Source organism: Devosia sp. 1566, assembly GCF_004005995.1.
GTDB lineage: Bacteria > Pseudomonadota > Alphaproteobacteria > Rhizobiales > Devosiaceae > Devosia.
Map to the genome: position 1 here is coordinate 1,524,209 of NZ_CP034767.1, position 112,808 is coordinate 1,637,016.

At 62.1% G+C, this 112,808-nt stretch carries 109 protein-coding genes, 3 tRNA genes and 1 pseudogene (2 of these 113 running past the window's edge); 66 read left to right on the forward strand and 47 right to left on the reverse strand.

What is annotated here, in order from left to right:
• Positions 1-501, forward strand: partial view of a Do family serine endopeptidase gene (locus ELX51_RS07475; protein ID WP_248305278.1) — the end only. 963 nt of this gene lie to the left of the window's left edge; 501 of the gene's 1,464 nt are visible here — the last part of the coding sequence; its start codon lies off the left edge, out of view; its stop codon occupies positions 499-501.
• Positions 502-510: 9 nt separating this feature from the next.
• Complete coding sequence (locus ELX51_RS07480) at positions 511-1,839, forward strand: replication-associated recombination protein A (protein WP_127752927.1); 1,329 nt, start codon at positions 511-513, stop codon at positions 1,837-1,839.
• Here the strand turns inward: ELX51_RS07480 and ELX51_RS07485 are convergent.
• A complete protein-coding gene (locus ELX51_RS07485; RefSeq protein WP_127752928.1) occupies positions 1,836-2,987 on the reverse strand; it encodes a patatin-like phospholipase family protein in 1,152 nt (383 codons plus the stop codon). The two genes, ELX51_RS07480 and ELX51_RS07485, sit on opposite strands and share 4 nt — an antisense overlap.
• 123 nt (positions 2,988-3,110) lie before the next feature.
• On the opposite strand from ELX51_RS07485, the gene crcB reads away from it, so the two are divergent.
• From crcB to ELX51_RS07505, 4 genes are read left to right on the forward strand one after another with little or no spacing between them, the layout of a single operon-like run.
• Positions 3,111-3,494, forward strand: a complete 384-nt coding sequence (gene crcB / locus ELX51_RS07490) for a fluoride efflux transporter CrcB (protein WP_127752929.1) — start codon at positions 3,111-3,113, stop codon at positions 3,492-3,494.
• Entirely contained in the window at positions 3,491-4,480 is a 990-nt protein-coding gene (locus tag ELX51_RS07495; RefSeq protein WP_127752930.1) for an RluA family pseudouridine synthase, read from the forward strand. Before crcB ends, ELX51_RS07495 begins: the two co-directional genes overlap by 4 nt.
• Positions 4,477-5,160 (forward strand): HAD-IA family hydrolase, encoded by a 684-nt coding sequence (locus tag ELX51_RS07500; protein ID WP_127752931.1) that lies wholly within the window; start codon positions 4,477-4,479, stop codon positions 5,158-5,160. The genes ELX51_RS07495 and ELX51_RS07500 overlap by 4 nt, the downstream gene beginning before the upstream one ends.
• Positions 5,144-5,923: an ATP12 family protein gene (locus ELX51_RS07505; protein ID WP_127752932.1), complete on the forward strand. Its 780-nt coding sequence runs from the start codon at positions 5,144-5,146 to the stop codon at positions 5,921-5,923. The genes ELX51_RS07500 and ELX51_RS07505 overlap by 17 nt, the downstream gene beginning before the upstream one ends.
• Here ELX51_RS07505 and folK read toward each other — a convergent pair.
• From folK to rimO, 8 genes are all read right to left on the reverse strand, one after another.
• On the reverse strand, positions 5,920-6,354 hold the full coding sequence (folK, locus tag ELX51_RS07510; protein ID WP_127752933.1) for a 2-amino-4-hydroxy-6-hydroxymethyldihydropteridine diphosphokinase: 435 nt from the start codon (positions 6,352-6,354) through the stop codon (positions 5,920-5,922). The genes ELX51_RS07505 and folK overlap by 4 nt on opposite strands.
• Entirely contained in the window at positions 6,354-6,740 is a 387-nt protein-coding gene (folB, locus tag ELX51_RS07515) for a dihydroneopterin aldolase (RefSeq protein ID WP_127752934.1), read from the reverse strand. The genes folK and folB overlap by 1 nt, the downstream gene beginning before the upstream one ends.
• Before the next feature lies 1 nt (position 6,741).
• Complete coding sequence (gene folP, locus ELX51_RS07520; protein WP_127752935.1) at positions 6,742-7,608, reverse strand: dihydropteroate synthase; 867 nt, start codon at positions 7,606-7,608, stop codon at positions 6,742-6,744.
• A gap of 66 nt (positions 7,609-7,674) precedes the next feature.
• Positions 7,675-9,444, reverse strand: a complete 1,770-nt coding sequence (locus ELX51_RS07525; RefSeq protein WP_127752936.1) for an SLC13 family permease — start codon at positions 9,442-9,444, stop codon at positions 7,675-7,677.
• Positions 9,445-9,546: 102 nt separating this feature from the next.
• Positions 9,547-10,368, reverse strand: coding sequence for a sulfate ABC transporter permease subunit CysW (cysW, locus tag ELX51_RS07530; protein ID WP_127752937.1), 822 nt, complete (start codon positions 10,366-10,368; stop codon positions 9,547-9,549).
• Positions 10,365-11,207, reverse strand: a complete 843-nt coding sequence (gene cysT / locus ELX51_RS07535) for a sulfate ABC transporter permease subunit CysT (protein ID WP_127752938.1) — start codon at positions 11,205-11,207, stop codon at positions 10,365-10,367. The genes cysW and cysT overlap by 4 nt, the downstream gene beginning before the upstream one ends.
• Before the next feature lie 51 nt (positions 11,208-11,258).
• Complete coding sequence (gene cysP, locus ELX51_RS07540; RefSeq protein WP_127752939.1) at positions 11,259-12,257, reverse strand: thiosulfate ABC transporter substrate-binding protein CysP; 999 nt, start codon at positions 12,255-12,257, stop codon at positions 11,259-11,261.
• Positions 12,258-12,428: 171 nt separating this feature from the next.
• Positions 12,429-13,799 carry a 30S ribosomal protein S12 methylthiotransferase RimO gene (rimO, locus tag ELX51_RS07545; RefSeq protein WP_127752940.1) on the reverse strand — a complete coding sequence of 457 codons (1,371 nt, stop codon included), beginning with the start codon at positions 13,797-13,799 and terminating at the stop codon, positions 12,429-12,431.
• 229 nt (positions 13,800-14,028) lie between these two features.
• Here rimO and ELX51_RS07550 point away from each other — a divergent pair, with 229 nt between their 5' ends.
• On the forward strand, positions 14,029-14,430 hold the full coding sequence (locus ELX51_RS07550; protein ID WP_248305279.1) for a DoxX family protein: 402 nt from the start codon (positions 14,029-14,031) through the stop codon (positions 14,428-14,430).
• 76 nt (positions 14,431-14,506) lie between these two features.
• On the opposite strand, the gene ELX51_RS07555 is transcribed toward ELX51_RS07550, so the two are convergent.
• Positions 14,507-15,040: a DUF4282 domain-containing protein gene (locus ELX51_RS07555; RefSeq protein WP_127752942.1), complete on the reverse strand. Its 534-nt coding sequence runs from the start codon at positions 15,038-15,040 to the stop codon at positions 14,507-14,509.
• A gap of 30 nt (positions 15,041-15,070) precedes the next feature.
• Entirely contained in the window at positions 15,071-15,835 is a 765-nt protein-coding gene (lipB, locus tag ELX51_RS07560; RefSeq protein ID WP_127752943.1) for a lipoyl(octanoyl) transferase LipB, read from the reverse strand.
• A 49-nt stretch (positions 15,836-15,884) separates the two neighbouring features.
• On the opposite strand from lipB, the gene ELX51_RS07565 reads away from it, so the two are divergent.
• Complete coding sequence (locus ELX51_RS07565) at positions 15,885-16,118, forward strand: FliM/FliN family flagellar motor switch protein (RefSeq protein ID WP_127752944.1); 234 nt, start codon at positions 15,885-15,887, stop codon at positions 16,116-16,118.
• A gap of 126 nt (positions 16,119-16,244) precedes the next feature.
• Positions 16,245-16,329 (forward strand) — tRNA-Leu (locus ELX51_RS07570).
• Positions 16,330-16,394: 65 nt separating this feature from the next.
• On the opposite strand, the gene ELX51_RS07575 is transcribed toward ELX51_RS07570, so the two are convergent.
• Entirely contained in the window at positions 16,395-16,766 is a 372-nt protein-coding gene (locus ELX51_RS07575; RefSeq protein ID WP_127752945.1) for an MmcQ/YjbR family DNA-binding protein, read from the reverse strand.
• A 131-nt stretch (positions 16,767-16,897) separates the two neighbouring features.
• Here ELX51_RS07575 and mgtE point away from each other — a divergent pair, with 131 nt between their 5' ends.
• From mgtE to ELX51_RS07595, 4 genes are all read left to right on the forward strand, one after another.
• On the forward strand, positions 16,898-18,313 hold the full coding sequence (mgtE, locus tag ELX51_RS07580) for a magnesium transporter (protein WP_164854794.1): 1,416 nt from the start codon (positions 16,898-16,900) through the stop codon (positions 18,311-18,313).
• Between the two features lie 382 nt (positions 18,314-18,695).
• Positions 18,696-19,373, forward strand: coding sequence for a glutathione S-transferase family protein (locus ELX51_RS07585; RefSeq protein ID WP_127752946.1), 678 nt, complete (start codon positions 18,696-18,698; stop codon positions 19,371-19,373).
• The gene (locus tag ELX51_RS07590; RefSeq protein WP_248305280.1) at positions 19,370-19,795 is read left to right on the forward strand and encodes a DUF1489 domain-containing protein; all 426 of its coding nucleotides are present in this window, start codon (positions 19,370-19,372) and stop codon (positions 19,793-19,795) included. The genes ELX51_RS07585 and ELX51_RS07590 overlap by 4 nt, the downstream gene beginning before the upstream one ends.
• Before the next feature lie 143 nt (positions 19,796-19,938).
• A complete protein-coding gene (locus ELX51_RS07595) occupies positions 19,939-20,844 on the forward strand; it encodes a division plane positioning ATPase MipZ (protein WP_127752947.1) in 906 nt (301 codons plus the stop codon).
• 13 nt (positions 20,845-20,857) lie between these two features.
• On the opposite strand, the gene ELX51_RS07600 is transcribed toward ELX51_RS07595, so the two are convergent.
• Positions 20,858-21,136, reverse strand: coding sequence for a hypothetical protein (locus tag ELX51_RS07600; protein ID WP_127752948.1), 279 nt, complete (start codon positions 21,134-21,136; stop codon positions 20,858-20,860).
• A 92-nt stretch (positions 21,137-21,228) separates the two neighbouring features.
• Positions 21,229-22,839, reverse strand: a complete 1,611-nt coding sequence (locus ELX51_RS07605) for an SPOR domain-containing protein (RefSeq protein WP_127752949.1) — start codon at positions 22,837-22,839, stop codon at positions 21,229-21,231.
• Between the two features lie 315 nt (positions 22,840-23,154).
• On the opposite strand from ELX51_RS07605, the gene clpS reads away from it, so the two are divergent.
• Both clpS and clpA read left to right on the forward strand, forming a co-directional pair.
• Positions 23,155-23,562 (forward strand): ATP-dependent Clp protease adapter ClpS, encoded by a 408-nt coding sequence (gene clpS, locus ELX51_RS07610; protein ID WP_127752950.1) that lies wholly within the window; start codon positions 23,155-23,157, stop codon positions 23,560-23,562.
• A 9-nt stretch (positions 23,563-23,571) separates the two neighbouring features.
• Positions 23,572-25,914, forward strand: coding sequence for an ATP-dependent Clp protease ATP-binding subunit ClpA (gene clpA / locus ELX51_RS07615; RefSeq protein WP_127752951.1), 2,343 nt, complete (start codon positions 23,572-23,574; stop codon positions 25,912-25,914).
• 150 nt (positions 25,915-26,064) lie between these two features.
• On the opposite strand, the gene tyrS is transcribed toward clpA, so the two are convergent.
• Both tyrS and ELX51_RS07625 read right to left on the reverse strand, forming a co-directional pair.
• Positions 26,065-27,315, reverse strand: coding sequence for a tyrosine--tRNA ligase (tyrS, locus tag ELX51_RS07620; protein WP_127752952.1), 1,251 nt, complete (start codon positions 27,313-27,315; stop codon positions 26,065-26,067).
• A 39-nt stretch (positions 27,316-27,354) separates the two neighbouring features.
• Positions 27,355-28,017 carry an alpha/beta hydrolase gene (locus tag ELX51_RS07625; protein ID WP_127752953.1) on the reverse strand — a complete coding sequence of 221 codons (663 nt, stop codon included), beginning with the start codon at positions 28,015-28,017 and terminating at the stop codon, positions 27,355-27,357.
• A 283-nt stretch (positions 28,018-28,300) separates the two neighbouring features.
• On the opposite strand from ELX51_RS07625, the gene ELX51_RS07630 reads away from it, so the two are divergent.
• From ELX51_RS07630 to ELX51_RS07665, 8 genes are all read left to right on the forward strand, one after another.
• Complete coding sequence (locus ELX51_RS07630; RefSeq protein WP_127752954.1) at positions 28,301-29,449, forward strand: aminotransferase class V-fold PLP-dependent enzyme; 1,149 nt, start codon at positions 28,301-28,303, stop codon at positions 29,447-29,449.
• 63 nt (positions 29,450-29,512) lie between these two features.
• Positions 29,513-31,012, forward strand: a complete 1,500-nt coding sequence (gene sufB, locus ELX51_RS07635) for a Fe-S cluster assembly protein SufB (RefSeq protein ID WP_127752955.1) — start codon at positions 29,513-29,515, stop codon at positions 31,010-31,012.
• Positions 31,013-31,082: 70 nt separating this feature from the next.
• Positions 31,083-31,832: a Fe-S cluster assembly ATPase SufC gene (gene sufC / locus ELX51_RS07640; RefSeq protein ID WP_127755211.1), complete on the forward strand. Its 750-nt coding sequence runs from the start codon at positions 31,083-31,085 to the stop codon at positions 31,830-31,832.
• 18 nt (positions 31,833-31,850) lie between these two features.
• Complete coding sequence (gene sufD, locus ELX51_RS07645) at positions 31,851-33,044, forward strand: Fe-S cluster assembly protein SufD (RefSeq protein ID WP_164854795.1); 1,194 nt, start codon at positions 31,851-31,853, stop codon at positions 33,042-33,044.
• A gap of 96 nt (positions 33,045-33,140) precedes the next feature.
• Positions 33,141-34,361, forward strand: coding sequence for a cysteine desulfurase (locus ELX51_RS07650; protein WP_127752957.1), 1,221 nt, complete (start codon positions 33,141-33,143; stop codon positions 34,359-34,361).
• Between the two features lie 15 nt (positions 34,362-34,376).
• Positions 34,377-34,778 (forward strand): SUF system Fe-S cluster assembly protein, encoded by a 402-nt coding sequence (locus ELX51_RS07655; RefSeq protein WP_127752958.1) that lies wholly within the window; start codon positions 34,377-34,379, stop codon positions 34,776-34,778.
• Positions 34,779-34,831: 53 nt separating this feature from the next.
• Positions 34,832-35,212: an iron-sulfur cluster assembly accessory protein gene (locus ELX51_RS07660; protein ID WP_248305281.1), complete on the forward strand. Its 381-nt coding sequence runs from the start codon at positions 34,832-34,834 to the stop codon at positions 35,210-35,212.
• A 73-nt stretch (positions 35,213-35,285) separates the two neighbouring features.
• Positions 35,286-36,554, forward strand: a complete 1,269-nt coding sequence (locus ELX51_RS07665) for a 3-phosphoshikimate 1-carboxyvinyltransferase (RefSeq protein WP_127752959.1) — start codon at positions 35,286-35,288, stop codon at positions 36,552-36,554.
• Positions 36,555-36,672: 118 nt separating this feature from the next.
• Here ELX51_RS07665 and ELX51_RS07670 read toward each other — a convergent pair whose 3' ends face one another.
• Together ELX51_RS07670 and parE are read right to left on the reverse strand one after the other, a co-directional pair.
• The gene (locus ELX51_RS07670) at positions 36,673-38,190 is read right to left on the reverse strand and encodes a DEAD/DEAH box helicase (RefSeq protein ID WP_127752960.1); all 1,518 of its coding nucleotides are present in this window, start codon (positions 38,188-38,190) and stop codon (positions 36,673-36,675) included.
• Positions 38,191-38,543: 353 nt separating this feature from the next.
• Entirely contained in the window at positions 38,544-40,565 is a 2,022-nt protein-coding gene (parE, locus tag ELX51_RS07675; RefSeq protein WP_127752961.1) for a DNA topoisomerase IV subunit B, read from the reverse strand.
• A gap of 270 nt (positions 40,566-40,835) precedes the next feature.
• Here parE and ELX51_RS07680 point away from each other — a divergent pair, with 270 nt between their 5' ends.
• Both ELX51_RS07680 and ELX51_RS07685 read left to right on the forward strand, forming a co-directional pair.
• A complete protein-coding gene (locus ELX51_RS07680) occupies positions 40,836-41,156 on the forward strand; it encodes a hypothetical protein (protein WP_127752962.1) in 321 nt (106 codons plus the stop codon).
• A 466-nt stretch (positions 41,157-41,622) separates the two neighbouring features.
• Positions 41,623-42,300: a PilZ domain-containing protein gene (locus ELX51_RS07685; RefSeq protein ID WP_127752963.1), complete on the forward strand. Its 678-nt coding sequence runs from the start codon at positions 41,623-41,625 to the stop codon at positions 42,298-42,300.
• A gap of 47 nt (positions 42,301-42,347) precedes the next feature.
• Here the strand turns inward: ELX51_RS07685 and glnA are convergent, their stop codons facing one another.
• Together glnA and ELX51_RS07695 are read right to left on the reverse strand one after the other, a co-directional pair.
• Positions 42,348-43,757 (reverse strand): type I glutamate--ammonia ligase, encoded by a 1,410-nt coding sequence (gene glnA, locus ELX51_RS07690; RefSeq protein WP_127752964.1) that lies wholly within the window; start codon positions 43,755-43,757, stop codon positions 42,348-42,350.
• 51 nt (positions 43,758-43,808) lie between these two features.
• Entirely contained in the window at positions 43,809-44,147 is a 339-nt protein-coding gene (locus tag ELX51_RS07695) for a P-II family nitrogen regulator (RefSeq protein WP_035079039.1), read from the reverse strand.
• A 292-nt stretch (positions 44,148-44,439) separates the two neighbouring features.
• Between ELX51_RS07695 and ELX51_RS07700 the strand changes: the two genes are divergently transcribed.
• The 11 genes from ELX51_RS07700 to ELX51_RS07750 all read left to right on the forward strand — a co-directional run bounded on the left by ELX51_RS07700 (position 44,440) and on the right by ELX51_RS07750 (position 55,409).
• A tRNA-Leu gene (locus ELX51_RS07700) sits at positions 44,440-44,524 on the forward strand.
• A gap of 43 nt (positions 44,525-44,567) precedes the next feature.
• Positions 44,568-45,947, forward strand: a complete 1,380-nt coding sequence (gene tig, locus ELX51_RS07705) for a trigger factor (RefSeq protein WP_127752965.1) — start codon at positions 44,568-44,570, stop codon at positions 45,945-45,947.
• A gap of 78 nt (positions 45,948-46,025) precedes the next feature.
• The gene (locus ELX51_RS07710) at positions 46,026-47,516 is read left to right on the forward strand and encodes an NAD(P)H-hydrate epimerase (RefSeq protein WP_127752966.1); all 1,491 of its coding nucleotides are present in this window, start codon (positions 46,026-46,028) and stop codon (positions 47,514-47,516) included.
• Positions 47,517-47,580: 64 nt separating this feature from the next.
• The gene (locus tag ELX51_RS07715; protein WP_127752967.1) at positions 47,581-47,811 is read left to right on the forward strand and encodes a hypothetical protein; all 231 of its coding nucleotides are present in this window, start codon (positions 47,581-47,583) and stop codon (positions 47,809-47,811) included.
• 246 nt (positions 47,812-48,057) lie between these two features.
• Positions 48,058-48,684 (forward strand): ATP-dependent Clp protease proteolytic subunit, encoded by a 627-nt coding sequence (locus ELX51_RS07720; protein WP_127752968.1) that lies wholly within the window; start codon positions 48,058-48,060, stop codon positions 48,682-48,684.
• Positions 48,685-48,854: 170 nt separating this feature from the next.
• Positions 48,855-50,132, forward strand: a complete 1,278-nt coding sequence (gene clpX, locus ELX51_RS07725; RefSeq protein ID WP_127752969.1) for an ATP-dependent Clp protease ATP-binding subunit ClpX — start codon at positions 48,855-48,857, stop codon at positions 50,130-50,132.
• A 363-nt stretch (positions 50,133-50,495) separates the two neighbouring features.
• On the forward strand, positions 50,496-52,928 hold the full coding sequence (lon, locus tag ELX51_RS07730) for an endopeptidase La (protein ID WP_127752970.1): 2,433 nt from the start codon (positions 50,496-50,498) through the stop codon (positions 52,926-52,928).
• 131 nt (positions 52,929-53,059) lie between these two features.
• On the forward strand, positions 53,060-54,247 hold the full coding sequence (gene tet / locus ELX51_RS07735; RefSeq protein WP_127752971.1) for a Tet(A)/Tet(B)/Tet(C) family tetracycline efflux MFS transporter: 1,188 nt from the start codon (positions 53,060-53,062) through the stop codon (positions 54,245-54,247).
• Between the two features lie 197 nt (positions 54,248-54,444).
• Positions 54,445-54,723, forward strand: coding sequence for an HU family DNA-binding protein (locus ELX51_RS07740; RefSeq protein WP_127752972.1), 279 nt, complete (start codon positions 54,445-54,447; stop codon positions 54,721-54,723).
• Positions 54,724-54,845: 122 nt separating this feature from the next.
• A tRNA-Val gene (locus ELX51_RS07745) sits at positions 54,846-54,921 on the forward strand.
• A gap of 179 nt (positions 54,922-55,100) precedes the next feature.
• On the forward strand, positions 55,101-55,409 hold the full coding sequence (locus ELX51_RS07750; RefSeq protein ID WP_127752973.1) for a hypothetical protein: 309 nt from the start codon (positions 55,101-55,103) through the stop codon (positions 55,407-55,409).
• Positions 55,410-55,444: 35 nt separating this feature from the next.
• On the opposite strand, the gene ELX51_RS07755 is transcribed toward ELX51_RS07750, so the two are convergent.
• Positions 55,445-58,264: a cation-translocating P-type ATPase gene (locus tag ELX51_RS07755; protein WP_127752974.1), complete on the reverse strand. Its 2,820-nt coding sequence runs from the start codon at positions 58,262-58,264 to the stop codon at positions 55,445-55,447.
• Positions 58,265-58,536: 272 nt separating this feature from the next.
• Positions 58,537-59,136, reverse strand: coding sequence for a HupE/UreJ family protein (locus ELX51_RS07760; RefSeq protein ID WP_127752975.1), 600 nt, complete (start codon positions 59,134-59,136; stop codon positions 58,537-58,539).
• A gap of 403 nt (positions 59,137-59,539) precedes the next feature.
• Between ELX51_RS07760 and ELX51_RS07765 the strand changes: the two genes are divergently transcribed.
• From ELX51_RS07765 to ELX51_RS07820, 12 genes are all read left to right on the forward strand, one after another.
• Positions 59,540-59,929 carry a CrcB family protein gene (locus tag ELX51_RS07765; RefSeq protein WP_127752976.1) on the forward strand — a complete coding sequence of 130 codons (390 nt, stop codon included), beginning with the start codon at positions 59,540-59,542 and terminating at the stop codon, positions 59,927-59,929.
• 22 nt (positions 59,930-59,951) lie between these two features.
• Positions 59,952-60,389 carry a CrcB family protein gene (locus ELX51_RS07770; protein WP_248305282.1) on the forward strand — a complete coding sequence of 146 codons (438 nt, stop codon included), beginning with the start codon at positions 59,952-59,954 and terminating at the stop codon, positions 60,387-60,389.
• Between the two features lie 352 nt (positions 60,390-60,741).
• The gene (locus ELX51_RS07775; protein ID WP_127752977.1) at positions 60,742-61,044 is read left to right on the forward strand and encodes an urease subunit gamma; all 303 of its coding nucleotides are present in this window, start codon (positions 60,742-60,744) and stop codon (positions 61,042-61,044) included.
• Between the two features lie 16 nt (positions 61,045-61,060).
• Positions 61,061-61,474 (forward strand): urease subunit beta, encoded by a 414-nt coding sequence (locus tag ELX51_RS07780; RefSeq protein ID WP_206524711.1) that lies wholly within the window; start codon positions 61,061-61,063, stop codon positions 61,472-61,474.
• Positions 61,475-61,506: 32 nt separating this feature from the next.
• Positions 61,507-63,225 carry an urease subunit alpha gene (locus ELX51_RS07785; protein WP_127752979.1) on the forward strand — a complete coding sequence of 573 codons (1,719 nt, stop codon included), beginning with the start codon at positions 61,507-61,509 and terminating at the stop codon, positions 63,223-63,225.
• A gap of 39 nt (positions 63,226-63,264) precedes the next feature.
• Complete coding sequence (gene ureE / locus ELX51_RS07790) at positions 63,265-63,927, forward strand: urease accessory protein UreE (protein ID WP_127752980.1); 663 nt, start codon at positions 63,265-63,267, stop codon at positions 63,925-63,927.
• Positions 63,924-64,637 carry an urease accessory UreF family protein gene (locus tag ELX51_RS07795; protein WP_248305283.1) on the forward strand — a complete coding sequence of 238 codons (714 nt, stop codon included), beginning with the start codon at positions 63,924-63,926 and terminating at the stop codon, positions 64,635-64,637. The genes ureE and ELX51_RS07795 overlap by 4 nt, the downstream gene beginning before the upstream one ends.
• Positions 64,638-64,660: 23 nt before the next feature.
• A complete protein-coding gene (gene ureG / locus ELX51_RS07800) occupies positions 64,661-65,305 on the forward strand; it encodes an urease accessory protein UreG (RefSeq protein ID WP_127752981.1) in 645 nt (214 codons plus the stop codon).
• A 4-nt stretch (positions 65,306-65,309) separates the two neighbouring features.
• Positions 65,310-66,245, forward strand: coding sequence for an urease accessory protein UreD (locus ELX51_RS07805; protein ID WP_127752982.1), 936 nt, complete (start codon positions 65,310-65,312; stop codon positions 66,243-66,245).
• A gap of 18 nt (positions 66,246-66,263) precedes the next feature.
• Positions 66,264-67,247, forward strand: coding sequence for an urea transporter (yut, locus tag ELX51_RS07810; RefSeq protein WP_127752983.1), 984 nt, complete (start codon positions 66,264-66,266; stop codon positions 67,245-67,247).
• Between the two features lie 52 nt (positions 67,248-67,299).
• Positions 67,300-68,535: an ammonium transporter gene (locus tag ELX51_RS07815; protein ID WP_127752984.1), complete on the forward strand. Its 1,236-nt coding sequence runs from the start codon at positions 67,300-67,302 to the stop codon at positions 68,533-68,535.
• A gap of 70 nt (positions 68,536-68,605) precedes the next feature.
• On the forward strand, positions 68,606-69,838 hold the full coding sequence (locus ELX51_RS07820) for an SLC13 family permease (RefSeq protein WP_127752985.1): 1,233 nt from the start codon (positions 68,606-68,608) through the stop codon (positions 69,836-69,838).
• 9 nt (positions 69,839-69,847) lie between these two features.
• Here ELX51_RS07820 and ELX51_RS07825 read toward each other — a convergent pair whose 3' ends face one another.
• From ELX51_RS07825 to ELX51_RS07845, 5 genes are all read right to left on the reverse strand, one after another.
• Positions 69,848-71,767: an FUSC family protein gene (locus ELX51_RS07825; protein WP_164854796.1), complete on the reverse strand. Its 1,920-nt coding sequence runs from the start codon at positions 71,765-71,767 to the stop codon at positions 69,848-69,850.
• A 272-nt stretch (positions 71,768-72,039) separates the two neighbouring features.
• Positions 72,040-72,714: an ABC transporter ATP-binding protein gene (locus ELX51_RS07830; RefSeq protein WP_127752987.1), complete on the reverse strand. Its 675-nt coding sequence runs from the start codon at positions 72,712-72,714 to the stop codon at positions 72,040-72,042.
• A complete protein-coding gene (locus tag ELX51_RS07835) occupies positions 72,711-73,916 on the reverse strand; it encodes an FtsX-like permease family protein (protein WP_127752988.1) in 1,206 nt (401 codons plus the stop codon). Before ELX51_RS07835 ends, ELX51_RS07830 begins: the two co-directional genes overlap by 4 nt.
• 4 nt (positions 73,917-73,920) lie before the next feature.
• Positions 73,921-75,009 (reverse strand): efflux RND transporter periplasmic adaptor subunit, encoded by a 1,089-nt coding sequence (locus ELX51_RS07840; protein WP_127752989.1) that lies wholly within the window; start codon positions 75,007-75,009, stop codon positions 73,921-73,923.
• Between the two features lie 251 nt (positions 75,010-75,260).
• Complete coding sequence (locus tag ELX51_RS07845) at positions 75,261-76,223, reverse strand: asparaginase (RefSeq protein WP_248305284.1); 963 nt, start codon at positions 76,221-76,223, stop codon at positions 75,261-75,263.
• 231 nt (positions 76,224-76,454) lie between these two features.
• Here ELX51_RS07845 and ELX51_RS07850 point away from each other — a divergent pair, with 231 nt between their 5' ends.
• From ELX51_RS07850 to ELX51_RS07865, 4 genes are all read left to right on the forward strand, one after another.
• Entirely contained in the window at positions 76,455-77,354 is a 900-nt protein-coding gene (locus ELX51_RS07850) for a polysaccharide deacetylase (protein ID WP_127752991.1), read from the forward strand.
• 24 nt (positions 77,355-77,378) lie between these two features.
• A complete protein-coding gene (locus tag ELX51_RS07855; protein ID WP_127752992.1) occupies positions 77,379-77,687 on the forward strand; it encodes a hypothetical protein in 309 nt (102 codons plus the stop codon).
• On the forward strand, positions 77,684-78,724 hold the full coding sequence (locus tag ELX51_RS07860; RefSeq protein ID WP_127752993.1) for a GTP-binding protein: 1,041 nt from the start codon (positions 77,684-77,686) through the stop codon (positions 78,722-78,724). The genes ELX51_RS07855 and ELX51_RS07860 overlap by 4 nt, the downstream gene beginning before the upstream one ends.
• A 131-nt stretch (positions 78,725-78,855) precedes the next feature.
• Positions 78,856-79,236 carry an SHOCT domain-containing protein gene (locus tag ELX51_RS07865; protein ID WP_127752994.1) on the forward strand — a complete coding sequence of 127 codons (381 nt, stop codon included), beginning with the start codon at positions 78,856-78,858 and terminating at the stop codon, positions 79,234-79,236.
• Between the two features lie 9 nt (positions 79,237-79,245).
• Here the strand turns inward: ELX51_RS07865 and ELX51_RS07870 are convergent, their stop codons facing one another.
• The 7 genes and pseudogenes from ELX51_RS07870 to ELX51_RS07900 form a co-directional block, all read right to left on the reverse strand.
• Positions 79,246-81,018: an ABC transporter ATP-binding protein gene (locus ELX51_RS07870; protein ID WP_127752995.1), complete on the reverse strand. Its 1,773-nt coding sequence runs from the start codon at positions 81,016-81,018 to the stop codon at positions 79,246-79,248.
• Positions 81,019-81,082: 64 nt separating this feature from the next.
• On the reverse strand, positions 81,083-82,027 hold the full coding sequence (locus ELX51_RS07875) for an acetamidase/formamidase family protein (RefSeq protein ID WP_127752996.1): 945 nt from the start codon (positions 82,025-82,027) through the stop codon (positions 81,083-81,085).
• Positions 82,017-83,632 (reverse strand): annotated as a pseudogene (locus ELX51_RS07880) (ABC transporter substrate-binding protein). The gene ELX51_RS07875 and the pseudogene ELX51_RS07880 overlap by 11 nt, the downstream one beginning before the upstream one ends.
• 54 nt (positions 83,633-83,686) lie before the next feature.
• A complete protein-coding gene (locus ELX51_RS07885; protein WP_127752997.1) occupies positions 83,687-84,607 on the reverse strand; it encodes an ABC transporter permease in 921 nt (306 codons plus the stop codon).
• A complete protein-coding gene (locus ELX51_RS07890) occupies positions 84,604-85,518 on the reverse strand; it encodes an ABC transporter permease (RefSeq protein ID WP_127752998.1) in 915 nt (304 codons plus the stop codon). The genes ELX51_RS07885 and ELX51_RS07890 overlap by 4 nt, the downstream gene beginning before the upstream one ends.
• Positions 85,496-86,104, reverse strand: coding sequence for an ANTAR domain-containing protein (locus tag ELX51_RS07895; protein WP_127752999.1), 609 nt, complete (start codon positions 86,102-86,104; stop codon positions 85,496-85,498). Before ELX51_RS07895 ends, ELX51_RS07890 begins: the two co-directional genes overlap by 23 nt.
• Positions 86,101-87,264, reverse strand: coding sequence for a transporter substrate-binding protein (locus tag ELX51_RS07900; RefSeq protein WP_248305285.1), 1,164 nt, complete (start codon positions 87,262-87,264; stop codon positions 86,101-86,103). Before ELX51_RS07900 ends, ELX51_RS07895 begins: the two co-directional genes overlap by 4 nt.
• 889 nt (positions 87,265-88,153) lie before the next feature.
• Here ELX51_RS07900 and clcA point away from each other — a divergent pair.
• On the forward strand, positions 88,154-89,494 hold the full coding sequence (gene clcA / locus ELX51_RS07905) for a H(+)/Cl(-) exchange transporter ClcA (protein ID WP_127753000.1): 1,341 nt from the start codon (positions 88,154-88,156) through the stop codon (positions 89,492-89,494).
• 100 nt (positions 89,495-89,594) lie between these two features.
• Here clcA and ELX51_RS07910 read toward each other — a convergent pair whose 3' ends face one another.
• The 7 genes from ELX51_RS07910 to ELX51_RS07940 form a co-directional block, all read right to left on the reverse strand.
• On the reverse strand, positions 89,595-90,287 hold the full coding sequence (locus ELX51_RS07910; protein ID WP_127753001.1) for a VIT family protein: 693 nt from the start codon (positions 90,285-90,287) through the stop codon (positions 89,595-89,597).
• A 32-nt stretch (positions 90,288-90,319) separates the two neighbouring features.
• A complete protein-coding gene (gene ftsH, locus ELX51_RS07915; protein ID WP_127753002.1) occupies positions 90,320-92,332 on the reverse strand; it encodes an ATP-dependent zinc metalloprotease FtsH in 2,013 nt (670 codons plus the stop codon).
• Positions 92,333-92,601: 269 nt separating this feature from the next.
• Positions 92,602-92,898 carry a DUF2934 domain-containing protein gene (locus tag ELX51_RS07920; RefSeq protein WP_127753003.1) on the reverse strand — a complete coding sequence of 99 codons (297 nt, stop codon included), beginning with the start codon at positions 92,896-92,898 and terminating at the stop codon, positions 92,602-92,604.
• A gap of 100 nt (positions 92,899-92,998) precedes the next feature.
• Positions 92,999-93,235 (reverse strand): hypothetical protein, encoded by a 237-nt coding sequence (locus ELX51_RS07925; RefSeq protein ID WP_127753004.1) that lies wholly within the window; start codon positions 93,233-93,235, stop codon positions 92,999-93,001.
• A 228-nt stretch (positions 93,236-93,463) separates the two neighbouring features.
• The gene (locus tag ELX51_RS07930) at positions 93,464-93,937 is read right to left on the reverse strand and encodes a BA14K family protein (protein ID WP_127753005.1); all 474 of its coding nucleotides are present in this window, start codon (positions 93,935-93,937) and stop codon (positions 93,464-93,466) included.
• A gap of 151 nt (positions 93,938-94,088) precedes the next feature.
• The gene (locus ELX51_RS07935; RefSeq protein ID WP_127753006.1) at positions 94,089-94,595 is read right to left on the reverse strand and encodes an SH3 domain-containing protein; all 507 of its coding nucleotides are present in this window, start codon (positions 94,593-94,595) and stop codon (positions 94,089-94,091) included.
• 77 nt (positions 94,596-94,672) lie between these two features.
• The gene (locus ELX51_RS07940) at positions 94,673-95,143 is read right to left on the reverse strand and encodes a GNAT family N-acetyltransferase (protein ID WP_127753007.1); all 471 of its coding nucleotides are present in this window, start codon (positions 95,141-95,143) and stop codon (positions 94,673-94,675) included.
• Between the two features lie 154 nt (positions 95,144-95,297).
• On the opposite strand from ELX51_RS07940, the gene ELX51_RS07945 reads away from it, so the two are divergent.
• Complete coding sequence (locus tag ELX51_RS07945; protein ID WP_127755216.1) at positions 95,298-95,681, forward strand: rhodanese-like domain-containing protein; 384 nt, start codon at positions 95,298-95,300, stop codon at positions 95,679-95,681.
• A 14-nt stretch (positions 95,682-95,695) separates the two neighbouring features.
• Here ELX51_RS07945 and ELX51_RS07950 read toward each other — a convergent pair whose 3' ends face one another.
• From ELX51_RS07950 to ELX51_RS07960, 3 genes are all read right to left on the reverse strand, one after another.
• The gene (locus ELX51_RS07950) at positions 95,696-96,766 is read right to left on the reverse strand and encodes a M20/M25/M40 family metallo-hydrolase (RefSeq protein ID WP_127753008.1); all 1,071 of its coding nucleotides are present in this window, start codon (positions 96,764-96,766) and stop codon (positions 95,696-95,698) included.
• Between the two features lie 86 nt (positions 96,767-96,852).
• Positions 96,853-97,239 carry a response regulator gene (locus tag ELX51_RS07955; protein ID WP_127753009.1) on the reverse strand — a complete coding sequence of 129 codons (387 nt, stop codon included), beginning with the start codon at positions 97,237-97,239 and terminating at the stop codon, positions 96,853-96,855.
• A gap of 145 nt (positions 97,240-97,384) precedes the next feature.
• Positions 97,385-98,110: an FCD domain-containing protein gene (locus tag ELX51_RS07960; RefSeq protein ID WP_248305286.1), complete on the reverse strand. Its 726-nt coding sequence runs from the start codon at positions 98,108-98,110 to the stop codon at positions 97,385-97,387.
• Between the two features lie 131 nt (positions 98,111-98,241).
• On the opposite strand from ELX51_RS07960, the gene ELX51_RS07965 reads away from it, so the two are divergent.
• Together ELX51_RS07965 and ELX51_RS07970 are read left to right on the forward strand one after the other, a co-directional pair.
• A complete protein-coding gene (locus ELX51_RS07965; protein ID WP_127753011.1) occupies positions 98,242-98,739 on the forward strand; it encodes an RpiB/LacA/LacB family sugar-phosphate isomerase in 498 nt (165 codons plus the stop codon).
• 25 nt (positions 98,740-98,764) lie between these two features.
• Positions 98,765-99,541 (forward strand): RraA family protein, encoded by a 777-nt coding sequence (locus ELX51_RS07970; RefSeq protein WP_127753012.1) that lies wholly within the window; start codon positions 98,765-98,767, stop codon positions 99,539-99,541.
• A gap of 117 nt (positions 99,542-99,658) precedes the next feature.
• Here ELX51_RS07970 and ELX51_RS07975 read toward each other — a convergent pair whose 3' ends face one another.
• Genes ELX51_RS07975 through ELX51_RS07985 form a run of 3 tightly spaced genes read right to left on the reverse strand, consistent with a single transcriptional unit; the run spans position 99,659 to position 103,448 of the window.
• Positions 99,659-101,416 (reverse strand): DUF4038 domain-containing protein, encoded by a 1,758-nt coding sequence (locus ELX51_RS07975; protein ID WP_164854797.1) that lies wholly within the window; start codon positions 101,414-101,416, stop codon positions 99,659-99,661.
• A 20-nt stretch (positions 101,417-101,436) separates the two neighbouring features.
• Positions 101,437-102,225 carry an enoyl-CoA hydratase gene (locus tag ELX51_RS07980; RefSeq protein ID WP_127753014.1) on the reverse strand — a complete coding sequence of 263 codons (789 nt, stop codon included), beginning with the start codon at positions 102,223-102,225 and terminating at the stop codon, positions 101,437-101,439.
• Positions 102,222-103,448, reverse strand: coding sequence for a CoA transferase (locus tag ELX51_RS07985; protein ID WP_127753015.1), 1,227 nt, complete (start codon positions 103,446-103,448; stop codon positions 102,222-102,224). The genes ELX51_RS07980 and ELX51_RS07985 overlap by 4 nt, the downstream gene beginning before the upstream one ends.
• A 144-nt stretch (positions 103,449-103,592) precedes the next feature.
• On the opposite strand from ELX51_RS07985, the gene ELX51_RS07990 reads away from it, so the two are divergent.
• The 10 genes from ELX51_RS07990 to ELX51_RS08035 all read left to right on the forward strand — a co-directional run.
• Positions 103,593-104,288, forward strand: a complete 696-nt coding sequence (locus ELX51_RS07990) for a GntR family transcriptional regulator (protein ID WP_127753016.1) — start codon at positions 103,593-103,595, stop codon at positions 104,286-104,288.
• 207 nt (positions 104,289-104,495) lie between these two features.
• Entirely contained in the window at positions 104,496-105,272 is a 777-nt protein-coding gene (locus ELX51_RS07995) for an RraA family protein (protein ID WP_127753017.1), read from the forward strand.
• Positions 105,273-105,325: 53 nt separating this feature from the next.
• Positions 105,326-106,231, forward strand: a complete 906-nt coding sequence (locus tag ELX51_RS08000) for an amidohydrolase family protein (RefSeq protein ID WP_127753018.1) — start codon at positions 105,326-105,328, stop codon at positions 106,229-106,231.
• Between the two features lie 2 nt (positions 106,232-106,233).
• Positions 106,234-107,136, forward strand: a complete 903-nt coding sequence (locus ELX51_RS08005; protein ID WP_127753019.1) for an NAD(P)-dependent oxidoreductase — start codon at positions 106,234-106,236, stop codon at positions 107,134-107,136.
• Positions 107,137-107,140: 4 nt separating this feature from the next.
• Positions 107,141-107,437 (forward strand): YciI family protein, encoded by a 297-nt coding sequence (locus tag ELX51_RS08010; protein WP_164854799.1) that lies wholly within the window; start codon positions 107,141-107,143, stop codon positions 107,435-107,437.
• A 313-nt stretch (positions 107,438-107,750) separates the two neighbouring features.
• On the forward strand, positions 107,751-109,094 hold the full coding sequence (locus ELX51_RS08015) for an extracellular solute-binding protein (protein ID WP_164854800.1): 1,344 nt from the start codon (positions 107,751-107,753) through the stop codon (positions 109,092-109,094).
• Positions 109,095-109,215: 121 nt separating this feature from the next.
• Entirely contained in the window at positions 109,216-110,193 is a 978-nt protein-coding gene (locus ELX51_RS08020; protein WP_164854801.1) for a sugar ABC transporter permease, read from the forward strand.
• Positions 110,180-111,076 (forward strand): carbohydrate ABC transporter permease, encoded by an 897-nt coding sequence (locus tag ELX51_RS08025; protein WP_127753022.1) that lies wholly within the window; start codon positions 110,180-110,182, stop codon positions 111,074-111,076. Before ELX51_RS08020 ends, ELX51_RS08025 begins: the two co-directional genes overlap by 14 nt.
• 17 nt (positions 111,077-111,093) lie before the next feature.
• Positions 111,094-112,269, forward strand: a complete 1,176-nt coding sequence (ugpC, locus tag ELX51_RS08030) for a sn-glycerol-3-phosphate ABC transporter ATP-binding protein UgpC (RefSeq protein WP_127753023.1) — start codon at positions 111,094-111,096, stop codon at positions 112,267-112,269.
• 55 nt (positions 112,270-112,324) lie between these two features.
• A protein-coding gene (locus ELX51_RS08035; protein ID WP_164854802.1) for an RraA family protein crosses the window boundary here: on the forward strand, positions 112,325-112,808 show its 5' portion. Its footprint extends 242 nt past the window's final position; the window shows 484 of its 726 coding nt (coding positions 1-484); its start codon is at positions 112,325-112,327; the stop codon falls past the right edge of the window.

The following is a 112,808-nucleotide window of genomic DNA, read 5'->3' on the forward strand; positions in this document are numbered from 1 at the left end:
CCGGCCGAACGCGCCGGCTTTGCCTCGGGCGATGTGATTGTGTCGGTGGACGGCATCACTGTCGATGATCCCAGCGCCTTCAACTTCCGCCTCGCCACCAAGCCAATCGGCACCCAGACGCAGCTTGAGCGCCTGCGCGGCGGCAACACCCAGGCCATTGCCTTCACTGTCGAGACTGCCCCCGCTGCCGGACCGGACAAGATCGCCGACATCAGTGGCAACACCCGCTTTGCCGGCACCAGCGTGCGTCAGCTTGATCCGGCCCTTGCCGAAGCCAAGGACCTGCCTTACGACGCCAAGGGTGTGCTGATTACGGCGGTTGAGCCCGGCTCGCCTGCCGATCAGATGGGTTTGCGAGTGGACGACATCGTGCTGTCGCTCAACGATATCAGCATGGATACTGTGCAGGCCTTCACCAGTGCCGTCGCGCAGCGCGTCCGCACTTGGCAGATTATCCTCCAGCGCGACGGGCGGGTGTTGCGCAGCATTGTCAGCGGCTAAAGGAGCCCCATGGCCGATCTTTTCGCCACCCCGACCGACCAGTCCGCCGAGGATCGCGCCCGCCCTCTGGCCGATCAGTTGCGCCCGCGCAGCCTCGATGAGGTGATCGGGCAGACCCACTTGCTCGGGCCCGATGGCACGCTGCGCCGCATGATCGCCTCTGGCCGGCTGGGGTCGCTGATCCTGTGGGGTCCTCCGGGCACGGGCAAGACCACCGTCGCGCGCCTGCTCGCCGATCAGATCGGCTATGAGTTCGAGCAGATTTCGGCGGTGTTTTCCGGCGTGGCCGATCTCAAGAAGGTGTTTGAGCGGGCCCGCTTCGTTCGCCTTTCCGGCAAGAAGACCCTGCTGTTCGTGGACGAAATCCACCGCTTCAATCGCGCCCAGCAGGATGGCTTTCTGCCGGTGATGGAAGACGGCACTGTGGTGCTGGTCGGCGCCACGACCGAAAATCCCAGCTTTGAGCTCAACGCCGCCTTGCTCTCGCGCAGCCAGGTCCTGCGCTTCGAGTCGCTCAGCCTCGAAGATCTGGACAAACTCGTCGGGCGTGCCGAAGCGTTGGGTAGCGCTGCACTGCCGCTGGAGCCCGATGCCCGGGCAACGCTTCTAACCCTTGCTGATGGAGACGGCCGCGCCTTGCTGGGCTTGGTGGAAGAAGTGCTGGCCTCGGCCAAGCCGGGCGAGATTCTTGATGCCGCTGCCCTCCTGACCGTCGTGCAGCGCCGCGCGCCCATCTACGACAAGGCTCAGGACGGGCACTACAATCTCATCTCGGCGTTGCATAAGACCGTGCGCGGCTCGGATCCGGATGCGGCGCTTTACTATTTCGCGCGCATGCTCGACGCCGGCGAAGATCCACTGTTTCTGGCCCGCCGCCTCATCCGCATGGCCGTGGAAGACATCGGCTTGGCCGATCCGCAGGCGCTGCCGCAGGCCGTCGCAGCTCGTGACGCTTACCAGATGCTGGGTTCACCGGAAGGCGAACTCGCCCTTGCTCAGGTCGTGGTTTATTTGGCTCTCGCGCCCAAATCGAACGCCGTCTACACGGCCTTCAAGGCCGCCACCAGCCTTGCCAAGTCAACCGGCTCGCCCATGCCGCCGATGACCATTCTGAACGCGCCGACCAAGCTGATGAAGGGCTCGGGCTATGGCGACGGCTATATCTATGACCACGACACGCCCGAAGGCTTTTCGGGGCAGGAGTATTTCCCCGAAAAGCTTGGACGGCAGAGCTTTTATCATCCGGTTGGCCGGGGCTTTGAACGCGATCTCGGCAAGCGGCTGGACTATTTCGCGCGTCTGCGTGCTGAAAAGGGGGCGCGCGAGGAGAACGACTAGTCCTCCTGCTGCCACACGCCGGCCTTGCCGCTTTCAAAGCCATAGTTATAGAGCGCCACCAGCCATTGCGGGCTGCCGAACAGATTATCCGTGCTCGGGAACTCCGGCGGAATAGCCGTAAGGCTGTAGTCGATGCCGCTTTCCGCCACCATTGACGAAAGCACGGCGATGTCGCTGCGTCCGCGATACTTCAGCAGGGTCGGGATCGAGCGCCCCAGGATCGAGGCGCTAGTCATCTGCACCGGCTCGCGGGTGGGAGCGATGGTGCCGTTGTAGATGACATAGAGGTGCCGGTTGCGGGACGCGGCGCCGGGCAGCCCATCAAAACCGCCGGGCAGCAGAACCAGGTTCTGCGTCACCCCGCCATCCACATGCAGCTCGTCATAGCCTCTGCCGCCTGCAGCAACATTGATCAGCACAGGCGGATAAATGCCCGGGACCGCCGCCGAGGCCAGAATGATCTGGCGCACCAGCCGCAGCTTGTTGGGAATGGCACTGACGGCGATGGCGCCGATATCCCACACCACCGGCCGCTCGGCATCCAGATTGGTGGTCCCGATCAGCAGGCGCCGTCCTTTTTTGTGCTCAATGGCAATCTCATCAAGGGCCTGTGCATCGACAAGGCGGGCAATGGCATTGATGAGCGGGCGGTTGCTGGCGATCGAGGGCGCGCCCAGCACGGCTGAAACGAAGTCGAGGGCGGGTGAGCGCTGCAACGCCAGATCGGCGAAGATCGCCTGCAGCCGGCTGTCATAGCGCGGGCCAAGGAATGCCATGGGCGCGATCATGGCGCCGACGCTGATGCCGGTGACGACCTCGAATTGCGGCCGGTCCCCGCGGGCCGTCCAGCCCACCAGATAGCCCGCGCCATAGGCGCCATTGATGCCGCCGCCCGAAAGCGTCAGGTAATCGATGCTGCCATCGCCCGCGTCGCGCAGGTCCGCGGCCTTCATCTCGGCGGTTTCGTCGCCCCAATAGCGAATATCGGCGTCAATGGCCGAGCCCGGGATGCCGGCCTGTTCGGTCAGCGCTGCCGGTACGGCCGGCAACCGGCTGCTGATGCTCACGCATCCCGCGAGAGCCAGCATAGCCAGGGCCATCCCCATGGAACGAACGCCGAGCGCAAGCCCCTGATCAAAAACGGTCATTATCTGCCCCAGTCACTTTGTTGCCCAATAGCTGAGACTTGGAACTGTTCCCGTGCCAACACCGGCCTTCTTGCATTTGTTTGAACTGTGGCTAAACCGCCATGGGGAGCAAGGAGCAAGTGCATGAGTGGTTATCTGTTGATTGCCTGCGGCGGCGCTTTGGGTGCGATGGGGCGCTTCGGCGCCTCGACGATTCTGGGGCGTATGCTACCCTCAGGCTTCCCCTTCGCTATTTTGCTGGTCAACATTGCGGGCTCTGTGGCCATGGGGCTGCTGGTGGGCTCGCTTGTGCGCTGGAGCCCGAGCTGGGCTGAGGAAGCGAGGCTCTTTGCCGCAGTGGGCGTTCTGGGCGGTTTCACGACGTTTTCGAGCTTTTCGCTGGACACTTTGACGCTGATCGAGCGCGGCGCACTCCTCCAGGCCGCTCTCTATGTGCTGGCATCGGTTGCTGTTTCGGTGGCGGGGCTGTATCTGGGGCTTTTGGTCACGCGAGGCAGCCTGACATGAGTGCGGTGCAGCAGCGCCAAGTGAGCGGCGATGAAGACGGTATGCGTCTGGATCGCTGGTTTGCGCAGAATTTCCCCCAGCTTGGTTTCGGACGGCTGCAAAAGCTGATCCGCAATGGTGAGGTGCGTGTCGACAAGGGCCGGGTGCAAACCAGCACGCGGCTGTCGGCCGGCCAGACCGTGCGCATCCCGCCCATCGACGATGCCGAAGCGCCACGGCCGCCCAAGGTCAGCAATGCCGACGCGCAGTTCCTGCGCGACCTCATCCTGTATGAGGACGACGACATTTATGTCTTCAACAAGCCTGCCGGCCTTGCCGTGCAGGGCGGCAGCGGCACCAAGCGACACATCGATGGCATGCTCAAGAGCCTGCCCAACAAAAAGGGCGAAGCCCCCCGGCTGGTGCATCGGCTGGACCGCGATACGTCGGGGTGCCTTGTGGTCGCCAAGACCCACGCGGCGGCCAGCCATTTCGGCTCGGTCTTCCGCTCCCGCTCGGCGCGCAAGATCTACTGGGCCATCGTCGCGGGCAATCCTACGCCGCGCCAAGGCGAGATCTCCTGCTTTTTGGCCAAGCAGTCGACCACCGATGGCGAGCAGATGGTGGTGGTGCGCAACGGCACGCCCGGCGCGCAGCATTCCACCAGCTATTATTCCACCACTGATACTGCGAGCCGTCGCTTTGCCTGGGTGACCCTCAAGCCCGTGACCGGCCGCACCCACCAGTTGCGCGTCCACATGGCCCAGCTTGGCACGCCGATCATCGGCGATCCCCGCTATTTCAATATCGAGAACTGGCAGCCCGCCGAAGGCCTGGGGCAGGGGCTTCATCTTCACGCCCGCCGCATCGCTCTACCCCTGCGTGGCGGCAAGCGCCTAGACATCTCCGCCCCGCTGCCGCCCCATATGCGCCAGAGCTTTGAGGCGCTCGGCTTTGATCCCGACCGCTATGATGTTCAGGGCGATGATCCGGAGGAAGCGGCATGACCCTTGTCATGTTCGACATGGATGGCACGCTGATCGACACGCAGGCCCTGATTGCCGAGCACATGGCGCGCACCTTCGAGGATGCCGGTCTGCGCCCACCCACGCCAGCCGAAGCGCGTCGGGTCATCGGCTTGTCGCTGCCACTGGCGCTGGGCCGTTTGGCCGGCAATGATGATCCCGCCATCATCGATCCCATGGTGGACGCCTACAAGGCGCACTATCGCGCCTCGCTCGTAGCCGACAGCAGCCGCGAAGCGCTGTTCCCCGGCGCCCTCGACGCCCTCAACCGCCTGCGCGTGCGCAGCGATACCGAACTCGGCATCGCCACCGGCAAGGGTTTGGCTGGCGTCGAGCGCATCCTGGCGCTGCATGGCATTGCCGGTCATTTCGTCAGCTTCCAGACGCCCGACCACAATCCCTCCAAGCCTCACCCCGGCATGATCCATCGCGCCATGAACGAACGCGGCGCCCTGGCTACCGATACGATCATGGTGGGCGACACCACCTTTGACATCGAGATGGGCAAGGCCGCCGGCGCCTGGGCGATCGGGGTTAGCTGGGGTTATCACGAAGCCGATGAATTGCTCGCGGCCGGAGCCGATATCCTGATCGACACGTTTGATCAGCTCGACGCCGCGATTGAACAGCTGATGGAGCAAGAGCATGCGCGACCAGCTTGAAGACATCCAGAAGCACCTCGATGACGGCTATGGCCGCGCCCAGGAACTCGACAAGGTCGAGCTGCCCCTCCGCTTCTACAAGGACGTGGGCGTCGCTCCGGTTGACGGTGGCTTCGTCGTCACCCTAGATGGTCGCCCCACGCGCACGCCCGGGCGCAAATTGCCCATCGTCGTGCCCGCTGCTGGCATTGCCACCACCATGGCCGAGGAATGGGCGGCCCAGGGCGAGCGCATCGACGCCACCACCATGCCCACCGTCCGCCTGATCAATTCAGCCATCGAAAGCGGTGAGGAATTGGTGCCCGCATTGCGCGCCGAGATCATCAAATTCGCCGGCGGCGATCTGATGCTCTACCGCGCCGAAGCGCCGCGCGAGCTGGTGGCCGAACAGGAAGCCGTTTGGGACAACGCGCTCGTGGCGCTCGCCCGCCATTTTGGCGTCCGCTTCCAGCCCACGGTCGGCATTGTGCACCAGGAGCAACCTGCAGCAACGCTGAGCCGGCTCGCCGAAGAGCTCGAAAGCGAGAACCTGCTGGTGCTGACGGCACTGGTCTCCATCACCGGTCTCACCGGCTCGGGGCTGCTGGCGCTGGGCCTTTGGCACAAGCTCTTTACCCCCGACCATGTCTGGACCGCCGCCCATCTCGACGAGGATTTCCAGATCGGCCAATGGGGGCAGGACGAGGAAGCCGCCTATCGCCGCGCCCGCCGCCGCATCGAGTTCGATGCCGCCGTCGGCGTGCTGGACCATCTGCGCCCCTAACGGCGCCGGCTGGTCAGCCACTCCGTAACCGCGGGCGCAATTTCACGCAGCGGATCCAGCACGAAATCGCGTTCATGGGCATAGCGATGCGGCAAGGTCAGCCTTGCCGTATCCATCTCCAGCCGCTCATAGGCGACGATATCGATATCGATCACCCGCGGCCCCCAATGCTCGAGCCGTTCCCGCCCCATCACCGCTTCGATCGCCTGCAGGGCGTCGAGCAGGGGCAGGGGCTCCAGCGCGGTGTTGATCTCTAGCGCCAGATTAAGAAAATCCGGCTGGTCCGTCTTGCCCCAGGGCTTGGTCGTGATCATGCCCGATTGCGCCACGACGGCGACCCCGTCCGCTTCACCAATCCGCCGCACGGCTTCCGCCAGATTGGCGGGTGCATCGCCCAGATTGGCGCCCAGGCTGAGCCAGGCCCGCGCCATCAGGCGACCGGCCGCTGGCGGTGCAGCTCGATGGCCGCTTCCCCCCGCACCATGGCGATCGGCGCCTCGGGCTTGCGGATCCGCACCACGATCCACTGCACATCGGCAAAGGCTGCGAACACGCCATCAACGATGTTCTGCCCCAGCGCCTCGATCAGATCGACCCGCTTGCCCTCAAAGGCCGCTTTGACCACATCATAGATCTCGGCATAGGAGACCGTCGTGCCGATCTGGTCGGTATATCCGGGCTCCGACAGGTCCACCCCGCATTCGAGGTCCACAAAGAAGCGCTGGCCCAGCGTTTGTTCTTCGCTGAGCAAGCCGTGAAAGCCGTAAAAGCCCAGATCACGCAGGATGATGCGGTCGCCGCTGAATGGCTGGCTCATGTCAATTCGTTCCTTCTGCCGGCGGGCCATATAGCGCCGCTTCCGCGACCCTCAGCGCGTCGCGATGGGCGCGCACATCATGCACCCGGAAGATATGGCCCCCATGGCTATAGGCCAAGACATTGCTCGCGATCGTACCCGCGAGCCGCTCCTCGGGCTCGTTGCCCAGCACCTTGCCAATCATCGACTTGCGCGATGTTCCCACCAGCATGGGCAATTGCACATCGCCCCCGGCGGAACAGGCTGATTGCAGCCGCGTCAGCATGGCATAATTTTCGGCCAGGCTCTTGCCAAAGCCGAAGCCCGGGTCGGCGATCAGCTGCTCACGCCGGATCCCTGCCGCCTCAGCCACCGCAAGGGTGCGCGCCCAATAGCGCTGCATGGCAGCGAATAGATCCTCGTTCCGGTCGCGCGACTTGTCCCAATGCATGGCAATTACCGGCACCCCGTGCAGCGCCGCCACGTCAGCCATGTCCGGATCGCCTTGCAGGCCATGGACGTCATTGATCATCGCGGCACCCGCCTGGATCGCCTGGTCGGCGACCAGCGGCTTGTAGGTGTCAATTGAAATCGGGACCCCGATCTGGGCGGCACGGAGCGCCTCGAGCACCGGCATCACCCGGTCCAGTTCCTCCTGGACGCCAACCAATGCTGCACCCGGGCGGGTGCTTTCCCCTCCCACATCGATGATATCTGCACCCTCGGCCACCATGGCGCGGGCATGCTCCACGGCAGCGTCTACCCGATTGTGCTGCCCGCCATCGGAAAACGAATCAGGCGTTACATTGAGGATGCCCATGATCTTGGCGGTGGGCCCCAAGAGGAGCGGTGGAAGGCCGGGAAGGTCTATCGAGTGGGATGTGTGCATGAAGGGCGCGGTCTCCGGTTCCCCAACCTACCGGTGAGTATCGGCGCGCTCAAGCACGCTAGCTCGTTAGAACGGCCACACCAGCATCAGCATCGGCACCCCGACCAGAATCACCAGCAGCGATAGCGGTAGCCCCAATCTCGCATAGTCGCTGAACTTGTACCCGCCCGGCACCATCACCAGCGTGTTGCACTGATGCCCGATCGGCGTGAGGAAATCGCAACCGGCCCCGATCGCCACCGCGAGCAGAAACGCCTCGGGCGCATAGCCTAGATCGGTGGCGAAGGTCGCCGCAATCGGCGCCATCACGAGAACGGTTGCCGCATTGTTGAGGAAGGGGGTCACGGCCATGGCCGCTACCATGATCAGGGCGAGAGCGCCCCAGCCCGGCAAGGTGCTGGCGGTGGCGGAAAGCCAGCCGGCGATGATCTCGGTGCCGCCGGTCGAGCGCAGCGAATCGCTGACGGGGATGAGGCAGGCCAGCATGATCAGGATCGGCGCATCGATCCGATTATAAACTTCCCGCAGCGGCAGTGCCCGCGTCAGCACCATAGCGGCGGCCGCAGCAAAGAATGCCGGCGCTACCGGCACCACCCCAAGCGCAGTCGCTGCCATCGCCACCAGCAAAATGGCGAGCGGCACCAGTCCGTTGCGAACGCTGCCAATGCGCAGCCCCCGCTCCACCAGGGGCAGACAGTCCCATTCGCGCAGCAATTCGGGCAGCTTGTTGAGATCGCCCTGCAGCAGCAGCACGTCGCCATTGCGGAACCGGATCTGTCCCAGCCGCTCGGTCAGGCGCTCATTGCGCCGGCTCACCGCCAGAAGGTTGAGCCCGGTGCGATCAAACAGCGTCAGTTCCTGCGCTGTGGCGCCGATCAGGTCCGAGCGCTCGCCCACAATCGCTTCAATCGTGCCGGTTTCCTGGGAGGCATTGGCGATGGCGTCGCGCCGCTCAGAAAAGGAAAGCCCTGCCTGCGCCACCATCTTGTCGAGTGCATCGGGTTCACCCTCGATCAGCAGCGTGTCACCCGCCCTGAGCTTGGTGTCCGGGAAGGGGGTACGGCGCTGTCCGGAAGCACTGAGAATGCGCGTCACCATCGCCCGCCCATCTGCGAGCCCCTGTAATTCACCGATCTGCAGGCCCACCGCGCTGGTATCCTCGAGCACATGGGCCTCGGTGGTGTAATTCTTGATGTCGACCGCCGTCTCCATGCCGCCATCTGCCGGGCGTCGCTCCGGCAGCAGCCGGTAGCACAGCACGAGAAAGGCAACCCCGACCAGGGAAAGCGCCGCGCCCACAGGGGTGAAGTCGAACATGGTGAAGGGCGTGCCGACCAACTCCTCGCGCACCCGCGACACAATGATATTGGGGGAGGTGCCGATCTGGGTCATCAGACCGCCGAGGAGCGAGCCAAACGACATCGGCATCAGAAACAGCGATGGCGACACCCCCGAGCGGCGCGCCATCTGGAAGGCGATGGGCATCATGATCGCCAGCGCGCCGATATTCTTGACGAAGGCGGAAAGCACCGTGACCACCACCACCAGCAGCAGCAATTGCGCGCGTGGCGCGGTCAAGCCTGGTGCCAGGCGTCGCACCGCCACTTCCATGACCCCAGAGCGGGCAATGGCGGCGCTGACGATCAGGGCGCTGGCAACGATGATCACGATGTCGTCCGAAAAGCCGCTAAAGGCGTCCTCGGGCGCTACGATACCCACGGCCATGGCGGCAAGGAGTGCACCAACGGCGACAACGTCGTATCGCCACCTCCCCCAGATAAAGGCGACCATCATGGCGCCAATAACGAGGAAGGCTAACATCTGCGGTGTGGTCATATCGGCTCCGGATTTCGCCATGAGCAACGCCCATGGCCGGCGTTGTATGCCAGAGCCGGAAAATAAAAGCCGCACCTGCGGAGTGGAACCTTTACACGGTCGCTATCCACGGCCCACGTTACGGCCGAGCACCGATTTGAGGATCAATGTTACGACCGCCATCAGGGCCAGGGCCGATGCGGCGGCAAAGGCGCCGGTGACGTTGAAGTCGTTGAACAGCTGAGAGATCTGCAGTGGCAGCGTGTTGGTCTGCCCGCGAATGGAGCCGGCAACCACCGATACCGCGCCAAACTCCCCCATCACGCGTGCATTGCACAGCACTGCCCCGTAGAGCAGGGCCCACCGAATATTGGGGAGGGTGACATACCAGAACATCTGCCAGCCATTGGCGCCGAGCGACAAGGATGCCTCTTCATCCTCGCTGCCCTGTTGCTGCATCAGAGGAATGAGTTCGCGCGCGACAAAGGGAGCAGTAACGAACAGGCTTACGAGGAAAATGGCGAACACCGTGAACATCAGCTGGATGCCTACGCTTTGCAGCGCCGGCCCAAGCAGCCCCTGGCCGCCATAAAGGAAGAGATAAGTCACGCCAGCAACAATGGGGCTGATCGAAAATGGCAGCTCGATCAGCGTCACCAGCAGCTGCCGTCCGGGAAAGCGGAACCTGGTCACCAACCAGGCCGCGCAGACCCCGAACACCATGTTGATCGGCACCACGACGAGCGCGGTCAGCACCGTAAGCCAGATGGCGTGGACCGTGTTGGGCTCCAGGATATTGCTGAAGTAAACGCCGATCCCCTCGCGCAATGCCGTCGCGAAGATCAGCAGCAATGGCACGACGAGGACCAGGCCCGAAAGCACGAGCGCGAGAGCGATCAACAGCCGCTCGCTGAGGCTGCGCGGGGCGGAGGCGAGCCGGCTCATATCCGGCTCCGATCCGTGTAGCGCAGCTGCCAGGCGGCAAGCGCATTGGTCAGGAACAGCGTGCCAAAGGCGGTCAGCAACAGCACAAAGGCCAGCGCCGCTGCACCCTCGTAGTTATATTCGTCGAGCCGGATAAAGATCAGCAGCGACACGATCTCGGTTAGCCCTGGCAGGTTGCCGGCGATGAACACCACGGCGCCGAACTCCCCGAGCGAGCGCGCAAAGGACAGCACGCAGCCGGCCATGAAGGCTGGCAAGATGGTGGGCCATATCACCCGGGCAAATACCTGCCATGGCGTTGCCCCAAGGGTCCTTGCTGCTTCCTCGAGCTCAAGATTGGCTTCCTCGAGCACCGGTTGCACCGTGCGCACCACAAAGGGAATGGAGGTGAATGTCATGGCCACAATGATGCCGAGCTGGGTGTAGTTGACCTGCAGTCCCATCGGCGCCAGCAACTGTCCATACCAGCCATTATCGGCAAAGAGGGTCACGAGGACGAGCCCTGCCACGGCGGTGGGCAGGGCGAAGGGGAGGTCCACCAGCGTATCGAGCACCCGCTTGCCGGCAAATTCGTAGCGGGTCAGCACCCAGGCCAGCAGCAGGCCAAAGGCGCCGTTGAAGGCGGTGGCCATGAGCGCCGAAGAAAAGGTGATCCGATAGGCAGCCAGCGACCGTGGCGACGAAACAATGCGCCAGAACTCGGCCGGCCCCATCCCCGCCACCTTCAGCAACATGGCCGCGATGGGTAGCAGGATGATGATGCCGAGATAGAGCAGGGTGGTCCCCAGCGTTACGCCAAAGCCGGGGAGCAGGTTATTGCGTCGGGAAGCGGCGGCCATACGGTCCTCGGCATCGGGCGGCCCGCCAAAGCGGCGCTGCCCGGCTCTGCATTACTGGTTGAGGAACACGCGATCCAGCAGTCCGCCATCGGCGAAATGATCCGCCGTCACCTTGTCCCAGCCGCCAAAGGCCTCTTCCACCGTCACCAGCCGCACTTCGGGAAAGTCGGCCTTGTGGGCGGCAGCGACAGTCTCGTCATGGACGCGGTTGTAGTTAGCCGCGAGGATTTCCTGGCCCTCGGGTGTGTAAAGGAAGTCGAGATAAGCCTTGGCGATCTCCTGGGTGCCGCGCTGGTCAGCGACCTTGTCGACCACCGCTACGGGGAATTCCGAAAGCAGGCTGATGCTGGGGACCACCGCGTCATACTTGTCGACTCCAAGCTGGTGCCGAATGCCCTGCACTTCGGCTTCGAAGGTGATCAGCACATCCCCGAGGTTGCGCTCCACAAAGGCGGTGGTGGCGGCGCGCCCGCCAGTCTCGAACACCGGAACATTGCTGAAGAGCTTGGTCAGGAACTGCTCCACCTGCGCTTCGTCGCCGCCAAACTCTTCCTGCGCCCAGGCGCGGGCGGCCAGATAGGTGTAGCGCCCGTTGCCCGAGGTCTTGGGATTGGGGAAGATCACCTTGACGTCGTCGCGCGCCAGATCGCCCCAATCGGCGATGTTCTTGGGATTGCCAGCCCGCACGAGAAAGGCGGGCAGCGAGTAATAGGGCGAAGCGTTGTTGGGGAACTCGCTCTGCCAGTCCTCGGACACAAAGCCTTGCCGGGCTAGCATGTTGATATCGGTCACCTGGTTGAAGGTAACGAGATCGGCCTGCAGACCCTCAAGGACGGCGCGCGCCTGCGCCGACGAGCCGGCATGGGACTGGCTGACATTGAGCGTGGTACCGGTGCTCTCCGCATAGTTGGGCACGAAGGCGAGGTTCACCGCCTCGTAGAGCTCGCGGCCGATGTCATAGGACACGTTGAGGATTTCGGTGGGCTGCGCCGCGGCAGGACCGGCAGCCAGGGCCAGCGAGGCAATGGCTGCGGCAAGGATCTTCTTCATGGGAACGCTGGCTCCGGTGTGCTGCGCTGGAATAATGCAGCCCAGATGCACGCTGTGCCGAGCCGCGTCAAAGCCTAAGGCGTTGACGCGGATGAGCGATTTACCCGAAGGGCAGTTTGCCGGAAAGACATTGCGCCGGCGCTTCGGCCGGCGCGATAAAGTTGTTCGACCTTAGGCCTGCGGCGCCGCTTCGAAGCGCACGGGGGTCGCCACCGTGCTCGGACGCACCGGGTCGGCGAACAGGTCGTATTCGTCGCTGTCGGTCACCACCACCTGCACCAGATCGCCCGGCTTGATGCCGGTGGCATCGCTGACCACGACCTGCCCGTCGATATCGGGTGCATCCCACTTGGAGCGGGCGATGGCGCGGTTGGCGTTCTTGTCGATATCATCGACCAGCACTTCGATAGTGCGACCGACCTTCTTGGCCAGCTGGCCTGTCGAAACGTTCTGCGCCACTTCCATCAGCTGCTCGAAGCGATCCTGCGCCACTTCGTCGGGCACGATGCCAACCAGCTCATTGGCGGGTGCGCCGGTAACCGGCTCATACTTGAAGCAGCCCGCACGATCGATCTCGGCTTCTTCCAGCCAATCGAGCAGGAATTCGAAGTCCTCGACCGTCTCGCCGGGGAAGCCGACGATGAAGTTCGAACGGATGGTGAGATCCGGGCAGATATCGCGCCAGCGCTTGATGCGATCGAGTGTCTTCTCCTGGTTGGCCGGGCGGCGCATGTTCTTGAGCACGCTCGGGGACGCATGCTGGAATGGAATATCGAGGTAAGGCAGCACCTTGCCTTCCGCCATCAGCGGAATGATCTGGTCCACATGGGGGTAGGGGTACACATAGTGGAGGCGAATCCACGCGCCCAGTTCCCCCAGCTCCTTGGCCAGGTCAAAGAACTTGGCGGCAACCGGACGGCCACGATAGTTCGAGGTCGCGTATTTCAGATCCACGCCATAGGCGCTGGTGTCCTGCGAGATCACCAGCAGTTCCTTGGCGCCGCCCTTCACCAGTCGCTCGGCTTCCCCCAACACGCCGGCAGCCGGGCGCGAGGCCAGGTCACCGCGGATCTGCGGGATGATGCAGAACGAGCAGCGATTATTGCAGCCCTCGGAGATCTTGAGATACGCATAGTGCCGCGGGGTCAGCTTCAGCCCCTGCTCGGGCACCAAATCCACGAACCGGTTCGGCACCGGCGGCAGGTGCTGGTGGACGGCATTGACCACCGACTCATACTGGTGCGGACCCGAAACGGCGAGCACGCTAGGATGGGTCTGGCGGATCAGCTCTTCCTCGACGCCCAGACAGCCGGTGACGATCACGCGGCCATTCTCGTTAAGCGCTTCGCCGATCGCTTCGAGGCTTTCCTGCTTGGCGCTGTCGAGAAAGCCGCAGGTATTAACGAGAACGATGTCGGCGCCCTGGTAGTCGCGGGAAAACGAATAGCCCTGGGCGCGCAACGTCGTCATGATGCGTTCGCTGTCGACAAGGGCTTTGGGGCAGCCGAGGCTGACGAGGCCAATTTTTGGCGCTTGGCTCATTGAGCACGGTTTCCGATGTTAAGGATTGGCGTCCTCATACAGAAATTGTGCCCAAAGCGCAATCAACCGGCCTTGACGCTGCCGTGAAGCAGGCCTGCACCACGTGCGGGGTTGGGTGCGCTTGGTGAACAGTGTGTGCGTATATGGTCAGATTTTAACAATGATCCACCTAGGCTAGCAGGGTTGAATGCGTCAAACCGGCGCAGCACTTTGCCTAAAGGAGGCACACTTGTTCGATCGTCTCTCCGCCTACGCGCCGCAGGCCCTCGCCGTGCTTCGCATCGTTACGGCCCTGCTGTTCATTGAACACGGCACCCAGAAGCTGTTTGGTTTCCCGGTCCCCGGCATGGGCACCCCCGAAGGGTTGTTCCTGATTGCCGGCATTCTCGAGACCTTTGGTGGTCTGCTGATCCTGGTTGGGTTCCTCACCCGTCCGGTCGCCTTCGTTCTTTCAGGTATGATGGCCGTGGCCTATTTCATGGTCCACTTCCCCCAGAACTTCTGGCCAGTGGGTAATGGCGGCGATGCCGCAGCCCTTTACTGCTTCATCTTCCTTTACCTGGTCTTTGCCGGCCCGGGCGATTGGGCCATCGATACCCGCGCTCGCAACCGCACGCTCAGCCGCGTCTGACGCGCCGCGAAAAGCAATGGCCGCCCCCATTCATTTCGGGGCGGCCTCTTTTTTACCTGCGACAAGCCGTGCCGGCCTATTCCTCGCTGTCGATCCGGGGCGTCCGCTTGGCGGTGCGGCGCGGCTTGAACACTTCGCCAGCCCTGGTCGCCGGCGAGCGGAGCGTATCTTCCGGCTCAAGATCGGGTTCCGTCACCGCATCCACGGCATTGAGCACATATTCGTCGGTCTCGACGAACTCCCGTTCCTCGCCCGCTTCGGCAAGATCGCGAATTGCGTCCCGAACTTCGTCCAGCAGCGAGCTCGAATAGCGCGAACGGGTCACCGGCTCGGTTTGCCCCTCATGCGTCTTGAACCACACCAGCAGCGCCTCGCAGCCAATCCTGAGGCCAACAAACAACAGCAGGCCGAACACGGCAATCTCAAGCAGGCCCCAAAGCCCATTGCCGAAGCCAAAGCCAAAGGTCCAGAACAGGTGGCTAATGGCCCAAAGCAGGATACCCGCCAGGCCCAACGCATAAAGGATGGGCACCAGCTTGGGCGCCAGGATCGCGTCCAGCCTGAACAATGTCTGTCGGCTGAACAGGCGTTTGAGGTCGTCGAGCGTCATTGCAGTTTCCTCGAGCTTGGCGCGATTCGATTAAGTCACAACTTGGTCAGTGATGCCTTCGGGCACAAGCTCTTCTGCCGAGCCGTCGCGCGTTGGACCAAAGCGGCGCTCAAATTGCGCCCGCAGAACCATGTCGACCTCAGGCATTGAGACCAGCTGCCCCAGATCTTCAAAGCTCGTCACACCTTGGTCGGTGATCCCGCAAGGCACGATTCCGCCGTAGTGGCTGAGATCGGGCGCAATATTGAGCGAGATACCGTGGAACGTCACCCATTTCGAGACCCGCACCCCCAGTGCCGCAATCTTGTCCTCGCGGTCCGCCCCCTTGTCGGGCCGCTTGACCCAAACGCCGATGCGCCCCTCGCTGCGATCGCCGACGATATTGTGGGCAGCGAGCGTGTCGATAACCCAGCCCTCCAGGCCCTGCACCAGGCAGCGAATGTCGCGACCCCGCTCGCGCAGATCGAGCATCAGGTAAGCCACGCGCTGGCCGGGGCCGTGATAGGTATATTGTCCGCCGCGCCCAGCCTCGAACACCGGGAATCTATCCGTCAACAGGTCTGCGGCCACTGCGGAGGTGCCGGCAGTGTATAGCGGTGGGTGCTCCAGCAACCACACCGCCTCGTCGGCAGTGCCGGCCGCGATTGCCGCAGCGCGGTCGCGCATGGCCGCAAGTGCCATGGGATAAGGGACGGGGGTGGACGAGATCATCCACTCGACAGGCCGGGAATCGGCGCGTCGCAATTTGCTTGCGCTATCGCAAGCTTGGGGTGCCGTTAACGCTTCACTAACCATGATGAGCTGAGGATCGCCTTTCTGCGGCGCAGGGGTTGAACCGATATCTATGAACACTCTCGACAATATTGAAGTGGAAATCACGGTGGAGCTGGGCGCGACCACCATGCCCATCCACCATCTGCTGCGGATGGGCCGCGGCGCCGTGATCGAGCTGGATGCGCTGGAAAGCGACCCGCTGCACATCTATGCCAACAACACGCTCGTAGCCCATGGCGAGGTCAGCGTCGACAATGGCCAGCTCCAGGTCCTGGTCCGCAACAAGGCCAGCAAGCGCTTTTAGCCGCCCGGGAGCGGGTAGGGTTTTCCACCGATCTCTTTGATAAGCAATTTAAGCGCTTGAGGTTCTCAAGGACCTTTGCTAAACCCCGTCTCGCTTCGCCCCAGGGCGGTGCTTCTACCAGGACGTGCGGTCGTGGCGGAATTGGTAGACGCGCAGCGTTGAGGTCGCTGTATCGCAAGATGTGGAAGTTCGAGTCTTCTCGACCGCACCAGTCACCTTCAGGGTGACACCAGAACAGCCGCCCTCCGGGGCGGCTTTCTTGTTTCTGGTTCCCCGTTAGGCCGGGGGCGTCAACGGGCGCTCCGCCGTAAGATTGGCAGGGGCCTTGCTGCGCCAGGCGTCCTCCAGCCGCAGGCTCAGTTCTTCATCGCTGATCCGTTCCAGCCGGACTAGCACCGCCGGCCAGCCGACATAATGGTCGGTCTCGAAATAGATCTCGGGCGATATCTCCATGAGCAGCGCCTTCTGCTCCTCGGGGCACAGCAGCACCAATGTCTCCTCGTCTTTGAGCCTGGTGAAGGTGGCGCCGTTTACCTTGAGCGCCGGCGTGCCATAGCTGGTTGATCGTTCAACGCCGGGCAGTGCGCGTTGGGTGGCAATCCTCTCAATGCGAACAAAGACTTGGTCGAGCGCTTCGGAAGCAGCCATCGCGGTTTTCCTTGTCATGCCGCACTGCACTTGCGCAGTGCTTGAAAACAACAACGGCTAGTCTGGCGCATCGCTCCTTGATTAGCTACAGCTTGGCGCGCCCCCGAAACTCGCGACACAAAGGGCTTCCAGTGAGCACAGAATTCGATACCGCACCGGGCCCTGAGGCCGTGGTTGATCCCGACGCGCTTCGCAACAGCGAAGACCGCATCAGCCCGCTTTGGCTGGAGCGTTTGCGCGCCTATCTGGAAGCGGGCAGGGCGGATGACGTCGCCAGTGTCATGGAGCCTCTGCACGTCGCCGATATCGGCGATGTGCTCGAAACCCTCAACCCCGATGAACGCATTCTGCTGGTCCGTACTCTGGGGGACCGATTCGACTTTTCGGCACTGACAGAAGTCGATGAGAGCATCCGCGTCGAGCTGATGGAGGCGATTCCCAATGCCGAAATCGCCCGTGGCGTCACCGGCCTCAACAATGACGACGCCGTAACCATTCTGGAGGATCTCGAGCAGGAGGACCGGGACGAGGTTCTTTCGGCACTGCCAACCTTTGAACGGCTGAGCTTGAAGCGTAGCCTCGATTTTCCCGAGGATTCCGCCGGCCGGCGGATGCAGACCGACTTCATCGCCATCCCGCCCTTCTGGACGGTCGGCCAAACCATCGACTACCTGCGCACCGAAGCTGAACTGCCCGACGAGTTCTACCAGATCTATGTGGTCGACGCGGCCTACAAGGTGCTCGGGACCATTCCTCTCGACAAGTTCCTGCGCTCCCCACGATCGACCAAGATCGACGCGATCATGAATACGCAGGTGATTCTGGTTCGGGCCGATGAGGATCAGGAGGAAGCCGCCCGCGGCTTCGAGCGCTACGACCTGGTCGAGGTGGGCGTGGTCGATGAAAGCGGGCGCATGGTCGGCGTGCTCACCATCGACGACATCGTCGACGTTATTCACGAAGAAGCGGACGAGGACATTAAGCTGCTCGCGGGCGTTGGTGATGAAGACATCTCCGACTCCACCATCGATACCATTCGTAGCCGTGTGCCGTGGCTGGTGATCAATCTCATTACCGCCGTGCTGGTTTCGGTCGTTATCGGCCTTTTCGATGGCACCATCGAGCAGATGGTTGCCTTGGCCGTCCTGATGCCGATTGTTGCCTCCATGGGCGGCAATGCCGGCACCCAGACCATGACGGTGACTGTCCGGGCCCTGTCTATGCGCGAGCTGGATGGGAGCCGCTTGCGCCGGCTGATCACCCGCGAAATGGTGGTGGGCCTGGCCAATGGGGTCATCTTCGCCATCTTGGTGGGCCTGGTCACCGCGGCCCGATTCGGCGATGTCCAGCTAGGCGTGGTGATCGGCTCGGCCATGGTGATCAATCTCGTGGTGGCGGGCACGGCCGGCATTCTGATCCCTGTGATCCTGGATCGCCTCAAGGCCGATCCTGCCATCGCCTCCGCGGTGTTCGTGACCACCATCACCGATGTGGTCGGCTTCTTTGCTTTTCTGGGCATCGCCGGCTTGTGGTTCGGGCTCTTTTGAAATTCGGTAAAAGTTTAACCAATTATCAACAGCTTTGCTTGGAACGGGGACATTCCCTGCCAAGTTTAAGCATGTACGATCTTTGGCGTGGGGCAGGCTGTGAACCGGAGTGTTGCAGTTTGGCCGCTTGCCAGAGCAATTCGTCAGGGTTAACGTTTTGCTGCTGGGGTGCGACCCCCGAGTGAATGGCTTTTAAGGAGCGATAATGCGCACTCATCCGAGAGCTGCTATGTGGCGCGCGGCAACCTGGACCATGGTTTGCCTGGCGTCGATGGGACTAGTCTTCTCTGTCGTTGCGGGCGTTTAAGCGCCAAAGTTTTTCACCCAAGGCATTTCGGAGGGCGCCCATGCCAAAGGGCGCCCTTCTTTTTTGGAGAGTTCGATGAAGCTGCTGATCGGCAATCGTAATTATTCCAGTTGGTCCTTGCGGCCCTGGCTGGTCTTGGCTCACTTCGACATTCCATTTGAGGATGAAGTGCTCCAACTCGCGGGGGAAGGCTTCCGCGATGTGCTGGCCCAGCGCTCGCCCACGGGCCGGGTGCCGCTGCTGATCGATGGCGATCTCCAGGTTCCCGAAACCATCGCCATCATCGAATATCTCGCCGACTGTTTTCCTGACAAACCGATCTGGCCGCAGGATCGCGCCGACCGGGCCCGGGCACGAGCGGTTTCCGCAGAAATGCACGCAGGCTTCACCGCCTTGCGTAGCTACGCGCCGATGAACCTGCGCGCCAGCCATCCGGGCCGGGTCAGTGCCGACATGATCGCCAAGGACCTGCAGCGGCTCGAGCATTCCCTCGGCGGCTTGTTGTCTCGCTCCGGTGGACCCTTTCTTTTCGGTGCCTTCACCGCTGCCGACGCCATGTACGCTCCCGTCGCTACCCGCATCCGCACCTATGCTCTGCCCGTATCCGATACCCTCAACGACTATGGCGCCGCCATCTATGCCTTGCCCGCCTTCCAGCGATGGCTGGCCCTGGCTCTGCAGGAGCCGTGGATCGTTGACGACGACGAGATCGATGTCATCCAGGGCGTGGCACCCCGGGGAAGCCTTGCATGATCCACATGGTCAAATTGTCCGTTGGCGTCGCCAGCGTCGAGGAACTGGAAAGCTTTCGCAATGAGCGGGCCCATTGGTGGGGCGCTGACTATGGCGAGGACGTGCATGTCCATCGCACCCGGATGATGCCGCGCCGCGCGGCCGAGATGGAGGGGCAGTCTTCCATCTACTGGGTGATCGCCGGCTCGATCGTGTTGCGGCAGCCTATTTTAAGGCTCGACCCCTACACCGATGAGGAGGGCAAGAACTACTGCGACATCATCATGAGCCGCGACATGGTTCGTACGGTGCCCTATCCAAAGCGCCCGTTCCAGGGCTGGCGCTATCTCGATCCCAAGGATGCTCCACCCGATATCGGTGCCAACGAGAATGCCGGCGCCCTGCAGATCGCGGCCGATCTCGCCAGGCTCGGTTTGCTTTAGCCTGGGGATATCGGGCCACTTGCCAAGCTTGTGAGCAGGGCTGGTACAGTCCAGCGCCGCTTGTTTAAGCTTTGTTAACCATAGGCGCGCTTCTCTGCCCATTGAGCGAGCCCGAGTCTTTCGGGGCCAAGATGGAGCGGCGAATGGCACGGCAAGGCGCACATGTCATTGTGGTTGGAAACGAGAAGGGTGGCTCGGGCAAATCGACCACTGCCTTCCACTTGGCGATCTTCCTGCTCTACCAGGGCCACCGGGTTGCCACCATCGATGTGGATAGCCGCCAGCAAACCTTCACCCACTATGTCCGCAACCGGCGTGCCTGGAACAGCGAGCACCAGCTGGCGCTACCCAGCCCCAAGCATTTTCACCTGCCGGCTGCCTGGGGTGACTCCGTCAAGGACAACCATCGGGCCGAATTCGACGTCTTCCGTCGGGCCATAGCCGAGGTCGAGGACCGCGTGGACTTCATCGTCATCGACACGCCCGGCTTTGACACCAACATGACTCGGCTGGCCCATTCGCTAGCCGACACCCTGATCACCCCGGTCAATGACAGCCTTATCGACCTCAACGTGCTGGCCCGTGCCGATGCCGTTACCGGTGAGCCCGTGGAAACCAGCCATTACTCACGCCTTGTGCAGCGCGCGCGCTCCGAGCGGCTCAGCATTGATGGCCAAAGCATCGACTGGATTCTGGTGCGCAACCGCATCTCCATGCTGTCCTCGCGCAATACGCGCCAGGTGCAGACCATGCTCGATCGCATTGCGGCGCGCTTCGGCTGCCGGGTGTCGGACGGCATCGGCGAGCGGGTGATCTTCCGCTCGCTGTTTGCCAGCGGCATGACCGTCTTTGATCCACTCGATGAGGAATTGCTTGGCGGCCAGCCGTCCAACTCGCATGTGACGGCGCGCCAGGAGTATCGCAGTCTCGTTGCCGCGCTGAACCTGCCGGCAAAGGCTCGGGCTGAAACCCATCGGGCTGCCGCCGAGATCGTCGCCGCGCCCCCTTCAGTGCACGCGCGCTATACGCCCGTGCCTTGCCACGCCTGAGGGCAGGGGACCGCTAGCGGTCCCCGCCAAAGCTGATCAGCACGGCGCGCTTGCCGCCGGGGGCAAACACATCCAGATCAATGCGGACCGGCTCCTGCACCATCCGGCGGGTCCGGGCCGACAGTGCCAGCACCACCCCCAGCAGCTCGCCCACGCTGCGTCGGCCATGGCGCGACTGCATGCGCTTGCCAACGCCGGCCAGCACCCGGTTGCGGGCCGTCATGTCGTCACTCACCAGGCTCGAGCGGCCAATGAAACTGGCCAGGTCCAGCAGGGCAGTTCGTTCGCTCATTGGGCTACTCCAAACACAGGCGCCAATTTGCTTGATGGGGAATCCGGGGCCGGCACAACAGTCCTGCCTCGAACGGAAGGTTTAGGCCGGCGTCAGCTCTGCATGGCGAGACACGCCAGGTTCTGCTGCTTGAGCTGATTGCACATGGCAGTCGCATCGTCCCGGTCCCCGAAACCCACAAAGCGGGCGCGGAAGAAGGTCTTGCCGTTCTTTTCGAACCGCTCGACATAAGAGCGGAAATCACCGAGTTGGCCGACTTTGCTTGCAGCATCGCTCAGGAGGCCGCGGGCACTTTCTTCGCTCGGGCCGGCGCCAATCTGGACCACCCAGCCGCCGGGCGGTACCGCATTGTCATTGGCAGCAGCCACTTTCACCGAGCCGCTGATCGCCGGATCGATCGGCACGCCATCCGAGCCGATGCGTTCTTCAGGCGCCAGCGGCGCTGACGGGACGGTGTGGCCCAGGGCCGAAGGCGGTGCACCCAAATTATAGGAGTCGCTGAGCCAGGCGCCGATTACGTCCTGCGAAGGATAGGCCGGCTGGGGCGTCTGCGAAGGGGCAGCGAGCACATTGGCGGCCTGCACCGCAGGCTGCAGCGACAGGTCGGCCGGCATGGGGGCGGGCGGCACCGGTGCCGGTGCGGCGCTGGCGACCACGACGGGCGCCTGAGATGGTTGCGGCAGCTGAGCGCGTGGCTGGGCCTGGGCACCGTTCGCCGCGACCAACTGTGCCAGGCGGAAGCCGGGCAGGGGCATGGGCATCACGAACACTGGCTTGCTGGGCTGGGCCACGGCCACCTGGATATTGCCCTGGCGGCCCGGCTGCGGGATCTGGGCGGTCTGCAGGTAATTGCCCTTGCGACCCTTAGGCAGGTAGTTGGCGACGAGCTGGCGCACCTTCTGGTCGCGCGAGGCGGACGAGTTGAACCCGAATGCGATAACGACGATATGCCGATTGTCTTTGCGGGCGGCGGTCATCAGGTTCGAACCGGCAGCATTGATATAGCCGGTTTTGATGCCGTCCACAGCGCCCATATAGCCAAGCACTCGGTTGTGGTTGCCATAGGTGCGCTTGCCATAGGAGAACGAGCGGGTCTGGAAGAATTCGTAATAGCTGGGGAAGTGCTGGTAAACTGCGATGGCGAGGATCGCCTGGTCGCGCACGGTGGTGATCTGCGCGCCGTCGGGCAACCCCGAGGCATTGCGATAGGTCGTAGACCGCATGCCCAGCGCCCGCGCCGTGGCGGTCATGCGCTCGGCGAACTTGCTTTCCGAACCCGAGATGTGCTCGGCGATCACCCGGGCCATGTCATTGGCGGACAGGGTCACGAGCGACTTGATCGCGTCTTCCACGGTGATGGTCGCACCGGCGCGCAGGCCCAGCTTGGTGGGCACTGCGGAAGCGGCGTGCTTGGACACCGTCATCTTGGTGGACAGCTTGATATTGCCCGCCGAGAGTTCCTGGAACAGCACGTAAAGGGTCATTACCTTGGTGACCGAGGCCGGGTAGCGCCTTGCGTCGCCAGCTTCTTCGTAAAGAACCTGGCCCGACTTGGCGTCGACAACGATGCCGGCATATTTGCGCAGGTTCTCGATAGCCTGGGCGGGAGCGGCGCTAGGTAGAGCAAGGGAAAGCGCAACTACTATAGCGGCAAAGGCGCGGACGAGGACGACGCGCCAAGGGGATTTCGCCTGAAAAGCCACCCGCAACTCCAATTTCACTCTCGGACGGTCAAAGCGTCCGTACACAACTCACACAATGATGGCGACGTGCCCCCGCCGTCTCCACCACAATCCCGAACCTAGGCTTCGCGTATTACCATTCCGTAAAATGCCCAGCTTTTTGTCCGTGATGTGGAGATGATGTGGCGTCAGCGTGGGCAGCGGGCAAAACTCCTCTTATCAGGTCTTTTTGCCGGTCACGAATATGAGAAGCGATGACCCTTAACAGCGCCCATAATTTTCCTACATAATGGGTCCACCATGCTGCTTCGTTTCTCTCACGACAGATGCCTTGCCATGACACTACCCGATCTCCTTGCTCCCATCGGCGAGGCGTCTGCCACCACTTGGCTGCGCCCGCTCACCTCTGCCGGTCCGAATGACGGCGATGACAACAAGGATGCCGGCGGCACGGAATCCGGTACCGCAACCAAAACTCGGCCCAAGACCAAACGGCCCAATCTTTATCGTGTGTTGCTGCTGAACGACGATTACACTCCGATGGAGTTCGTCATCCTGGTGCTCCAGGACGTCTTCAACAAATCGCGCGAAGACGCGATGCGCATCATGCTCCATGTTCACCAAAAGGGCGTTGGTGAGTGTGGCATCTACCCCTACGAAGTCGCCGAAACCAAGGTCACTCGCGTCATGGATACGGCGCGCAAGAACCAGCATCCGCTGCAATGCGTGATGGAAAAGCAATAGGAACATCACATGCCATCATTTTCTCGCGGACTGGAAAAAGCTCTGCATCAGGCGATGAACCTGGCGCGCGAGCGTAACCACGAATTCGCTACCCTCGAACACCTTCTGCTCGCCCTGACCGACGATCGAGACACCATTGCCGTCCTTGCGGGCTGCGATGTCGATGTCGACGCGCTCAAGAGCGATCTCGAGGACTTCATCAATGAGGAACTCGACAGCCTCATCGTCGCCAATGGCCAGGACGCTCGGCCCACTGCCGCGTTCCAACGGGTCATTCAGCGCGCCGTAATCCACGTCCAGTCTTCTGGCCGCGAAGAGGTCACCGGTGCCAATGTGCTGGTTGCCATTTTTGCCGAGCGTGAAAGCCATGCTGCTTATTTCCTCGAACAGCAGGATATGAGCCGGCTCGATGCGGTCAATTTCATCAGCCACGGGATCACCAAGTCTGGTCCCAGCGAGGAGCGCAAAGTGCGTGGTGCCGAGGACGGTGAAGGCAATAGCGAAGGCGGGCGGGGCGACAACGCCAAGAGTTCGGCTCTCGCAGATTTCTGCGTGGATCTGAACGCCAAGGCACGAGCAGGCAAGATCGATCCATTGATCGGTCGTGATGCCGAGTTGCGCCGCACCATCCAGGTGCTGTGCCGCCGCTCCAAGAACAACCCGATCTATGTGGGTGACGCCGGCGTGGGCAAGACGGCGATTGCCGAAGGCCTAGCCCGCAAGATCGTTGAGGGCGATGTGCCCGAAGTGCTCAAGGAAGCGGTGATCTACTCGCTCGACATGGGCTCCCTGCTGGCCGGCACCCGCTATCGCGGTGACTTCGAGGAACGTCTCAAGGCCGTGATGAAGGAGCTGGAAAAGCTGCCTCATGCCGTGCTCTTCATCGACGAAATCCACACCATGATCGGTGCGGGTGCAACCTCGGGCGGCGCGCTCGATGCTTCGAATCTCCTCAAGCCTGCTCTGGCTTCCGGCGCGATCCGGTGCATCGGTTCGACCACCTACAAGGAATACCGCCAGTTCTTCGAAAAGGACCGCGCGCTGGTGCGGCGCTTCCAGAAGATCGACGTCAACGAGCCTTCGATCCCCGATGCCATCGAAATCGTGAAGGGCCTGCGTCCTTATTTCGAAGAGTTCCACAAGATCAAGTACACCGACGATGCTCTCAAGGCGGCGGTGGAACTGTCGGCCCGCTACATCAACGACCGCAAATTGCCCGACAAGGCGATCGACGTCATCGATGAAACCGGCGCTAGCCAGATGCTGCTCACCGAGGATCAGCGCAAGCAGGTGATCGATGTCGAGGATATCGAGAACACCATCGCCACCATCGCGCGCATCCCGCCAAAATCGGTTAGCAAGTCCGATGCGGAACTGCTGAGCAGCCTCGAGCAAAGCCTCAAGACCGTGGTCTACGGACAGGATGCCGCCATCACGGCACTGTCCTCCGCGATCAAGCTGGCCCGTGCCGGCCTGCGCGAGCCCGAAAAGCCGATCGGCTCTTACCTGTTCACCGGTCCTACCGGCGTCGGCAAGACCGAAGTGGCCAAGCAACTCGCCGACACGCTCGGGGTGGAGCTGCTGCGCTTCGACATGTCCGAATATATGGAGCGTCACACCGTGTCGCGCCTGATCGGTGCCCCTCCGGGTTATGTCGGCTTTGATCAGGGTGGTCTTTTGACCGACGGGGTGGATCAGCATCCGCATTGCGTCGTGCTGCTGGATGAAATCGAGAAGGCCCATCCGGACCTCTACAACATCCTGTTGCAGGTGATGGATCACGGCAAGCTCACCGACCACAACGGCAAGTCGGTCGACTTCCGCAATGTGATCCTGATCATGACCTCCAATGCGGGCGCTATGGACTTGCAGAAGAGCCCGATCGGCTTTGGCCGCAAGCGCGAAGTCGGGGACGACGAAGAAGCCATCAACCGCATCTTCACTCCCGAATTCCGCAACCGGCTTGATGCGATCATCTCCTTTGCGCCCCTGCCGCGCGAAGTGGTCCGTCGGGTGGTCGAGAAGTTCGTTCTGCAGCTGGAAGGTCAGCTTGCCGAGCGGGGCGTCACCATCAACCTGACCTCGGAAGCCGCTGATTGGCTCGCCGAGCACGGTTACGACGAACGCATGGGTGCCCGTCCTCTGGGTCGCGTCATCCAGGAACACGTCAAGAAGCCCCTGGCCGATCAGGTTCTCTTCGGGGAATTGGTCAATGGCGGCTCGGTGACCGTGGCCGTCGTTGGCGAAGGCGCCGATGCCAAGCTGGAACTGGTCGCAGTCCCACCGCGCCCCGCCAAGCCCAAGGCCCTGCCCAAGCCCAAAAAGCCCAAGGCCACCGCCGATAAGGAGTAATCCTCCAAAAACCCAAAAACAAAGGCCGGGAGCGATCCCGGCCTTTTTGTTTTCAGTGTTCAGGTCAGCCCTTGAGCGGTCACAGCCGCCGGTGTCACCCCGGCCTCGAGCCGGGGTCCATCTCGAGCTCTCAGGGCTTGGTAGCAAGCCCTAAACCGGCTTGATCAACGCATGCCGCTTCTTGCCGACGGACAGCTTGATCACACCCTCGGCGAGCAGCGCGTTTTCGCCCAAGCTCAGCTTGTCGTCCTCGACCACGGTGTCATTGACGCGCACCGCACCTGAAGCCACATGCCGGCGCGCTTCGCCGTTCGAGGCCGCCAGCCCCGCCATCACCAGCGCCGACAAGATCCCGACGCCTCCGTTCAACTCTGCCCGCGACACGGTCGCAGTGGGCAACGACAGGTCGACGGAGCCGGCTTCAAAGGTCGCCTTGGCCGTCGCCGCCGCCTCGTCGGCCGCCTGGCGGCCATGCACGATGGCGGTCACCTCGGTGGCCAGCACCTTCTTGGCCTCATTGATCTCGGTCCCACCAAGCGCTGCCAGTTTGGCAATCTCGTCGAGCGGCAGCCGCGTGAAGATCTTGAGGAACTTGCCAACGTCCGCATCCTCGGTGTTGCGGAAATACTGCCAGAAGTCATAGGGGCTGAAGAGGTCGCCATTGAGCCACACGGCCCCCGAGGCAGACTTGCCCATCTTCTCGCCGCTCGACTTGGTCAGCAGTGGCGTCGTCAGCGCATAAAGCTGCGGTCCACCCATGCGATGGCTGAGGTCAACGCCATTGATGATGTTGCCCCACTGATCCGAGCCGCCCATCTGCAGCACGGTGCCATAGCGGCGGTTGAGCTCGACGAAGTCGTAGCCCTGCATGATCATGTAGTTGAATTCGAGAAAGCTGAGCGACTGTTCGCGATCGAGCCGGAGCTTGACCGAGTCGAAGCTGAGCATGCGGTTGACCGAAAAGTGCCGGCCAACATCACGCAGGAACTCGATATAGTTGAGGTTCAGAAGCCATTCAGCATTGTTAATCATGATGGCTGGATTGTGGCCATCATAGCGCAGAATGTTGCTGTAGACCCGCTTGATGCTCGCGATATTGGCTTCGATCTGCTCGACGGTCAGCAGCTTGCGCTGCTCGTCGCGGAAGGAAGGATCCCCAACCATCGAGGTGCCGCCGCCCATCAAGCTGATCGCCCGATGGCCGGTTTCCTGCAGCCAGTACAACATCGTAACGGTGATCAGGTTACCGATATGGATCGACGTGGCTGTCGCGTCATACCCCACATAGCCAGTGATCGGTCCCTTGAGGGCCAGGGCATCGAGCCCCTCCGGATCGGAAATCTGGTGGATGAAACCGCGCTCATCGAGCACGCGCAGGAAATCAGACTTGAACTTCGACATCAACAAACCGCTTCTTTATCAGGGGCTTAACTCAGCCGCCTAGCGCCCGCCACCCGCGGCAATCTCCTGCCGGCGACGGTCGAGGTAATCGGCGCAACGCGTGGTCAGATCATCGATCTTGCCTTCGAAGAAGTGGTTAGCCCCTTCCACGATCTGCTGCTCGATGGTGATGCCCTTCTGCGTCTTGAGCTTGTCAACGAGCTTCTGCACCGAATTGGGCGGCGCCACGCGGTCCTTGTCGCCATGAATGATCAGCCCCGATGAAGGGCAGGGGGCAAGGAACGAGAAATCATAGAGATTTTCCGGTGGCGCGACCGAGATGAAGCCCTCGACCTCCGGCCGGCGCATCAGCAACTGCATGCCGATCCAAGCGCCGAACGAGAAGCCCGCAATCCAGCAGCCCCGCGATTCCCGGTTGATGGTCTGCAACCAGTCTAGCGCCGCCGCCGCATCGGACAGCTCGCCAATGCCATGGTCGAACATGCCCTGCGAACGGCCAACACCGCGCGAATTGAACCGCAGCACCGCAAAGCCGCGCTCAGCGAACATATAGAAGAGGTTGTAGACGATCTGGTTGTTCATCGTCCCGCCAAACTGCGGGTGCGGATGCAGCACGATGGCGATGGGAGCATTGGGCTCCTTGCCTGGCTGGTACCGGCCTTCCAGGCGGCCTTCGGGGCCATTGAAAATCACTTCTGGCATGACACTGCTTTTCCGGCCGTTTCGGCTCTGTTGATATGGTCTGACGGAGCATCGGTTCTGCAGGGCGCGCGCTTGACTAAGCCCCGCACGCTCCATAAAACATGGCTCGTAAAACCAGTTTAGAATTATTCGAAACTCGTTTTCGCCGGGTTTCCGGCCCGAGAGCGCCCCTTGTAAAGAATGTGGGTGCGCAATTTCAAGAAGTGTTTGGCCCAGACCGTCATCGCGGCCTGCAGGCTCGGCAAGTGAACCATGCTCGGAGGCATGGCTCGAGGGCGAGTTGATGAAACAATCGGCGATCTATCTCGATCACGCTGCCGCCGCGCCATTGCTCCCCGCGGCGCGCGACGCGCTGGTCGCTGCTATTGAGCTTGCGGGCAATCCCTCCTCGGTGCACGGGCACGGCCGCAAGCTTCGCAATCTCATTGAGGCTGCGCGCGACCAGGTCGCGCTACTCGCCGGTGCCGAGCGTCGCCAAGTGGTTTTTACGGGCTCCGCGACGGAAGCCATTACTCAGGCAATTGTCGGTGGCGCGCGTGCTTTTGCCGCAAGTGCGTTGTTGGTGAGTGCCGGCGAGCATACAGCCGTGCTGAAAGCAGCTGCAGCTACAGGGCTGCCGGTGCGGCCCGTTGGCCTGCGGGCCGACGGTCAAATCGATCTTGATCAGCTCGAGGCCCAGCTGGCCCAAGCCGACGCGGCAAACGAAACCCTGCTCGTCGCGCTGCATTGGGTCAACAACGAAACCGGGGTGGTGCAGCCGGTTAGCCGCATCAATGCTCTGGTGGGGCCGACACGTCACGCGCTGTTTATCGATGCAGCTCAGGCCTTTGGCAAACTGCCCCTCGATTTTGCCGCCTCGGCACCCGATATGATGGCTGTAGGTGGTCACAAGATCGGCGCGCCCGCCGGTGTTGGTGCCCTGCTGGTCAAAAGCCATGCTGATGAAGTGCGGCTTATTCCCGGTGGTGGGCAGGAGCAGGGTCGTCGCGGCGGCACCGAAGCTGCGGCGCTGATTGCCGCGTTCGGGGCTGCAGCTTCGGCTTTCCCCGAGCTTTATGCCGCAGCGGACACGTCGGCTCTGGTAAGTCGCCTCGAGAACGGCCTTAACCGAATGGGAGCGGGTGCGGTGGTTTTCGGTGCCGAGCGGATTGGCAGCATCACCAATTTCGCCATTCCCGGTATGGCGAGCGCGACGACCATGATGGCGCTGGACCTGATGGGTCTGTCGGTTTCCTCGGGCTCTGCTTGCTCGTCAGGCAAGGTTTCGAGCAGCCACGTATTGGCCGCGATGGATGTCGCACCGGAACACGCGAGTTGCGCCCTGCGCGTCAGCTTCGGTTGGAACTCGAGCGCGGCCGAGGTGGACGCTCTGCTCGCGGCCCTGGAAACAATCCTGCAGCGCCATCGGGCAAAGCAGGAACACGCGGCCTGAGGCCGCAAGGAATTAGACGGCTCCCGGCGACCTTGAATCGCGGTGGGGCAAAGGAGAAGCGATATGGCCGACTACGACATCCCGACGCTCAAGGAGAACATCGATCGTGAAACCGTCGATCAGGTGCTCGCGCTCGACGTCGACAAATACAAATATGGTTTTGAGACCGAGATCGAGTCCGTCAAGTCGCCCAAAGGCTTGAGCGAGGACACCGTCCGTTTCATTTCGGCCAAGAAGAACGAGCCCGAATGGATGCTGCAATGGCGTCTGGATGCCTATCAGCGCTGGCTCACCATGACCGAGCCGACCTGGGCCAAGGTGCACTATCCTGAGATCGATCTTCAGGACATGTACTACTACGCGGCGCCAAAATCCTCGCCGGCCCCCAAAAGCCTCGACGAAGTCGACCCGGCACTGATCGCCATGTACGACAAGCTGGGCGTGCCCCTGCGCGAGCGTGAAATCCTCGCTGGCGTCGAGCGGCCCGGCATGGCGGTTGATGCGGTTATCGACTCGGTTTCCGTGGTCACCACGTTCCGCGAGGAGCTGAGCAAGGTTGGCATCATCTTCTGCTCGATCTCCGAGGCGATTCGCGAGTACCCCGAGCTGGTGCAGAAATATATCGGCTCTGTGGTCCCCGTCACGGACAACTACTACGCCACGCTCAACTCGGCCGTTTTCACCGATGGCTCCTTCGTCTTCATCCCAAAGGGCGTACGCTGCCCCATGGAGCTGTCGACCTATTTCCGCATCAATGAGCGCAATACCGGCCAGTTCGAGCGGACGTTGATCATTGCCGAGGCGGATAGCTATGTCAGCTATCTGGAAGGCTGCACGGCGCCGATGCGCGACGAGAACCAGCTGCACGCCGCAGTGGTCGAGCTCGTGGCTTTGGAAAATGCCGAGATCAAGTACTCCACCGTCCAGAACTGGTATCCCGGCGACAAGGACGGCAAGGGCGGCATCTACAACTTCGTCACCAAGCGCGGCGATTGCCGTGGCGACAATTCCAAGATCTCCTGGACGCAGGTGGAAACCGGTTCGGCGATCACCTGGAAGTACCCCAGCTGCATCCTGCGCGGCGACAATTCGCGTGGCGAGTTCTATTCCATCGCCATCTCGAACGGCTACCAGCAGGTCGATAGCGGCACCAAGATGATCCACTTGGGCAAGAACACGTCCAGCCGCATCATCTCCAAGGGTATCGCTGCCGGGTTCTCGGACAACACCTATCGCGGCCAGGTTTCGGCGCATGCGAAGGCCAAGAACGCCCGGAACTTCACGCAATGCGACTCCCTGCTGATCGGCGATAAGTGCGGGGCCCATACGGTGCCTTACATCGAGAGCCGCAATGGCACGGCGGTGTTCGAGCATGAAGCCACGACCAGCAAGATCTCCGACGACCAGATGTTCTATTGCCAGCAGCGTGGGCTGTCCGAGGAAGAAGCAGTGGCGCTGATCGTCAATGGCTTTGTGCGCGACGTGCTGCAGCACCTGCCCATGGAGTTCATGGTCGAGACGCAGAAGCTGATCTCGATTAGCCTCGAAGGCAGCGTCGGCTAACCATCATTTCATCCGGGCGGCGCCCAGTGGGCGACCCCGGCCATTCCGGAGAATTGCAGTGACTACCCCCATTCTTGAAATCCGCAACCTGCACGCTCGCATCGAAGATCGCGAAATCCTCAAAGGCGTGAACCTGGTGATCCCTCCAGGTGAAGTGCATGCCGTCATGGGCCGCAACGGCTCGGGCAAGTCGACGCTGAGCTATGTGCTGGCCGGCAAGGAAGACTACGAAATCACGGAAGGCGAAGTTCTGATTGACGGCGAGGATCTCCTTGCCATGGAGCCCGCTGAGCGGGCTGCTGCTGGCCTGTTCCTCGCCTTCCAGTACCCGATCGAAATTCCCGGTGTGGCGACCATGACCTTCCTCAAGGCGGCGCTCAATGCACAGCGCAAGGCGCGCGGGGAAGGGGAACTGTCCACCCCCGATTTCATGCGTGCCGTGCGTCAGGCCGGCGCCGATCTCAACATTGATAGCGAGATGCTCAAGCGCCCCCTCAATGTCGGCTTCTCCGGCGGCGAAAAGAAGCGCGCTGAAGTGCTGCAGATGGCGCTGCTCCAGCCCAAGATGTGCATCCTCGACGAGACCGACTCCGGCCTGGATATCGATGCGCTGCAGGTCGTCTCGAAGGGTGTCAATGCGCTGCGGGCTCCGAACCGCTCCATGCTCGTCATCACCCACTATCAGCGTTTGCTGAACCACATCGTGCCTGATGTCGTGCATGTGTTCTCGGACGGACGGATCGTTGAAAGCGGCGACAAGGACCTGGCGCTTCAGCTTGAAGCCAAGGGCTATGCCGACTTCGATACCGCGGCGGCCTAGATGCGACAGAACCTGCAAATGCGGCTGAGTGCCGCCGAAGAAACTCTAATCGCCCAGCTCAAGGGCGCCGGTGCGGAAGCGGCGGCCGAGCGGATCACTGCGGCTGGCCTGCCGACCCGCCGGGTCGAAAGCTACCACTACACCGATCTTAAGAGCCTGTTGCGGTCCGTGCCGCCACTAGCTGAGGCTGCTAACGCTGCCGAGGCGCCGGCGCTGCGGATTGCTGGGGCTTATCAGGTTACCATCGTCAACGGTCGCGTTCAGGCCGCTCCGGCGGCCCCGGCGGGTGTCGTTGTCGGCAAGTCGGAAGGGGATGTGCTCTCCGCGCGCGATGATGTGCTGGTGCACCTCAACACCGCCCTCGCTCCCGAGAGCCTCAACCTGCATATCGACGGCGTAGTCGAGCAGGTCATCCATATCGATCGGCGTTCGGATGGACCGGCCGCTCATTCCGCGAGCGCGGTGAAGATCTTTGTGGCCGAGAGCGCCAAGGTTACCGTCATCGAGACCTATCTTGGGTCCAACGAAGCTCATATCGGCAATCACGCGACCTTCCTTGCTGTCGGCACCGGCGCCAACGTGACCCACATCACGGTTGACCTGTCGGCCCGCGCCGCGACGCATTTCGCTACCAACCAGTATGAGATCGGGCCAGCCGCCAACCTGCGCACCCTGGCGATCCACTCGGGTGCCGCCTTGTCGAGGACGCAGCTCTTTGCCCGCTTCTCGGGTGAAAATGCCCATGCCGATTTCACCGGCCTCAACCTGGTGGATGACGACAAGCACTGCGACATCACCCTCGACGTGCACCATGCGGTGCCGAACACGACCTCTCAGGAGATGTTCAAGCAGATCGCCCGCGGACGGTCCAAGGCCGTGTTCCAGGGCCGGATCGTCGTGGCTCGCGACGCGCAGAAGACTGACGCCAAGATGATGATGCAGGGCCTGATGCTCTCTGATCAGGCCGAGATCCTCTCCAAGCCGGAGCTTGAGATCTATGCCGACGACGTCGTCTGCGGCCACGGCTCCACCTGTGGTGAGCTGAACGCTGACTGGCTCTTCTACTTGATGAGCCGCGGTATTCCCCGGGCGCAGGCCGAGACCATGCTGGTCCGCGGCTTCCTTGCCGAGGTGCTTGATCCGATCGAGGATGAGGCACTCAACACCGTGCTCAACGGCATTGTGGATGCCTGGCTGCTGAACGGCCACTAGGCCCTGATCCGAGGTGTGACGCAGGACGTGCCACACCTCGTTCGTTATTCGCCGAGATGGGCGAGGCGGGTGCAATGCCCGTACGAAAGCTGAACCATGACCTTCAACCTGCAAAAAGTCCGCGCCGATTTTCCGATCCTGTCCGAGCAGATCCACGGCAAGCGTCTGGTGTTCCTTGATAGCGGCGCCTCGGCACAAAAGCCGGTGCAGGTGCTGGACCGTATGGATCACGCCTTCCGCCACGAATACGCCAATGTCCATCGCGGCCTGCACACACTGGCGAACCGTGCGACCGAGGCCTTTGAGGGCGGTCGCTCCGCCGTGCAAAAGTTCCTCAATGCGGGTCGCGCCGAGGAGATCATCTTCACCCGTTCGGCTACCGAGGCGATCAATCTTGTCGCCGCCTCCTTCGCGGGTCCGCGCATCGGAGAAGGCGACGAGATCGTGTTGTCCATGCTCGAGCACCATTCCAACATTGTGCCCTGGCACTTCCATCGCGAGCGCAAGGGTGCGGTGTTGCGCTGGGTAGATGTTCGCGACGACGGCTCGTTTGATCTTGATGCTTTTGCGGCCTCGCTGACGCCTCGCACCCGCATGGTTGCCATAACGCATATGAGCAATGTCACCGGCACGGTGACGCCCATCAAGCAGATCATCGAGATCGCCCATGCCCGCGGCATCCCCGTGTTGGTTGATGGTAGCCAAGGTGCGGTGCACACTGCTGTCGACGTGCAGGATCTGGATGCTGACTTTTACGTAATGACCGGCCACAAGCTCTATGGTCCGACTGGTATCGGAGTGCTCTACGGCAAGTATGATCTACTCGCGGAAATGCAGCCCTATCAGGGTGGCGGCGAGATGATCGAAACGGTCACGACTGAGGGCGTGACCTACGACGAGCCGCCTCACCGCTTTGAGGCTGGCACCCCACCCATCGTGCAGGCAATTGGTCTCGGGGCCGCGCTGAACTACATGGAAGCCCTTGGTCGCGGTGCCATTGCGTCCCATGAGGCAGAGGTTGCCGCCTATGCCCAGGAACGGCTCAGCCGCATCAATTCCCTGCGCCTGATAGGCACTGCGCCAGGCAAGGGCGGCATCTTCTCCTTCGAGATTGCCGGCGCGCATGCCCACGACGTCGCTACGATCCTTGATCGTTACGGCATTGCGGTACGTGCTGGTACCCACTGCGCCATGCCACTGCTGCAGCGTTTCGGCGTCACCTCTACCTGCCGGGCCTCCTTCGCCCTATATAATGGGACCGATGATGTCGACGCGCTGGTGGATGGCATCGAGCGCGCCCAGAAATTTTTCGCGTAAGCCGCGAGGACACCTATGACCGACCAAGCCGAAGCTACCGCCGTCGACGATACTGCCGAAACCTCCGTGCGGATCAATCCCACGGTTTCTTCCGCTATTCCCGAGGGTGAGGTCGAGCGCATTACGGCTGACCTGATCGCGGCGCTCAAGACCGTGTACGATCCGGAGATCCCGGTGGACATCTATGAGCTGGGCCTCATCTACAAGGTCGATCTGGATGACAACCGCAACCTCACCATCGACATGACGCTGACGGCCCCCGGGTGCCCGGTGGCGGGCGAAATGCCTGGCTGGGTTGAGAACGCCGCCCGCGCGGTGGAAGGGGTTCAGGATGTCACTGTCAACATGGTGTTTGATCCCCCGTGGGATGCCTCCCGCATGAGCGAAGAAGCTCAAGTGGCGTTGAACTGGTGGTAATCTGGGCTGTTAAGGTCTATATATCGTGAAACACCGATAAAGGTCGCTGCCCTATGCCCTTCAAGATCATGTCCTTGAGCGATGCCGCTGCCGAGCGTATCGCCGAGATCATCGAAGACTCTGAAAAGCCGGTTATCGGCTTGCGCGTGGGTATCAAGAACGCGGGCTGCGCTGGTGTGTCCTACACGATGGACTATGTTTCCGAGCCGGTTCCAGGCGACGACCATGTGAGGGACCACGGCGTGGACGTGTGGGTCGACCCCAAAGCTACCATGTATCTCCTCGGCACGGTGATGGACTTTGAGCAGACCAAGATGGGCGCAAGCTTCACCTTCAAGAACCCCAACCAAACCGGCGCTTGCGGCTGCGGTGAGAGCGTCACCCTCAAGCCCGCGGACCTCAAGGCAATCGCCGAAGCGCGGGCCGGAGCCTGACGCGGCTTTGCCGCCGTTGAGCTAAAGGCTGTGGCGATTGCATCGTGACCGCGGATGGCCTAACAGCGGCGTCATGCGCCATCCACTTCCACCCGCCCTCACTATCGTCCCACCAGACCGCCCGCTGACCGGGCATGTTTCGCCCCCCGGCTCCAAATCCATCACCAATCGAGCCTTGTTGCTGGCTGCGCTGGCGAACGGCACCAGCAGGATCACCGGCGCGCTGAAAAGCAAGGACACCGTCTTGATGGCGGCAGCTCTTCGCCAGATGGGCGTCTTTGTGGACGAACCCGATCCAACCACCTTTCTTGTGACCGGTTCCGGGCGGCTTCAGGCCCCAGCGGAACCCCTGTTCCTTGGCAACGCCGGGACGGCGACGCGCTTCCTCACTGCTGCCGCAGCGACGATCAACGGTACTGTCGTTGTCGATGGTGACGAGGATATGCGCCTCCGGCCCATTCGGCCACTGATTGATGCGATGCAGTCCATCGGTATCGATGCATCGGCACCTACCGGATGCCCGCCCGTCACCATCAACGGCACCGGCCAGTTCGGCAAAGGGCGGGTGGAGATCGACGCATCCCTTTCGAGCCAATATGTCTCGGCTTTGTTGATGGCGGCGCCCTTCGGCAATGGCCCAATCGAGGTTGCGCTTGCCGGTGCGGACATTGGTGCGCGCGGATATGTCGATCTCACCCTCGCTGCCATGCGGACCTTCGGCGCTGACGTGGCCGAGCAGGGGGAGGGGGCCTGGGTGGTTCAACCCACCGGCTACAAGGCAATCGACTTCAAGGTTGAGCCTGACGCTTCGGCTGCCACTTACCTGTGGGGCATCGAAGCCCTGACCAAGGGGAGCATCGACCTTGGCGTCGCCGCTGAAGCCTTCACGCAGCCCGACGCTTCCGCCCGCGCCGTGCTCGCGCAGTACCCCGATATGCCCGCAGTGATTGACGGTTCGCAGATGCAGGATGCTGTTCCGACGCTTGCCGTCGTGGCGGCTTTCAACCGGACGCCTGTCCGCTTTGTCGGGATCGCCAATCTGCGCGTGAAGGAAACCGACCGTATCCGCGCGATCGCGAACGAGCTTAACCGTATTCGCCCCGGGTTAGCGGTAGAGGAGGGGGATGATCTTGTGGTCAATGCAGACCCGGGCTTAGCCGGTCAGGCGCTGCCTGCACGCATCGAGACCTATCATGATCATCGTATCGCCATGAGCTTTGCCCTGGCGGGTCTGATGATCCGTAACGTCACCATCATGGATCCCGCCTGCACGAGCAAGACCTATCCCGCTTTCTGGGACATGCTCGAGGGGCTCGGAGTGGAACTCCTTCCCACTACCTAAAGCCGTCGCACCAAAAACGCCATTAGCCCGCAAGTGAAAACTTGCGGGCTAATGGATTCAATCGAAGCATGAAACAGTTTTGGGGTTTCCACCCCGAAGCTGTGTTCGCGGCTCGAGCCTAGCGAGCCGTGGACCGGAGCAGGAACGCCGGGATGGGGCCGTCGGTGCCAAAGGGGGACTGCGGGTCAACGCCGAGGTCTTCGGGCGCAGGCCGACGCGCATTGGGGCGCTGCCTCGACTCGGATTCACCTTGTGACTCGGCCTTTTCACGGCGCCTCGGCCGACGACCGCCGCGGCCCTCCGAGGGCTCAGTAGCAGGCTGTTCCGCTTCAGCAGGGTTAGTTGTTGCGGGTGCTTCAGCCGGCTGTCCGGTCACCTCTTCAGGTGCAGCTGCTTCCGCCTCGGGCCTTGCAGGCCGGCGGCCGCCGCGGCGCGTGCGTTGCGGACGGGTGCGGGTTGTCCCCTCTGTCTCCTCCTCAGAAGCCTCAGGCGCGGACTTCCCGTTCTCGGGCACATCCAGCCATTCGATGGGCTTCTGGATGAGTTTCAGAATGGCATCGAGGTGCTTGCTGTCTGCCGGCGTTACAAAGGTATAGGCCACGCCCGAGCGTCCGGCCCGGCCGGTGCGGCCGATGCGGTGGACATAGTCTTCCGCATGCACGGGGACATCGAAATTGAACACATGGCTGACCGCCGGGATATCGAGGCCACGGGCAGCGACGTCGCTGGCAACGAGCAGCGTCAGGCGATCATTCTTGAAGGCGTCGAGCGTTTCGGTACGGCTCTTCTGGTCCATGTCACCGTGCAGTGCGCCAACACTGAAGCCGTGCCGCTCCAGCGAACGGGCAAGGGTGGCAACGTCGCGCTTGCGATTGCAGAAAATGATTGCGTTGGTGAGGTTTTCGGCCTCCGAAATGCGAGCACGCAGCGAGGCGCGCTTTTCTTCGGGCTTGGACGACACCTTCACCAGCTTCTGGTCGATCGTGTCTGCCGTTGAACTCTGGCGCGAAACCTGAACGTGAACCGGGTCTTTGAGGAACTTCTTGGTCAGGCGCTCGATCTCTTTGGACATCGTCGCCGAGAACAACATGGTCTGGCGCCGAGCGGGCAGCCGCGAGCAGATTTTCTCGATGTCGTCGATAAAGCCCATGTCGAGCATGCGATCGGCTTCATCGATGACGAGGATTTCAACGCCCGTCAGCAGAATGCGGCCGCGATCGATCTGATCAAGCAGGCGTCCTGGCGTGGCGATCAGGACGTCCACGCCGCGGTCAAGCTTCTTGTTCTGGTCTTCAAACGAAACGCCGCCGATAATCAGGGCCATCGTGATGCGGTGGTTCTTGCCGTACTTCTCGAAGTTTTCAGCGACCTGGGCGGCCAGTTCCCGGGTGGGCTCAAGGATCAGCGTGCGCGGCATGCGGGCGCGAGCACGGCCGTTTTCCAGCAGCGTCAACATGGGAAGCACAAAGGATGCCGTCTTGCCGGTACCTGTCTGGGCGATGCCGATCAGGTCCTTCTTTTCCAGCAAATGCGGGATCGCCTGGGCCTGAATTTCGGTCGGCTTGGTATAACCTGCGGCGGTCACCGCGTCGGTGACCTTGGTTGACAGGCCAAGCCCGGAAAAATCGTCGCTCAAATTCGGTCGTTCCACTCAAAAGTTTGCCCGCTGCCAAATCCGTTCGAACTGCTCGAAACGGTGCATCGGGAATGGTGTCGCACCGGTTCCTAGAACCGGAACAGTTGCGTCACTTGCGGACCAAAAGGGCTAAGCTCGAACGCGTCCGCGTACACACATCAGGCCAATCGGGCGGGAGTGCAGGAACTGCAAAGCGACGGAATGGCCCTGAAACAATTTCAGCCACGCCAGCGATGGGCCCCGGGAGACCGCGATAAATGCCGGCAAGCCGGAAAATGCTCCAGCGGGCGGGACCATAGCGCAAAGCCCTTTCAAGTCAACGGCTTTGCGGCCGATAAGCTTAACTGGGTACTTTACACGTCCAGGTCGGTGACGAATGCCGCATTTTCTTGGATGAAGTCGAACCTTGCCTCGGGTCGATTGCCCATCAACCTGTCGACGCTGGACTTCGTTGCATCTTGCGTGTCGATCACCTTGACCTGCAGCAATGTGCGGGACTTGGGCGACATGGTTGTTTCGCGCAGATGCGCAAATGGCATTTCACCCAGGCCCTTGAAGCGGGTGACGTCAACCTTGCCTTTGCCCGTGAACTCGGTGGCCATGAGCTCGTTCTTGTGCGCGTCATCGCGGGCATAAAGCGTCTTGGCGCCCTGGCTGATGCGATAAAGCGGGGGTAGGGCGAGGAACAGGTGCCCACCTTCGATCAGTTTCGGCATCTCCTGAAAGAAGAACGTCATCAACAGCGAAGCAATGTGGGCGCCGTCGACATCGGCGTCCGTCATCAGGATGATCTTGTCGTAGCGCAGATCATCATCGCGATAGCGATCACGGGTGCCGCAGCCAAGCGCCTGGATGATGTCCTGGATGATCTGGCTAGCCGCTAGCTTGTCGCGGCTGGCACCGGCCACATTGAGGATCTTGCCGCGAAGGGGCAGCACCGCCTGGCTTTGCCGATTGCGGGCCTGCTTGGCGCTGCCGCCCGCGCTGTCGCCTTCCACGATAAAGAGTTCGGCTCCTTGCGCCGCGGTTTGCGTGCAGTCGGCGAGCTTCCCGGGCAGACGCAACTTACGGGTCGCGCTGGCACGGTCGATCTCTTTTTCCTTGCGCCGACGCATGCGCTCTTCGGCGCGTTCAACCGCCCAGTCCAGCAGCTTGCCAGCTTGGTTGGGGGAAGCGGCCAGCCAATGGTCAAAAGCATCGCGAATGGCGGTGTCCACGATCCGGGTTGCTTCACCCGAGGCGAGCTTGTCCTTGGTTTGGCCGACAAATTCGGGCTCCCTGACAAACACCGAGAGCATGGCGTTGCAGTGCGCGAACAGGTCCTCGGCGGTCACATTGGCCGCCGCCTTGTTCTTGGTCAGTTCGGCGTAGTTCTTGAGACCCCGCAGTAGCGCGGTCCGCAGCCCAGTCTCATGGGTGCCGCCATCCGGCGTTGGCACGGTGTTGCAGTACGAAGCAACGCCGCCATCTCCAAGGGTCCAGGCGATAGCCCACTCGGTTGCGCCGTGTGTACCGGGCTTGCCGTGGCTGCCCGAGAATATGTCATCGACGATCCGGGTTTCTCCGGCAATCCGGTCGGCCATGAAGTCGCGCAACCCACCGGGATAGTGGAAGACCGCACGGGCTGGCGCGTCGTCGCTCGCCAATTCCTCGTCGCAACTCCAGCGCAGTTCCACCCCGCCAAAGAGATAAGCCTTGGCGCGAGTCATCTTGAACAGGCGTGCGGCCGAGAAGCGGGCGCCGTCGCCAAAGATTTGCGGATCGGGATGGAAGCGCGTGGTGGTGCCGCGTCGGTTATTTATCCGGCCCAGATGCTGGATCTCGCCAACCGGCTTGCCGCGCGAGAATTGCAGGCGGTGCAGCTGCTGCTCGCGGGCGACTTCCACCACCATGTCATCCGAAAGGGCATTCACTACGGAAACGCCCACGCCGTGGAGACCGCCCGAGGTTTCATAGGCCTTGGAGTCGAACTTGCCGCCGGCATGGAGCACAGTGTGAACGATTTCCAAGGTGGAGCGATTGGGAAATTTGGGGTGAGTTTCGACGGGGATGCCCCGGCCGTTGTCGGAAACGGTAATATAGCCGTCGGCGCCCAGATGGACCTCGATGCGGCTGGCGTGGCCGGCGATCGCCTCGTCCATGGAGTTGTCGATCACCTCGGCAAAAAGGTGGTGCAGGGCGTTGATGTCGGTGCCGCCGATATACATGCCCGGACGGCGCCGGACCGGCTCAAGTCCTTCCAGTACCTCAATATCTGCGGCGGAATAGTCGTGCTGCGCGGGCGCTTGGCGCGCAGATGGCCGGCTACGCTCAACAGGCGCGGGTGCACTTGCTAACTCAGCTGCAGCTGCAAAAAGGTCTTCGACTTCCGACATGTTCCCCGTCTGCCGAATCGGCGTGTTCACTGTTGGTACCATATTGCGGTTACGCAAGCGCGCCCGCCCCATTCATGTAAGGCGCTTTCCCCAGATGAACAGTACATGAACGAAATCTGAACGGCTCGCGCAAGCCGCCGCTTGCCGCAGGCGAGCTTAACCACAGATCCCTCAATGATCGGTGAGCGAACACCCGGCAACTGCCCATTGGCGGTTGACGTTGGTGAAACGTATTGACCTGCAAGCTGCGACAGGACCGAAGGTAAAGCCATGAACAAAGCGCTGCCAACTCTGATGGCACTGGTCTTGACGCTTGGTGTGGTCGTGGCCCCGCTGCCGGCACAGGCGCAGTTCGGGATCTTTTTCGGTGACGAGGAGCGCGATTTTCTTCTTGGCCCGATGCTGTGCCTTGATGAGCGCCAGGTTCGCCAGTCGGTCGAGGCGCAGGGCTATAGCGATGTGTTCCTCAACGTACCCTATGACGAGCATATCCAGGTGCGGGCGACCCGCGACGGGTGGGTTTATCTGCTCGACTACAACTACTGCACTGCCGAGATCGAATCGGTCGAGCGGCTGCGCCCCGCGCAATAGCGGGCGGGAGTTGTCCCAGTATCGGGCGACGCATTTACCAAGCCTTTGCTTCTTGGCAGCACTTTTTTAAAGGCGCGCTGCTAGAACAAGGGTCATACGGTTTTGTGTTTGGAGTTGCCGTATGCGAGCTCGCAGGGATTGTCGTACTGCGTATCAAGCGGTCCCGGTAAGCTCGGTTGCTATCGACGTTTGGCCTTATGCCGGATCAGGTATTGCGTACCGGCTGGTCAATCTGTCTGCCCCCCGTTGGGGTGTCCTGGCGTTAGTTTCAGCGCTGTTCTATCTGGTCTAGTGTGCAGCAATCCCGCCTCGCGGGATCCCTTGCCCCGCCTTTCAGCTTTATTCTCGGGCGGGCATTAACCGGCGCTGAAGCCTGCCCCAGACTTGCGGGGAACGGGTGCCGGCCGGTGCGACTTGAACTCTGCGCAGTTAACACAAGTAATGACGCTGCGCGGAGGATTTCACCGTGCTGCCGAATCTGGACAAGCTTGTGCCACAGCTCAAGTCCGTGTTCGATCGTCAGGAACTCCGCCTGACCGCGAACCTGCCGGGCCGCTACGCCATCACCGAGCGCCGCAGTAGAGTCATTGAGCGATTGCCGGTTTTCACCTGCCACCTATGTTCGATCTCTCCTCATGGGGCGGCCGTGAAGGCCCCCGTGCTGGGTTTTGAAGGCGAGCGGGTATCCGTCTACTTCAACGCCTTTGGCATCCTGCCGGCTCAGGTTTCCCGCTCTACGCCGGAAGGCTTTGAGATGGTGTTCGACCTCAGCCAGGAAGACCAGGAACGGCTTGCGGCCAAGATCATCTGGCACAAGCGCCTGAATGAGGGTGGTCTCACCGATGCCCGCCGGTTTGAACGCGTTGTTCCGGAAAATGCCACAAGCACTGTGACGCTGCCAAGCGGCGAGCAGGAGCGATGCACCGTGGCCGACATTTCGTGCTCGGGTGCCGCCGTCTTGGCCTCGTTCAGGCCCGGCATGGGCACGCCGGTGGCATTGGGTCGGCTGATCGGCCGCGTCGTGCGTCACACCGAGAAGGGCTTCGCGCTACAGTTTCTCAAGATCCAGCCTGCGGATCGGCTCGAGGAGATGTTGCGGCTACCCAAGGGCCGCAAGGGGCAGGGGCCAGGTGCTCGAGGATAACAGAAAAAGGGGCCTTTCGGCCCCTTTCCTGTTTCTCCGGGTTCGGCTTAGGCCGAGTAGTACATCTCGTACTCGACGGGATGGGGGGTCTGCTCGAACTTGATTACTTCGGTCATCTTGAGCTCGATATAGCTGTCGATCTGATCGTTGTCGAAGACGCCGCCAGCCAGCAGGAACTCGCGATCCTTGTTGAGGCTGTCGAGGGCTTCGCGCAGCGAGCCGCAAACATGCGGGATCTGCATCAGCTCCTGGCGGGGCAGCTCGTACAGGTCCTTGTCCATCGGATCGCCGGGATGGATCTTGTTCTTGATGCCGTCGAGGCCAGCCATCAGCATGGCCGAGAAGGCCAGGTATGGGTTCGCCAGCGGATCGGGGAAGCGGATCTCGATGCGCTTCGACTTAGGCGACTGACCGAAGGGGATACGGCAAGAGGCCGAACGGTTACGGGCCGAGTAGGCCAGCAGAACCGGAGCTTCAAAACCAGGCACCAGGCGCTTGTAGCTGTTGGTGGTGGGGTTGGTGAAGGCGTTGATGGCCTTGGCGTGCTTGATGATGCCGCCGATGTAGTACAGGGCTTCCATCGAGAGGCCGGCATACTGGTCACCAGCAAACAGCGGCTTGCCGTCGCGCCAGATCGACTGATGGCAGTGCATGCCCGAGCCGTTGTCGCCAAAGATTGGCTTGGGCATGAAGGTCACGGTCTTGCCGTAGGCGTTGGCAACCTGGTGGATGACATACTTGTAGATCTGTACGTCATCGGCAGCCTTGATCATCGGGGCAAACTTGATCCCGAGTTCGTGCTGGGCAGAAGCCACTTCGTGGTGGTGCTTTTCAACCACAACGCCCATGTCGGCCATTGCAGCGAGCATTTCGCTGCGGATGTCCTGCGCGCTGTCGAGCGGCGGCACGGGGAAGTAGCCCTTCTTGAGGCCGATATGGTGGCCATTGTTGCCGCCTTCATAGGCGGTGTCGTTGTTGGATGGCAGTTCGGGGTGATCGACCTCGAAGCCAACCTTGAACGGGGTGTTGGAGTACTTCACGTCGTCGAACATGAAGAATTCGGGCTCGGCCCCGAACATGACGCTGTCACCAATACCGGACGCCTTGAGATAGGCCTCTGCCTTCTTGGCGGTGGTGCGGGGGTCGCGGGTATAGGGCTGATAGGTCAGGGGATCGAGAATGTCGCAGTTGATGGCGAGGGTCGATGCACCAAAGAACGGGTCCATATAGGCCGAGTTCGGATCGGGCATCAGCACCATGTCGCTCTCGTTGATGGCCTTCCAGCCACCGATCGAGGAGCCGTCGAACATGGTGCCTTCTTCGAAGATGTCCTCATCGACGACGCTCACGTCCATGGTGACGTGCTGCAGCTTGCCGCGCGGGTCGGTAAAGCGCAGGTCGACATACTTGATGTTCTCGTCCTTGATGCGCTTGAGGATATCGCTTGCGGTAGTCATTAAGTCTTCCCCTGTTTGGATCGGATGTTGGTTGATGGTCTCGCGCGCTACTTAAAGCGCGTCGTCGCCAAATTCGCCGGTGCGGATGCGGATGGCCTGCTCGATGGAATAGACAAAGATCTTGCCATCGCCGATGCGCCCGGTTTGTGCTGCGTTGCGGATCGCTTCGATTGCCTTCTCGGCCAGCTCGTCGGGACATACGACCTCGACTTTGACCTTGGGCAGAAAGTCCACGACATATTCGGCGCCGCGATAGAGTTCGGTGTGACCCTTCTGGCGCCCAAAGCCTTTGGCTTCGGTCACCGTGATGCCCTGCAGGCCGACTTCCTGCAGGGCCTCTTTGACCTCGTCCAGCTTGAACGGCTTTACGATGGCCTCGATCTTTTTCACGTGTGCCTCCACTTGCTACGATAGGCTGGTACCGCCTCACAGTATGCATGACCCGTGCCAACCCAAAGGGAAAGCCCAAAACGTAAGCTTTTGCCGTCCTTTGCGGCGAAACCGATGGGGAAAGCGGGTGCGCAGGGTCGGAGAATGAGTAGTTTTCATGCTCCATGCACAAAAAGCGGGCAGGCGACAGGTTGGCGAGAGGGCGAGCCGAGCCCGCAACGGCCGCAATCAAGCTTTGACTGCCGTTTCATCTTAGGCTAGACCCTCGCGCAACCCGGCCAGCGGGACTTTAGCGGGTGTGGCGGAACTGGCAGACGCACTGGATTTAGGTTCCAGCGCCGCAAGGCGTGGAGGTTCGACCCCTCTCACCCGCACCATATACTCTCTGGCCCAAACCAATCAAAACGGGATGAAGACCGAATGCAGGTTACCGAAACCCTCAATGAGGGCCTGAAGCGCAAGTTGAGCGTGACCATTCCAGCCCAGGACCTGGTGACGCGCCTTGATGCCAAGCTCGAAGAGCTCAAGGGCCAGGCCAACATCAAGGGCTTCCGTCCCGGCAAGGTGCCAATGTCTCACCTGCGCAAGATGTATGGCCGCTCGGCCATGTCCGAAGTGATGACGGACGCCATCAACACCACCGTGTCCGATGCGCTCGAAGAGCGCTCCGAGCGTGCGGCTGCCCAGCCCAAGGTTGACCTGCCCGACGATCAGGCCGTGATCAACGACGTGCTCGACGGCAAGGCCGACCTGGCGTTTGAAGTTGAATACGAGATCCTGCCCCCGGTTGAGCTGTCTGACCTCAATGGCATCAAGCTGGTCAAGCCGGTGGTCGAGATCACTGACGAGGAGCTCGACGCGGAAGTTAATCGCGTTTTTGCCCAGAACCGCGGCTATACCGACAAGGGCGACGACGCCGTTGTGGAAAATGGCGACCGGCTGGGCCTGAGCTTTGTCGGCAAGATCGACGGCGAACCCTTTGAAGGCGGCACCTCCGACCACGCCCATCTTACCGTTGGCGCTGGCGAATTCATCCCCGGCTTTGAAGAGCAGCTCATCGGCTTCAAGAAGAACGAGACCCGCGAAATCGAGGTCACCTTCCCTGAGGATTACCAGAGCGCCGAACTGGCCGGCAAGAAGGCGACCTTCGAGGTCACCGTGCTGCATATCGATGGCCCCAACACCGGCGAGCTGGATGACGAGTTCGCCAAGCGCCTCGGCCTCGAGAATGTTGCCGCACTGCGCGACGCTGTGAAGTCGCAGATGCAGTCCGCGCTGGAATCGATGAGCCGTCAGCACGTCAAGCGCCAGATCCTGGATGCGCTGGATGAAGGCCACAAGTTCGACGTTCCTGCCCAGCTGGTTGATGCCGAGTTCAACACGATCTGGAACCGCGTCGTGCACGAAATCGAGCACCACGGTCGGTCCTTCGAAGACGAAGGCACCACGGAAGAAGCTGCCCGCGAGCAGTATCGCACGATCGCCGAGCGTCGCGTGCGCCTTGGGCTGGTTGTCGCCGAAATCGGCAACAAGAACGAAGTAAATGTCACCGACGAAGAGCACCAGCAGGCATTGATCGCCGAAGTGCGTCGCTTCCCGGGTCAGGAACAGCAGGTTTACGATTATTATCGCAAGAACCCGCAGGCTCTGGCAGGCCTCCGTGCCCCCGTGTTCGAGAACAAGGTCGTTGACTATGTCATGGGTCTGGCTGAGCAGACCGAGCAGAAGATGACCCGCGCCGAACTGGCCAAGCTCATCCAGGCCGACGAGGACGATGTCCCCGAAGAGCACCATCACTAAGGGCGCAGCCCTTCACCAGAGCCGCCCTTCGGGGCGGCTTTTTTGTCAGCCTGTCCACCAGCCCGCATGAGCCGCACCATGACCAGCGCCCACCCCGATGTTTTGCTTACACCGCGGCAAATGGGCGAGGCCGACCGAGCCGCCGCCGAAGCGGGGATCAAGACGCTGCGGTTGATGGAAGCGGCGGGCCAAGCGGTGGCCGACGCGATCGTCGACCGCTATTATCAACGCTCCGTGCTGGTGCTGTGTGGTCCCGGCAATAACGGGGGCGATGGCTTTGTGGTCGCCCGGTTGCTCAAGCAGCGCGGCTGGCCAGTGCAGTTGCGCCTTCTGGGCGAGCGCGAAGCGCTGCGGGGCGACGCGGCGCAGATGGCGGCGCAATGGACCGGGCGGATCGAGCGGCCCTCGCCAAGCGACATTTCGGAGGCCGACCTCATCGTGGATGCGGTGCTGGGGGCCGGGCTTGATCGGGACGTGGCCGGCGAACTGCATAGCCTCTTTGAAATCATCAACGGCAGCGGGCTGCCGGTGGTGAGCATCGACATTCCGAGTGGCGTTGACGGTGCGACGGGTGCGGTGCGCGGCGTCGCCATCAAGGCGCAAACGACGGTGACCTTTTTCCGGCTCAAGCCGGGTCACCTGCTGCTGCCCGGACGAGCGCTTTGCGGCGAGGTGGTGCTGGGCGATATCGGCATCCCCGAGGCTGTGCTGGGGCCCATCGATGCGCAGACCTGGAAGAATGGTCCAACACTTTGGTCGCTGCCGGTGGATGAGCCGGCGGGCAACAAATATCACCGCGGCCATTGCGTGGTGGTGTCGGGCGAGCCGCTGCAAACCGGGGCTTCGCGCCTAGCAGCGCTGGGGGCCTTCCGTGCCGGGGCGGGGCTGGTGTCGCTGACCGGTACGCCCGAGGCGCTGGCGGTGCATGCGGCGCATGTCACCGCCATCATGCTCAAGCCGGCCGCGGACCCGCAGGCATTGGCGCAATTATTGGAGGACAAGCGGATCAATGCCGTGGTGGCGGGGCCAGCAGCAGGGGTGGGTCCAACAACTGCGGACAATGTGCTGGCCGTGCTCGCCTCGGGCGCTGCGGCAGTGCTGGATGCCGATGCGTTGACCAGTTTTGCCGATGAACCCGAGCGACTGTTTGCGGCAGTGCGGGCCAATCCGGAGCGGGCAGTGGTGGTAACACCGCACGAAGGTGAGTTCGAGCGCCTGTTTGGGCAATTGGCTGGTGGGAAGCTCGAGCGGGCGCGAGTTGCTGCGGCACAATCAGGCGCTGTCGTCGTGCTCAAGGGCAGCGATACGGTGGTGGCGGCGCCGGATGGGCGGGCTGTGATCAATGCCAATGCACCAAGCTGGCTCGGAACCGCGGGCTCAGGCGATGTGCTGGCGGGGATGATTGCTGGTCTGATGGGGCAGGGCATGCCCGGTTGGGAAGCGGCGGCGGCCGGCGTGTGGTTGCACGCTGAAGCTGCCAACCACTTTGGTGGCCCCGGCATGCTGAGCGAAGACCTGCCAGGGCTGCTTCCGGGGGTGCTGCGCGCACTGAGCGCACCGGCTGGCTGAGCTTGGCCCTTGCGCGGGCGGGAAAATTCGCTAACCCATGCGCCAACACTAAAGGAAGGCCAAGATGAGCGATTTGACCCTCAGCCAAGCCATGGACAATGTTTATGCCTCGCTGCGCGCCAACAACGAGGATATCGATCTTCACATTGCCGCGCTCAAGGGGGCGCTGGACCGTGAGGGATTAAAGGCCGCGACCTTCGAGCCCGCCAAGTTGGCGCAGAACAATCGCCAGGGCCGCAAGACCATGCAGGCCTATTTCCGCAAGCGCGGTGTGGCGGTGGAATTCGCCTCCTGACGGGCCCGCTATTTACCTTGGATGCGTTGTGCGTTGCTCCACTATTGAACCGCGCCCCAATGCCGCCTATCTCTGGCCTTACCGCGCGTTCATGCGGCATGGTCTGCAATCGGCTGTCGCGCTGATTCGAGTTTCAATGGCACGGTCCCCGGACCCTGGATGTCCGGTTTTCGGACGCGGACCGTGTTTCAACCAAGAGGGCTGACCGGTTTTCCACGCGATCCGGAACAGCAAAGGGGCATCTTAATGCAAGATCCACACGATCTTTATATGAACACGCTTGTTCCCATGGTGGTGGAGCAATCCAACCGCGGCGAACGCGCCTTCGATATCTACTCGCGCCTGCTGCGCGAGCGTATCATCTTCGTGACCGGCGTGGTCGAAGACAACATGGCGAGCCTGATCGTCGCACAGTTGCTGTTTCTGGAATCGGAAAACCCGAAAAAGGAAATCGCGCTTTACATCAACTCGCCCGGTGGCGTGGTGACGGCTGGTTTGAGCATCTATGACACCATGCAGTTCATCCGCCCGGCCGTTGCCACGATGGTGATGGGGCAGGCGGCATCCATGGGTTCGCTTCTGCTTGCTGCCGGCGAAGCGGGTATGCGCACTTCGCTGCCCAATTCGCGCGTCATGGTCCACCAGCCTTCCGGCGGCTTCCAGGGCCAGGTGACGGACATCCTGATCCATGCCAAGGAAGTTGAAGGCCTCAAGCGCCGCCTCAACCAGATCTACGAAAAGCACACTGGCCGTACCTATGAGGAAATCGAGCACGCCCTTGAGCGCGACCGGTTCCTGTCGCCCGAAGAAGCCAAGACCTTTGGCCTTATCGACAGCGTGCTGGAAAAGCGCGCTGTTCCGGACGCGGTTTGATCCCCGCTGTCCACACCAATGAGCATGCGCCCGCAACTGTGACTTGCGTTCAATTGCACCCAGCCGGATCGGCCTTTAAGGTCGGTTCGGCTTAGACTTTCTTTAGGCTCGAGCGTTACCGTCACCGATAACGCTTATTTTGGGGGTGTTCCGCCCCCGGGAGTGACTGGATGTCCAAAGAGACAACGAACGGCGAAACCTCAAAGAACACGCTTTATTGCTCGTTCTGCGGGAAATCCCAGCACGAGGTTCGCAAGCTGATTGCCGGTCCGACCGTGTTCATCTGCGATGAATGCGTCGAGCTGTGCATGGACATCATCCGCGAAGAGAACAAGACCTCCATGGTCAAGTCCTCCGATGGCGTGCCGACCCCTGCCGATATCTGCAAGGTGCTCGACGACTATGTCATCGGCCAGTTCCGCGCCAAGCGCGTGCTCTCCGTGGCTGTCCACAACCACTATAAGCGTCTGCATCACGCGAGCAAAAATCAGGATGTCGAGCTTTCCAAGAGCAACATCCTGCTGATTGGTCCGACCGGTTCGGGCAAGACCCTGCTCGCGCAGACGCTGGCACGCATCCTTGATGTGCCCTTCACCATGGCCGACGCCACCACACTGACCGAAGCCGGTTATGTGGGTGAGGACGTGGAGAACATCATCCTCAAGCTGCTGCAGTCCGCCGACTACAACGTCGAGAAGGCCCAGCGGGGCATCGTTTATATCGACGAAGTCGACAAGATCTCGCGCAAGTCCGACAACCCCTCGATCACCCGTGACGTTTCGGGCGAGGGCGTGCAGCAGGCCCTGCTCAAGATCATGGAAGGCACCGTGGCCTCGGTACCGCCCCAGGGTGGTCGCAAGCACCCGCAGCAGGAATTCCTGCAGGTGGACACGACCAATATCCTGTTCATCTGCGGCGGCGCCTTTGCGGGTCTGGAAAAGATTATCTCGGCACGTGGCGAAGGCTCGGGCATCGGCTTTTCGGCCACCGTCAAGGATCCCAACGACCGTCGCGTTGGTCAGGTGCTTGCCGATGTTGCTCCCGAGGATCTGGTGCGCTTTGGCTTGATCCCGGAATTCATCGGCCGTCTGCCGGTGCTGGCGACGCTGGAAGACCTCGACATCGCCGCGCTGATCGAAATCCTGACCGCGCCCAAGAACGCCCTCGTGCGTCAGTATCAGCGCCTGTTCCAGATGGAAGACGTGGAACTGACCTTCCATGAGGATGCGCTCAAGGCGATTGCCGAGAAGGCCATCGAGCGCAAGACCGGTGCTCGCGGCCTCCGCTCGATCATGGAAGCGATCCTCCTGGACACCATGTACGATCTGCCTTCGCTTGAAGGCGTTGAGGAAGTGGTGATCAGCGAGGAAGTGGTGCGGGGCAAGGATGTTCGTCCGCTCTACATCTATTCCGATCGCAAGAAGGAAGACATGCCCGCCGGGGCCTAACACCGGCGCGATACAAGATCGAAACGCCGGGCTTTGTGCCCGGCGTTTTCGTTTGCGGCTCCTTGCCGCGCCCCAGGCAAGCAGCCGTCCGTGGTTAACAAAAACGTAACCCCCATGGCATTGAACTGCAGATAACCCGAGCCAATATAGGTGTCATGGATAGGGGGCGCGCTGGCACCGGTAACGCCGATGGCGAGGGACACCCCAGCTCTTTTTCAAGGCTCTCGCGCCGAAAAGAATAGCTTGTGGCGTGCCAGCACAAACCTATTTATTAATGAGATTCAGCCCAGCATCCTCTTGGGCTGTCTGCAATGGGTGCGCTACCCATCACCCCACCTCGGCGCACCCTCGAAAGGAATAAAGATGACGGACGTCAATCCCGCCGCTGGCGACACCAGCCGTGACCGGGTTTACCCAGTCCTCCCCTTGCGCGACATCGTCGTATTCCCCGGCATGATCGTGCCGCTGTTCGTGGGCCGCGAGAAGTCGGTCAAGGCTCTCGAAGAGGTCATGCGCGACGACAAGCACATTCTTGTTGTGACCCAGAAGAATGCCCAGGACGATGATCCGGCCCCTGACCAGATCTACGCCACTGGTACCATCGCGACCGTTTTGCAGCTGCTCAAGCTTCCCGATGGCACGGTCAAGGTGCTGGTTGAAGGCCTGAGCCGCGCCACGATCGACCGCTATCTCCAGACCGTCGATTATTTCGAGGCCGAGGCATCGATCCTGCCTGAGCCCGAGGAAGATGCGACTGAAGTTGAGGCACTGGCTCGTTCGGCCCAGACCGAGTTCGAGAACTATGTGAAGCTCAACAAGAAGATCTCGGCCGAGGTCGTGGCCGCTGTTGGCCAGATCGAGAGCCATTCCAAGCTCGCCGACACCATTGCCAGCCATCTCGTGATCAAGATCAACGAGAAGGAAGACCTGCTGTCGACGGTTTCCGTTGCCGAGCGCTTCCAGAAGATTCTTGGCCTGATGGAAGGCGAGATCGGTGTTTTGCAGGTGGAAAAGCGCATCCGCTCCCGCGTCAAGCGGCAGATGGAGAAGACCCAGCGCGAGTACTATCTCAACGAGCAGATGAAGGCGATCCAGAAGGAACTGGGGGACGGCGAGGAAGGCTCGAACGAAATTGCCGAACTTGAGGACCGGATCAGCAAGACCAAGCTGAGCAAGGAAGCTCGCGCCAAGGCTGACGCCGAGGTCAAGAAGCTCAAGGCCATGAGCCCGATGTCGGCCGAAGCCACCGTGGTCCGGAACTATCTCGACACCCTGCTCGGCCTGCCTTGGGGCAAGAAGAGCAAGGTCAAGCGCGATCTGGTTCTGGCCGAAAAGGTACTGGACGAGGATCACTATGGCCTCGACAAGGTCAAGGAACGTATCCTCGAGTACCTGGCAGTTCAGGGCCGTACCGGTTCGCTCAAGGGGCCGATCCTGTGCCTTGTTGGTCCTCCGGGTGTGGGCAAGACCTCGCTCGGCAAGTCCATTGCCAAGGCGACCGGACGTGAGTTCGTGCGCATGGCTTTGGGTGGTGTTCGGGACGAAGCCGAAATTCGCGGCCATCGCCGCACCTATATCGGCTCCATGCCTGGCAAGGTGATCCAGTCGCTCAAGAAGGTCGGCAAGTCCAACCCGCTCTTCCTGCTCGACGAGATCGACAAGATGGGCCAGGACTTCCGTGGGGATCCCTCCTCGGCACTGCTGGAAGTGCTCGATCCCGAGCAGAACCACACCTTTGCCGATCACTACCTCGAGGTCGATTACGACCTTTCGGACGTGATGTTCGTGACCACCTCGAACACCTTGAACATCCCCGGGCCATTGATGGACCGCATGGAGATCATTCGCCTGTCGGGTTACACCGAACAGGAGAAGCACGCGATCGCCAAGCAGCACCTGATCCCCGAGACCCTCAAGGAAAACGGGCTGGCCCATGGCGAGTTTGAACTCTCCGACGAGATGCTGACCGCCTTGATCCAGCGCTACACTCGCGAAGCGGGCGTGCGTAACCTCAAGCGTGAAATCAGCAAGCTGATGCGCAAGGCCGTGGCCGAGATCGTCAAGACCAAGGTCAAGAAGATCGTCATCGACGAGGAAAAGCTGACCCAGTATCTGGGCGCCGATATCTTCAAACATGGCGAGATCGAAGCCGAGCCGCAGGTCGGTCTGGTGACGGGCCTGGCCTGGACTTCGGTGGGTGGCGAATTGCTGACCATCGAAGGCGTGATGACGCCAGGCAAGGGCCGCATGACCGTTACCGGCAACATCAAGGAAGTGATGAAGGAGTCGCTGACGGCGGCAACCGCCTATGTCCGCTCTCGCTCAGTCGAATTCGGCATCAAGCCGCCGATGTTCGATACCAGAGACATTCACGTCCACCTGCCTGAAGGGGCAACTCCCAAGGATGGTCCGTCCGCTGGTATCGGCCTCGCGACCGCCATCGTTTCGGTGATGACTGGCATTCCGGTGCGCAATGATGTCGCCATGACCGGCGAGATCACGCTGCGGGGCAGGGTGCTGCCCATCGGTGGCCTCAAGGAAAAGCTCCTGGCGGCGCTGCGTGGCGGCATCAAGACGGTGCTGATCCCCGAGGAGAATGTCAGGGATCTCGCCGAGATCCCAGATATCGTCAAGGAAGGCATGGAAATCGTGCCAGTCTCGCGGATGGATCAGGTGATCGCCCGCGCCCTGGTACGCAAGCCCGAGGCTATTGAGTGGAACTTCGAGGATACGGTTCCGGCCGTGTCAACCACGGTTGAGGCCGCTGACGAGGGCCTCACTGGCGGCCTGCACTAAGCTCTGGTGCAAGAGTAAACAAGGCGGCGGTCTCCATCGGGGGCCGCCGCATTTTTTTGGCTGCTGACAGGCATTGTCATGCGTTTGGGATGTACTAGGCTGCCCGCCGCCGTGCCCCCGGAACCTGCCGCATGAACAAACCCCTGGTCGTGATCCTTTCAGCAGTGACGCTGGACGCCATCGGCATCGGGCTGATTGCGCCTATCCTGCCCAGCTTGCTGCGCGAGGTGGCCCATCAGGGCGATGTGACGCTGCTCTACGGGCTGCTGATCGCCCTTTATGCGACCATGCAGTTTATCTGTTCGCCCATTCTCGGCGTGCTCAGCGACCGCTTCGGGCGCCGCCCGGTGTTGATCCTGTCGCTGTGCGGCGCGGCGCTCGATTACGTGCTGATGGCCTTGGCGCCCAACCTGCTGTTCCTGGTGGTCGGGCGGGCGATCGCCGGCATCACCGCGGCCAACATGGCGGTGGCTTCGGCCTATATCACCGACATATCTCCCGAAGATCAGCGCGCGCGGCGCTTTGGCTATTTCCATGCCATGTGGGGAATCGGCTTTATCGTCGGGCCGGTGCTGGGCGGCGTATTGGGGGAATATTGGCTGCGGGCGCCATTCATCGCCGCGGCTCTTCTCAACGCACTCAATTGCGCGCTGGCCTTCTTCGTGCTGCCCGAATCGCACCATGTGCGTGGCACGGCCCGGTTCAGCTGGACTACGCTGAACCCGTTCCTGCCGCTAGGCTGGGCGCTGAGCTTTCGCGCGCTAATCCCGCTGATAGCCATTCTGATGATCATGATGTTTGTCGGTCAGATGTACGGCGTCGTTTGGGTGTTGTTCGGCGAAGATCAGTTCAGCTGGAGCCCGCTCACCATTGGGCTGTCGCTGGCCGCCTTTGGCGTCTTCCATGCCGGCGCCCAGGCGTTTCTCACCGGCCCAGTGGTGACACGGTTTGGCGAACGCGCATCGCTGCTGATCGGCTTTTCGGCCGAAGTATTCTGCCTCGTTGTGCTCGCCTTTGCGGGCCTGGGCTGGGTGATGTTCGCCCTGATGCCGCTGTTTGCCGTGGGCGGCGTTGGCATGCCCGCCCTGCAGTCGCTGATCACGCGCCAGGTGGATGCCGAGCGGCAGGGCCAGTTGCAGGGCGTTCTGGCCAGTCTGGTCAGTTTGACCTCGGTGTTCGGGCCACTGTTTTTCAGCCTCGCCTATGCCGGGGTGCGGGGCGATTGGCCGGGGGCAATCTGGCTGGTCGGCGCGGCAATCTATTGTTTGGCGCTGCCGCTGATGTTCGGGCTGCGCAAGCTGGCTCCTGCGGGGGCGTAACCGACCGATTCTGGGGATTTTTCCCTCGGAAAAGCGCGGTGGAAGTCTTGCCCACCCTGATTTTCCCGTTCATTAACAGCTTGAGCGCGTCAGTCAGGAAAAGCCCCGGCTGCCTTGCGTCCTGGGCGGAATCGCCCAAGGGTGCCGCCATTTCCATGCTCGCCGTCAACGGCGGCCATTCTCTGTGAGGAAACGCTATGAACAAAAACGATTTGGTTGGCGTCGTTGCTGACAAGGCCACGATTACCAAGGCACAGGCTGCCGAGGCCGTGGATGCAGTGTTCGAAGCCATTGCCGAGTCCCTCAAGGCTGGAGACGAAGTTCGTCTCGTGGGTTTTGGTACCTTTGCCGTCTCGCGCCGCAAGGCATCCACCGGCCGTAACCCTGCGACCGGCGCCGAGATCAGCATTCCTGAGTCCAACCAGGCCAAGTTCAAGCCAGGCAAGGGTCTCAAGGACGCGCTGAACCCCGCCTGAACCAGAAAACTTCTTGGGGCTCCGCCTGCGTTTCGCGGCGGGGCCTTTTTCTTTGGGGATTTGCGGTTGACGCGCCCGGTCGCGCACCCTAATCAATGCCCTGCACCGGCCAAACGGCCTGTGGGCGATTAGCTCAGTTGGTAGAGCGCCTCGTTTACACCGAGGATGTCGGCGGTTCGAGTCCGTCATCGCCCACCATTCCCCTTCTCGCAAACTCTCTCTAGCGTTTGGCGACCACCGCTCGCCTGCAAGACATGGGAATAGCCTTGCGTTGTCCTCGCAGGCCATGCGTCAGCAGGAACTGACAGCATCATCAAAGCATCTGTTGAACTCATCCGGGCTGCAGCCGTTCAGGGGGAGCAACCCACGGAGTGGCGATGACGGAAGACGATCTCAAGATGCAGTTTGAACTTGTGCGGCAGTCCATAGGGACATGGTCCGCCGATGCCGTTCACTTCGTGGGCGCTGGCAGCGAGAGTCGGCAGGTGGGCACCCATGATGCTGACCAGATCGCTGCTGCCACGCGGACCCTTGACGCGATCCGGTCGGAACGGACCTCTCTGGCTGAGGCTACTGCGCTCGTCCCGACCAAGTCCGACGATCTGGCTCGAGGGATCGATATCGCGCTGAACGAACTGGACCTGCTGGAGCGGGACATCAGCGCCGCTTTGGCGGAGATGCGCTGAGAACTGGTCATTCCTCTGCAGCCTTGCGGTGAGATCTACTGCAAACGAGAAGCACCAGTCTGCCCAAACTGGGCGCTGACCCATTTTCGCGCTTCCCCGAGCCAGAGGACCATGCTGCCCATAAGCGTGCAGAAGAGCCATTGCTCGAAGGTCAGGGGGACGGTGCCGAAGGCGTAGTTCAGCGCCGGTACGTGGATCACCGCCACCTGCAGCAGCAGCGACAATGCCACCGCAGCCCAAAGCCAGTGATTGAGAAACAGGTGATGGAATGCGCTGGCGGTATCTGAACGGGTGTTAAAGCAATTGAAGAGTTGCGCCAGTACCAGGGCGGTGAACCCGGCGGTGCGTGCCTCCTCGAGGGAAGCGGTTCCTTCAACAAAGCCGCCGGGTAAGTAGAAGTCGATGGCGAACAGGCTCGCCAGGGCCATGATGACGCCACTATAAAGCACGCCCGCCCACATGCTCCGGTCGATCACGGGCTGGGTTGGGGAGCGTGGCGGACGAGCCATGACGTCGTCCGTCTCGGGATCGAGCCCCATGGCCAGCGCTGGGCCCGAATCGGTAACCAAGTTGATCCACAGGACCTGGGTGGCGAGGAGCGGCAGCACCAGACCTTCGCCTGCAGCATCGAGCCCGATAAAGCTCGCGCCGACTACGCCCAGGAACACGGTGAGCACTTCGCCGATATTGGAGGATAGCAGATAGCGCAGGAACTTGCGGATGTTCTCGAAGATTGCCCGGCCTTCGCGCACGGCCCGCACAATGGTAGCGAAGTTGTCATCCGCCAGGATCATTTCAGCGGCCTCCTTGGTCACCTCGGTGCCGGCGATGCCCATGGCAATGCCGATATCGGCGGATTTTAGGGCAGGGGCGTCGTTGACCCCATCACCCGTCATCGCCACCACTTCGCCATCCGCCTGCAGGGCGTCGACGATCTTGAGCTTGTGGATGGGGGCCACGCGCGCGAACACCGACGTGTTGCGTACGGCGGCACTCAGCGCAGCGTCATCCATGCCGTCAAGCTCGCCCCCAGTCAGAACGGGAGCGTCGGCATCAACGATGCCGAGCTGGGAGGCGATGCGCAGGGCCGTGCTCGGATGATCGCCGGTGATCATAACGATCCGGATGCCAGCACCGTGGGCATCGGCCACGGCGGCAGCAGCTTCCTCGCGCGGCGGATCGATCATGCCCACGCTGCCGACATAGATCAGGTCGTGTTCAAGCGCCTCGAGGTCCTCCTGTTGCTCGCTGCGCTCCAGTGGCTTGTAGGCTACCGCGAGAGTGCGGAGCGCGTCGGCTGACATCCTTTCGATATCGGCTTGGGCTCGCCGACGTCGCATTGCCTCAAACGGAAATGTGTTCATACCGACGCGGATCTGCGTGCAGCGCGCCATCAGCACATCAGGCGCACCCTTGGCGACGAGAACCGGTTGATCCCCCCACTCGCAATCACTGGCGATCGTCGACATCATCTTACGCTCGGAGGTGAACGGGATGTCTCGGATGCGACGAAACCGCCGTCGCCGACGCTCGTGGATGCCGAACTTCCTTTCTGCCACGAGGAAAGCTGCCTCGGTGGGGTCGCCTTCGACCTCCCAGCGGTCTTGATCGATCTGCCGGAGCGCGGCATTGTTGACAAGGCTGCCGCCGCCGATCACCACGATCTGCTCTGCCCTTAGCTGGCCGTCAGGCGCTATGTCCCCCGGCCCGAGTACCTGTCCGCGCGGCTCATAACCGACACCGGTGATGTGGGTGACGCCCGAAGCCGTGGCCACACGTTCGATGGTCATCTCACCCTGGGTCAGCGTGCCAGTCTTGTCTGAGCAGATCACGGTTGCCGAACCCAGGCTCTCGACTGAGGAGAGGTTCTTGACAACAGCCTTGTGCGTGGCCATCCGCTGCACTCCCAAGGCCAACACCAGCGTCAAGATGGCCGGCAAGCCCTCGGGAACTGCGGCCACGGCGAGCGACACACCAAACAGCATGATCGTGACAAGAGCGTCCGGGCTGTTTACGCCGGAGATGGCGATGATGGTGGCGACCACAACCAAGGCAATGCCGACCGCCGCTAGACCAAGGGTGCGCCCCAGCCGCGAGACTTCTCGCTCTAGCGGAGTTTGGTCTTCAGGCGTGGCGTGGAGCATGTCGGCCACGAGACCCATCTGGGTCTGCATGCCGGTTGCCGTTACGACGGCAAGGGCACTGCCTTGGGTGATCGCTGTGCCCTTGAAAACCATGCAGGTCCGCTCAGCGAGAGGGGCCGGCGCCTCAAGGGGGCGGGTGTTCTTGGCGACCGAAGCGCTTTCACCGGTGAGGGAGGCTTCCTGAGCGCGCAGCGCAGCCGCCTGGATCAGGCGGGCGTCTGCGCCCACAGCATCGCCTTCTTCGAGCAGGAGCAGATCGCCCGGCACCAACTCGGCGCTGGGTATCCGCCGCCGTTCACCGTCGCGGATGACCGAAGAGGTTACCGCCGTCATCCGAGCAAGTGCAGCCACTGCATCGGCCGCGCGAGCTTCCTGGATGTAGCCGAGCACAGCGTTCAGCAGCACGATTGCGGAGATGACGATGGCGTCGATAGGGAGAGGTTCATGCCCCTGGAGAAGCCAAGCGAAAAACGAAACCAGGGCTGCCAGGAGCAGCAGGTAAATTAACGGGTCCTCGAACTGGCTCAAGAAGCGCCGCCACTTCGGTACAGGTGCAACCGCACGCAGTTCGTTGGAGCCGTTCGCCTCTAGTCGCCGCTGCGCCTCCCCTTGCGCAAGACCGCGCTCGGGATCGCTTCGGAGAGCATCCACCACCGCGTCGGGCTGCTCCAGGGCCGGGTCGAGAGCCAGCTTATCGGCGGAGATGATCATCTTGCTCGCTCCTCGCTCGGGGCAGCCAAACGCCGAGGATGGAGCCATAGCAGCGGCGGAGCTCTGGTTTGGCTTAGCGGGCGTCGGGTTGGACCACCATCATGCCTGTCGCGGCGTCGGCGGCTTTGACTTCCATCAAGTCACCGCGGGTCCCGGGATGTCTGCTCGCCATACCCTGAAACGCAAAAGGCTTCCCCTGGGAGAGAGGAAGCCTTGCAACGACTAGATAATGAACTCCCTTGGCCGCGGTAGATCGGGAGGGGGTCAGGCGATCACAAGACGCCGGTCAGGATGCCGAGGCCAGCGACTGCTGCGAGACCGCCGGACGAGCGGACCACCGCGGAGCCGTAGTTGTCGCCAGCCTTGCCGATGAGGAAGCCGAGGCCAATTCCCGCTACATGCAGCAGCGCGGTGGCGACAAGGAAGCCAACTGCATAGGTGAGGCCGCCCGATCCCGCCGGCATTTCTGCGCCGTGGGCATAGCCGTGGAAGACGGCGAAGAAGCCCACGAGCCCCATTGCTAGGGCAACAGGCGCCTTGATGTTCATCAGGACACAGGCACCCAATACGATTACCGAAAGGGCGATGCCCAACTCGACCATTGGCACCTGGATGCCGACGATGCCCAAACCGCCACCCAGCGCCATCACCGCAACAAAAGTGACCGGCACCAGCCACAAGGCCCGGCCCCCAAGTTGATAGGCCAGCACGCCCACCATCACCATCGCCAGAATATGGTCGAGCCCGGAAACCGGGTGCGCGAGGCCGTGCATGATGCCGCTGCTTTCCCCGATATCGGGGTGGGCAAACGCTGCCGTTGGAAGCAAGGCAACCGCCGCCACCGCGACCCGGATTGCTGATTTGAATGCCATGGACGTGTCTCCTGTTCTTGGTCCGCCCGGGAATCTAAGTGGGACAACTTCTATTCAGAGGGTGTGGGGGAGTTCTTTTGATTTTCCGTCCACAACAAGTAAAATCGACTGGTGTGTTGATCTTGATACTCCGCACTTCTTTCCAATGATCTGGAGGCGTTAAGCGGGGTGCTCTCGATTATTATCACCCCAACTCGACCTCGATCAAACAGGGCCAGCTGCACACCAGCCGCAGCCGCCCGACCCTCCGCGCAAGCTATAGTCGTTTCGTGCGGAGCACTTTTGACGGTGGTCAAATCCCGCGGCGTGTTCCGGAGCATAGTGATCAAACGCATCGAGTTGCCGAACCAGCGGATCGCCTCGGTCGCTCGAACCACGCCGATATCACCAGCGGATCGACACAATGCAGTTTTCTGACCTTGTTTTCGTAGCCGGTGGTGGCGGTATTGGATCGGTGCTCCGGTGGCTTGTGGGCAAGCTCGTCAAGGAGCAGGGGCCAGGTGGGTTTCCATGGTCGACGGTGTTGATCAATGTCTCCGGCGCCTTCGTGATCGGTCTTCTTTCAGTGCTGTTCTCGGTGGAGTGGCATGACCGCTATGGGAGCCTGCTGAACGCGGGCGTCCTAACGGGCATTCTGGGTGGCTACACCACGTTCAGCACCATGCAGCTCGATGCCGCCAAGCTTTATCACTCCGGCAGCCCCGGCAAGACTGTCGGCTATCTGCTGGGCTCGGTGGTTCTGGGCATTCTCGCGGCAGGTGCCGGCGCGCAGCTGGCGCGGCTTGCTGGCTAAGTCCGCAGATGGAGTTGGGTTGATGGCTTCCAACGAACAAAGCAAACAGGACAGCGGCCTGGTCCTGACAGTCATCCTGGTATTCCTGGGCGGCGCCGTTGGGGCGACCATCCGGGAACTGCTCATGCTCTGGGTGCCGACCGGGCGCGATGGCTTTCCTTATTCCATCTTCGTGGCCAACATCGTGGCGTCCTTTGTCCTGGGGATGGTGAACGGCCTGCATTCGCACGGCGCGATCGGGACGCGAGCGAACCTTTTTGTCGGAACGGGCCTGACGGGTGGCATGTCCACCTTTTCCAGCTTTGTTTACGCGACCTTTGTGCTGCTCACGACCTCAACGATCGGGCTCTCCGTGGGCCTGCTCTACGCCGTGTTGAGCCTTCTCATTGGCTTTGTCGCGGTGCTGCTTGGGTTGAGGGCTGGCGAGATGCTGAGCCGGCAAAGCGACGGCGGCACCTGACTCCCGCGACTGCGGGTCCGTAGTTCTTCTCCAACTGCAAGACGTGAATATAAGTCGTGCGATGTCACCGTGTCCATCGCGGATGAACATGCATGAAGCTCGTATCGTAACCGAGACAATGCCAAACAAAACGGCGACAAAGACAAAATAGAACTTCTTGTATTGCTGTTGTTCTGTGTTCAGTGCGCGTTCAGTATCGCGCCCGAAGCAGTCGGGTTGCAGATTTACTTACACGATGGCGAGGCATACCCTTTGTTTATGGGCGTTGTTCTTTATCGGGACGTGGCAGCCAGCCCGTTGCAGCCTAAGACGAGACGACGTCGCCAGAATTCACCCATGTCGGAGGTTAGAGATGCACCTGACGCCGCGAGAGACCGACAAGCTCATGATCTACATGATGGCCATGGTCGCGCAGCGCCGAAAGGATGATGGGCTCAAGCTCAATCATCCCGAGGCCGTCTCCTTGATCGCCGCCAGCGCGCTCGACAATGCCCGCGCCGGCAAGACGCTCGAGGAAGTCATGGAAATTGCGCGCAAAGCCATCACCCGCGGGGACGTCATGGAGGGTGTCGTGGACATGATCCCCTACGTCCAAGTCGAAGCGGTGTTCACCGATGGCAGCCGCCTCGTCACCGTTCACGACCCGATCCAATAAGCAAAGGAGTGGTTCAATGGCCACCGAGACCACGAATACTCCTGTTGGCGGGCTGGTGCTCGCGGATGGCGAGATCGAGATCAATGCCGGCTACCCGACCAATACGCTCAAGGTCCGCAATACTGGCGACCGGCCCGTCCAGGTCGGGTCCCACTTCCATTTCTTCGAAGTGAACTCCGCGCTGGAGTTCGACCGCGAACAGGCCTTCGGCAAGCGCCTCAATATCCCCGCCACGACCGCGCTGCGCTTCGAGCCCGGCGACGAAAAGGAAGTGGTGTTGATCCCTTTTCAGGGCAAGCAGCGCGTCATCGGCTTCAATGGCCTCGTCAATGGCTGGGTCGGCGATGAGAGCTATGACGACCAGCGGCCCCGCCTGGCTGACGCGATGGAACGGGTCCAGCGCTACGGCTTCAAGAACACCCCCCAATAATTTGAACAGCTACTTCAAGAACGGGTCACACCATGGCGAAGATCTCAAGGCGGCAATATTCGGACCTTTATGGTCCGACCACTGGCGATAAAATCCGTCTCGGCGACACCGACCTTTACGTCGAGGTCGAGAAGGACCTGCGGGTATATGGCGAGGAAGCCGTATATGGCGGTGGCAAGACCTTGCGTGACGGCATGGGTTTTGACAACGAGCTCACAAGCGCCGCCGGCTCACCGGACCTGGTCATCACCAATGTGACCATCATCGACGCCATCCAGGGCATCATCAAAGCTGATGTTGGCATCAAGAACGGCGTGGTCTGCGGCATCGGCAAGGCCGGTAATCCTTCCGTCATGTCCGGGGTCACGCCCGGTCTGGCGCTCGGGCCAGGATGCGACGCCATATCGGGCGAGCACCTGATCCTGACTGCAGGCGGCATTGACGCCCATGTGCACTTCATTTCCCCCCAGCAGGCGCAGGCGGCGCTCAGCAATGGCATCACCACGCTCTTTGGGGGTGGCGTCGGGCCAACCGACGGCACCAATGGTACCACCATCACGCCCGGCACCTGGAACATCGAGATGATGCTGCGTTCTTTTGATGCCTGGCCGGTCAATGCCGGGGTCTTGGGCAAGGGCAACTGCTCCTCGCCGGCACCGCTCGAAGAGCAGATCCGGGCCGGAGCCATGGGCTTCAAGATCCACGAGGACTGGGGCAGTACGGCCGCCGCGATCCGGATGGCGCTGACGGTTGCCGACCGGATGGACGTGCAGGTTTGCATCCATACCGATACGCTCAACGAAGGCGGGTTCGTCGAGAACACGATCGCCGCGTTCGAAGGGCGCACGATCCACACCTATCACACCGAAGGCGCCGGCGGCGGCCACGCCCCCGACATCATCCGCGTCGCCGGGCAGCCCAATGTGTTGCCCAGTTCCACCAATCCGACCCTGCCATACGGGATCAACTCGCAGGCGGAACTGTTTGATATGACGATGATCTGCCACAATCTCAGTGCGAAGATCCCGACGGATGTGGCCTTCGCCGAAAGCCGGGTACGGCCCGAGACCATCGCGGCGGAAAACGTGCTGCATGATCTTGGCGCCATCTCCATCATCTCGAGCGACAGCCAGGCCATGGGCCGCGTTGGCGAGTGCTGGATGCGCACGGTCCAAACCGCCCATCTGATGAAGCAGCGGCGTGGCCCTTATTCGGGCGACAGCTCCAACAACGACAACGAGCGCGTGCTGCGGTTCGTCGCCAAGGTGACCATCAATCCCGCCATCGCCCAGGGCGTCAGCAAGGTGATCGGCTCGGTTGAAGTGGGCAAGATGGCGGACCTGGTGCTGTGGGAGCCAGCCTTCTTTGGCGCCAAGCCCAAGATGGTAATCAAGGGCGGCTTCATTTCCTGGGGGCTGATGGGTGATCCCAATGCCTCGCTCCCCACGCCCCAGCCGGTGAGTTACCGGCCGATGTTTGGCGGGCAAGGATCGGCGCTGCCGAAATCCCGCGTCACCTTCACCTCGAACGCGGCTTTCAACGACGGGATCGTGGATCGCTACGACCTCAAGTCCAACGTTGTGCCGGTCTACGCCACCCGAACCATCGGCAAGGCGCACATGGTGCGAAACAGTGCTTTGCCCGTGATCGAGGTGAACCCGGAAACCTATGCGGTGACGGTGGATGGCGTGCACGCGACCGTCGAGCCGGCCACGAGCCTGCCGCTGGCGCAGCTGCACTTCTTCAGCTGACGCAGCGACGGGTTGTTTGGGGATGAAGTGGAGGGAACGATGATCCTGATCGAGAAAACGCTTGGCAATATCAAGGACCGGAACTGGGAGGGTGCCGAGGTCGAGCAACTGGTGCTCGAACAATGGGAAGCGCCCAAGAGCCGGCTGCGCAAGCGCACTGAGAGTGGGCTGGAACTGGCGATCTCCTTGCCGCGCTCAGAACATCTGCATGACGGGGACGTGCTCTATCACGACCCCGTCGCGCGCCGGATCGTGGTGGCGACCATTGCCATGCGCGAGGTGATGGTCATCGAAATGGAGGACTTCGAAGGCATGTCGGCCGCCGAGATCCTCAGCATCGGCTTCGAACTTGGCCACGGGCTGGGCAACCAGCATTGGCCCGCAGTGATCAAGGGCACGACGATCTATGTGCCTGTTTCGGTGGATCGGAAGGTGATGTCCTCGGTGATGCGCACCCATGCCTTCCGGCACGCCACCATGCATTTCGAGCCGGGCGAGGTAGTCGCCGAGCGCCTCGATCCCAGCGAAGCGCGTCTGCTGTTCGCTGGGGCGGACGCGTCACCGCACAAACATTATGACCAAGAGGCCAACGGCCATGACCAAGATCACGGGCATGACCAAGATCACGGGCATGACCATGACCACCACCATGATCACAACCATCACCACGGCCACCGGCATGACCACGGCGTGCTTCTATGAACGCGGGAGCTAACTGGTTTGCCTCGGATATGGGTCGGCTGGCGCGACTGCTGCAGTTTGCCGACTCCACGCTGCCGGTCGGGGCCTTTGCGTTTTCGCAGGGGCTTGAATCGGCGGTGCAGCTGGAGATCGTCACCGATCCCCAGAGCCTCAAGGACTATCTGGAGGTCATCTTGCGCCAGGCAGCCCATAGCGATGGGGTCGCGCTGCTGCATGCGCATCGGGCGGCGAGTGCCGGGGATTATGACAGGCTCCTCGAGGCCGATGACGCCCTATGGATCCGCCGGATCGGCGAAGAGCAGCAATTGATGCTCTCGCGGATGGGCAAGAAGTTTGCCGAATTGGCGATGGCGATCACGCATGTGCCCCTGCTGCAGCGCTGGCTCGACGACATCAACAGCAAGCAGACCCCAGGGTGCTTTCCCGTGGCTCAGGCTATCGGCCTTGCCGGAATGGGCGTCAACGAGGCCGAAGCCTTCACCCTGCATCAATACGGGCTGTCGTCGATGATCCTCAACGCTGCGCTGCGGCTGATGCGGATCGATCATCTGACGACGCAGGGCATTCTCTTTGACGCCCAGGGATCAGTGGAGCGGCACTACCAGGCCATCAACACGCTCGAGCTCGAGGAAATGTCGAGCTTTGCCCCGGTCTACGACGTCGTCGTGGCCCATCACACCAGAACTCATCTGCGGCTGTTCATGAACTGAAACGGCCGACCAAGGAGCAGGATATGAAGAAGATCACGCGCATCGGCATTGGCGGCCCGGTCGGTTCGGGCAAGACGGCGGTTATCGAAACCATCACACCCCGGCTCATCGAGATGGGCGTGCGGCCCCTCATCATCACCAACGACGTGGTGACGACGGAAGACGCCAAGCAGGTCCGGCGCACGCTCAACGGCATCCTTGTCGAGGAGAAGATTGTCGGGGTCGAGACTGGCGCCTGTCCCCATACGGCGGTGCGCGAAGACCCATCGATGAACATCGCCGCGGTCGAGGAGCTCGAGCAGCGTTATCCCGACAGCGATGTCGTGCTGATTGAATCGGGCGGCGACAACCTGACCCTGACTTTCAGCCCGGCGCTGGCTGACTTCTACATCTATGTGATCGACGTGGCCGCGGGCGACAAGATCCCGCGCAAGAACGGCGCCGGCGTGTGCCAGTCCGATATCCTCGTGATCAACAAGACCGATCTCGCCCCCTATGTGGGCGCGAGCCTTGAGGTTATGGACCGCGACTCCAAGCTCATGCGGGGCAGCAAGCCCTTTGTCTTTACCAACTGCAAGACCGGGGAAGGCGTGGACGGGCTGATGGACCTGATCATGGACATGGCCCTGTTCGACGTCAAACCGACGCCAATGGCTGCGGTGGGGTAGGGCTATGGGCCTGCACGAGTCATTGTTGCGGCTGGATGCGGCGCGCGAGCTCAACGGGTTCCACACCGAGCCGGCGCAGATGCGCGCTGCGGGGCCCGGCAAGATCGGGGAGTTGCGGCTGGGCTTTTCGCTCCGGAACGGGCGCTCGATCCTGCACGACCTTTATCGCGTGACGCCGCTCCTCGTGCAGCAGGCCCTTTACTGGGATGAAGCCATGCCAGAGCTGCCGATCTGCTCGATCATTTCGATCGGCGGTGGCGTGCTGCAGGGCGATCGCTACCGGATCAGCATCGCTGTGGGGGAGGGCGCCTGCGCCCATGTTACCTCGCAGGGGGCCAACCGCATCCACCGGATGGACGCCAACTATGCCTCGCAACACCAGCATCTCACGCTCGCTGCGGGCAGCTATCTCGAATACCTGCCCGACTTCACCATTCCCTACCGGGATTCCCGCTACATCAACCGGACCGACATCGTCATCGATGAGAGCGCGACGCTGCTCTATGGCGAAATGCTGATGAGCGGGCGCAAGCATCACCATGCCTCCGAGCGCTTCGGGCTTGATCTGCTGTCCATGCAGGTAAGTGCCAGACGGCCAGGTGGCAAGGCGATCTTCACCGAGAAGGTGCTGATCGACAAGGACAACGACACCTTCGATCTGCCGGCGGTGAGCCGCGGTTATGACGCCCTTGCCAATGTGGTGTGCCTTACTCCCCCCGAAACAGCAGCCCGGATCCGGGAACGCGTGGAGGTGAACGCCACGCCTGACGCGCCCAGGGCCATGTCCGGTGTTTCCATGCTGCCCAATGGCGCCGGGCTCATGCTGCGGGCGGTTGGGGTGGAAAGCTATGACGTGCGCGCCGAGGTCCGGCGCTTCTGGCGCGTCGTTCGCGAGGAAGCACGCGGCCGCACCTTACCCGAGCAATTTCTATGGCGGTAGCGCCGGAGGTCTGGGACCATGAGCATTGACAGGAATAACTTCGGCTTGGTCTGCCTCAAGGGGGCAAGTCAGGTCTTCTTCATGGAAAATGCCCTGACCGGGGCGCTGTTCTTCCTAGCGATCGCTTATTCGTCCTTCACCAGCGGCAACTGGGCCACAACGATTGGCGCCGTACTCGGCGTGATTGTTGGCACGGGAACAGCCAGGACGCTCAAGGCCGATCCCCAGTCCTACACTTCCGGGCTGTTCGGCTTCAACGGCATCCTGGTCGGCATCGCACTACCCACCTTCATCGCCAACTCGCCCGAGCTCTGGATCTATATCTTCGTGGGCGCGGCCATCAGCACCATCGTGACCAGCGCCTTCAGCGCGACGCTGACCAATAGCTGGAGCATTCCCGGCTCGACGGGTCCGTTTGTGCTCACGGCCTGGCTGCTTCTGGCGGGGGCCTATGGTTTCGGCTCGCTGCATGTCGTGGGTGAAGCACCCAAGCTGGCGACCGACTATGCGCTCGGCACCGTGCCGATCCCCAACCCACTCGAACTGCTGCAGATCCTTTTCCGCAACATCGGTCAGGTGTATCTGCTGGGCGACTGGGTCAGCGGGGTTATCATTCTCGTCGGGATCTTCATTGCCTCGCCCATCGCGGGCATGGCCGCTGTCGGTGGATCGATCATTGCCCTGCTGACGGTCCTCATCATGCGAGCCGATCCCTCGGTAGTGTCGCAGGGCCTTTATGGCTTCAGCCCCGTCTTGACCGCTATTGCCTTGGGCACGGTGTTTCTCAAGCCGTCGGGCTATGTCTTCATCTATGCCGCCTTCGCCACTGTCGCGACGGTCTTCATGCAATCCGCCCTCGATGTGATCATGGCGCCGACCGGACTGCCCACCTATACGGCACCCTATGTGCTCACCTTGTACCTGTTCATCGCTCCCAAGAGCCGTGCCACGCCGCATCCGCACAGCCCGGTAGGCGCGAACTTCTTGATGGATGACAAGTGATGAGCTGCAGGGGGATGCTAGATCAAACACATTCAGGAGAGGGCGCAACAAGATGACTGCCATCAACGCCGGTGATACTGCCTTCGTGTTGGTCTGCACGGCCCTCGTCATGATGATGACGCCTGCGTTGGCGCTGTTCTATGGGGGGCTGGTGAGAGATCGAGACGTGCTTTCGATCATGATCCAGAATTTTGTCTGCATCGGCGTAGTCGGCATCATCTGGGTGTTCGGCGGATTCAGCCTGGCGTTCGGCCCATCGCTGGGCGGGATGATCGGCAATATCGGCACATACTTCGGCATGTATCATGTGGGCGTTGAACCCAATGCGAACTATGCCGGCGACGTGCCCTTCATCCTCGTGTTCGGCTACCAGATGATGTTCGCCATCATCACCCCGGCGCTGATGACGGGGGCGTTTGTGGGACGCATCCGGTTCGCAGCCTATCTGTGGTTCGTCGCCCTCTGGACCATCATCGTCTATCTGCCCGTGGCGCACTGGATCTGGGGCGGCGGGTTCCTGTCGCGTCTCGGGGTAGTGGACTTTGCCGGCGGCATCGTGATCCATGCCTCGGCCGGCGTTTCGGCGCTGGTGACCGCACGCTACCTCGGCAAGCGCGCCGTGGCGGAAGGCGCCTCGGCCCCGGCCAGCCTGCCGCTGGTTGCCCTAGGCGCAGGTCTGCTGTGGTTCGGCTGGTTCGGCTTCAATGCCGGTGGCGCCTACGCAGCCGATGCGCTGGCGGCCTACGCTTTCACCAACACCATGCTGGCCGGCTCAGTCGCCATGCTGGTGTGGATGTTCTGGGAATGGCGCGAAACCGGGCACCCGACCTTCTCGGGCCTCCTCGTTGGTGCCGTCACCGGTCTGGCAACGATCACGCCTGCCTCGGGCTATGTGGAGCCCATGGCCGCCCTGCTGATCGGCGCCGTAGGCGCCACCGCCTGCTACTACGCCAAATATATCCAGTCCTGGCTCAAGGTCGACGACACACTGGAAGTTTTCCGGGCGCATGGTGTGGGCGGTATCACCGGCTCGATCCTGATCGGGCTGCTTGCGAGCTCCCACATCAACGCAGTTTCCGCCGGTCCGCGCCAACTGCTGGTTCAGGCCTTGGGCATCCTGATTGTCGTGATCTATGCGGCCGTGGTCACCAGCATCATCCTCCGCCTGATCGACCGCTTCGGCAAGCTGCGTGTGCCAGAAGAGGTGCAACGGCAAGGGCTTGATGAACAGCTCTACGGCGAGCAGGCTTACAGCCTGTGGAACATCAAATCGGGCACGGACAACTAGGCGGGCCAAGCGCTGCCGGGCAGTCGCTCCGGCAGCAAGCTCAACTCCGGTTAGATGGACCCAGACCGCCATGGACCTCACGATCCTGATCTTCCTTCTGGTCTACCTGGCCATGGCACTAGGGGGCCTGCCGGGCCTCAAGGTGGATCGCACTGGCGCGGCTATCATCGGCGCGCTGGCCATGATGACCGCGGGCAGTATTGACCCTAAGGACGCGTGGGACTCCATCGATTATTCCAGCATCGGCATGCTCTTTGGCCTCATGGTGGTTTCCGCCGCCTTCGTGGTGTCGGGCTTTTATGGCTGGACGGCGCGGAAAGTGGCGGGCGCGTCTGTGTCGCCGGGGGCCTTGCTGGCGATCCTCATCGTGGTGGGAGGGCTGCTCGCGGCATTCCTGACCAATGACGTGGTGGCCGTCGCCATGACGCCGCTGCTGATGTCCATCACCCTCAACCGCAAGCTTAATCCGATACCCTTTCTGCTGGGCTTCTGTTTTGCGGCCAATGCTGGCGCGTCCGGCACGATCATTGGCAGCCCCCAGAACATGATTGCCGCCCAAAAGCTGGACCTGTCATTCGCCGGCGTGTCTGAGATCACTGCGGTCCCTGCGCTCTTGTCATTGCCGATCATCTGGATCGTGGTGAGTTGGCTGTATCGCGGCCGCTGGCAACTCACTCCGTCCGCCGACAAGAAGCGGCCGGTGGACGAGCTTGCCAGCACGCCGTTCTCGGTGGGAGAAACGGCGAAGGCCGTGTTGGTGGCGCTGGCCGTGGTGATCGCCTTCATCTTCAGTCCATGGCCACGCGAACTGATCGCGTTAACCGCTGCCGGTTTGCTCCTGCTGAGCCGGCGCGTTTCCTCCCGAGACATGCTCAAGGAGGTCGATGGCGACCTGCTTTTGCTGATCATGGGCTTGTTTGTCGTCAATGCCGCGGTGTCGGCCACCGGGCTCCCCCAAAGATTGCTCGCGCAGCTGGCTCATGGCGGCATCGATCTTGACCAGCCTTTCACCCTGTTCTGGGTCAGCAGCATCGTCAGCAACATTGTGGGAAACAACCCAGCCGTCATGATGCTGGTGCCTTACCTGCATTCAGAGGGGAACGCACAATACGGGGCCGCGCTGTCGTTGGGCACGCACTTCTCGAGCAATCTCGTGGTGTTCGGGAGCCTCGCCGGCATCATCATGGTGGAGCGCGCCAAGGATTATGGCTTCACGATTTCCTTTGCCGAGTTTTCCAAGGCGGGTGCGATCGTCACCGTGCTGACCATGGCCATGGCCGCGGCTTGGCTGTTGATTGTTTGACGGACCTTATCACTCGCCAGCTTCGACCTGGCGCAGGATCTCGGACATGATCTCAAGGGCATACCTGACTGGCTCGTCAGCAATGGCGAGCTCGGTCTCGTGCTCCTTGAGGCTGTCGTCGGCGGCCGAGGCGGGCAGATCGGCGGCGGTGCCTTCGCCCGCAATGATCGCCAGGCGGTCCTGTATCGCCGCAAGCTCCTGGAGTTCTGTGTCAGTGGGTCGGGTTTGGCGGAAGCTGTGCTCGAGCAGATGCGCCGCATGCGCGAGAAGATAGGCGCGCCTCAGAGGATTGCGGGTCTTGACTTCAGCCGTGCCCATGGCCCAGAAACTGCGCATGGGATCATAGGCTTTCACCACATCGGCGAAGGCTTTGTCGACGGCGCCGGCGGCGGCGGTCATGGACTGATTTTGCTGGTCCGCCCCTATGTTGATGATCGCCGCCGTGAGCTGCTTGAGGGACAGATAAAGGCGGTTCATCGCTCGATCCGCCGTACTGGCCGTTCGGACCGGCAGCACAGCCAGCGCCGCAAAAATCCCCGCAGCCGCGCCGATCGCAGTTTCTTCCAAACGAAGAACGAGGAGTTCGGGCCTGAAGATGCCCACCAGGCCGTAGATGAGCGAAATCGCCACGTTGATGCAGATGTTCATCCCCACATAGGAGATCCGCGCCAGATAGAACGCACCGAAAATGGAGATGCCGACCAGGGGAATGGTCAGGTAGAGATCGCCACGGACGAGCGTAGCGAGGCCGATACCCAGAACTATGCCGGCGAGAGTGCCCATGGCCCGGCTGATGCCCCGGACTGCCACGGCGCCCGCCGACTGGGTGTTCATGAAGATCAGGAATGCGGCCATGACTGCCCAGAACCAGCGGTCCGAGGAGATTAGTCGTCCGCCCACCATGGCGATCGCACAGGCTAGCGTCACCTGGATGGCGAGGCGAAACTGCGCGTCGTTGAGCCATTCGCCCCGCGCCGGCAGCGGTTTGGCCGGGGGCATGCGCGGAACCGAACTCGCGCCCTCGGGGAAGGAAGCCGGCAACTGGGCAACGGCGTCCTGCAACTTCCGCTCGGCCTCCTGCATCTCGTCCAGCTCGCGCTTGACACTCCCCGGATCCGCTTCCGGTCGGCGCAAGGCGCTGGCCGAGGACGCGTCCAGCGCCGTCTCGGTCGCCAGCTGCAAATCCAACAGCCGCAGCACGATGTCCGAGTTCCGCTCGGAGTGGGGCCCTTCCACCTTCAAGGGCAAGTAGTTCTGGCACATGCGAATGTCGCTGCGCAGCCAACCCGCGATCAGCAGGGCATCGTTCCAGCGCATGTCCTTCTGTGTAGCGCTGACCGCCCCGATTAGCTGCCGCAGCTGCTGGGATAGCGAAAGGGTACCAGCAACGACGCGGCGGAAGTCACGCGATGGCCTTTCCGGCACGACATAGTTGCGCACGAGATGCGCAACCACGCCGGAAACAAGCAGGGCGAGAGCGATTTCCACCAGATCGCGTTCCGGAGCCCTGAGGAAAGCGCCGACCACCCCGCACATGAAGGTGAACACGCCAACCGCCTGCCAGCGGGGACCAAAGCGGCGCGAATAGGTGGCAACGAAGATGACAATCAGGAGCCAGAGGTCGACCAGAACCAAGGAGCTCTCGACCAGCGATATGCCGGCGATGGCAATGAAACCGCCCAGCGCAGCATAGACCCGGGTTACGGCACGTTCCCCGATCGTGGGATCATTGATTTGGGCGGCCCCCTGGATCGCCGTGATCATGCCAAGCACATAGGATGGCGCGTTCATGGGGACCCAGCGACCCAAAACGAAAAGGGCGAGGCAGACCGCAGCGACGGTCAGCATGACGCGCACGCCCATGCGAAGTCCCACATGGCCGGGATCCGACGAAACGAGGTACAATTTCAGCTTCGCAAGCGGGTCCATGGCATTGGTGCCGATCCAGGTAAGGAGCCACCCGTTGATCGATGGTGAACCGGGCGGCGGCACCATACCGGTTCGGACGCGCCGCCGGTCACGAGCAGTTATCCGGTTCTGCCAATCGTGCGGCTAATTATGCTCCGGGTCTATTTGTTGGCAAGCAGCCAGCCGAGATCGAACGGAGTCTTCCCCAGTGGGCTCAATAGACACTTATGGTGTGCGGGTAATCGGCGGCATGGTTGGCGAGAAGCTCGATTCAAGTTTGAGCCAACCGGCGCCTATTCCACGCGTCCGTCCAACACGCGGATGCGCCGCTTGCAGAGATCGGCGATGTTTTCGTCATGGGTGGAAATCAGGAAGGTGGTCTGCTCCTTTTCGTTGATTTCGCGGATCAACTCCATGACCTGCATGGCGGATTCCCGGTCGAGATTGCCGGTGGGTTCATCGGCCAAAACCAGTTCGGGCTGGTTCATGAGGGCGCGGGCGATGGCGACCCGCTGCTTTTGCCCGCCCGAGAGCTTGGTCGCGAGAAAATCCATGCGGCTTTCCAGGCCGACACGGACAAGGAGTTCACGGCCGCGCTGACGCGCAGCGGCGGTTTCGCGCCCGGCATGCACGGCCGCGGGGAAGATGACGTTCTCGAGCGCGGTGAAATCGGGCAGCAGATGGTGGAACTGGAAGACAAAACCTATATGGCGATTGCGGAACTCGGTGAGGTCCCGATCGCTGGCGCTGGTGAGATCCTCACCGAGCATTTCGTGTTGCCCGGAAGTGGGCTGCATCAGGGTGCCAAGGATGGTGAGGAGCGTGCTCTTGCCGGAGCCGGATGGGCCGAGCAGCGCCGACAACTCGCCGGTTTCCAGTTGCAAATTGACACCCTTGAGCACCCGGGTTGCGGCCTCGCCTTCGCCATATGTCTTGACCAGATCCCGAACTTGCAAGAGCGCACTCATTGGCCGATCACCGAGACGGGATCGACCCGGGCGGCGGCGCGGGCTGGCAGGATCGAAGCGACGATGGCGCCAATGGCGGTCAGGGCAATCGCAAGGCCATAGGCACCCTGGCGCACATCCACCGGCAAGCCGCCGGGAGGCGCGAGTTCAGGCACGGGGAAGGGCGACAGCACGGCATAGCCAAGCCCCGCTCCAATCAACCCGCCCAGTATGCCGATCAGCGCGCCCTGGGTGACGAAGACGAAGATGACGAAACCTCGGCTGGCACCCATCGCCCGCATGATGCCGATCTCGGGCCGGCGCCGATAAGTCGAGAGCAGCAATGCGCTGGCCACGCCAATAACGATGGTGATCAAGGCGAAAGCCTTGATGAGATTGCCCGAACTGGCTTGCGCCCGAAGCCCGTCGAGCAATTGAGCATTGCCTTGCGTCCAAGGGGTCGCCTTTAGGCCCGTCTCGGCGGCGATCCGGGCAGCATAGGCATTGGCTTGGTTGAGATCGTCGAGCTTGATTTCGATGCGCGATATCCCCTGCGGCAGCTCAAAGAGGGTCCGGGCGGTGGAAAGGCCAATAATTGCTGTTCGGCGGTCGAGGCTTTCAACGCCCAACTCGAAAATGCCGCTGATCACCAGCGGCCGCTCGACGCCGCGCTCGGATTCAAGCCGCACCACCTGGCCGATGCCGATGCCGAGATCATCGGCCAGCATGCTGCCGATGATGATGCCAGTATTGGTCAGATCGGTGCTGCCCTCGATCAGCGCGCCCCCGATATCGGCAATTGCCGAAACCTTGTTGGCTTCGACCCCGACCACGCTGACAGGAGCGGTGATGAGGCCGCGCACAAGGAAGCCGTTGCCTACGATCTGTTGGGACGTCGCGGTGATGCCGGGCATAGCCTCGATGGTGGGCAGGAACGCGTCGGCGGTGCGCAATTGCGCGCGCTGGCTGGTGGCACGCTGCTCCACCACCAATGGCCCGGCGACCTCGGGAACCAGCAGGGCCGGGTTCCTGTCGGGCGCTTCGATGGTGACATGGGCGATGTCACCGACAGTGCGCTGCACCAGAAAGACAGCGAGCCCGCCAATCAGGGCGCTCATGAAAATGAAGACAAAGACCCCCACCGCAACGCCGGCAATCAAGAGGCTGGTTTGCGCCTTGCTGGCCGTCAGGTAGCGCAGGGCGATCTTGAGGCCATAAAGCATCGCACTACTCCGCGACTACGCTTTGACCGGGTTGCACCGCAGTGGGGTCGAGGATCACCTGATCCCCTTCATCGAGACCGGCGGTGACGATGACCCGTTGGGCAGGCCAATCGGAAAACTCGATCGGGCGCACCATTGCGACGCCATCTTCCAACACCAGCACATGGCTGTCGGTGCCTTCGGTCACAATGGCGCCGCGGGGAACGGTCAGGGCGGCATCGGTTTCCGACACGATGATATTGGCGTTGATGGTCAGGCCCACCGGCAACTCCACCGGTTGGTCGAATGCGAGCTTGATTGGACGGCCGCCGGTCGCCGGGTCAACGGTTGGGGAGGCAAAAACGACACTGCCATGCTGGGGCACGGTATCGCCGACGGGTTTGAGCAGTGCCTTGAGCCCGCTTCTGATCCGAGAGGAGTAGAGCTCGTCGATATCGGTTTCGACCTGCAAGTCGGCGATATCGGCGATGATGAACAGCTCGGTTTGCGGATCAACCAATTGGCCCCGATCCACATTGCGATCCAGCACCGTGCCCGTTAGCGGCGCCACGATCGTGTATTGCTTGAGCTGACTTTGCGCCTGTTCCAGCGCGGCCTGCAGGCGGGCGACCTCATTGGTCGCGGCCGAAAGCGCCAGTTCGGCGTCCTCTCGGGCCGAGCGGGTGGCATTTTCGCCCAAGGCAATCGCCCGATCTGCATTGGCTTTGGCTTGGGCCTGGCTGACCATCCCCGCATCAAGCGCCGCCTGCGCCTGGCCCACGAGGGTTTGGGGCTGGCTGGTCTCGAGTTGCACCAAGACATCGCCGGCCGCCACCAGATCGCCTTCACTGGCCAGAACCTCAACCGCCAAGGCAGACACTGCCGAGCGCACGGTGACCGTTTCGCGCGCCACGACACGCCCATTGACGGCGAGCACCTGGGAGAACGGCCCCATGGCGAGGTTTTCTACCGCGACTGGGGCGGGCTTTGGTTCCCAGGGACGCGCGAGAGCCGCATAGAGGCCAACTGCGAGCACCGCGACGACGAGGAGCACCTGCCACCAGGACCAGCGGCGCTTGCGATCAGGCTTGTCTGCTGGGGTCGGGGCAGCCATTTATGGTCTCAACTGATATTGGAAGTCCAATGCGTTACCACATCGTTCTGCGGCGGCGAATTAGGCAGGCGCAACCTGGACGGAAAGCCCCGACCTGAGATGGCACGAGGCTTGCAGAGCTACGGTGCCCGCCATCAGTTAGTTGCATTGGCGGGCGAGTTTGCCGGCGCTCGTACCGGTGATGCGATGCGTCAAGCGGAGCGGATCACGAGCGCCCGGGATCACACCGGTCCGGCACCCGTGCGTCCCAGCTAGCCGCCGAGGAACTCCATCTCGGTGCGCAGATCGACGTCTGCTCCGGCGCCGAGCAGGACCGAGGCGAGGATGCGGGCTTTGACGCCGTTGAGGTCGCCTGCAAAGATCACGCCGGCATCAAACAAATCCTTGCCCCCGCCATTGCCGTAAACCGGCTTCACCCGTCCGCGGGGACACCGCGAGGTAAGGATCACCGGTGTTCCTCCTGCAACGATCTGCGCGGCGGCCTGGGCGATGGCGGGGGTCGCATTGCCGACACCAAAGCCTTCGAGGATGATGGCCTTGCAGCCATTATCGGCGACATAGCGGATATATCGATCCGTCGCGCCCATGGTGAGCTTGATCAGCTCAATATCAGGCTCGACCGAAGTGGGCGCATAGGAGCGGCGCAGCGTTGGCCGCCGCTGGACCATGACGTGCTGACCATCGACTTCGCCCAGCTTGCCATGTTCGCCCGACATGAAAGTGTCAACGCGTGAGGTGTGGGTCTTGGTGACGTCTCGCGCGGCGTGGAATTCCCCCTCAAAGCAGATGGTGGCGCCCAGACCACTGGCGGCGGGCGCGGCGGCAAGCCGGACGGCGTCGGCGATGTTGCGTGGACCATCGGTATCGGGCTGGTCGGCCGCGCGCTGCGCGCCGGTGAACACCACCGGCTTGTCCGAGGCGAGCAGCAGGTCGGCCATGTAAGCGCTTTCTTCCATCGTGTCGGTGCCGTGGGTCACGACAACGCCATCGCAGGCCGGGTCGGCCAAGCGCTCATTGATGCGCTGGGCGAGCGCAAAGGCGAGCGGAAGATCAAAGGCGTAGCTGCCGACATTGCAGAACTCGTCAACCTCCAGATCGATGCCGTCCAGCGGATCGCGCAGGGTAGTGCGCAGATCGGCGGCACCAATGCTTGCCGTTACACCACCGGTGGTCTCGTTGCGGCGCGAGGCGATCGTGCCTCCGGTGGTGATCAAGCAAACCGCACTCATCGGGCAAACACTTCTCCGCACCAAATAGCCGAGCCAACATATACACCGCTGTCACTGGCCGGGCATTAACGTTTGCCGCCTGCCAAAGCCTAAACTTTGTGGCGCTTTGCCCGAATTTCATAGCGATCTTGCTGTTTCGCCGGGAAGACTGGCCTGTATACTCCATCCCAACTGGACCGTTGAAGCACTTGGAACTGCATCTGGGAAGGATAGGACATGGCTAAGGAAATCTTCGTTTCCTATGGGATCGACGTGGATGCCGTTGCAGGTTGGCTCGGCTCGTATGGCGGCGAAGACAGCCCTTGCGATATTTCGCGCGGCGCCTTTGCCGGCCATGTCGGGGCACCCCGCCTGCTGCGCATGTTCGAGAAATGGGGCATCAAGACCACCTGGTTCATTCCCGGCCACTCCATCGAGTCCTTCCGGGCGGAGATGAAGGCCGTGGCCGATGCGGGCCACGAAGTGGGCATGCATGGCTATAGCCATGAGAACCCGATCGCCATGACCCCCGAGCAGGAGGAGGCGATCTTCGACAAATGCGTGGCTCTCATCACCGAACTGACGGGCAAGCCGCCCCGCGGCTATGTGGCGCCTTGGTGGGAGTTCGGCTCCAAGACCAACGAGCTGCTCAAGCAGAAGGGCATCCTTTACGACCACTCCCTGATGCACAACGACCACCACCCCTATTATGTGACGGTTGGGGACCAGTGGACCAAGATCGACTATTCCCAGCATCCCTCGACCTGGATGAAGCCCTATACGCAAGGCGAAGAGACCGACCTCATCGAGATTCCGGCATCCTGGTACCTCGACGATCTGCCGCCGATGATGTTCATCAAGGCTTCGCCCAACAGCCATGGCTTTGTGAACCCGCGCGATATCGAGGAGATGTGGCGCGACCAGTTCGACTGGGTCTACGAGAACTATGATTATGCGGTGTTTCCGCTGACCATCCATCCCGATGTGTCGGGCAAGCCGCATGTGCTCAAGATGCATGAGCGGTTGTTCAACTACATGAAGGGCTTTGAGGGCGTGAAGTTCGTGCCCATGGAGGAGATTGCGGCCGATTTCGCCCAGCGCTACCCCAAGAGCGGCACGGCGCGGCCGCAATCCTGATCGGCGGGAAAAAGGAGAGGCGGCATGTGCGGGTTATGCGGCGTTCTCAATCATGCCGACCACTGGACCAGCGGGCCCGGTGAAGCCTCGGGTGCAACCCGGCCCGCAGCGGATCGGCACCTGCGGGCCGTGGCGGCCAACGACGTGCTGGCACTGTTCGGCCTCAAGCTCGAGAGCTGGGCGGGGCGCTATACGCTGCGCAGCCGAACCGGCAAGATGGCGGTGGTCGACAATCTCGGCGCCGTCTGGGTAGAGGCGGAGAAGTTGATCGGGCGGCCCTGCGATCCGCTCGACCCGGCGGTGCTGGCGCAACTAGAGGCGAGGGGCCGATGAGCGGCGTTCGGGAGCCGGTGGTCGCCAATCTCATCACTGGCTTTCTGGGGGCAGGGAAGACGTCACTGCTCAACCGGCTGCTGGCGCAACCGGCGCTGGCCGACACCGCCGTCATCATCAACGAGTTCGGCGCAGTGGGGATCGATCATCTGCTGGTGCAGTCGGTTGATGATGACGTGGTGCTGCTCAAAAGCGGCTGCATCTGTTGCACCATTCGGGTCGATCTCAAGAACACGATCTTGTCCTTGTTCGAGCGGGTGCGGCGGGGGGAGATCCCGCCGTTCAGCCGGCTCGTGATCGAGACCACGGGACTGGCCGATCCTGCGCCGATCATCGCGACGCTCAGCGCCGACTTGATGCTGAAATATCATCTGCGGCTGGGCAATGTCATAACCGTGGTGGATGTGCCCAATGGGGCGGGGAACCTTGCGGGCTTTGCGGAGTCCCGGCGCCAGGTGGCGGTCGCGGACCATATCATCATCAGCAAGGGTGACCTGGCGGACGCGGCGGCATTGACGGACCTGCGGCAGCAGTTGGGCCGGATCAACGGGGCCGCCAATGTCGTGGTGCTCGACGAAATGGGGGAGCCGTCTCAAGCTTTGCTGCTGGATACGCTCAACGATCCCGCCAGCCGGGTAGCAGCTGTAGCGCCCTGGCTCGGCGATGATGGAGGGCAGGATCATGGACACGAGGCGAGCCAGCACGGCACCATCGGCACCTTTGTGCTGGAGGCCGAACAGCCCATTGCCTGGCCGCGGTTTGCCTTATGGCTCTCCATGTTGATCCATAGCCATGGACGCAAGATCCTGCGGCTCAAGGGGCTGGTCGACATCGAGGGGGCAGAAACGCCGGTTGTCGTCCATGGCGTGCAGCACCTCATCCACAAGCCGCTGCATCTGCCCGCCTGGCCCGATGGTGTCAGGCGAACCCGGATCGTCGTGATCGGGGAGGGCCTGGATCGCAACGTCATGCAGCGTTCCCTCGCGGCGTTCTGCCAGCCGGGGCAAGAGGCGCAGCCGAAACAGGCAGCGCAATAGCACCAAAGAAATCAACGCTTCTTTGCTTGTTCCCACTAACCGGCCAATAGGCACGATCAGCTTTGGAGCAAGACGCCAGAGCCCGGCAATGGAATGGTGAGAGCACCAAACCAGTGTTCGCGAGGTAGCAAATGTCTTCCGACTTTTGGGAGTTCCTGTGGCTGATCCTCTGGAGCTGTTTCCTGATCTCGTACCTGATGGTGCTGTTCCAGATCATTGCCGATATTTTCCGCGACCGTGACCTCAGCGGCTTTGCCAGGGCCGTCTGGATCATCGCGCTGCTGATTTTTCCAGTACTGACGGCGCTGGTTTACCTGGTGGTGCGCGGCAGCGGCATGACGATCCGCCGCAATCAGGACCTGCAGCGCATGAGCGATGAAACGGAGAACTATATCCGCTCGGTAGCCGGGCGTTCTCCCGCCACCGAAATCGCCGATGCGCATGCCCTGCGCGAAGCGGGCGTCATTTCGGAAGACGAGTTCAGCCGCATCAAGTCCAAGGCGCTGGCCTAGTCCGGCAGATCATGCCGCTTCCTCGGCAACGAGATGGCCGTGCCCCACATCGCGCCAGTTGACAGGCGGCGGCTCGTAGCTAAGGGGGCGGACAGGGCTGGGCAGATCGCCAAAGGGCAGAAACAGCCGCCGCTCGCGGGCGGGGTTGGGGATCGGCACCGCCGACAGCAGGCGCCTGGTATAGGCGTGCTGGGGGATCTCGAAGATTTGCGCCCGCGTGCCGATCTCGACGAAGCGGCCCAGATACATCACGGCGACGCGGTGGCTGATCTGCTCGACGACGGCCATGTCGTGCGAGATGAAAAGATAGGCGATGCCGAACCGGCTTTGCAGATCCTGCAGCAGATCGAGCACCTGCGCCTGCACCGAAACATCAAGCGCCGAAACGCTTTCGTCGGCAATGATCACCTTGGGCTGCAGCGACAGGGCCCGGGCAATGCAGATGCGCTGGCGCTGGCCACCCGAAAATTCATGCGGATAGCGGCGCAGGGCGTCGCGCGGCAGGCCGACCTGGTCAAAAAGCTCGGCGGCGCGGTCCTGGAGTTCGCTGCCTTGCGCCAGCCGATGGATATGGAGCGGCTCGATTACGAGGTCGCCGACCCGCATGCGCGGATCAAGCGAGGCATAGGGGTCCTGAAAGATCATCTGGATGTCGCGGCGCACCGGCTTCATCGCGCGAGCAGACAGCCCTTTGAGATTGGAGCCATTGACGACGACATCGCCGCGGAAGGCCACGAGATTGGCCAAGGCCTTGCCGGTGGTGGACTTGCCGCAACCGCTTTCGCCGACAAGGGACAGGGTTTCCCCCGCATCGAGCGCAAAGGAGATGCCCTCAACGGCGTGGACGCGCTGCCCGGCGCGACCAAAGAGGCCAGAACGAATGTCAAAGCGGACGGTTAGGTCCTTTACCTCAACGACTCTGCCAGCCCGTTGAATCATCTTCTCAGCTGGCCCCGGAGCCGAGGCGCGCTTGGGGGCGGTGGTGCCGGTCATCTCGCCAAGGCGCGGCACGGCGGCAAGCAGGGCGCGGGTATAGTCCGCCTGGGGCGACAAGAACATCTGGCGCACCGTGCCGCTTTCCACCATGACGCCCTTGCGCATCACCAGCACGTCGTCGGCCATCTCGGCGACCACGCCCATATCGTGGGTGATGAGGATGATGGCCGTGCCGGTGTCGGCCTGCAGCTTGCGCAAGAGGGCAAGGATCTGCGCCTGGACAGTGACGTCGAGGGCGGTGGTGGGCTCGTCGGCGATGATGAGGTCGGGGCTTTGGGCCAGCGCCATGGCGATCATCACGCGCTGGCGCATGCCGCCGGAGAGCTCGAACGGATGCTGCTTGAGCCGGCGGGCGGGTTCGGGAATCTGCACCTGGTCGAGCAGTTCGCGCGCCCGGCGGGCGGTGTCGGCGGCGCTCAGGCGCTGATGGGCATTGATGGCCTCGCCCAGCTGCTGCCCGACCGTCTGGATCGGGTTGAGCGAGGTCATGGGCTCCTGAAAGATCATGCCGAGTCGGCGGCCACGCACCTGCCGGATCTGTTCAGGTGTTAGTTTAAGCAGATCCTGGCCGTCGAGGAGAGCGGTGCCGCTGCTAACTCGCAGGCCCGGGCCGAGCAGGCGCATCAGCGATAATGCCGTCAGCGACTTGCCCGAACCGCTCTCACCGGCAATGCAGAGGGTCTTGCCGCGCTCGAGGGTGAACGAGAGCCCATCCACGAGCCGCGTCGGGTGGGGCCCCGCGGTTTCAATCACCAGATTGGACAGGGCAAGCAGCGGCGCGGCCATGGCTAGGCTCTCCCCGGGAAGGGGAGAGCGGACGTGCGGGTTGCCACGATGGCTGGGCAGGGTGTCACTCAAAGACGATCCGGGGGAAGTAGAAGGAAACGACCCAGTTGGGCATGTCGACGATCTCGGAAATGCGCAGATCCCCACAGACCGAGCAGAGCATATAGGCGTCTTCCGCGCTGATCCCGTGCAGCTTGCCGAGCAGGTCGACCATGTTGCCAACCGCGGCACGAGCCCCGGCCATCAGATCGGGTCCGATGCCGGTGGTGACCTCATAGCCCTTGATGTCGAGATGGTTGGTGACCGGGCCCGGCGTCGTGAAGCGCGGGAAGGCTAGGTTTGCGCCCTTGATCAGCTCGAATTTAAGCGAGATGTTCATCTGGCTCTCGATCGCGGTGCCGCAGACCTCGCCATCGCCCTGGGCGGCATGGGTGTCGCCCACCGAGAACAGCGCGCCTTCCACCTCGACGGGCAGGTAGAGAACGGCGCCGGTGCTGAGGTCGCGGATATCGAGATTGCCACCCACCCGGCGGGGCGGGACGACCGAGTGAGTGCCCGCCTCGGCCGGCGCCACCCCGATCGTGCCCGGGAACGCCTTAAGGGGAACCTTGCCCTTGTCGGAATACAAGGTGGGGCTCATGGAGGCGGCATCATATTTCCAGAGCAGGAGCGCCGGATCGGTGAACTGATCGGCAAGGAGCCCAAAGCCGGGGATATTGGCCGTCCAGCCAAAGCCCGAGGGCTGGAACCCATCAATGGTGATCTTGAGCGCGTCCCCCGGCTGGGCGCCATCGACCAGGATGGGGCCGGTGACGGGATTGACCTTCGAGAAGTCAAGCGTGGAGACATCGGCCACGGCGCTGTCGGGGGTAAAATGACCCGAGCCGCTGTCATGGCACTCGAACAGAACAGTTGAACCGGGCGCCACCGTTTGCACGGGCGGGATCGAACGATCCCACCCGAAATGATGATGCGCGCGGTGAATGGTGTAGTCGCAGTTACTGCACATCTTTGGCAAACACGTGATCGTAGTGGACGGGGATATGGACGGGGTCGACGAAAATGGCGTCGGGGCCGCCCAGGCGTTCGGAGCGGAGGGTGAAACGCTGCTCGTTGAAGATGGGCACCCAGGGGGCGTCCTCCATCACGCCGAGAAAGACGTCACGCCACATCTGCTCGCGCTCGGCCTGCTTGGCCGGATCGGTCACGGAGTCAGCGGCGACGGCCTGGGCGTCGAGGTCCTCATTGCAGTATTTGGACCAGTTCCAGCCGCCTTCAACGGCGCCAGCGCAGCCCAGGATCGGGCCATAGAAGTTGGAGGGATCGGGGAAGTCGGCGATCCAGGCCATGCCGCCAGACCAGATCATCGGGGCCGAGCCGTTGCCGCCGGCTTCGATCACATTGGCTTGGGCGAGGGAGCTGATCTCGGCCGTGATGCCGATGGCGGCCAGATCCTGCTGGATGGCCTGGGCAATGCGCGGATTGGGATCGGTGTTGTAGACAAAGAGCTCTGTGGCAAATCCATCGGGATGACCGGCTTCGGCCAGCAGCGCCTTGGCCGCTTCCAGATCATAGGCATAGCCCTCATAGTCCGGCGCATAGCCAGGCATGGTCGGGGGCAGGGGCTGGTTGGCGGGAACGGCCCGGCCATTGATCACACGAACAATGCGATCCTTGTTGATCGCCATGTTGACGGCCTGGCGCACCTTGAGGTCGTCAAAGGGCGGCTGGGTGACGTTTAGGGTGATATAGCCGGTGTGAAGCTGGCCGCCTTCAACGATGAGGCCTTCATAATCGGGGTTCTGGCTGACCTGGACGAACTGGGCGGGCGGAATGCCGTCGCCGGGCATGTCGATCTCGCCGTTCTGGAGCGGAGCAGCGCGACGCTGGGCTCGACGCCGACCTCGAAGGTGATCTGGTCGAGCTTGGGCAGACCCGGCTCCCAGTAATCGGTGTTGCGCTCGAAAACGAGGCGCTGGCCCAGCGTCCATTCCGCCAGCTTGAAGGCGCCGGTGCCGACGGGGTGGGTGGCGAAATCGGCGCCCCATTCCTCGACGGCTTCCTTGGGGACGATGGAGGCGAAGTTGAGCGCCATGACATGCAGGAACGTGGCATCGGGGCGGGTGAGCTTGACCGAGACCGTGAGCGGATCAACCACCGTTACGCCCGCAAGCTCGGTCGCTTCGCCGGCCGCCATGGCATCAAAGCCCTCGATGGAGGCGAAGAAGCCGGCGCCTGGGCTTTGCGTTGCCGGGTTCGTAACGCGCTCGAACGAGTATTTCACGTCATCGGCCGTCATTTCGCGGCCGTTGTGGAATTTGACGCCGGGGCGCAGCTTGAAGGTATAGGTCAGCTGGTCGGGGGAAAGCTCATAGCTTTCCGCGAGGCCCTGGCTCAGGGTCGAGGTGCCCGGCTCGTAGTCCATGAGGCCGTCAAAGAGCGACTTGATCATGGACCAGTTCTGCCAATCGTAGCCGATGGCGGGATCGAGCGTCGCCACGTCGTTTTGATAGGTGACGATCATGGCGCCACCCTGCTTGGCGTCCTGCGCCATTGTGGGTGAGGCGGCGAGAAGGACGGCGAAGGCAACCCCCGCCAGCAGTGATTTGCGCATCTTGTGGTTTCTCCCTTGAACGGCGTTTGTTTGAACGGACATTTGGATCCTCGCTCAGCGCAGCTTGATGCGGGGATCGATGAAGGGGGCGGCGAGGTCGGCGAGCAGATTGCCGATGACGATGGCGCAGGCGGAAACCAGCGTCACCCCCATGATGATGGGGATGTCGACGCGCTGGATCGCCTGCCAGGCGAGCTGGCCGATGCCGGGCCAGCTAAAGACGCTTTCCACCACGACGATGCCGGACATGAAGATACCGATATCGATGCCGATCATGGCGAGGATCGGCAGGATGGCGTTCGGGACGGCGTGGCGCAGCAGCACCTGGTGGCGCTTGATGCCCTTGGCCTCGGCGGTACGGATGAAATCCTGGCGCAGCACCTCGATCATGGAGGAGCGCATCATCCGGGCGTACCAGCCGGCGCCGAGCAGCCCAAGGGTCAGGGACGGCAGCACCAGATGCTGGAAGGTGCCGTAGCCGCCGATGGGGAACCATCCCAGCTGCACGGCGAATACATAAAGCAGCAGGATGCCGGCGACGAACTGCGGTGCTGACACGCCGACGAAGGACGCCACCATGAGGGCATTGTCGAAGGCGGAACCGCGCCGCACTGCCGCCAGCACGCCCAGCGTGAGGCCGATCACCAGTTCACAGACGATGCCGCCGGCCATCAGCAGGAGGCTCGCCGGCAAGCGCGAGGCGATGAGGTCGGCCACTTCGGTGCGCTGCAGATAAGAGCGGCCGAGGTCGCCCTGCAGCAGGCCGGTGAGATAGCGCCAGTATTGCTCGTAAACGGGCCGATCGAGGCCCAATTGCTGGCGAATGCTTTCCACCGTTTCGGCGGTGGCGCTGCGGCCGGCGATCTGGCGCACGGGATCGGCGGGGAGGAGATAAAGCAGGGCATAGGTGATGAGGCTGATGCCAAAGAGGATCAGCACGGCCTGCAGCAACCGCCGAAGCACATAAAGGGTCATGGCTGGCGCCCCCGTGAGGTGGGATCGAGAATGTCACGCAGCGCATCGCCGACAAGGTTGAAGCCCAGGGCCAGGAGGATGATGGCAAAGCCCGGAATGAAAACGAGCCAGGGCGCGGAGGCGAAATAGCTCTGGTTCTCGAAGATGATGTTGCCCCAGGAGGGGGTGGGCGGCCGCACCCCGACGCCAAGAAAGCTCAGCGTAGCTTCCAGCAGCACGGTGGTGGAGATGCCCAGGGTGGCCCAGACAATGATGGTGGAGACGAGATGGGGCAGGATATGGCGGAAGAGGATGAGGGCCGAGCCGGCACCCAGCGAGCGTTCGGCGGTGATGAAGTCGCGTTCGGCCAGCGAGCTGGTTTCGGCGTAAAGGACGCGCGCCACCTGCACCCAGTTGACCATGGCGATGACGATGGCGACGATCCAGAGGCTCGGGCGGAAGATCGCCGCGAGCACGATGGCGAGGAGCAGGGCGGGAAAGCTCATCATCAGATCGGTAAAGCGCATGAGGGCGGTGCCGATGATGCCGCGGAAATAACCGGCGGTGATTCCGACCAGCGCGCCGATGGTCACGGCAATGCCGTTGGCGACGACCCCGATGGTGAGCGACGTCTGGGCGCCATAGATCAGCCGGCTGAGGAGATCGCGGCCGAGGAGATCCGTGCCGAACCAGAACTGCGCATTGGGCGGCAACGGGGCGCCTTCGATGGTGAGGCCCTCGAAAAACTGCTCGCCCGGATCATACGGCGCGACGAATGGGGCAAGGACCGCGGCTGCGACGACGAGGGTGATGATGAGGAGGCCGATCACCGCGAGCGGGCGATGGAGCAATTGGGACAGCACCGAAGCGGGCTTGACCGGCGCGGCGGGAACGCCGCCGGGCGCCAGTTCAGGCGCGAGAACGTCGGTCATTGTGCTCCCCTTCTTGGTGCACCAAGCGGGCAGCCATGATCTCGATGGTGACGCGCTCGCTCATCGCCATCTGGCGCAAGATGTCATAGGCGGCACTGGCCGTGCCCGCGCCTGCGGCCATCAGCTGGGCAGTGGCCTCGGCTACCACCTGACGGCCGGCGAGCTGGTCGCGTAGCCCTGCCAGTTCGGCCTGGAGAGCGGTGCGCTGCCGAAAGGCCGATGTCGCGATCACGAGTGTCGCATAGATGCCGCCGCTGCCCACGGGCTTGAGCAGATGCGCATCGGCGCCTTGCCGGAGAGCCCAGGCGAGACGTCCCGGCGCTTCCGAGCCAATGAGGGCAATGGTGGGCATGGGCGCGGTGCCGGCCGGCCAGGGGAACTGGCCGTCATGGCCCATGTCGGCGTCGAAAAACAGCAGGTCGATGGGGGCGCTGGCAGCGTCGGGCGCCAGTTCGGGCCAGCACAGGGTTGAGCGGATGCCCAGCTGTTCGAGCTGGCGCACAATGGCGTCGACCACGGCATGCGGGCGGTGCAGGATCGGGGCGCGCTGGCCGACGAAATTGGGGGTGAGATCGGCCATTCTCATTTCACCACCCGCAAATTGCTGCCGGCGCGCACCCGGTCCGCTGAGGCAACGACGAGGCTGGTATGGGCGAGATAGGGGTCGGGTGCGATCGGCTCGTCGCGCTGCTCGATGATGGCGAGCGCGCCGCTGGCGGTAACCCGGGCGATGTGAGGGGTGAGAACGGCATGGTTGTTGGCAGCCAAGATTTGCAGCGGCCCCAGGGGGGTGGAGGGCGTGGCCTGGTTGAGCGAGGCGAGCACGGATTTGCCGTCCTCCGTTTCCGCTGCAACGAGGCCGGCGACGAGCAGCTGGACGGCGCTATTGGCCTGGGCGAAGAAGGCCGAGACCGGCTGGCTGGTGGCGTCGAGCTGACCGAGGAAATGCTGGTTGGCTGATGTCCGCAGAGCCTGGAAGTAGGGGGCGATCGTGTAGAGCCCCGCGGCCTTGTGGCCGAGCAGCGCCGCTTCCCCTTCGGCCAGATTGCAGCTCACCACCGGGCGCTTCTCCATGGAGAAATCGGGATCGACCTCACCCAGGGCATGATACGCCTCGAGGAACGAATAGGAAGATGGACCGATCAGCGTATTGAGCACGAAGTCGGGGCGCTTGAGACGGATGTCCCGCAGGATATGGCCGAGATCAGCGTCGCCGAGAGGCGCATAGCGTTCACCCGCAACTGAGCCACCGGACTGCTCGATGATGTCGCGGGCGATGCGGTTGGTTTCCCAGCCCCAGATATAATTGGAGCCCACAAGATAGCCGTTGTTGCCGAAGCGGGGCAGGATGTGCTGCAGCAGCGGCAGGATGTGCTGGTTGGGGCAGGCGCCGAGATAGACCACCTGCTCGTTGCACTCAAAGCCCTCGTATGGGCAGGGGTACCAGAGGGTTGCGTCGTGCTTTTCGAGCACGGGAATAACTTCCTTGCGGCTCCATGAGGTCGTGCAGCCAATGATATGGCGGCCGCCGGTTGCAATGATCTCCGCCGCCATGCCGGCATAGCGCTCGGTGATGCCATGCGGATCGCGATGCTCGGCCAGAATGCGGAAGGGCAGGGTGCCGCTGGCATTAAGCGCCTGGATGGCGAGCTGCGCCCCGGCAAGGCCTTCGCGCCCGAGCGCCGCATAGGTGCCGGTGGTGGAGAACAGTAGGCCAACTGTCACAGTTTGTTCGAGAACGGACAAACCAGGCTCCAAAACAAAAAAGCCCCACCCGGCGGCCAGATGGTCGTCCGAATGGGGCGCAAATGCCCGCAAGGCTTATGTTCTTGGCAGTGCAGCACCGGCTTGGAGCCAAGTCAATCGGAATCGGCCTTCGGGTTGAGCAAGAAGTTGCGGTGCTGAAGCATTGGGCGGAGTGCTCACATTGTGGCGGCAGCGAGCTGACGCGCCTGCACTAAAAGCCGCACCGGCCTTGGGCCGTGCGGGTATGGGGCAGGCGGGCATCGCAGCGAGGGCTGCGACATGGGGCGAAGTTCGCCTCGGTGCCGGTCGTCCGGCGGGAAATAGAAGGTGAAGCAAGCTTCGCCCCATGCTTTATCGGAGACTCTTCGGTGAGGACCGTCCGTGGCTAGACCCGTGCCAAACGCCAGAAGCCCTGGGGCTTCATGGACCGGGGGATGAAATCGGTCCCGGATCATCCTCGTCCCGAAGGAGCTTGGGCGACCCCAAACTCATCCGATATTCCCGCACCGACCGTTCGTCGCGACCGCGCAGCTTGCCCGGGAACAAGGGGATTGTGCCTGAGGTTTTTGGGGGCGGGGATAAGTTTTGGGGGTGGTCATGGCCGCCCTCGTGGTTCGAGGCTGCGCTGCGCTCCGAACCTCACCATGAGGGCTCCCGCGCATTTCGGCGCATTCCGCACCTCCGGAGCCCTTGTGGTGGAGTGCACAGCGGAGCCTCGAATTCCGGAGGGCCGCGCGCGGATGCTGGCTGCGCGAATGGAAGTGGAAACCATGGCAAAACAAACTTGTCGCGGCAGGGGGGCGTTTCCGGCCCTCGCGCGTAACCCTTGAGAGCTGGCCAGCCTTTAAAGCTGCGGGTCGCCGCAGTGTTGGCCCGGAGGGGTGGACGCATGGACTATCCTGTTCCAGCACGATCCAGACCCGACGAGCGCCGGGCGCAGCGGCGGTATCTCGCCTTGACGGTGATGGTGGGTATTATTGCGGGGGCGATCGGGTCGATGTTCCACCTCGCGATCAATGCCCTGCTGCAATGGCCCGCGCAGCTGCGTCAAATTGTGGAGGGGCCGCTGCTGGTTCTCGCGGCAGCGCTGATCACCATGACAGTGACAGTGGCAGCTGTGGCGCTGGTGCGCCATTGGTCGCCCGAGGCCAGCGGCAGCGGTGTCCAGGAAGTGGAAGGGGCGATGGACGGCCTGCGCGAGATCCACTGGACGCGAGTGCTGCCGATCAAGTTTTTCGCCGGGGCGGCGGCGATCGGCTCGGGGCTGGTGCTGGGACGCGAAGGGCCGACCATCCATATCGGCGCGTCGGTGGCGGCAATGCTCTCGGCTCGCTTCCGGCTGACGGCCACGGAGCGTAGCGGCTTGCTGGCGGCGGGCGCGGCCGCGGGGTTGGCTTGTGCCTTCAATTCGCCGATTGCCGCGGTTTTGTTCGTGATCGAGGAAACGCGGCGGCAATTTCCCTATCGCTACAGCACCTATATGGGCGTGATCATTGCCGCGCTGCTCGCCACGGTGATGACCCAATGGATGGGAGGCGCTGCCCCGGACCTTGCGCTCGCTGCGCCGGAAGTGCCGTTGCCCATGCTGCCCTTGTTCGTGCTGCTCGGCTGTGTGCTTGGTGGTGTGGGCGTCGCGCTCAACGCTTGCATCCTCAAGGCCCTGGCTTTTGCCGGAGCAGCGCAGGAACGGGCGCCCTATCTGTACCCGGCGGTGGTCGGGCTTGTGGTGGGGGCGCTGCTGGCCCTGTTTCCACAAACGGTGACGGGCGGCGAAGCGCTGATCCCGGCACTGGTGCGTGAGCAGCCCGGCGTGGTGGTGCTGCTGGCCCTGGCGGCCGCGCGGTTCTGTACCACGATCGGTAGCTATTCAACGGGCGTGCCGGGCGGGATCTTCGCGCCGATCCTGTCGCTCGCTGGATGCGTGGGGCTGGCCTTCGCCGCCCTGGCCAGTGCTGCAATGCCCGATGCCGGCGTGGTGCCGGCGGCCTTTGCCATTGCCGCAATGGGCGGACTTTTCACCGCCTCGGTCCGCGCGCCGATGGTGGGGGTGGTGCTGACGCTCGAACTCACCGGTGCCTACGATGCGACGGTGCCGCTGCTGGCCACCTGCCTTGCAGCCAATCTGGCCGCGCAGTGGTTGGGCGGCCGACCGATCTACGAGCAGTTGCTGGAGCGCACGCTCGCTCTGGCCGGCATCAAGGCACCGGCAAAGCCGGCCAATGATGGATGACGGCGACGCGGGGGTGATGACCCGGCGCAAGGGCTTGCCGAAAAGCGCTTTTGCCGGGCTGATTACCGGCTCTGCATTGTGGCCCCGGGGCCGCCGGCAGCTAAAGGGCGACGCCGAAGAGCCAGCCGGCAGCCGAGGTGATCACCATGGCGAGCGCCCCCCAGCCGACCACCCGGACCATGGGCATGAAGATCGGGGTTTTGCCGGCCCAGGCACCAAGCCCTCCCAGAAGAGCGAGCCCTGCCAGCGTTACCGCATAAAGCGGCAGCAGGGTTTGACCGGCAGCGGCGAAATAGGCTGTGGCAACGGGGATGATGGCGCCGGCGGCAAAACTGGCGGCAGAAGCAGCGGCGGCCTGCACCGGGCGAGCCAGGGTGCCCTGATCGATGCCGAGTTCCTCGCGGGCATGCACGGCCAGCGCGTCGTGTTGCATCATCTGCGTGGCGACGGTGCGGGCCAGGGCTTCATCAAGCCCGCGCGACGCATAGATGGCGGTGAGCTCATTGAGTTCCCCCTCGGGGTCGGCTTGGAGTTCCTGGGTTTCGCGGGCAAGGTCCGAGCGCTCGGCGTCGCGTTGCGAACTGACTGAAACATATTCGCCGGCCGCCATCGACAAAGCGCCCGAGATCGCCCCGGCCAGTCCGGCGAGGAGGATAGCGGTCCTGTCGCCCGAGCCGGCGGCCACACCGGCAACGAGGCTAGCCGTTGAAAGCAGTCCGTCATTGGCGCCCAGAACTGCGGCGCGCAGCCAGCCGATCCGATTGGTAACATGGTCTTCCCGATGCGCGGCCATGCCAGTTCCTTTGCGCGGGGCTGCAGCCCGATCTAGTCGGCGCCAGCGGGTGTCAGCGCTTCCCGGGGCGGCTGGTCTGGATGGTTGGTTTCCCCGGAAAGGCCGGTGACGGCCAAAATCTCGTGCTCGTCAAGCGTTTCCCGGTCCAGCAGGGCACGGGCAAGGGCATCGAGCTTGCCGCGATGTTCGCGCAACAGGGTTTTGGCTTGCTCATGGCACTCATTGATGATCCGCAGCACTTCGGAGTCCACCAGCCGCGCGGTTTCCTCGCTATAGGGCTTGTCATTGCCCAGCATGCCCTGGCCGGTCCAGGCGTTCTGGCGCGGGGCCAGTTGCACCATGCCGAGCTTGTCGCTCATGCCCCAGCGGGTGACCATCTGGCGGGCCAATTGGGTGGCCTGCTCGATGTCGTTTTCCGCGCCCGTGGTGCGGGTGCCATAAACGATTTCTTCGGCGGCCCGCCCGCCCAGCATCCCCACGATCTTGGCCAGGAGATAGCTCTCTGGGTAGTTGTAGCGGTCCGTGAGCGGTCGCTGATAAGTCACGCCCAGCGCCTGCCCGCGGGGCACGATGGTGACGCGCTGCACCGGGTCGGCGCCGGGGACTACGAGGCCCAGAATGGCGTGGCCGCCTTCGTGATAAGCGACGCGCTCCTTGTCGGCTTCGCTCAGGATAATGGGGCGCTCGGGACCCAGGATGATCTTTTCAAGCGCATCGATGAAGTCCTTTTGATGCACTTCTTCTTCTTCGCGGCGAGCGGCGAGGAGCGCGGCTTCGTTGACGAGGTTGCGAATATCGGCGCCCGACAGACCGGGCGTGGTTTTGGCGAGATGGGCAAGATCCACATCAGCCGCCAAGGGGATCTTGCGGGTGTGCACTTTGAAGATCGCTTCGCGGCCATTGCTGTCGGGAAGATTGACCACGACACGGCGGTCGAAGCGGCCGGGGCGGAGCAGGGCGCGGTCCAGCACGTCGGGCTGGTTGGTCGCGGCGAGCACGATGATGCCCTCGCGGCTGGAAAAACCGTCCATTTCGGTCAGGATCTGGTTGAGGGTCTGCTCCTGTTCGCTGGCGCCGCCGAGCACCGCCTGGCCGCGGGCGCGACCGATCGAGTCGATCTCGTCGATGAAGATGATGGCGGGTGCATGTTTGCGGGCATCCTGAAACAGGTCCCGCACGCGGGCGGCGCCAACGCCCACGATCATTTCCACGAACTCCGAACCACTCATGGAAAAGAACGGCACATCGGCTTCTCCGGCCACGGCGCGAGCGAGCAGTGTCTTGCCGGTGCCGGGCGCACCAACGAGCAGAACCCCCTTGGGCGCGGTGCCGCCGAGGCGGGTGTATTTGGCGGGATTGCGCAGGAAATCAACGATTTCCACCAGTTCGTTCTTGGCTTCCTCGATGCCCGCAACATCGTTGAAGGTAACCTTGCTGTCGGTTTCCTTGTCGAAGCGTTTGGCCCGGCTTTTGCCGATGCCCGATATACCGGCCATGCCGCCCAACATGCCACCGCCTTGCTTGGCAGCGCGGCGGAACAGCCAGACATAAAGCCCGATGATGATCAGGGCCGGCCCGAAGGCATAAAGCAGGGTGACAAACAGATTGGGTTCGGTCTGGAGCGGGGTGGCGCGGATATCCACGCCATGCTCGATCAACTCGGTATCGAGCCCTGGGTCGACGAACATGGGCAGGATGGTGGTAAAATCCTGAATGGTGCGCGGCGTGCCGGCAGGTTGCCCTTCGGTGGCCGGCGGAGCCCATTCGATAGGCGCCTTGAACCTGCCCTCGACCCGGTCGCCCTGGGTGTGGATGGCTTCGACATTGTCGCGCGCCAGTTCCGCACGGAAGGTCGTGTAGGAGATCGGCTCGGGGGCTCCGGGCGCCGGAAACAACAAACTGACGACGAGATAGTTGATTGCCAGCAGCGCCAGGAACCACAGCCAAGTACGCCGGGATGGCATTGTCGGCTGCGGCTTGGTGCCCGTCGGCGTGCGCTCGGGCGGCTTGCGCTCCGGCGGTGTGCTGGCCTGGTTTCCTGACATTCATCCCACCTTGGAGCTAAGCTGGACAACGAAGTCTAAGTCGATGCGCTACGGGTCGTCACTGGATGATTGAAGGAATGGCAGGGCGCGGTGCGCCTCGGCTCAATGCAGGCAAACGGAGGGCGAAAACCATTGGTTCCGCTCCTACCTGGGCAAGGCGGGACTTATCCTTAAGGATTGTGCCTCGCTCGCTCAACGGCGAAACGGAGCGGGCAAGGGGCGCGGGCTAGGCGCCCTGGCGCGGCCGCCGCGAGAAGGGCACCCTGCCGCTATTCGGAATTTTCACCCCGCGCAGTGCCGGTGGCGTTGCCAGCGGTTTGGCCGCCACCGGTGCCAATGCTACCCACGTTGGGAGCCCCGCCGACCGGCGCAATGCCGCCGGGCTGCAGATTGGTGCTGAGGCCGGACGGCGCCTGGGTCGGGCGATCCGAGCTGTTCTCGTCTTCCGCCGTCAATTCCGCGACGGCATCCATGTAATTCTGGAACTCACGTCCTTCGGGTCGGCCTTCCCGTTCCCAGATCTGGTGCGCGCGGCGCTTGATGTCTTCGTCGTCGAGTGTCGGCATTTGGATCTCCTCCTCTCGCCCGAAATGCGCGACAAAAGGGGAGGGTTCGGCCATTGCTGCCCAGGTTAGCACCCGATGTTTGCCGGACGCGGATCAGGGATCACGCCTTGCTGTAGAGCGTCGTGACCCGCTCCGGGCTTGGTTGGCTGAGTTGCGTCACCCGGGCGCGCAGGCGGGTGATATCGCCGATGGTGTGCAGTTCTTCGTGCAGCACTTTCATCGCAGCCGCTTCCGGGGTGGAGGCGAATACCGTGCTCACCTCCGACTGCTGGGCGCGGCCCTCAGGATCGGTGTTGTAGGATTCGACCCGGTATTCGTGCTGCTCGCTGGTGCTCATGCTCACTCCAAAGCTGCAGTCTAGCACGGAGGGGAAAATTGTTGACCCCGGTGCTGCGCCGTCTAGGGCTGATCGCCCGCAGGCACCGACATGCACACCGGAAGGATCAATCGGCGGCGGACCGGCTGATTTGGTTCCGGATCGCCAGTATTCAGGTGACGCGGTAAGCTCCGCCCAAACAAAAAGGCGGCTCCGAAGAGCCGCCTTGCTGGAGGATTTTAAACGCGCTTAGCGCATATAGGGGGATACGCACTGCTGGCGCGGCCCGTTAAAGGGCTGGAAGGTGTTGTCCGAAGCGCGGTACGAGCGGTACTGGCTTTCGCACCAGCGCAGATGCTCGCGGGTGATGCGGACCGGGCCCGAATTGCTGTTGTTGTTGTTCTGGTTGGAAATCGCACCACCGATGATGGCACCAGCGATGAAGGCCGCCGGTGGGAACCAGTAGCCATTGTGCTGACGCCAGCCCGAGCGGCGTTCCCGCGAGCCACGGTGACCATTATAGTAGCCATAGTTGCCACGGCGCTCGAAGCCACCACGGCGGTGGTCACGGTCACGACCGCGATCCCAGCCACGGTTCTGGACAGTGAGGAACTGCGCTTCGGAACTGATTTGCAGCGGCTGTGCTGCTGCCGGGACGCTTGCTGCGCCAAAGCTGGTGATTGCCATAAGAGCGGCGCAGGCGCCCGCCATAATCTTTTTCATGTTTTTTGCTCCTTGTTCGCCCACCGCGATGATTAGGGAATGCCGCGGGGGATAAATCGTTCGAGTATGAACGAAAATTAAGTTCAACAGATCGAGAGCATCTACATCAAACGGGCGATAAGCCGTCGGTGAGGAGATGCTCCAGTGTTCCTTACTGGCCTGACAAATAGCGGCGGCTAGCCCAGCCTTCCCAACCAGCGGCCCGCACCTTCTGCCAGCTGCCAACAGCATAGGGCAGGAAGGCGATGTCGCATTGACGTGGGCTAAGGCCTGCCAGGATGCGCGAGCTTGTCGAGGGATAAGCGCGCAGGTTCAGGACGTCATTCCGCGCAACGCCAGTGACGCAATAGATTGCCGGCGATACCATGGAGATATAGCGGCGGTTGACCCAGCCGGAATAATGCCCGTCCTCGATGGGGCACCATGAACCCTGGCATGCCGCCATGACCATGACCCCGCAACTGCCATAGGGCAGGGTGGTCACGACCCGGCTGCTGGTACCCGGGCGGGAGCGGACATTGAGCCCCTCAGTGGCGGGGATGTTGACGACGCAATGTTCCTCCCCTTGTACCACCTGAGCCTGAGCGGCGACGCCCGAGCCCAGCAAGGCGGACAGCGCGGTCGCGCCGGCAATAAGCAAAAGCTTGATCTTGGACATGGCTACCTCCTCTTTGCGCCGACACTAGAAGGGGTGAGGTGAACCGCGCCTGAACGGAGCGGGAAACCGTTGTGGCGCTAGCCGATGGATTTGGTCATCACCGGCACCACGGGGCCAAGCGGGGTTTTTTCTTCGCCGACCACGGTGAAACCTTGTGCCTGGTAGAACGGCACTGCTGTGGTGCCGGCGACAACCCGGATGCCGGTGGCTTGCCGCATCAGCAGCTCGCGCTCAACCGCCTCGAGGATCTGCCGGCCAATGCCGCGGCGCCAATAAGGTGGATCAACGAACATGCCGGCCAGCTCGGCAAACTCGCTGCCCCCGATGCTGAAGGCGGCAAAGCCAACCAGCGCCCCATTGGCTTCGGCTACGACGATCTGGCCGTGACGGAGCAAATCTTCGTCGATCCGGAAATGCCCCGGCGCTTCGGTCAGGCGGCGCAGCACCTCGCCCGTTTCAACGGCAAGCGAAGCATTGAGCATCACCTGGTTCAGCAACGGCCGGTCTTCAAGCCGTGCCTGGCGGATCGTTACGGCTGGTGGGGACATGCTGCGAGCAATAGGCCCTTCGCTCCTGGCGGGTCAATGCGGCAGGTTCCCCGAGGAGGTGGCAGTGGTCGCCGGGCGGGTAGGCTCCCCGTTCGGGTGACTGGCCTCGGATGGCGCAGAGGCGTAGGTTGTGCCTGATCAAGAGGAGGACGCGATGACGACCAATGTGAAAGAGCTTTTGTCGGCGGCTAATGCGGAAGTGCCACGGATATCGCCCGAGGACGCGCGCCGGATGGTTGCCGAAGAGCATGCGGTGATCGTGGATGTGCGCGACATGCCCGAGCTGCAGGCCAGCGGCAAAATCCCGGGGTCGGTCCACATCCCGCGTGGCATGCTGGAGTTTCGCGCCGACGAGGCGACGCAATATCATGACTCCAACCTGGCCAAGGACCGCCCGGTGATCCTGCACTGTGCCTCCGGCGGCCGCTCGGCCCTTGCCGGCAAGACCCTCAAGGATATGGGCTATCAGCAGGTGTTTAACCTTGGTGGCTTCAAGGACTGGGTCGAGGATGGGGGCGAGGTCGAAAAGCTTTCCTAACCGGGATCCCCCGTTTAGCGCGGGGTGAAGTCGGTTTCCGGCGTGACCATCCGGCAATAAGCGGCAACCAAGCGCGCGCAATGCTCGACATCGGTGAGGCTGACCACCTCGCCCGGCGTATGCATGTAGCGCAATGGGACGCCGAGCAGGCCGGTCGCCATGCCGGCCTGGTTGAGCTGCAAGGCGTTGGCGTCGGTCGGGGTGGCGCCCGGCACGACCTGCACCTGGTAGGGAATAGCTTCCCGTTCGGCGGCCTGCGCCACCAGGTCGAACAGGACGCGATTGGTGTTGGCGCCGAGGGACACCGTGGGGCCCTTGCCCAGCTCGAGTTGCCCGTGCTGGGACGGGCTCACCCCAGGGTAGTCGATGGCATGCTCCATATCCACGGCAATCCCGCTTTGCGCCGCAATGGCGAAGGCGGCGGTGCGAGCGCCGCGCGAACCGATCTCCTCTTGCACGGTGCCCACCGCATAAACGCCGACCTCGGGGTGGAGGCCACCGTGCTCCGCCAGCAGCCGGAGGGCTTCAGCCACGATAAACAGGCCCGCCTTGTTGTCAAAAGCGCGGCCGACCGCCCGGTCTCCCAGCAATGGCTGAAATTCCTGCTGGTAGGTGACCACGTCGCCAAGCGCGACCACCGCTTGCGCCTCGGCCCGCGAGCCGGCGCCGATGTCGATCCAGAGCTCCTTGAGCTTGGGCTTTTCCTTGAGCTCGTCCGGATCCATCAGGTGAATGGCCTTGCGACCAACAACGCCGGCAACGCGTCCGTTGCGGCCGTGGACCCACATCGTCTGGCCAACCGGGATGACGCTGTCATGCCCGCCGATGGCGCTGAAATACAGCAGCCCCTCCTCGCCGATATAGTGGAGGATGAAGCCGATCTCGTCCATGTGGCCGGCCAGCATGATCTTGGTGGATGCGGCCGGGTTGAGAGCGGCAATGACGTTGCCATGCAGGTCAACGGACACCGCGTCCGCAAGCGGCTCGACATAGCTGCGGTAGCGCTGGGCAACGCGCTGCTCATAACCGCTCGGGGAAGGCGTTTGCACCAGATCGCGTAAAAACTGGAGGGACTGATCCCGCATGGCTTGGTTTCCAACAAAGGGTGAGGTCGCGCCCGAGCACCGGGTGGGCGCGATAGAACGGCTGGCTGTCGGTCACGCCCATCGGCTCAGTGCGGGACCAGTTCGTGTATGGTCGATACGAGCTTGGTGGCCGGCACCGGCTTGGCGAGATATTTCGCCAGAAACGGCAATTCACCCGGCAGTGGCCGGCGAACCGCCGACACGACGATGATGTTGATATGGGGCCAGATGCAGCCGACATGGTTGGCCAGAACAATCCCACTGCGGGTGCCTGGCATGTTGATATCGGTGATCAACCCGATCACCTTGGACGCGTCCGCTTCGAGCATGGCCAAAGCTTCAGCGGTGTTGGCGGCCTCCCAGGCGTCCAAGCCGCAATCGCGGACAATGTCTCCAAGCTCGAGCCGAACAAGTGGCTCATCATCGACGATCAGGAAGGCTTTACGGCAGGGTTCGGCGATAGTCGTATTCATGTCCGATCAACGGACCGCGGGCAGGCGGAGTTGCCGGACTAACCAAGATCAATCAACAACTTGACCGTTCTACTACCTAGGTTAAATGAACGCGTTAACCTATGTCTGACCTGGCCTTCGGCGGCCCGCGTGATGGCCGGCGGCATCAACGAGCGGCGGCACGGCGCTGGAATTCGGAACCGATTTCGAAATGGTGCATCAGCAAGCGATCAGCGCCGTCGGCATCTCGGGCAACCACTGCCGCGAGCAGGTCGCGATGATGCTCGATCAGATAGACCTCGATGCCGGCCTGGTCGGTGATGCGGGCGCGACGCTGAAAATGGGAGCGGCGCAGCAGCAGCGCAATTGCGGCATGAAGGCTGGCAAGTGTTGGGGAATGGGCCGCCGCGATCAAAGCGGCATGGAAGGCAAAGTCGGCTTCGCCACCAATAAGGGGATCATCAACGGTTTCCTCGATCCGCTGCAAGGCCTGCCGGAGGGCCTGCAGGTCGGCGGGAGTGGCGCGTGAACAGGCCAGGCGAATGGCTTGTCGCTCAATGGCAATACGCGCCTCCATGACATCCTCGACCACCTCTGCCTGCTGCACCAGCATCATGGTGAAGAGGTCACCTAGTTCGGCAAAGCCGGGCTGCCGCACCACGCTACCCGATCCATGGCGGATATCGATCACACCGATGGCTGCAAGCCCCCGCAGCACTTCACGGATCACGGGACGGCTGACGCCAAGGCGGGTCGCGAGTTCTCGCTCCGGCAGCAGGCGATCGCCAGTCTTGAGCTGACCCGACAAAAGCTGGTCACGCACAAAGGCGAAGACCTTCTCGTAGCCCTTGGCCTCGGGTTCGTCCTGCCGCGTCAGCGCTGCGTCCATCATCTGCCCCCAAGCTTTTTCAAGCGAATGGCCGCCCGTATACGTGGTGTCAAGGCACGCTTGTCCGCCAGTACTCTTCGTGCCAAATTGGTAATACCATGGCCAGATCACTTGGGAACAGAGGAGAGACCCAGATGAGCGAAACTCTGGCCGCGAGCGGCCCGGCAATTCGGCGCCGCAAGGCCATTGCTCTAGCCGCGGATCATGCAGGTTTTCCCATGAAGGGATTTATTCGCGAGTTGCTGGCGCAACACTGCGACGAGGTAATCGCGCTTGGCGCCACTTCCGAAGAGCCGGTGGATTTTCCTGATGTGACCCGTGAGGCCGTGGGTCTCATTCAATCGGGCAAGGTGGAGCGTGCGGTTCTGGTTTGCGGAACAGGGGCGGGGGCGTGCATCGCCGCCAACAAGATGGCGGGCATCCGCGCAGCGGTCGCCCATGACACTTACGTGGCTCGCCAATGCGTGGAGCATGACGACGTCAATGTGCTGTGCATCGGCGCCTGGATCGTGGGTCCACAGATTGCCGCCGAGGTCACGCGTGCCTTCCTGGCGGCGCAATTCAGCACCGAACCGCAATTCCGCCGCCGGGTAGAAAAGCTCGCCGAAATGGACCGGGCACGCGGCGCCTGATCGTTGATTGCAAAGGGAGGATTGGATGGACGCCAACAAGCGCAGGGAAGTTCTGGATACCGTCGCCAAGCTCAGGGTGACCGATCTTCGCGATGGCATGGATTGGGTGGGCTTGCATCATGTGGGCACGGTCGATCCCGAGATCCGGCCGCTCTACCGGACCAAAGCGGCCGGGTTCGCGCAGACCTACAAGCATATCCCCACTCAGATCCGGGTGCCGGAACTGTCACCGGCCGATTACACCAAATGGGCTTATGAATATTGGTATAGCCAGCTCTGGAACATGGGAGATTTTCGCGAGCAGGTCGGCGAAGGCGACTTCCTGGTGATTGACACGCTGGGGCAAAAGACGCCGGCGATCGGCTCGATGGATTCGATGGTTTGGGCTGCGCGCGGGGTCAAGGGCGTGCTGACCAATGGTGGCGCACGAGACACCGACGAGCAGCTGTACCAAAAGGCCATGCCGTGCTGGCACCGTTGGGTGGTGCAGCCCATGTATCAGGGGCGCGTTGAATTCGGTGAACCCAATTCGACAGTGGAGATCGGTGGCGCAACCGTCCGGCCAGGCGATCTGGTGGTGGCCGACGGCGACGGGGCCATTGTGGTGCCGCAGGACGTAATCGAGGACGTAATCTATTACGCCAAGCAGGAATCCGAGAATGATCGCTATGACCGGAGCATGCTGTTCGAGGCGCTTGGCATCGCGCCCGATGAATCAACGCAGTCCATGTTCCCAGATATGCCAGCCCATCCATACCGCAAGAACCGGGAGGACTTCATGAAGCGGCTGGGTCGCAAGTGAAGCCGAAGCAATGAGTTTGGAGGCGCCTGCGGGCGCCTCTTGTCTTTGCCGTAAGACAAAAGAAAACGCCGAACCTTGCAGGGTTCGGCGCTTCTTCCTTGGGAGGAAGGATTGGCGCTAAACGCGCTCGAGCATCATGCCCCAATCGCTGCTGTCGGGGCGAGGAGGTAGGGGGAGGACAGAACTGCGGGGAACCTCGATGGTCTCGCCCGGTTCGCTCCATTGACCACTGCGCGGATCAAAAAAGCGAGGGCGGTAACGGTCACCGGCGGTGACGCCGCGGAGCTTTGCCTCGATCGGCGCGTCGGCCTCGAAATACAGCATGAACCAAGAGCGATCCTGGGTGCGGGCGCAATAGTTCCAGCCCTTGTAGGCAAATCCCGGCCCGGTCTTATTGGGCACGATCAGTTCGACATCGGGTTCGAGCTCCAGGTAGCGCTGGCCCAACACAGTGGCAAAGCTCTTGAGGTGTTGGACCTCCCCGGCCGAGTGCCATCCAAAGCTGTCCCACATCTTGTGGAGCGATTGCTCTTCAATGTCAGACTGCCAGATGCCTTCCGCGCCATAGATGAAGCCAGCCAACCCCCCGGATAGGAAGCTGCCATAAAGGCCCGATCGCACATAGATGCGGTCGTCTTCGCTGTCGGGCGGCACGCGCAAAGGGTAGGGCTGGCCCAACTGGTGCAGGCCGGCATAATAGGGCTCGCCATTGATGGCAGGCTTTCGCTCGGTTTCGAAAATTTCGGTGAGATACCAGTAGGTGTAGTGCTCGCGCACATTGCCCGACTGATGCAGATCGACCCAGCTGCCCGGTCCGAAATTGACCAGGGTAGAGGGATTAGGATTGGCGGTGAGCATATTGCCGAAGGGCGGCTTGCCATAGCGTTCAAGCGCCAGCTTGATGGGGATGTTGTAGTCTTCGGCCGGGATGGTCTGCTCGAAATAGTCGTAGTGGATCGGGCTAAGCAGGCTGATATTGGCGCCATAGCGGGCGATCAGATACTGCACGTACCGGCTATAGGATTCCGGCCAGTCGTAGAATTTCTGCCAGCACTGGCCGGCGTCTCGACGCGAGAACTCGATGAAGGGGACGATCCCTTGTTCGTTGAGGTAGTCGATCTTGCGATCGAGTGCCTTGAAGTATTCCGGGTTGATCCGGTCCATGTCGGGAAAGATCTGCTCGAAACCGGGCACCTTGCCGGGAAACTCGAACGGGCGGCCCCCTTCATTGTGCATATCCTTGGCTGACTGTGTGCCGGGCTGCTTCCAGGCCGCGCGCACCCAAGTTCCATCAGGCATCTGCAGGCTGTTGGGTGCGCCGTCATTGGCCCAGGCGGGCTGCGCGGCGATCAGACCAACGCAGTTGAAACCCTGCGCCTTCCGGAAGGCAACATAGTCATTGAGGGTGGACTGGGGACCGAGCAGGCCGGGGGATGCTAGCCTGTCAGCGAATGGGAAGCGGAAGCTGGGCAGGGACCACCAGGTATCGCCGAGGAGAAAAAACGGCGTGCCATCGTTATATTGCAAGCCTCGTCCATCTGGCGTGGCGGCGACCATGCCGCGGCGATTGGGGTTCTCCTCAAGCTCTTGAGAACTCCAAGCTTCGGCAACGAAGCTGCCGCTTCTGCCGGAAAGACCCGCATCCGCCGGGGTGCTGCCGCTGGCCCAGCGCCATTCGCCCGGCGCAGTGGCAAGCACGCGCACGACAAACTCGTTGCCACCATTCCAAAAACCATAAACTCTCCTGGCAAAACCGGGCCCTTCCAGATCAACCCACACCAGAACGTCTGCGTACGGATTGGACAAGCTGCTGGCGGCCTGGAAGATGAGGTCCAGCTTGGCCCATACCTTTGCGTGGCCTTCTGCAGTGGTCACGATTATTCCTCCCTTAGCCTTTAGCGGCCCAGCCATTCCGGCTTGGTTTTCTCCACAAAGGCTTCGACGCCCCGGCGGAAGTCCTCGCTGCCATAAATAAGCGAGATGAGATCGTCAGCTGGATCGATGTCGCGCGCGAGGATGCGGCCGAAGGCGGCCTTGCTGACGCGCAGGGTCAGAGGCGCGTTTTCAAGCAGGCGGGCCACTACTTCATCGGCAACGGCATCCAGAGCCTCGGGCTCGGCCAGGCGCGCCAGGAACCCGCTGGCAAAGGCTTCTTCGGCGTCGATGAACTCGGCCAAGAGCAGCATGCGCTTTGCCCGGGCCTCGCCAAAGCCATTCAGCACGCGTGCATAGGTCTGCATGGAGACACAGTTGCCGATGGTGCGGGCGATAGGGCTGCCGAATTTCGCGCGGCGGCTGGCGACGCGAATGTCACAGCAGGCCGCGAGATTGAGACCGCCACCCGCAGCCCAACCATCCACAATGGCCACAGTGGGTATCGGCACGGCTAGAAGCCGTTCGAAATAGCTGTTCATCTTGGCTTCGTAGGCGATCCCGTCCTGCCCACCGGTGAAGTCGCGGAACTGGGCGATGTCCGAGCCGGCAACGAAGGCCTTGCCCCCTGCGCCGCGCAAAGTAACGACCCGCAAATTAGGGTCAGCGCTGACCTCCGCCAAAACGGCGTCCAGTTCTTCCCACATCGACCAGGTAAAGGCATTGTGGGCGGTAGGCCGGTCAAAGAGGATGCGGGCAATAGCGCCCTCTCGCTCAAGCCGGACTTGCCCAAGGTTATTGTCCTGGCTCACGCGGAAGTTCCCCCAGCTGGTTGGGGCTCAAGCAGGCCCAACTCAGTAAGGATCTCGTCGTTGTGCTGGCCGAGCAAGGGGGGAGGGCGCCTGACACTGGCGGGCGTATCTGAAAGCTTGGCGGGAAAGCCCAGCGCCTTGAAGCTGCCCTCCACCGGGTGATCAATTTCAATCACGGCCTTGCGGTGGTGCACATGTTCATTGTCAAGGGCGACGCTGTAATCGTAGATCGGACCGGCGGGAACGCCAGCGGCAAGAAACATATCCACCCATTCGCTCGCTGTGCGGGTGAGGAAGGTCGGCCGCAGTTCGTCGGCCAGTTCGCTGCGCAGCTTCACGCGGTCGACCGCGCCAGCATAGCGCGGGTCACTCTTGAGTTCGGGGCGGCCGATCACGTCGCAAAAGATCAACCACAGCTTCTGATTGGCTGCGCCGACCACGAAGTTGTTGTCGGAGGCGGCAAAGGCTTGGTAGGGGGCGCTCATGCGGTTCGCGGTCCCTAGCGGACCGGGCGATTTGCCGGTGGCCCAGTATTCGGTGCTTTCCCAGACTGAGAGCGACAGCGCCGCGTCCAGCAATGAGCTATCGACATATTGCCCGCGGCCAGTGCGTTCGCGGCCGATCACAGCCGACAAAATGCCGTAACAGGCGAACATGCCAGCGCCGAGATCGCCCACGGGAATACCCGACTTAACTGGCTCCGCTCCCGGGATGCCGGTCGCGCTGATGATGCCGCCCATCGCCTGCGCGATCAGATCAAAGCCCGGCCGTTGCGACCAGGGGCCGGTCTGCCCAAAGCCCGAGATACTGGCATAGATCAGGCGGGGATTGATGCGTGAAAGGGTGTCGTAATCCGCCCCCAGCTTTTTGGTGACGCCCGGACGGCTGTTCTCGACCAGAATATCGGCGGTTTCCACCAACCGGTGCAGCACTTGCTGTCCGTGTTCGGTTTTCAGATCAAGGGTTATGCTGCGTTTGTTGCGGTTGAGGGCAAGAAAGCCGGGGCTGTCTTCCCCCTTCATGCGAAAGCCCATGGACTTGCGGGTTTGGTCCCCCACGCCGGGCGGTTCCACCTTGATTACATCGGCACCCATGTCGCCCAGCAGCATGCAGCAAAACGGGCCCGCCATAACCTGGCTCAGATCAAGTACGCGCAGGCCGGTTAGCGGCGGCAGATGTGCGGAAGCCTCGCTGGGCTGCACCGGTTCGGCACCTTGCGACATAAGTTCCTCCCTCCACGGGGCAAGACGATGCAGCGAGCCTGATCGCCGGCCTCCTAATCTTGCATACAAGACTGCCGTTTTGTGGAAATCAAGGGGGCAGGTGCCCGATGTTGCTTTTTTCCATGGATTTGCATACGAGCAAGCATGGACAAAGATGCTGATTTCGCTGAGTTACCGGAGCTTGCCACCGACGGCGGCAGTCGCCGCAAGGGGCATTTGCATACAGAAGCGGCAGCCCGGCTCAGGAGCATGATCCTATCCGGCGAGTTGCCGCCAGGAGCGCGCCTACGCGAGCTCCAACTCTGCGAGCAGCTTGGCGTATCCCGCACCCCGGTACGGGAGGCATTGCGCACCCTTGCTGCAGAGGGTCTCGTGGATCTGCTGCCCAATCGAAGCGTATTGGTGTCGCAGTTGCACGCGCCTGATCTGGAGCACCTGTTTGTGGTGTTCGGCGCAGTGGAAGGGTTGGCAGCAGAACTGGCTTGCCAGCGGATCACCGAGGGGGAAATCGCCGAGATCGGCCGCCTGTTGGCCGAGATGGTGGACTATCACACCCGCAAGGAGCGTGCGCCCTATATGCGGATCAACCAGGAAATCCACCGGAGAACCGTCGAGATCGCAGCCAATCCCGTGCTGTATTCGGTGTGGCAGTCCCTTGTGCCCCGAGTGGAACGAGCTCGGGCGCTTGCCAATCTAGACACTGGGCGATGGACCGGTGCGCTGTTCGAACACACCAAGATGTTCACGGTCCTCGCGGCGCGGGACGGTAAACAGCTCAACCAGCTTACTCGTGAGCACTTCGTGAACAGCTTGCCCTTCCTGCAGCGCTCCGGCGACTAAAGCGCATCTTTTCTGTATTGGTGATCGTGCACGAGGGTTCGCCGATCAGGTGAGCCTGTGCTGGTTTTTCTCGGCACACAAAAAGTCAAAGTGAGCCGTTGACTCACCCGACTCTTGCATACAAGAATGATGGTGGCTGGGGAGGAGCCCTGCCAAATCACACCAATTTTGTGGCGGCGCAGCAGCCTGCGCCAGCAAGGATTTCTCATGTCGAGCTATGAGCCAAAGGACACCCAGGGCAACGCCGTGGATCCCTACCATGTCCGCCGCTATTTCGAGCCGCTCCGTGTGGTCGATGTCGTCGATGCGATGGATGGCTTGGGCTATTTCAACATCGGCTTGGTGTCGCAGGAAATCCGGCCGCTCTGGCTGGGCATGAAGTTCTGGGGTCCTGCTGTTACGCAGCGCTGCGTGCCGGCAAACAAGCCAATGTGGCCATTGCAAACAACCGAGGAAATCGTTGGTGCCCATGGGCTCTGGTTCAACCGCTATGGCCACAATGGGCGGGGTCTCGCCGATCTCCTCAAGCCCGGATGCGTGGTGGTGACGGACGTCGGCAGCTCCAACGAAGTAGGCTTTTTTGGCTCAGAGAACGTCCTGGCCCTGCAGGCCGGCGGCGCCGTGGGAATTGTCACTAATGGCCACTGCCGGGACACCGGTGAAGTCACCATGCAAAAAACGCCAATGGTCTGCCGCGAGCGCGGGCGCACCATCATACCCGGTCGCATCGAAGTGGTGGAACTCAACACGCCCGTCGGCATCGGTGGCGCTCAGGTTCGTCCGGGCGACATTGTTGGTTGCGACGATGACGGGCTGGTGGTGGTGCCCATCGAGATCGCCAAGCAGGTGGCACTGCATGCCAAAGCGGTGCTGCTGGCCGACATGAATGCGCGCCGCCGGCGCTATGATGTCCTTGGGCGTGCCCATGACGAGACTGTTGATACCGACGCGATCGAGCACTTCTACGCCGAGCTTGGCGCCTGAGGCGAAGGGAAGGGGCCGGCGCGACCGGTCCCTTTTGTATCGGGGAGGACACCGTGCGGATTCTCGACGCGCACCAGCATTTCTGGGATCTGGACGCCAACTATCTTCCGTGGCTGGCCGACAAACCCGTGAGTTTCCGCTACGGCAATTACGATGCCCTGAAGCGCAACTACATGCCCCCCGACTATCGGCGCGATGCCGAAGGCTATGAGCTTGCCGGCAGCGTGTTCATCGAGACTGAGTGGAACCCCGAGGATCCCATGGGGGAAGTGGCCTGGGTCGAGGATCTAAGAGGTCGAGAAGGGCTGCCGAGCGTCATGGTCGCGCAGGCCTGGCTCGACCGCGAGGATGCAGAGCAGGTGCTGGGGGCCTTAGGGCAGGTTCCATTTGCGCGGGGGATCAGACACAAGCCCAAAGCAGCCACGCGGCCCGATGAGGTGGTGGCAGGGGCGCCCGGTTCCATGGGGGATTCGGCGTTCCGCCGAGGCTTTGCCATGCTGGCACCCAACGGGCTGAGCTTCGACCTGCAAACGCCGTGGTGGCACCTGCCAGAAGCTGCCGAATTGGCGCGGGCTTTCCCGCAAACGCAAATCATCATCAATCATACCGGACTGCCATCGGATCGAAGCGACAGCGGGCTTAACGGGTGGCGCGCCGCCATGCGAGAGGCAGCGGGGTGCCCCAATGTCGCAGTCAAGATTTCGGGTCTCGGTCAGAAGGAGCAGCCCTGGACGGTGGAGGTCAATCGTCCGATCATTCGCGAGACGATCGAGATTTTTGGCGTGGAGCGCTGCATGTTCGCCTCCAATTTCCCCGTCGACAGCCTCGTCGCCAGCTTTGCCACGATCTTTGATGGCTTCCGCCAAAGCGTTGCGGACCTGCCTGCCGCCGATCAGGAGTTGCTGTTTTGCGGTAATGCGGCCCGCTTTTATCGCATCGATTTATCCGAAGGGAATTGAGCATGCCGGACAATACCAAGAAGATGCGCCTGGGGCTGGTTGGGCTAGGCATCATGGGCGCGCCGATCGCGCAACGGCTGCGCGATCAAGGCTATGAGCTCACGGTGTGGAACCTTGAGCCAGATTACTACGACCGGGTGAAGGATAGCGGCGCTCAGTGGGCGCAATCACCGGCCGAGGTTTGGCGGGCCTCCGACGCTGTTCTGGTCTGCGTTCTAGGCGACGATGCCATTGAAAGTGTTTGCTTCGGGGAGGACGGCTTTGCCAAGGCTGGCGCTGGGGCCAGCGTCCTCATCGACCTTTCCACCACCTCTCCAGACGCAACCCTGGAACTGGGCCAGCGGCTCAGGAAGGAGGTCGGGGCCGAGTGGCTAGATGCGCCCGTCTCCGGCGGGCCAAAGCCCGCCCGCGACGGGGAGCTTACCGTCATGGTTGGAGGGAACGAGGAGGCATTCCACCAAGCCGAGGCTCTGCTACGGGTAATGGGTCAGAACGTGACCTATATGGGCGAGCTCGGTTCGGGCCAAAAGACCAAGATCCTCAACCAGGCAATTGTCGGTGCCAACTATATCCTCATGGCCGAAGTTCTCGCCGCCTGCCGGGCGGCCGGGATCGATCCGGACTTGTTGCCGGTATGTCTTAAGGGTGGGCTCGCCGACAGTGCGATTTTGCAGCGCATTTACACCCAGATGAGCGCCGAGGATTTCGATCCGCCGCGCAGCTACGCCCGTCAGGTCGACAAGGACCTGAAATCCGTCGCCCACTACGTGGATGAGTTGGGGCTCGAACTGCCTTTGATCCAGGTCGCTGTTAGCCAGTACCGGAGATATGTGGAGGCCGGCAACGAGATGGAGGATGGCGCCTCGGTTTCGCGTCTCTACCAGGACGCTGATCGCAAGGAATAGGTCCATGCTGTTCATTGTAAGCGGGCGAGACAAACCCGGAGGGATTGAAGGCCGGCTTGAATTCCGGTCCGAGCACCGTGCCTACTACGCGGCGCTCGGGGATGATCTGGTGCTCGCCGGTCCGTACCTGGACCCTGCGGGCGAGCCCATCGGCAGCATGATCGTAATGCGGGCCGCAGATCAGGAAACGGCTGAGCGGTTCGCCCGTGCCGATCCGTACTGGACACAAGGTGTGTTCGAAACGCTCGATATTTCTAGATGGGATTGGTTCATGAAGCGGCCGGACGACCTCGTCTCATGAGCTTGGATTGCATACAAAAGCCGGTTGCTGGCTCGTAAGTGTTCTCTAAGAGACAGTTACGAGTCCCACTAGCTTTTTGCACAGGAAGGTGCCGCCAGCTCAGTGCTGGATAAGAATCTCCGCCGTCGATGCAGGGTATAAAATTATGATCTTATAGACGTTGACTCCTCGGTTTCTTGCATACAAGAATGCTCAGGTGTTGAGGATAAAGCGGTTCTGAGGAGGAGAGCTTTATCGCCACAGAAAGCGCAAGCGGGCTCACGATGCCGCGCGCTTGGCTTGTGGGCACAACTGAATGCAAAGGGAGGAACTTATGCCGAAGACGCTTTTGACTAAGACGGTCCGGCCGCTGATTGCGACCTCGCTGCTGGCTCTGGCCTTGGCGGCAGTGCCCACCGGCGCCGGTGCGCAAGACAGCGGCTTAACGGGCGACATTCGCTTCAGCTGGTGGGGTGGCCAGGTTCGTAACGACAAGACCGACCGGATCATCCAGCTGTTTGAGCAAAAGAACCCGGGCGTCAGCATAACCCGCGAAAACGCGGACTTTGCCCCCTATTGGGAACGCCTGACCATCCAGTCGACCGGCAACAACCAACCTTGCGCGATCACCATGCAATCCCGCTGGCTGGCGACCTATGCTCGTCCGGACATCCTGCTGCCGCTCGACGAGATGGTCGCTGATGGTACGCTCAACGTCGAGGGTATACCTGAGGCGGTGATGAATGCGGCCCGGGGTGCGGACGGCAATCTATATATGATCCCGCACGGGGTGTTCTATTTCGCCCTCATGTACAACGAGCAGATGCTCGAAAATGCAGTCGCGGCCGGCGTGGAGCCACTCGAGTGGCCCTATACTTGGACGCAATATGCCGACCATCTGCGCGCCGTCCAGCCAACCCTGCCGGAAGGCGCAGTTGCGACCCATAATATGGGGCGTGAGCCCGACGCCTTTGTTCCTTGGGTGCAATCGCACGGCGAAAAGGTGTTCGACGGCTCCAAGGTCGCGTTCTCTCGCGATTTGGCGATGGAGTGGTTTGAGTACTGGGAAACCCTGCGCAACGAAGGGGTGACCGAGTCACCTGAGGGCATGATCAGCGAGAACAGCGCTCTCGTTGAGGAATCGAACCTCGCCAATGGCCGTGGCTACGCCACCAATCGTCCACCCAACCAACTCGGTTCGGTGCAGACGGTGACCAATACGGTCAACCCTGGCGCTACCATCAACACCCGGCCATATCCAGTTGGCGAGGATGGGACAGTAGGCATGGATCTGGGCTCCAACGGCATCGCCATTGGCGCCAGTTGCGCCGCTGAGAATATTCCGGCGACGGCGGCATGGATCAATTTCTGGACCCAGGATCCGGAAGCGGCGGGCATCTATGAATCCGATAATGGCGTGGTGGCCATTCCCGAACTCGCCGCTGCCCAGGCGCAGGACCCCGACACTCAGCCCACCCAGGTGCGCCATATCGAGCTCTATGACCAGGTGGTGGATACGGCCAAGCCCGTGTTCTGGCCTGCCGGCGGCTACCAGGCGATGACCGATGTGCTCAACCGCACCTATGACGCGGTGGCTTTCGGTCAGCTCAGCGTAGAAGAGGGTGCTGACCAGCTGATCGCCGAACTGCAGCAGCAGCTCGATCAGGCAGCACGCTGACCTAGACACTCGCGGTGCGGACCGCTGATCCGGTCCGCACCCAAGCGGTGGAACAAGCGCCGGATTAGGCTGTCCCCGGCATTGCTCCGGCGGCTTAGACCCTGACGGGAGGTGAGTTCACATGAGCATGTTGGATGCTGCAAACAATCCGGTTCTGCCCGTCGCGGAGGTTGGGCGCCCGGTGCGCACGATACCCCAGAACCGGACGGGCTCGGCGTTCAGGAAGGCGGAGAACCGAGCCGCCTACCTCTTCCTAGCGCCATGGCTCGCTGGCATTATCCTCATTACTGCACTGCCGATGCTGGCTTCGCTTTATCTCAGCTTCACCAATTATGCGGTGATCGGGTGGCCGAGCTGGATTGGGCTGGAGAACTATGTTCGCCTCTTCACCTCGGACCGGCGCTTCGTCACCTCCATTTGGGTGACGCTGAAATATGTCGGCTTTTCCGTGCCGCTGGTGCTGCTGTTCTCGCTGACGGTCGCTGTATTTCTCAACCGGGGCTTGCGCGGTCTCTCAATCTACCGGTCGCTGTTTTACGTGCCCTCGCTGATCGGTGCGAGTGTCGGCATCGGCTTGCTGTGGAAGGAAGTCTTTGGCGAACGCGGTGTGGTCAATCACATGCTGGGCTGGTTCGGCATTGCCGGCCGCGGCTGGATCAACAATCCCACCTTTGCGCTGCCATCCGTTATCGCGCTCAATGTGTGGACCTTTGGCGCCTCGATGGTGATCTTTCTTGCCGCCCTGCGGCAAATCCCAGACTCCTATTACGAGGCGGCCTCCATCGATGGCGCCAATGCCTGGCAGCGGTTCCACCGCATCACCTTGCCGCTGATCACGCCCGTGATCTTCTTCAACACCGTCCTGCTGCTGATCAACTCGTTCCAGTCCTTCACCCAGGCCTTTGTCGTCTCCAATGGCCGCGGCGGCCCGGTGGATTCTACGCTTCTTTACTCGCTCTATCTCTACCAGCAGGCCTTCCAGCAACTGCAGATGGGCTACGCCTCGGCGATGGCCTGGATCCTGCTGATCGCCATCGGCATCGCGACCGCGCTGCTGTTCTGGTCCTCGCGCTTCTGGGTGTTCTATGGCGACCGCTAAAACCTATGATCCCGAACTGCTGCAACTGGAACGCCGGCGGCGCGCGAACTGGCGCCGGATCAAGGGATTGGGACTGCACCTGGTGCTGATCGCGCTGCTCGGGATCATGCTTTATCCGGTGATCTGGATGGTGTTCAGCGCGCTGCGCCCGGAAGCCGAGATCTTTGGGGACATGGGCTTCATACCAACCAACTGGACGTTTGAGAACTTTGTCCGCGGTTGGAATCTGTACGGCAATCTGACCTTCACGCAGTTCTACATCAACTCGTTCATCATCTGCGCGCTGGCGATTGTCGGCAATCTCCTGGCCTGTTCCATGGCTGCCTATGCGTTTGCCCGCTTGGAGTTCCGGGGCAAGTGGATCCTGTTTGGGATCATGCTCGGCACGATGATGCTGCCCATCCATGTGCAGCTCATTCCGCAATACATCTTCTTTCTCAATATTGGTTGGGTGAACACCATACTGCCGCTGATCGTGCCCAAGTTCCTGGCGCACGACGCCTTCTTCATCTTCCTGATGGTGCAGTTCATGCGTTCGCTGCCCAGCGAGCTGGAGCAGGCGGCGGTGGTTGATGGCGCCTCCTACTGGCAGCGCTACTGGCGCATCATCCTGCCGCTGTCGATGCCGGCGCTAGCGACAACGGCGGTGTTCACCTTCATCAATACCTACAACGATTTTTTCAGCCAGCTGATCTACCTGACCGACACCGACCGCATGACAGTGCCCGTGGCGCTGCGGCTGTTCCTTGACCCCAGCAGTGGCTCATCCTCGTTTGGCGGGCTGTTCGCCATGGTGCTGGTGTCGATCGGTCCGGTTCTCGGCTTCTTCCTCGCTTCGCAGCGTCTGCTCACCAAGGGCATCGCTACCCAAGGCTTCAAGTGATCCGGTCGGAGTAAATCATGGCCAGCGTAACGCTTCAGAATCTGACCAAGACCTATGCCGGCGGCCAGCTGCGGGCGGTCAACGGTATTTCACTCGACATCGAGGATGGGGAGTTCCTCGTTCTGGTCGGCCCGTCAGGCTGCGGCAAGTCCACCGCACTGCGCATGATCGCGGGCCTCGAGGAAATCACCGATGGTGCAGTGTGGATTGGCGACGATTTCGTCAACGACACCCATCCCAAGGACCGCGACATTGCCATGGTCTTCCAGTCCTATGCGCTTTATCCGCATATGACGGTCTACGACAACATCGCCTTTCCGCTGCAGATCGCCAAGCTGCCCAAGGATGAAGTCGACCGGCGGGTGCAGGAAGCAGCGCGCATTCTGGAGCTTGAGAATTATCTCAAGCGCCGACCGGGCCAGCTTTCAGGCGGGCAGCGCCAGCGTGTAGCGATGGGTCGAGCCATTGTGCGCCAGCCGGCCGTCTTTCTCATGGACGAGCCGCTGTCCAACCTCGACGCCAAGCTTCGGGTGCAGATGCGCGCGGAGATAGCCTCGCTGCAGCACCGGCTGGGCGTCACGACCGTTTACGTGACCCACGACCAGGTGGAAGCCATGACCATGGGCCACCGCGTGGCGCTGCTCAAGGACGGTGTGCTGCAGCAGGTGGACACGCCGAGCAACATCTACAACAAGCCCGCTAACACCTTCGTGGCCGCCTTTATCGGCTCGCCCACCATGAACCTTTATTGGGCGACGCTGGAAGGGCAGGGCGATGGTTTGGGCGTACGCCTGGGCAACTATCTGATCCCGATGCCAGCGCAAAGCCTGGCTGAGCATCAGGGGCTGCGCCGCTATGCCGGCAAGCGAGTCGTCGTGGGCATCCGCCCCGAGGACATCGCCGAAGCAGGAGCGGATCAGGCTGGCGCTGCCGATACAATCACCGCGGATGTGAGCCTCGTGGAAGCGCTTGGCTCGGACGTCATCGTCCATTTCGGCATCGATGCGCCGGCAGCCGATATTCGCAGCTCCGATAGTCTTGATGAGATCAAGGTGCAGGAGGGGAAATCGCGCTGCGTCGCCCGGTTCCCGGCCAAATGCCAGGTGCGGCTAGGGCAAACCGTGACGGTCCGCCTCGACACCACCCGCATGCACTATTTCGACGGCGAGAGCGGGCTCTCCATTCTCGACTGAAAACCGCCCGCGGCGTGCAAGCACCGTGGCAATCCCAGCAGCAAAGGAAACAATGATGGCTATCAGCTCCAGTACTCTCGAGATCCTTCGAAAGGTACGTACATCAGACGTCACCGACGCGCTCGACTCCATGGGCTATATGAACACCTATGAGATGGACCCGCGGCTGCGGCCGCTGTTTCCGGGCGTGTTCTTTGCTGGGATTGCCAGCACTGCCGAATTCAACATCATCAACCGCCACATCCCTGCGATGACCTATGAGGAATTTGACGACCGGCAATACAAGCGCCACGAGGATCGCTCCAGCCATCCAGAAGCGCTTTGGCCGGCGGGGCACAGCTTTGGAGCGCCCGACGAAGTGCACGTAATCGATACCAAGCAGTCGCGTTGCGGCTTGCTTGGCTCCAACAATCTGCTCGATGCCCGGGTGAAAGGGTCAGTGGGCTTCGTTATCGACGGCGCCTGCCGGGACACGGGCGAATGCATCATGCAGAAGGATCCCGTTTTCTGCTCGGTTCGCTCCATGCGGCACATGGCCG

Bases quoted from the DNA above. Each gene is read 5' to 3' on its own strand.
- ELX51_RS07985 (WP_127753015.1), bottom strand. From the start codon at position 103,448: ATGTCGCAAGGTGCCGAACCGGTGCAGCCCAGCGAGGCTTCCGCACAT.
- cysP (WP_127752939.1), bottom strand. From the start codon at position 12,257: ATGAAGAAGATCCTTGCCGCAGCCATTGCCTCGCTGGCCCTGGCTGCC.
- parE (WP_127752961.1), bottom strand. From the start codon at position 40,565: ATGTCGGAAGTCGAAGACCTTTTTGCAGCTGCAGCTGAGTTAGCAAGT.
- folP (WP_127752935.1), bottom strand. From the start codon at position 7,608: ATGCACACATCCCACTCGATAGACCTTCCCGGCCTTCCACCGCTCCTC.
- ELX51_RS07715 (WP_127752967.1), top strand. From the start codon at position 47,581: ATGAGCGATTTGACCCTCAGCCAAGCCATGGACAATGTTTATGCCTCG.
- ELX51_RS07585 (WP_127752946.1), top strand. From the start codon at position 18,696: ATGAAGCTGCTGATCGGCAATCGTAATTATTCCAGTTGGTCCTTGCGG.
- ELX51_RS08025 (WP_127753022.1), top strand. From the start codon at position 110,180: ATGGCGACCGCTAAAACCTATGATCCCGAACTGCTGCAACTGGAACGC.
- ureG (WP_127752981.1), top strand. From the start codon at position 64,661: ATGAAGAAGATCACGCGCATCGGCATTGGCGGCCCGGTCGGTTCGGGC.
- ELX51_RS07875 (WP_127752996.1), bottom strand. From the start codon at position 82,027: ATGTGCAGTAACTGCGACTACACCATTCACCGCGCGCATCATCATTTC.
- lipB (WP_127752943.1), bottom strand. From the start codon at position 15,835: ATGGTTAGTGAAGCGTTAACGGCACCCCAAGCTTGCGATAGCGCAAGC.
- ELX51_RS07840 (WP_127752989.1), bottom strand. From the start codon at position 75,009: ATGGCTGCCCCGACCCCAGCAGACAAGCCTGATCGCAAGCGCCGCTGG.
- ELX51_RS07885 (WP_127752997.1), bottom strand. From the start codon at position 84,607: ATGACCCTTTATGTGCTTCGGCGGTTGCTGCAGGCCGTGCTGATCCTC.
- ELX51_RS07870 (WP_127752995.1), bottom strand. From the start codon at position 81,018: ATGGCCGCGCCGCTGCTTGCCCTGTCCAATCTGGTGATTGAAACCGCG.
- clpX (WP_127752969.1), top strand. From the start codon at position 48,855: ATGTCCAAAGAGACAACGAACGGCGAAACCTCAAAGAACACGCTTTAT.
- ELX51_RS07890 (WP_127752998.1), bottom strand. From the start codon at position 85,518: ATGACCGACGTTCTCGCGCCTGAACTGGCGCCCGGCGGCGTTCCCGCC.
- ELX51_RS07755 (WP_127752974.1), bottom strand. From the start codon at position 58,264: ATGATCATCTCCGCCGATAAGCTGGCTCTCGACCCGGCCCTGGAGCAG.
- ELX51_RS07865 (WP_127752994.1), top strand. From the start codon at position 78,856: ATGTCTTCCGACTTTTGGGAGTTCCTGTGGCTGATCCTCTGGAGCTGT.
- ELX51_RS07945 (WP_127755216.1), top strand. From the start codon at position 95,298: ATGACGACCAATGTGAAAGAGCTTTTGTCGGCGGCTAATGCGGAAGTG.
- ELX51_RS07825 (WP_164854796.1), bottom strand. From the start codon at position 71,767: ATGGACCCGCTTGCGAAGCTGAAATTGTACCTCGTTTCGTCGGATCCC.
- ELX51_RS08005 (WP_127753019.1), top strand. From the start codon at position 106,234: ATGCCGGACAATACCAAGAAGATGCGCCTGGGGCTGGTTGGGCTAGGC.
- ELX51_RS07835 (WP_127752988.1), bottom strand. From the start codon at position 73,916: ATGCTTTATGGCCTCAAGATCGCCCTGCGCTACCTGACGGCCAGCAAG.
- ELX51_RS07955 (WP_127753009.1), bottom strand. From the start codon at position 97,239: ATGAATACGACTATCGCCGAACCCTGCCGTAAAGCCTTCCTGATCGTC.
- ELX51_RS07830 (WP_127752987.1), bottom strand. From the start codon at position 72,714: ATGAGTGCGCTCTTGCAAGTTCGGGATCTGGTCAAGACATATGGCGAA.
- ELX51_RS07855 (WP_127752992.1), top strand. From the start codon at position 77,379: ATGTGCGGGTTATGCGGCGTTCTCAATCATGCCGACCACTGGACCAGC.
- ELX51_RS07860 (WP_127752993.1), top strand. From the start codon at position 77,684: ATGAGCGGCGTTCGGGAGCCGGTGGTCGCCAATCTCATCACTGGCTTT.
- ELX51_RS07480 (WP_127752927.1), top strand. From the start codon at position 511: ATGGCCGATCTTTTCGCCACCCCGACCGACCAGTCCGCCGAGGATCGC.
- ELX51_RS07500 (WP_127752931.1), top strand. From the start codon at position 4,477: ATGACCCTTGTCATGTTCGACATGGATGGCACGCTGATCGACACGCAG.
- ureE (WP_127752980.1), top strand. From the start codon at position 63,265: ATGATCCTGATCGAGAAAACGCTTGGCAATATCAAGGACCGGAACTGG.
- ftsH (WP_127753002.1), bottom strand. From the start codon at position 92,332: ATGTCAGGAAACCAGGCCAGCACACCGCCGGAGCGCAAGCCGCCCGAG.
- ELX51_RS07565 (WP_127752944.1), top strand. From the start codon at position 15,885: ATGAACACTCTCGACAATATTGAAGTGGAAATCACGGTGGAGCTGGGC.
- tyrS (WP_127752952.1), bottom strand. From the start codon at position 27,315: ATGTCGAAGTTCAAGTCTGATTTCCTGCGCGTGCTCGATGAGCGCGGT.
- ELX51_RS07820 (WP_127752985.1), top strand. From the start codon at position 68,606: ATGGACCTCACGATCCTGATCTTCCTTCTGGTCTACCTGGCCATGGCA.
- folK (WP_127752933.1), bottom strand. From the start codon at position 6,354: ATGGCGCGGGCCTGGCTCAGCCTGGGCGCCAATCTGGGCGATGCACCC.
- ELX51_RS07765 (WP_127752976.1), top strand. From the start codon at position 59,540: ATGCAGTTTTCTGACCTTGTTTTCGTAGCCGGTGGTGGCGGTATTGGA.
- cysT (WP_127752938.1), bottom strand. From the start codon at position 11,207: ATGGCCGCCGCTTCCCGACGCAATAACCTGCTCCCCGGCTTTGGCGTA.
- sufB (WP_127752955.1), top strand. From the start codon at position 29,513: ATGGCCGACTACGACATCCCGACGCTCAAGGAGAACATCGATCGTGAA.
- ELX51_RS07805 (WP_127752982.1), top strand. From the start codon at position 65,310: ATGGGCCTGCACGAGTCATTGTTGCGGCTGGATGCGGCGCGCGAGCTC.
- ELX51_RS07625 (WP_127752953.1), bottom strand. From the start codon at position 28,017: ATGCCAGAAGTGATTTTCAATGGCCCCGAAGGCCGCCTGGAAGGCCGG.
- ELX51_RS07920 (WP_127753003.1), bottom strand. From the start codon at position 92,898: ATGCCGACACTCGACGACGAAGACATCAAGCGCCGCGCGCACCAGATC.
- ELX51_RS07970 (WP_127753012.1), top strand. From the start codon at position 98,765: ATGGACGCCAACAAGCGCAGGGAAGTTCTGGATACCGTCGCCAAGCTC.
- ELX51_RS07895 (WP_127752999.1), bottom strand. From the start codon at position 86,104: ATGAGAATGGCCGATCTCACCCCCAATTTCGTCGGCCAGCGCGCCCCG.
- ELX51_RS07775 (WP_127752977.1), top strand. From the start codon at position 60,742: ATGCACCTGACGCCGCGAGAGACCGACAAGCTCATGATCTACATGATG.
- ELX51_RS07760 (WP_127752975.1), bottom strand. From the start codon at position 59,136: ATGGCATTCAAATCAGCAATCCGGGTCGCGGTGGCGGCGGTTGCCTTG.
- cysW (WP_127752937.1), bottom strand. From the start codon at position 10,368: ATGAGCCGGCTCGCCTCCGCCCCGCGCAGCCTCAGCGAGCGGCTGTTG.
- ELX51_RS07740 (WP_127752972.1), top strand. From the start codon at position 54,445: ATGAACAAAAACGATTTGGTTGGCGTCGTTGCTGACAAGGCCACGATT.
- ELX51_RS07950 (WP_127753008.1), bottom strand. From the start codon at position 96,766: ATGCGGGATCAGTCCCTCCAGTTTTTACGCGATCTGGTGCAAACGCCT.
- ELX51_RS07485 (WP_127752928.1), bottom strand. From the start codon at position 2,987: ATGACCGTTTTTGATCAGGGGCTTGCGCTCGGCGTTCGTTCCATGGGG.
- ELX51_RS08010 (WP_164854799.1), top strand. From the start codon at position 107,141: ATGCTGTTCATTGTAAGCGGGCGAGACAAACCCGGAGGGATTGAAGGC.
- ELX51_RS07595 (WP_127752947.1), top strand. From the start codon at position 19,939: ATGGCACGGCAAGGCGCACATGTCATTGTGGTTGGAAACGAGAAGGGT.
- ELX51_RS07815 (WP_127752984.1), top strand. From the start codon at position 67,300: ATGACTGCCATCAACGCCGGTGATACTGCCTTCGTGTTGGTCTGCACG.
- ELX51_RS08020 (WP_164854801.1), top strand. From the start codon at position 109,216: ATGAGCATGTTGGATGCTGCAAACAATCCGGTTCTGCCCGTCGCGGAG.
- clcA (WP_127753000.1), top strand. From the start codon at position 88,154: ATGGACTATCCTGTTCCAGCACGATCCAGACCCGACGAGCGCCGGGCG.
- ELX51_RS07940 (WP_127753007.1), bottom strand. From the start codon at position 95,143: ATGTCCCCACCAGCCGTAACGATCCGCCAGGCACGGCTTGAAGACCGG.
- folB (WP_127752934.1), bottom strand. From the start codon at position 6,740: ATGAGCCAGCCATTCAGCGGCGACCGCATCATCCTGCGTGATCTGGGC.
- glnA (WP_127752964.1), bottom strand. From the start codon at position 43,757: ATGACTACCGCAAGCGATATCCTCAAGCGCATCAAGGACGAGAACATC.
- ELX51_RS07665 (WP_127752959.1), top strand. From the start codon at position 35,286: ATGCGCCATCCACTTCCACCCGCCCTCACTATCGTCCCACCAGACCGC.
- ELX51_RS07660 (WP_248305281.1), top strand. From the start codon at position 34,832: ATGCCCTTCAAGATCATGTCCTTGAGCGATGCCGCTGCCGAGCGTATC.
- ELX51_RS07650 (WP_127752957.1), top strand. From the start codon at position 33,141: ATGACCTTCAACCTGCAAAAAGTCCGCGCCGATTTTCCGATCCTGTCC.
- ELX51_RS07925 (WP_127753004.1), bottom strand. From the start codon at position 93,235: ATGAGCACCAGCGAGCAGCACGAATACCGGGTCGAATCCTACAACACC.
- ELX51_RS07495 (WP_127752930.1), top strand. From the start codon at position 3,491: ATGAGTGCGGTGCAGCAGCGCCAAGTGAGCGGCGATGAAGACGGTATG.
- ELX51_RS07555 (WP_127752942.1), bottom strand. From the start codon at position 15,040: ATGACGCTCGACGACCTCAAACGCCTGTTCAGCCGACAGACATTGTTC.
- ELX51_RS07995 (WP_127753017.1), top strand. From the start codon at position 104,496: ATGTCGAGCTATGAGCCAAAGGACACCCAGGGCAACGCCGTGGATCCC.
- ELX51_RS07655 (WP_127752958.1), top strand. From the start codon at position 34,377: ATGACCGACCAAGCCGAAGCTACCGCCGTCGACGATACTGCCGAAACC.
- lon (WP_127752970.1), top strand. From the start codon at position 50,496: ATGACGGACGTCAATCCCGCCGCTGGCGACACCAGCCGTGACCGGGTT.
- ELX51_RS07710 (WP_127752966.1), top strand. From the start codon at position 46,026: ATGACCAGCGCCCACCCCGATGTTTTGCTTACACCGCGGCAAATGGGC.
- ELX51_RS07600 (WP_127752948.1), bottom strand. From the start codon at position 21,136: ATGAGCGAACGAACTGCCCTGCTGGACCTGGCCAGTTTCATTGGCCGC.
- ELX51_RS07795 (WP_248305283.1), top strand. From the start codon at position 63,924: ATGAACGCGGGAGCTAACTGGTTTGCCTCGGATATGGGTCGGCTGGCG.
- ELX51_RS07770 (WP_248305282.1), top strand. From the start codon at position 59,952: ATGGCTTCCAACGAACAAAGCAAACAGGACAGCGGCCTGGTCCTGACA.
- ELX51_RS07720 (WP_127752968.1), top strand. From the start codon at position 48,058: ATGCAAGATCCACACGATCTTTATATGAACACGCTTGTTCCCATGGTG.
- ELX51_RS07930 (WP_127753005.1), bottom strand. From the start codon at position 93,937: ATGAAAAAGATTATGGCGGGCGCCTGCGCCGCTCTTATGGCAATCACC.
- clpA (WP_127752951.1), top strand. From the start codon at position 23,572: ATGCCATCATTTTCTCGCGGACTGGAAAAAGCTCTGCATCAGGCGATG.
- tig (WP_127752965.1), top strand. From the start codon at position 44,568: ATGCAGGTTACCGAAACCCTCAATGAGGGCCTGAAGCGCAAGTTGAGC.
- ELX51_RS07505 (WP_127752932.1), top strand. From the start codon at position 5,144: ATGCGCGACCAGCTTGAAGACATCCAGAAGCACCTCGATGACGGCTAT.
- ELX51_RS07780 (WP_206524711.1), top strand. From the start codon at position 61,061: ATGGCCACCGAGACCACGAATACTCCTGTTGGCGGGCTGGTGCTCGCG.
- ELX51_RS07850 (WP_127752991.1), top strand. From the start codon at position 76,455: ATGGCTAAGGAAATCTTCGTTTCCTATGGGATCGACGTGGATGCCGTT.
- ELX51_RS07910 (WP_127753001.1), bottom strand. From the start codon at position 90,287: ATGGCCGCGCATCGGGAAGACCATGTTACCAATCGGATCGGCTGGCTG.
- rimO (WP_127752940.1), bottom strand. From the start codon at position 13,799: ATGAGCCAAGCGCCAAAAATTGGCCTCGTCAGCCTCGGCTGCCCCAAA.
- ELX51_RS07990 (WP_127753016.1), top strand. From the start codon at position 103,593: ATGGACAAAGATGCTGATTTCGCTGAGTTACCGGAGCTTGCCACCGAC.
- ELX51_RS07750 (WP_127752973.1), top strand. From the start codon at position 55,101: ATGACGGAAGACGATCTCAAGATGCAGTTTGAACTTGTGCGGCAGTCC.
- ELX51_RS07525 (WP_127752936.1), bottom strand. From the start codon at position 9,444: ATGACCACACCGCAGATGTTAGCCTTCCTCGTTATTGGCGCCATGATG.
- ELX51_RS07785 (WP_127752979.1), top strand. From the start codon at position 61,507: ATGGCGAAGATCTCAAGGCGGCAATATTCGGACCTTTATGGTCCGACC.
- ELX51_RS07965 (WP_127753011.1), top strand. From the start codon at position 98,242: ATGAGCGAAACTCTGGCCGCGAGCGGCCCGGCAATTCGGCGCCGCAAG.
- ELX51_RS07590 (WP_248305280.1), top strand. From the start codon at position 19,370: ATGATCCACATGGTCAAATTGTCCGTTGGCGTCGCCAGCGTCGAGGAA.
- ELX51_RS07935 (WP_127753006.1), bottom strand. From the start codon at position 94,595: ATGTCCAAGATCAAGCTTTTGCTTATTGCCGGCGCGACCGCGCTGTCC.
- sufD (WP_164854795.1), top strand. From the start codon at position 31,851: ATGCGGCTGAGTGCCGCCGAAGAAACTCTAATCGCCCAGCTCAAGGGC.
- ugpC (WP_127753023.1), top strand. From the start codon at position 111,094: ATGGCCAGCGTAACGCTTCAGAATCTGACCAAGACCTATGCCGGCGGC.
- ELX51_RS07680 (WP_127752962.1), top strand. From the start codon at position 40,836: ATGAACAAAGCGCTGCCAACTCTGATGGCACTGGTCTTGACGCTTGGT.
- clpS (WP_127752950.1), top strand. From the start codon at position 23,155: ATGACACTACCCGATCTCCTTGCTCCCATCGGCGAGGCGTCTGCCACC.
- ELX51_RS07630 (WP_127752954.1), top strand. From the start codon at position 28,301: ATGAAACAATCGGCGATCTATCTCGATCACGCTGCCGCCGCGCCATTG.
- ELX51_RS08015 (WP_164854800.1), top strand. From the start codon at position 107,751: ATGCCGAAGACGCTTTTGACTAAGACGGTCCGGCCGCTGATTGCGACC.
- ELX51_RS07960 (WP_248305286.1), bottom strand. From the start codon at position 98,110: ATGATGGACGCAGCGCTGACGCGGCAGGACGAACCCGAGGCCAAGGGC.
- tet (WP_127752971.1), top strand. From the start codon at position 53,060: ATGAACAAACCCCTGGTCGTGATCCTTTCAGCAGTGACGCTGGACGCC.
- crcB (WP_127752929.1), top strand. From the start codon at position 3,111: ATGAGTGGTTATCTGTTGATTGCCTGCGGCGGCGCTTTGGGTGCGATG.
- yut (WP_127752983.1), top strand. From the start codon at position 66,264: ATGAGCATTGACAGGAATAACTTCGGCTTGGTCTGCCTCAAGGGGGCA.
- ELX51_RS07575 (WP_127752945.1), bottom strand. From the start codon at position 16,766: ATGGCTGCTTCCGAAGCGCTCGACCAAGTCTTTGTTCGCATTGAGAGG.